The sequence below is a fragment of the Stenotrophomonas sp. PvP093 genome (assembly GCF_017876915.1).
GTDB classification, from domain to species: Bacteria; Pseudomonadota; Gammaproteobacteria; order Xanthomonadales; family Xanthomonadaceae; genus Stenotrophomonas; species Stenotrophomonas muris.
In genome coordinates, this window is sequence record NZ_JAGIOX010000004.1 from 3,109,978 (window position 1) to 3,223,346 (window position 113,369).

The 113,369-nt window shown below is 67.3% G+C and carries 102 protein-coding genes, 6 tRNA genes and 1 pseudogene (1 of these 109 running past the window's edge); 53 read left to right on the top strand and 56 right to left on the bottom strand.

The features are described from left to right. Together J3A72_RS17060 and J3A72_RS17065 are read left to right on the top strand one after the other, a co-directional pair. Positions 1-107, top strand: the end of a protein-coding gene (locus tag J3A72_RS17060; RefSeq protein WP_032960877.1) for a MipA/OmpV family protein. 661 nt of this gene lie to the left of the window's left edge; 107 of the gene's 768 nt are visible here — the last part of the coding sequence; its start codon lies off the left edge, out of view; its stop codon occupies positions 105-107. A gap of 29 nt (positions 108-136) precedes the next feature. Continuing rightward, the gene (locus J3A72_RS17065) at positions 137-421 is read left to right on the top strand and encodes a hypothetical protein (protein ID WP_014646601.1); all 285 of its coding nucleotides are present in this window, start codon (positions 137-139) and stop codon (positions 419-421) included. Positions 422-508: 87 nt separating this feature from the next. Here J3A72_RS17065 and J3A72_RS17070 read toward each other — a convergent pair whose 3' ends face one another. Further along, a complete protein-coding gene (locus J3A72_RS17070) occupies positions 509-649 on the bottom strand; it encodes a hypothetical protein (RefSeq protein ID WP_162838510.1) in 141 nt (46 codons plus the stop codon). A gap of 182 nt (positions 650-831) precedes the next feature. On the opposite strand from J3A72_RS17070, the gene J3A72_RS17075 reads away from it, so the two are divergent. Beyond that, positions 832-1,134: a hypothetical protein gene (locus tag J3A72_RS17075; RefSeq protein ID WP_046429817.1), complete on the top strand. Its 303-nt coding sequence runs from the start codon at positions 832-834 to the stop codon at positions 1,132-1,134. Positions 1,135-1,266: 132 nt separating this feature from the next. Here J3A72_RS17075 and J3A72_RS17080 read toward each other — a convergent pair. The 3 genes from J3A72_RS17080 to uvrB form a co-directional block, all read right to left on the bottom strand. Next, positions 1,267-1,341 (bottom strand) — tRNA-Val (locus tag J3A72_RS17080). 98 nt (positions 1,342-1,439) lie between these two features. Then, positions 1,440-1,514, bottom strand: a tRNA-Val gene (locus tag J3A72_RS17085). A 106-nt stretch (positions 1,515-1,620) separates the two neighbouring features. Further along, positions 1,621-3,648, bottom strand: coding sequence for an excinuclease ABC subunit UvrB (gene uvrB / locus J3A72_RS17090; RefSeq protein WP_075075697.1), 2,028 nt, complete (start codon positions 3,646-3,648; stop codon positions 1,621-1,623). Positions 3,649-3,776: 128 nt separating this feature from the next. Between uvrB and J3A72_RS17095 the strand changes: the two genes are divergently transcribed. Next, positions 3,777-4,322, top strand: a complete 546-nt coding sequence (locus tag J3A72_RS17095; RefSeq protein WP_051007154.1) for a GspH/FimT family pseudopilin — start codon at positions 3,777-3,779, stop codon at positions 4,320-4,322. Between the two features lie 52 nt (positions 4,323-4,374). On the opposite strand, the gene J3A72_RS17100 is transcribed toward J3A72_RS17095, so the two are convergent. From J3A72_RS17100 to grxD, 11 genes are all read right to left on the bottom strand, one after another. Beyond that, positions 4,375-4,451, bottom strand: a tRNA-Asn gene (locus J3A72_RS17100). A gap of 47 nt (positions 4,452-4,498) precedes the next feature. After that, positions 4,499-4,906 (bottom strand): type IV pilin protein, encoded by a 408-nt coding sequence (locus tag J3A72_RS17105; RefSeq protein WP_014646597.1) that lies wholly within the window; start codon positions 4,904-4,906, stop codon positions 4,499-4,501. Between the two features lie 23 nt (positions 4,907-4,929). Further along, positions 4,930-8,697, bottom strand: a complete 3,768-nt coding sequence (locus J3A72_RS17110; protein WP_049407951.1) for a PilC/PilY family type IV pilus protein — start codon at positions 8,695-8,697, stop codon at positions 4,930-4,932. A 13-nt stretch (positions 8,698-8,710) separates the two neighbouring features. Beyond that, positions 8,711-9,232 (bottom strand): PilX N-terminal domain-containing pilus assembly protein, encoded by a 522-nt coding sequence (locus J3A72_RS17115; protein ID WP_046429812.1) that lies wholly within the window; start codon positions 9,230-9,232, stop codon positions 8,711-8,713. Positions 9,233-9,237: 5 nt separating this feature from the next. Then, positions 9,238-10,395, bottom strand: a complete 1,158-nt coding sequence (locus J3A72_RS17120) for a PilW family protein (RefSeq protein WP_046429811.1) — start codon at positions 10,393-10,395, stop codon at positions 9,238-9,240. An 8-nt stretch (positions 10,396-10,403) separates the two neighbouring features. Then, a complete protein-coding gene (pilV, locus tag J3A72_RS17125) occupies positions 10,404-10,901 on the bottom strand; it encodes a type IV pilus modification protein PilV (RefSeq protein WP_046429810.1) in 498 nt (165 codons plus the stop codon). After that, positions 10,898-11,413, bottom strand: a complete 516-nt coding sequence (locus J3A72_RS17130; protein ID WP_041863227.1) for a Tfp pilus assembly protein FimT/FimU — start codon at positions 11,411-11,413, stop codon at positions 10,898-10,900. The genes pilV and J3A72_RS17130 overlap by 4 nt, the downstream gene beginning before the upstream one ends. A gap of 161 nt (positions 11,414-11,574) precedes the next feature. Continuing rightward, a complete protein-coding gene (gene ppnN, locus J3A72_RS17135; protein WP_075075696.1) occupies positions 11,575-12,963 on the bottom strand; it encodes a nucleotide 5'-monophosphate nucleosidase PpnN in 1,389 nt (462 codons plus the stop codon). A gap of 253 nt (positions 12,964-13,216) precedes the next feature. Further along, a complete protein-coding gene (locus tag J3A72_RS17140; protein ID WP_229653743.1) occupies positions 13,217-16,423 on the bottom strand; it encodes a TonB-dependent receptor in 3,207 nt (1,068 codons plus the stop codon). A gap of 233 nt (positions 16,424-16,656) precedes the next feature. Then, positions 16,657-17,433 carry an SDR family NAD(P)-dependent oxidoreductase gene (locus J3A72_RS17145; RefSeq protein ID WP_075075695.1) on the bottom strand — a complete coding sequence of 259 codons (777 nt, stop codon included), beginning with the start codon at positions 17,431-17,433 and terminating at the stop codon, positions 16,657-16,659. Continuing rightward, positions 17,430-17,750: a Grx4 family monothiol glutaredoxin gene (gene grxD / locus J3A72_RS17150; RefSeq protein WP_005415957.1), complete on the bottom strand. Its 321-nt coding sequence runs from the start codon at positions 17,748-17,750 to the stop codon at positions 17,430-17,432. Before grxD ends, J3A72_RS17145 begins: the two co-directional genes overlap by 4 nt. A gap of 120 nt (positions 17,751-17,870) precedes the next feature. Here grxD and J3A72_RS17155 point away from each other — a divergent pair, with 120 nt between their 5' ends. Continuing rightward, on the top strand, positions 17,871-18,449 hold the full coding sequence (locus J3A72_RS17155; RefSeq protein ID WP_075075694.1) for a superoxide dismutase: 579 nt from the start codon (positions 17,871-17,873) through the stop codon (positions 18,447-18,449). A 114-nt stretch (positions 18,450-18,563) separates the two neighbouring features. Here the strand turns inward: J3A72_RS17155 and J3A72_RS17160 are convergent, their stop codons facing one another. The 3 genes from J3A72_RS17160 to purE form a co-directional block, all read right to left on the bottom strand. Next, positions 18,564-18,905, bottom strand: coding sequence for a carboxymuconolactone decarboxylase family protein (locus J3A72_RS17160; protein ID WP_004152082.1), 342 nt, complete (start codon positions 18,903-18,905; stop codon positions 18,564-18,566). 112 nt (positions 18,906-19,017) lie between these two features. Next, positions 19,018-20,166: a 5-(carboxyamino)imidazole ribonucleotide synthase gene (locus J3A72_RS17165; protein ID WP_140222669.1), complete on the bottom strand. Its 1,149-nt coding sequence runs from the start codon at positions 20,164-20,166 to the stop codon at positions 19,018-19,020. After that, positions 20,163-20,666, bottom strand: coding sequence for a 5-(carboxyamino)imidazole ribonucleotide mutase (gene purE / locus J3A72_RS17170; RefSeq protein WP_005412808.1), 504 nt, complete (start codon positions 20,664-20,666; stop codon positions 20,163-20,165). Before purE ends, J3A72_RS17165 begins: the two co-directional genes overlap by 4 nt. Positions 20,667-20,724: 58 nt before the next feature. Between purE and J3A72_RS17175 the strand changes: the two genes are divergently transcribed. The 4 genes from J3A72_RS17175 (at position 20,725) to J3A72_RS17190 (ending at position 23,442) form a co-directional block, all read left to right on the top strand. After that, positions 20,725-20,994, top strand: coding sequence for a Trm112 family protein (locus J3A72_RS17175; RefSeq protein ID WP_014036599.1), 270 nt, complete (start codon positions 20,725-20,727; stop codon positions 20,992-20,994). Further along, on the top strand, positions 20,991-21,842 hold the full coding sequence (gene nadC, locus J3A72_RS17180) for a carboxylating nicotinate-nucleotide diphosphorylase (RefSeq protein ID WP_014646586.1): 852 nt from the start codon (positions 20,991-20,993) through the stop codon (positions 21,840-21,842). The genes J3A72_RS17175 and nadC overlap by 4 nt, the downstream gene beginning before the upstream one ends. A 180-nt stretch (positions 21,843-22,022) precedes the next feature. Next, positions 22,023-23,024 (top strand): DUF2272 domain-containing protein, encoded by a 1,002-nt coding sequence (locus J3A72_RS17185; RefSeq protein WP_014646585.1) that lies wholly within the window; start codon positions 22,023-22,025, stop codon positions 23,022-23,024. 67 nt (positions 23,025-23,091) lie between these two features. Then, a complete protein-coding gene (locus J3A72_RS17190; protein ID WP_005415950.1) occupies positions 23,092-23,442 on the top strand; it encodes a DUF3301 domain-containing protein in 351 nt (116 codons plus the stop codon). Positions 23,443-23,546: 104 nt separating this feature from the next. Here the strand turns inward: J3A72_RS17190 and J3A72_RS17195 are convergent, their stop codons facing one another. From J3A72_RS17195 to J3A72_RS17225, 7 genes are all read right to left on the bottom strand, one after another. Further along, on the bottom strand, positions 23,547-23,999 hold the full coding sequence (locus J3A72_RS17195; RefSeq protein ID WP_014646584.1) for a ClpXP protease specificity-enhancing factor: 453 nt from the start codon (positions 23,997-23,999) through the stop codon (positions 23,547-23,549). Between the two features lie 84 nt (positions 24,000-24,083). Next, positions 24,084-24,719, bottom strand: coding sequence for a glutathione S-transferase N-terminal domain-containing protein (locus J3A72_RS17200; protein WP_005408842.1), 636 nt, complete (start codon positions 24,717-24,719; stop codon positions 24,084-24,086). Positions 24,720-24,853: 134 nt separating this feature from the next. Then, the gene (locus J3A72_RS17205; RefSeq protein ID WP_032960911.1) at positions 24,854-25,603 is read right to left on the bottom strand and encodes a cytochrome c1; all 750 of its coding nucleotides are present in this window, start codon (positions 25,601-25,603) and stop codon (positions 24,854-24,856) included. Further along, positions 25,596-26,855 carry a cytochrome bc complex cytochrome b subunit gene (locus J3A72_RS17210; protein ID WP_014646581.1) on the bottom strand — a complete coding sequence of 420 codons (1,260 nt, stop codon included), beginning with the start codon at positions 26,853-26,855 and terminating at the stop codon, positions 25,596-25,598. Before J3A72_RS17210 ends, J3A72_RS17205 begins: the two co-directional genes overlap by 8 nt. Next, complete coding sequence (gene petA / locus J3A72_RS17215; RefSeq protein WP_004151998.1) at positions 26,855-27,475, bottom strand: ubiquinol-cytochrome c reductase iron-sulfur subunit; 621 nt, start codon at positions 27,473-27,475, stop codon at positions 26,855-26,857. The genes J3A72_RS17210 and petA overlap by 1 nt, the downstream gene beginning before the upstream one ends. 199 nt (positions 27,476-27,674) lie before the next feature. Beyond that, entirely contained in the window at positions 27,675-28,580 is a 906-nt protein-coding gene (locus tag J3A72_RS17220) for a lytic transglycosylase domain-containing protein (RefSeq protein WP_046429799.1), read from the bottom strand. 46 nt (positions 28,581-28,626) lie between these two features. Next, entirely contained in the window at positions 28,627-29,595 is a 969-nt protein-coding gene (locus J3A72_RS17225; RefSeq protein ID WP_014646579.1) for a WYL domain-containing protein, read from the bottom strand. Positions 29,596-29,675: 80 nt separating this feature from the next. On the opposite strand from J3A72_RS17225, the gene J3A72_RS17230 reads away from it, so the two are divergent. Together J3A72_RS17230 and miaB are read left to right on the top strand one after the other, a co-directional pair. After that, the gene (locus J3A72_RS17230) at positions 29,676-30,293 is read left to right on the top strand and encodes a glutathione S-transferase (protein WP_014646578.1); all 618 of its coding nucleotides are present in this window, start codon (positions 29,676-29,678) and stop codon (positions 30,291-30,293) included. Between the two features lie 187 nt (positions 30,294-30,480). Continuing rightward, positions 30,481-31,899 carry a tRNA (N6-isopentenyl adenosine(37)-C2)-methylthiotransferase MiaB gene (gene miaB, locus J3A72_RS17235; RefSeq protein ID WP_014646577.1) on the top strand — a complete coding sequence of 473 codons (1,419 nt, stop codon included), beginning with the start codon at positions 30,481-30,483 and terminating at the stop codon, positions 31,897-31,899. 88 nt (positions 31,900-31,987) lie between these two features. Here the strand turns inward: miaB and J3A72_RS17240 are convergent, their stop codons facing one another. The 3 genes from J3A72_RS17240 to J3A72_RS17250 are packed head-to-tail and all read right to left on the bottom strand — an operon-like array spanning position 31,988 to position 34,997. Further along, positions 31,988-33,100 carry an ABC transporter permease gene (locus J3A72_RS17240; RefSeq protein ID WP_075075692.1) on the bottom strand — a complete coding sequence of 371 codons (1,113 nt, stop codon included), beginning with the start codon at positions 33,098-33,100 and terminating at the stop codon, positions 31,988-31,990. Next, positions 33,097-34,020 (bottom strand): ABC transporter ATP-binding protein, encoded by a 924-nt coding sequence (locus J3A72_RS17245; RefSeq protein ID WP_075075691.1) that lies wholly within the window; start codon positions 34,018-34,020, stop codon positions 33,097-33,099. Before J3A72_RS17245 ends, J3A72_RS17240 begins: the two co-directional genes overlap by 4 nt. Positions 34,021-34,040: 20 nt before the next feature. Next, a complete protein-coding gene (locus J3A72_RS17250; protein ID WP_075075690.1) occupies positions 34,041-34,997 on the bottom strand; it encodes an HlyD family efflux transporter periplasmic adaptor subunit in 957 nt (318 codons plus the stop codon). Between the two features lie 524 nt (positions 34,998-35,521). On the opposite strand from J3A72_RS17250, the gene J3A72_RS17255 reads away from it, so the two are divergent. The 7 genes from J3A72_RS17255 (at position 35,522) to J3A72_RS17285 (ending at position 41,518) form a co-directional block, all read left to right on the top strand. After that, positions 35,522-36,508: a PhoH family protein gene (locus tag J3A72_RS17255; protein WP_032960924.1), complete on the top strand. Its 987-nt coding sequence runs from the start codon at positions 35,522-35,524 to the stop codon at positions 36,506-36,508. After that, positions 36,505-36,990: an rRNA maturation RNase YbeY gene (ybeY, locus tag J3A72_RS17260; RefSeq protein WP_014036587.1), complete on the top strand. Its 486-nt coding sequence runs from the start codon at positions 36,505-36,507 to the stop codon at positions 36,988-36,990. Before J3A72_RS17255 ends, ybeY begins: the two co-directional genes overlap by 4 nt. Before the next feature lie 77 nt (positions 36,991-37,067). Beyond that, entirely contained in the window at positions 37,068-37,643 is a 576-nt protein-coding gene (locus J3A72_RS17265) for a hypothetical protein (protein WP_230374531.1), read from the top strand. Positions 37,644-37,720: 77 nt separating this feature from the next. Further along, a complete protein-coding gene (locus tag J3A72_RS17270) occupies positions 37,721-38,287 on the top strand; it encodes a hypothetical protein (RefSeq protein ID WP_014646571.1) in 567 nt (188 codons plus the stop codon). A 64-nt stretch (positions 38,288-38,351) separates the two neighbouring features. After that, entirely contained in the window at positions 38,352-39,233 is an 882-nt protein-coding gene (locus J3A72_RS17275) for a transporter associated domain-containing protein (protein WP_014036584.1), read from the top strand. Further along, a complete protein-coding gene (locus J3A72_RS17280) occupies positions 39,230-40,489 on the top strand; it encodes a DUF4105 domain-containing protein (RefSeq protein ID WP_075075688.1) in 1,260 nt (419 codons plus the stop codon). Before J3A72_RS17275 ends, J3A72_RS17280 begins: the two co-directional genes overlap by 4 nt. A 6-nt stretch (positions 40,490-40,495) precedes the next feature. Continuing rightward, the gene (locus J3A72_RS17285; RefSeq protein ID WP_075075687.1) at positions 40,496-41,518 is read left to right on the top strand and encodes a magnesium and cobalt transport protein CorA; all 1,023 of its coding nucleotides are present in this window, start codon (positions 40,496-40,498) and stop codon (positions 41,516-41,518) included. 168 nt (positions 41,519-41,686) lie between these two features. Here J3A72_RS17285 and J3A72_RS17290 read toward each other — a convergent pair whose 3' ends face one another. From J3A72_RS17290 to J3A72_RS17320, 7 genes are all read right to left on the bottom strand, one after another. Continuing rightward, positions 41,687-43,051 (bottom strand): NAD-dependent succinate-semialdehyde dehydrogenase, encoded by a 1,365-nt coding sequence (locus J3A72_RS17290; protein WP_075075686.1) that lies wholly within the window; start codon positions 43,049-43,051, stop codon positions 41,687-41,689. Between the two features lie 83 nt (positions 43,052-43,134). Continuing rightward, positions 43,135-43,977, bottom strand: a complete 843-nt coding sequence (locus J3A72_RS17295; RefSeq protein ID WP_005415928.1) for an ABC transporter permease subunit — start codon at positions 43,975-43,977, stop codon at positions 43,135-43,137. Beyond that, a complete protein-coding gene (locus J3A72_RS17300; protein WP_014646567.1) occupies positions 43,974-44,906 on the bottom strand; it encodes an ABC transporter permease subunit in 933 nt (310 codons plus the stop codon). The genes J3A72_RS17295 and J3A72_RS17300 overlap by 4 nt, the downstream gene beginning before the upstream one ends. After that, the gene (locus J3A72_RS17305; RefSeq protein ID WP_209572059.1) at positions 44,903-46,108 is read right to left on the bottom strand and encodes an ATP-binding cassette domain-containing protein; all 1,206 of its coding nucleotides are present in this window, start codon (positions 46,106-46,108) and stop codon (positions 44,903-44,905) included. Before J3A72_RS17305 ends, J3A72_RS17300 begins: the two co-directional genes overlap by 4 nt. A gap of 189 nt (positions 46,109-46,297) precedes the next feature. Further along, a complete protein-coding gene (locus J3A72_RS17310; protein ID WP_014646565.1) occupies positions 46,298-47,407 on the bottom strand; it encodes a polyamine ABC transporter substrate-binding protein in 1,110 nt (369 codons plus the stop codon). Between the two features lie 91 nt (positions 47,408-47,498). Then, complete coding sequence (locus J3A72_RS17315) at positions 47,499-48,896, bottom strand: glutamine synthetase family protein (protein ID WP_032960938.1); 1,398 nt, start codon at positions 48,894-48,896, stop codon at positions 47,499-47,501. Then, entirely contained in the window at positions 48,893-49,654 is a 762-nt protein-coding gene (locus tag J3A72_RS17320; protein WP_014646563.1) for a gamma-glutamyl-gamma-aminobutyrate hydrolase family protein, read from the bottom strand. Before J3A72_RS17320 ends, J3A72_RS17315 begins: the two co-directional genes overlap by 4 nt. Before the next feature lie 161 nt (positions 49,655-49,815). Between J3A72_RS17320 and J3A72_RS17325 the strand changes: the two genes are divergently transcribed. Both J3A72_RS17325 and J3A72_RS17330 read left to right on the top strand, forming a co-directional pair. Beyond that, positions 49,816-51,093 carry an FAD-binding oxidoreductase gene (locus J3A72_RS17325; RefSeq protein ID WP_075075685.1) on the top strand — a complete coding sequence of 426 codons (1,278 nt, stop codon included), beginning with the start codon at positions 49,816-49,818 and terminating at the stop codon, positions 51,091-51,093. 235 nt (positions 51,094-51,328) lie between these two features. Then, positions 51,329-52,951 carry an MASE1 domain-containing protein gene (locus tag J3A72_RS17330; RefSeq protein WP_080469261.1) on the top strand — a complete coding sequence of 541 codons (1,623 nt, stop codon included), beginning with the start codon at positions 51,329-51,331 and terminating at the stop codon, positions 52,949-52,951. 96 nt (positions 52,952-53,047) lie between these two features. On the opposite strand, the gene J3A72_RS17335 is transcribed toward J3A72_RS17330, so the two are convergent. Beyond that, positions 53,048-53,506 (bottom strand): hypothetical protein, encoded by a 459-nt coding sequence (locus J3A72_RS17335; protein WP_230374530.1) that lies wholly within the window; start codon positions 53,504-53,506, stop codon positions 53,048-53,050. A 438-nt stretch (positions 53,507-53,944) separates the two neighbouring features. Between J3A72_RS17335 and J3A72_RS17340 the strand changes: the two genes are divergently transcribed. Further along, a complete protein-coding gene (locus tag J3A72_RS17340; protein ID WP_075075683.1) occupies positions 53,945-55,288 on the top strand; it encodes a diguanylate cyclase in 1,344 nt (447 codons plus the stop codon). An 85-nt stretch (positions 55,289-55,373) separates the two neighbouring features. Beyond that, positions 55,374-55,835 carry a bacteriohemerythrin gene (locus tag J3A72_RS17345; RefSeq protein ID WP_004151683.1) on the top strand — a complete coding sequence of 154 codons (462 nt, stop codon included), beginning with the start codon at positions 55,374-55,376 and terminating at the stop codon, positions 55,833-55,835. On the opposite strand, the gene J3A72_RS17350 is transcribed toward J3A72_RS17345, so the two are convergent. Beyond that, a complete protein-coding gene (locus J3A72_RS17350) occupies positions 55,816-57,117 on the bottom strand; it encodes an MFS transporter (protein WP_075075682.1) in 1,302 nt (433 codons plus the stop codon). The two genes, J3A72_RS17345 and J3A72_RS17350, sit on opposite strands and share 20 nt — an antisense overlap. Before the next feature lie 200 nt (positions 57,118-57,317). Then, entirely contained in the window at positions 57,318-58,814 is a 1,497-nt protein-coding gene (locus J3A72_RS17355; RefSeq protein WP_075075681.1) for an aldehyde dehydrogenase, read from the bottom strand. 103 nt (positions 58,815-58,917) lie between these two features. Between J3A72_RS17355 and J3A72_RS17360 the strand changes: the two are divergent. The 6 genes and pseudogenes from J3A72_RS17360 to J3A72_RS17385 all read left to right on the top strand — a co-directional run bounded on the left by J3A72_RS17360 (position 58,918) and on the right by J3A72_RS17385 (position 65,135). Continuing rightward, positions 58,918-60,270, top strand: a pseudogene (locus J3A72_RS17360) (aspartate aminotransferase family protein). Positions 60,271-60,332: 62 nt separating this feature from the next. Further along, positions 60,333-61,211, top strand: a complete 879-nt coding sequence (locus tag J3A72_RS17365; protein ID WP_014646555.1) for a hypothetical protein — start codon at positions 60,333-60,335, stop codon at positions 61,209-61,211. Positions 61,212-61,329: 118 nt separating this feature from the next. Beyond that, positions 61,330-62,616, top strand: coding sequence for a DUF445 family protein (locus tag J3A72_RS17370; protein ID WP_046429775.1), 1,287 nt, complete (start codon positions 61,330-61,332; stop codon positions 62,614-62,616). Positions 62,617-62,860: 244 nt separating this feature from the next. After that, positions 62,861-63,175 carry a DUF3649 domain-containing protein gene (locus tag J3A72_RS17375; RefSeq protein ID WP_049442217.1) on the top strand — a complete coding sequence of 105 codons (315 nt, stop codon included), beginning with the start codon at positions 62,861-62,863 and terminating at the stop codon, positions 63,173-63,175. Further along, entirely contained in the window at positions 63,172-64,809 is a 1,638-nt protein-coding gene (locus tag J3A72_RS17380) for a PepSY-associated TM helix domain-containing protein (protein ID WP_069117322.1), read from the top strand. The genes J3A72_RS17375 and J3A72_RS17380 overlap by 4 nt, the downstream gene beginning before the upstream one ends. Continuing rightward, entirely contained in the window at positions 64,806-65,135 is a 330-nt protein-coding gene (locus J3A72_RS17385; protein WP_075075680.1) for a DUF3325 domain-containing protein, read from the top strand. Before J3A72_RS17380 ends, J3A72_RS17385 begins: the two co-directional genes overlap by 4 nt. A gap of 120 nt (positions 65,136-65,255) precedes the next feature. Here the strand turns inward: J3A72_RS17385 and rlmKL are convergent, their stop codons facing one another. After that, positions 65,256-67,394 (bottom strand): bifunctional 23S rRNA (guanine(2069)-N(7))-methyltransferase RlmK/23S rRNA (guanine(2445)-N(2))-methyltransferase RlmL, encoded by a 2,139-nt coding sequence (gene rlmKL, locus J3A72_RS17390; RefSeq protein WP_075075679.1) that lies wholly within the window; start codon positions 67,392-67,394, stop codon positions 65,256-65,258. 145 nt (positions 67,395-67,539) lie between these two features. After that, complete coding sequence (locus J3A72_RS17395) at positions 67,540-68,067, bottom strand: alpha/beta hydrolase (protein WP_032961606.1); 528 nt, start codon at positions 68,065-68,067, stop codon at positions 67,540-67,542. 72 nt (positions 68,068-68,139) lie between these two features. Between J3A72_RS17395 and J3A72_RS17400 the strand changes: the two genes are divergently transcribed. Then, positions 68,140-68,706, top strand: coding sequence for an N-acetylmuramoyl-L-alanine amidase (locus J3A72_RS17400; RefSeq protein ID WP_032961607.1), 567 nt, complete (start codon positions 68,140-68,142; stop codon positions 68,704-68,706). Positions 68,707-68,968: 262 nt separating this feature from the next. Here the strand turns inward: J3A72_RS17400 and J3A72_RS17405 are convergent, their stop codons facing one another. The 3 genes from J3A72_RS17405 to J3A72_RS17415 form a co-directional block, all read right to left on the bottom strand. Continuing rightward, positions 68,969-69,871 carry a sulfurtransferase gene (locus J3A72_RS17405; protein WP_046429767.1) on the bottom strand — a complete coding sequence of 301 codons (903 nt, stop codon included), beginning with the start codon at positions 69,869-69,871 and terminating at the stop codon, positions 68,969-68,971. Then, on the bottom strand, positions 69,868-70,671 hold the full coding sequence (locus J3A72_RS17410; protein WP_041863217.1) for a CoA pyrophosphatase: 804 nt from the start codon (positions 70,669-70,671) through the stop codon (positions 69,868-69,870). The genes J3A72_RS17405 and J3A72_RS17410 overlap by 4 nt, the downstream gene beginning before the upstream one ends. 177 nt (positions 70,672-70,848) lie before the next feature. Next, positions 70,849-71,550, bottom strand: coding sequence for an FKBP-type peptidyl-prolyl cis-trans isomerase N-terminal domain-containing protein (locus J3A72_RS17415; RefSeq protein ID WP_014646545.1), 702 nt, complete (start codon positions 71,548-71,550; stop codon positions 70,849-70,851). Between the two features lie 167 nt (positions 71,551-71,717). On the opposite strand from J3A72_RS17415, the gene J3A72_RS17420 reads away from it, so the two are divergent. From J3A72_RS17420 to nth, 3 genes are read left to right on the top strand one after another with little or no spacing between them, the layout of a single operon-like run. Beyond that, positions 71,718-72,500, top strand: a complete 783-nt coding sequence (locus J3A72_RS17420; RefSeq protein WP_049407492.1) for an enoyl-CoA hydratase-related protein — start codon at positions 71,718-71,720, stop codon at positions 72,498-72,500. A gap of 4 nt (positions 72,501-72,504) precedes the next feature. After that, positions 72,505-72,858, top strand: coding sequence for a hypothetical protein (locus J3A72_RS17425; RefSeq protein ID WP_049442206.1), 354 nt, complete (start codon positions 72,505-72,507; stop codon positions 72,856-72,858). Further along, complete coding sequence (nth, locus tag J3A72_RS17430; RefSeq protein WP_014646542.1) at positions 72,858-73,550, top strand: endonuclease III; 693 nt, start codon at positions 72,858-72,860, stop codon at positions 73,548-73,550. Before J3A72_RS17425 ends, nth begins: the two co-directional genes overlap by 1 nt. 81 nt (positions 73,551-73,631) lie before the next feature. On the opposite strand, the gene J3A72_RS17435 is transcribed toward nth, so the two are convergent. After that, positions 73,632-74,864 (bottom strand): porin, encoded by a 1,233-nt coding sequence (locus J3A72_RS17435; protein WP_014646541.1) that lies wholly within the window; start codon positions 74,862-74,864, stop codon positions 73,632-73,634. 554 nt (positions 74,865-75,418) lie between these two features. Here J3A72_RS17435 and pstS (J3A72_RS17440) point away from each other — a divergent pair. The 11 genes from pstS (J3A72_RS17440) (at position 75,419) to rnt (ending at position 85,013) form a co-directional block, all read left to right on the top strand. Further along, entirely contained in the window at positions 75,419-76,435 is a 1,017-nt protein-coding gene (pstS, locus tag J3A72_RS17440; RefSeq protein WP_014646540.1) for a phosphate ABC transporter substrate-binding protein PstS, read from the top strand. Between the two features lie 416 nt (positions 76,436-76,851). Then, on the top strand, positions 76,852-77,940 hold the full coding sequence (gene pstS, locus J3A72_RS17445) for a phosphate ABC transporter substrate-binding protein PstS (RefSeq protein WP_075075677.1): 1,089 nt from the start codon (positions 76,852-76,854) through the stop codon (positions 77,938-77,940). A gap of 79 nt (positions 77,941-78,019) precedes the next feature. Beyond that, complete coding sequence (gene pstC / locus J3A72_RS17450; RefSeq protein WP_005412771.1) at positions 78,020-78,988, top strand: phosphate ABC transporter permease subunit PstC; 969 nt, start codon at positions 78,020-78,022, stop codon at positions 78,986-78,988. After that, on the top strand, positions 78,988-79,851 hold the full coding sequence (gene pstA, locus J3A72_RS17455; protein WP_014646538.1) for a phosphate ABC transporter permease PstA: 864 nt from the start codon (positions 78,988-78,990) through the stop codon (positions 79,849-79,851). Before pstC ends, pstA begins: the two co-directional genes overlap by 1 nt. 19 nt (positions 79,852-79,870) lie before the next feature. Next, positions 79,871-80,701, top strand: coding sequence for a phosphate ABC transporter ATP-binding protein PstB (gene pstB, locus J3A72_RS17460; protein ID WP_005408788.1), 831 nt, complete (start codon positions 79,871-79,873; stop codon positions 80,699-80,701). Positions 80,702-80,777: 76 nt separating this feature from the next. Next, positions 80,778-81,485: a phosphate signaling complex protein PhoU gene (phoU, locus tag J3A72_RS17465; RefSeq protein ID WP_005408787.1), complete on the top strand. Its 708-nt coding sequence runs from the start codon at positions 80,778-80,780 to the stop codon at positions 81,483-81,485. Positions 81,486-81,721: 236 nt separating this feature from the next. Next, the gene (locus J3A72_RS17470) at positions 81,722-82,075 is read left to right on the top strand and encodes a hypothetical protein (protein ID WP_014646537.1); all 354 of its coding nucleotides are present in this window, start codon (positions 81,722-81,724) and stop codon (positions 82,073-82,075) included. After that, on the top strand, positions 82,062-82,937 hold the full coding sequence (locus J3A72_RS17475) for a DUF692 domain-containing protein (RefSeq protein ID WP_032956527.1): 876 nt from the start codon (positions 82,062-82,064) through the stop codon (positions 82,935-82,937). Before J3A72_RS17470 ends, J3A72_RS17475 begins: the two co-directional genes overlap by 14 nt. After that, the gene (locus tag J3A72_RS17480) at positions 82,930-83,685 is read left to right on the top strand and encodes a putative DNA-binding domain-containing protein (RefSeq protein WP_075075676.1); all 756 of its coding nucleotides are present in this window, start codon (positions 82,930-82,932) and stop codon (positions 83,683-83,685) included. Before J3A72_RS17475 ends, J3A72_RS17480 begins: the two co-directional genes overlap by 8 nt. A 24-nt stretch (positions 83,686-83,709) precedes the next feature. Then, positions 83,710-84,231 (top strand): DoxX family protein, encoded by a 522-nt coding sequence (locus tag J3A72_RS17485; protein WP_075075675.1) that lies wholly within the window; start codon positions 83,710-83,712, stop codon positions 84,229-84,231. 131 nt (positions 84,232-84,362) lie between these two features. Next, a complete protein-coding gene (gene rnt / locus J3A72_RS17490; protein WP_041863214.1) occupies positions 84,363-85,013 on the top strand; it encodes a ribonuclease T in 651 nt (216 codons plus the stop codon). A 162-nt stretch (positions 85,014-85,175) separates the two neighbouring features. On the opposite strand, the gene J3A72_RS17495 is transcribed toward rnt, so the two are convergent. The 3 genes from J3A72_RS17495 to J3A72_RS17505 form a co-directional block, all read right to left on the bottom strand. After that, positions 85,176-88,202, bottom strand: coding sequence for a ligand-binding sensor domain-containing diguanylate cyclase (locus tag J3A72_RS17495; RefSeq protein WP_209572061.1), 3,027 nt, complete (start codon positions 88,200-88,202; stop codon positions 85,176-85,178). 176 nt (positions 88,203-88,378) lie between these two features. After that, positions 88,379-89,788, bottom strand: a complete 1,410-nt coding sequence (locus J3A72_RS17500; protein ID WP_075075673.1) for an ATP-binding protein — start codon at positions 89,786-89,788, stop codon at positions 88,379-88,381. 6 nt (positions 89,789-89,794) lie between these two features. Continuing rightward, positions 89,795-90,523 carry a response regulator gene (locus J3A72_RS17505; RefSeq protein ID WP_041863210.1) on the bottom strand — a complete coding sequence of 243 codons (729 nt, stop codon included), beginning with the start codon at positions 90,521-90,523 and terminating at the stop codon, positions 89,795-89,797. Between the two features lie 204 nt (positions 90,524-90,727). Between J3A72_RS17505 and J3A72_RS17510 the strand changes: the two genes are divergently transcribed. Genes J3A72_RS17510 through J3A72_RS17520 form a run of 3 tightly spaced genes read left to right on the top strand, consistent with a single transcriptional unit; the run spans position 90,728 to position 95,360 of the window. Then, positions 90,728-91,969: an efflux RND transporter periplasmic adaptor subunit gene (locus tag J3A72_RS17510; RefSeq protein ID WP_075075672.1), complete on the top strand. Its 1,242-nt coding sequence runs from the start codon at positions 90,728-90,730 to the stop codon at positions 91,967-91,969. After that, positions 91,966-93,924, top strand: a complete 1,959-nt coding sequence (locus J3A72_RS17515; protein ID WP_049442200.1) for a MacB family efflux pump subunit — start codon at positions 91,966-91,968, stop codon at positions 93,922-93,924. The genes J3A72_RS17510 and J3A72_RS17515 overlap by 4 nt, the downstream gene beginning before the upstream one ends. Beyond that, the gene (locus tag J3A72_RS17520; protein WP_075075671.1) at positions 93,921-95,360 is read left to right on the top strand and encodes a TolC family protein; all 1,440 of its coding nucleotides are present in this window, start codon (positions 93,921-93,923) and stop codon (positions 95,358-95,360) included. The genes J3A72_RS17515 and J3A72_RS17520 overlap by 4 nt, the downstream gene beginning before the upstream one ends. Before the next feature lie 77 nt (positions 95,361-95,437). Here the strand turns inward: J3A72_RS17520 and rlmB are convergent, their stop codons facing one another. The 3 genes from rlmB to rnr form a co-directional block, all read right to left on the bottom strand. Further along, positions 95,438-96,181: a 23S rRNA (guanosine(2251)-2'-O)-methyltransferase RlmB gene (gene rlmB, locus J3A72_RS17525; protein WP_005408775.1), complete on the bottom strand. Its 744-nt coding sequence runs from the start codon at positions 96,179-96,181 to the stop codon at positions 95,438-95,440. Positions 96,182-96,342: 161 nt separating this feature from the next. Further along, positions 96,343-96,825 carry a GFA family protein gene (locus tag J3A72_RS17530; RefSeq protein WP_014646528.1) on the bottom strand — a complete coding sequence of 161 codons (483 nt, stop codon included), beginning with the start codon at positions 96,823-96,825 and terminating at the stop codon, positions 96,343-96,345. Positions 96,826-96,909: 84 nt separating this feature from the next. Then, on the bottom strand, positions 96,910-99,369 hold the full coding sequence (gene rnr, locus J3A72_RS17535) for a ribonuclease R (protein WP_209572063.1): 2,460 nt from the start codon (positions 99,367-99,369) through the stop codon (positions 96,910-96,912). 128 nt (positions 99,370-99,497) lie between these two features. Between rnr and J3A72_RS17540 the strand changes: the two genes are divergently transcribed. Continuing rightward, a tRNA-Leu gene (locus J3A72_RS17540) sits at positions 99,498-99,582 on the top strand. Positions 99,583-99,790: 208 nt separating this feature from the next. Continuing rightward, positions 99,791-99,875: transfer RNA gene (locus J3A72_RS17545), tRNA-Leu, on the top strand. 56 nt (positions 99,876-99,931) lie between these two features. Here the strand turns inward: J3A72_RS17545 and J3A72_RS17550 are convergent. Further along, positions 99,932-100,678, bottom strand: a complete 747-nt coding sequence (locus J3A72_RS17550; RefSeq protein WP_014646526.1) for a sulfite exporter TauE/SafE family protein — start codon at positions 100,676-100,678, stop codon at positions 99,932-99,934. Between the two features lie 98 nt (positions 100,679-100,776). Between J3A72_RS17550 and J3A72_RS17555 the strand changes: the two genes are divergently transcribed. Together J3A72_RS17555 and J3A72_RS17560 are read left to right on the top strand one after the other, a co-directional pair. Continuing rightward, positions 100,777-101,676, top strand: a complete 900-nt coding sequence (locus J3A72_RS17555; protein ID WP_075075670.1) for a LysR family transcriptional regulator — start codon at positions 100,777-100,779, stop codon at positions 101,674-101,676. A gap of 50 nt (positions 101,677-101,726) precedes the next feature. After that, positions 101,727-101,811: transfer RNA gene (locus J3A72_RS17560), tRNA-Leu, on the top strand. Positions 101,812-101,964: 153 nt separating this feature from the next. Here the strand turns inward: J3A72_RS17560 and emrB are convergent. The 4 genes from emrB to emrR are packed head-to-tail and all read right to left on the bottom strand — an operon-like array spanning position 101,965 to position 106,685. Continuing rightward, a complete protein-coding gene (emrB, locus tag J3A72_RS17565) occupies positions 101,965-103,551 on the bottom strand; it encodes a multidrug efflux MFS transporter permease subunit EmrB (RefSeq protein WP_005408769.1) in 1,587 nt (528 codons plus the stop codon). 7 nt (positions 103,552-103,558) lie between these two features. Then, complete coding sequence (gene emrA / locus J3A72_RS17570; RefSeq protein ID WP_032956867.1) at positions 103,559-104,740, bottom strand: multidrug efflux MFS transporter periplasmic adaptor subunit EmrA; 1,182 nt, start codon at positions 104,738-104,740, stop codon at positions 103,559-103,561. A gap of 11 nt (positions 104,741-104,751) precedes the next feature. After that, the gene (gene emrC, locus J3A72_RS17575) at positions 104,752-106,245 is read right to left on the bottom strand and encodes a multidrug efflux transporter outer membrane subunit EmrC (protein ID WP_046429738.1); all 1,494 of its coding nucleotides are present in this window, start codon (positions 106,243-106,245) and stop codon (positions 104,752-104,754) included. Continuing rightward, positions 106,242-106,685: a multidrug efflux system transcriptional regulator EmrR gene (gene emrR, locus J3A72_RS17580; protein ID WP_014646521.1), complete on the bottom strand. Its 444-nt coding sequence runs from the start codon at positions 106,683-106,685 to the stop codon at positions 106,242-106,244. The genes emrC and emrR overlap by 4 nt, the downstream gene beginning before the upstream one ends. 172 nt (positions 106,686-106,857) lie before the next feature. Between emrR and J3A72_RS17585 the strand changes: the two genes are divergently transcribed. Further along, the gene (locus J3A72_RS17585; RefSeq protein WP_046429737.1) at positions 106,858-107,739 is read left to right on the top strand and encodes a helix-turn-helix transcriptional regulator; all 882 of its coding nucleotides are present in this window, start codon (positions 106,858-106,860) and stop codon (positions 107,737-107,739) included. A 60-nt stretch (positions 107,740-107,799) separates the two neighbouring features. Beyond that, positions 107,800-110,043: a DNA topoisomerase IV subunit A gene (parC, locus tag J3A72_RS17590; protein WP_075075668.1), complete on the top strand. Its 2,244-nt coding sequence runs from the start codon at positions 107,800-107,802 to the stop codon at positions 110,041-110,043. A gap of 318 nt (positions 110,044-110,361) precedes the next feature. Here parC and bfr read toward each other — a convergent pair whose 3' ends face one another. Continuing rightward, complete coding sequence (gene bfr, locus J3A72_RS17595; RefSeq protein ID WP_005408763.1) at positions 110,362-110,850, bottom strand: bacterioferritin; 489 nt, start codon at positions 110,848-110,850, stop codon at positions 110,362-110,364. A 123-nt stretch (positions 110,851-110,973) separates the two neighbouring features. Here bfr and J3A72_RS17600 point away from each other — a divergent pair, with 123 nt between their 5' ends. Further along, complete coding sequence (locus J3A72_RS17600) at positions 110,974-113,301, top strand: penicillin acylase family protein (protein ID WP_075075667.1); 2,328 nt, start codon at positions 110,974-110,976, stop codon at positions 113,299-113,301. Positions 113,302-113,369: the final 68 nt, after the last annotated feature.

The following is a 113,369-nucleotide window of genomic DNA, read 5'->3' on the forward strand; positions in this document are numbered from 1 at the left end:
CCGGCGTGGTGGCCAACCAGTGGTTCGGTGATGCAGTGAAGGACAGCCCGATGGCACGACGTGGCACGCAGACGTCGGCCTTCGTTTCCCTGATGCGCTCGTTCTGAGCGAGCGCCCCCTACGGACAAGGACCCCCATGGCCTCCGTCTCCTCCGCCACCGAAGCCCACGCGATCCTGCGCGCGCCCGACCTGGACAGCGCCGAGCGCGTCTATCTGGGACTGATGCCCGACCTTGAACATGTGAATGCACTGGCACGCCGTGCAGTGGGCCTGTCACGCGTTGCCGACGCGGCACGCGGCTATGCGTTGTCGATGACCCTGGTTGGACTGCGCCTGCAGGAACTGGAGATGGGCGAGCCGACGGCCAGGGAGCACCGCCAGGCAACCCTGCGCAGCCTGCGCCAGGCCTTCAGCGCCTGACGGCACATGCACGGACACTGCCACCGCACCCTTGCCGCGGCACCCGTATTCACTGCATCAGCAGCCAAGCCCACGCGGTAGCGTCGCTCAGCGCAGCGTGGTCCAGGCCAGCAGCGCGCACAGGATCGCCACCCAGATCACTGCCTTGAACGTGCCTTCCAGCATGTTGCCGCCGAACAGGCGTTCCAGGAATGGATTGGGCCTGGACACCGGGACGTGATCGCTCATGCGGCAGCTCGTTGAAGTGACGGCGCGGTTGCGCGGTAGCGCCGAGTCTACGCCTGCGCGCCCCGGATTCATCGCCGCCTGCCTGCCTTTGGCGGCGCAATCCCCGCCTTCGTCGCAGGCCGGCTGCGGCGCCCGGCCGGCCATGCCAGCCTGCACGCACTTTCCCGCTGGAGCACCGTGCCATGCCGATGCTTGCCCTGGTCCTGCTGTTCTCCAGCCTGTTCGGCGACGGCAGCGGGCCCACCGAGGATGCCCTGCGCAGCCAGATCCTGCGCACCGAAGGACCGCAGGACACGCATGAAGCGCTGCCCCTGCAGCTCTATCACCTGCGCCAGGACCGCGTGCTGCGCCTGGGCAGCCAGCAACTGGCAGGCGACCATGGCGGCAGCCCGCATGCTGCGCTGGCCCGGGCAGGTGTAGCGCAGCTGTGGGAACGCGTCGATGGCCACTGGCGGATCCAGCGTTCGATCACCATCACCCACTGATTTCACGCCACTGAACCTGCAGGAATGTGGCTTCGCGGGAACGCCGGGGTCCTGCCCCTGGAAAGAAAAAAAGCCGGCCCCAGGGCCGGCTTTCATCGTTTCCACCGCTTCACCGGCAACGCCGGGAACAGGTGGTGGGCGGTACAGGGTTCGAACCTGTGACCCCTACCATGTCAAGGTAGTGCTCTACCGCTGAGCTAACCGCCCATCTTGTTCTTGCCGCCCGAAGGCTGGCCTTGTTACGTAAAAACCCGGCGCCAGGGCCGGGCTTTGCAGTTCACGAGAGCCCTTTTGCGAGGACTTCGTGGTGGGCGGTACAGGGTTCGAACCTGTGACCCCTACCATGTCAAGGTAGTGCTCTACCGCTGAGCTAACCGCCCGTTTTGCTTCTGCATTTCCGCGATTGCGTCGGTGCAGGCCGCGTATATTACGGATGCCGGCAGGGAAGCGCAACACTTTTGTGAAGATGATGCTGCACTGCCGCGTTCAGCCCAGGCTGGCTTCCTTCAGCTGGCGGATCTGGTCACGCACGCGCGCGGCATCCTCGAATTCCAGATCCTTGGCGTGCTGGTACATCTGCTGTTCCAGCGCCTTGAGACGGACAGCCAGCTGCGCCGGCGACAGCGACGAACGATAGTCGGTCGCCTCTTCGGCTACGCCCGCCCGGCCCTTGCCCTTGCCCTTCTTGGCTTCCTTCTCCGCGGCATCCGAACGCGCGCCCTCGAGGACGTCGACGATCGGGCGCGCCACCGAACGCGGCACGATGCCATGTTCTTCGTTGTACTCGACCTGCTTGGCGCGGCGGCGGTCGGTTTCATCGATCGCCGCCTGCATCGAACGGGTGATCCGGTCGGCATACAGGATCGCCTTGCCGCGCACGTTGCGGGCGGCGCGGCCGATGGTCTGGATCAGCGAGCCGGTGGAGCGCAGGAAGCCTTCCTTGTCGGCATCGAGGATCGCCACCAGCGATACCTCGGGCATGTCCAGGCCTTCGCGCAGCAGGTTGATGCCGACCAGCACGTCGAACTTGCCCAGGCGCAGGTCGCGGATGATCTCCACACGCTCGACCGTGTCCACGTCCGAGTGCAGGTAACGCACGCGGATGCCATGCTCGGTGAGGTATTCAGTGAGGTTTTCAGCCATGCGCTTGGTCAGCGTGGTGACCAGCACGCGGTCGCCCGCCTTGATGCGCGCGTTGGCCTCGCTCATCAGGTCGTCGACCTGGGTACCCACCGGCCGGATCTCCACCACCGGGTCGATCAGGCCGGTCGGGCGCACCACCAGTTCGGTGATCTCGTCTCCGGCCTCGCGGTATTCATACGGACCCGGCGTGGCCGACACGTAGATGCTGCGCGGGCAACGCTCCTCCCATTCCTCGAAACGCAGCGGACGATTGTCCAGCGCGGACGGCAGGCGGAAGCCGAACTCGACCAGGGTTTCCTTGCGCGAGCGATCGCCCTTGAACATGGCGCCGATCTGCGGAATGGTCACATGCGATTCGTCGATGACCAGCAGCGCATCGGCCGGCAGGTAGTCGAACAGGGTCGGCGGCGGCTCGCCGGCGGCCTTGCCGGTCAGGTGCCGGGAGTAGTTCTCGATGCCGTTGCAGTAACCGACCTCGGCCATCATCTCCAGGTCGAACTGGGTGCGCTGCGCCAAACGCTGCGCCTCCACCAGCTTGTTCTGCGCGTACAGCTGCTCCAGCCGCTCCTTCAGCTCCACCTTGATCGTCTCGATCGCCGCCAGCACGCGTTCGCGCGTGGTCGCATAGTGGGTCTTCGGATACACGGTGAAGCGCTGCATGTTGCGCAGCGTCTCGCCGGTCAGCGGATCGAACAGGGTGATCTTCTCGACCTCGCCATCGAACAGCTCGAGGCGCAGCGCTTCACTGTCCGACTCGGCCGGGAACACATCGATCACTTCGCCGCGCACGCGGAAGGTGCCGCGCTGCAGTTCGTACTCATTGCGCGTGTACTGCAGCTGGGTCAGGTGGTTGATCAGGTCGCGCTGGTCGATGCGCTCGCCCTTGGACAGGATCAGGCGCAGCGACAGGTAGTCTTCCGGCGCGCCCAGGCCATAGATCGCCGACACCGTCGCCACCACGATCGCGTCCGGGCGCGACAGCAGGGTCTTGGTCGCGGCCAGCCGCATCTGCTCGATATGTTCATTGATCGAACTGTCCTTCTCGATGAAGGTGTCCGACGACGGCACGTAGGCTTCCGGCTGGTAGTAGTCGTAATAGCTGACGAAATACTCCACCGCGTTGTGCGGGAAGAACGCCTTGAATTCGCCATACAGCTGCGCCGCCAGCGTCTTGTTCGGCGCCATGATCAGCGTCGGCTTCTGAATGTTCTGGATGACGTTGGCGATGGTGTAGGTCTTGCCCGAGCCGGTCACGCCCAGCAGGGTCTGCTTGGCGATGCCGGCCTCGAAGTTGCTGGTCAGCTTCGCGATGGCATCGGGCTGGTCGCCCGCCGGCGAATACGGCGAGACAAGTTCAAAACTGTCGCTCATGGTGTTGCCAGTTCCCGGGAAGGATGAGTATACGGGGCGAGGGGTGACGGCTGGCTGAGGAGTGGCCGGGCAGCCCGCCACGGGGATTCCCGATGGCGGCCGCGCAGCCGGGCGCGGAGGCTGGATGCATGCACCCGACCCATGCCCCCTGCCCCCTCGGCCCCCGCTCTGCGCGGGGCGTGCACCTGACCGAACTGCTGGTGGTCATCGCCGTGCTGGCGGTGCTGCTGGCGGCGTCCTGGCCGGCGCTGCAGCCTTTGCTGCTGCGGCAACGCGCCGATGCACTACAACTGACCCTGCACGCCAGCCTGGCCGGCGCGCGCAGCGAGGCATTGCGCAGACGCGAGCTGATCGGCCTCTGCGCCAGTATCGACGGCCTGCACTGCAGCGACGACTGGAGCGCCGGCTGGATCATCTACCGCAGTGGCGACCAGCGCGGGGAGCCAACGTCGCCGGAGGCGATCCTGAACCATCACACCGGGCGCTCGGACATATCGATCCTTGCCCAGGCCAGCAGCGGGCGGCCCCAGCTGTTCTTCCAGGCAGACGGACGCAGCCCGGGGGCCAACCTGACCCTGCGCATCTGCGCGGGCAACCGGCTGCACGGTGCGTTGATCGTCAACAATGGCGGCCGCGTGCGAAGTGAACGCGTGGACCGCGATACGCCCTGCTGACTGCCTGCGCAGAAAAGCAAAAGCCGCGATTTCTCGCGGCTTTTGCAGTGTCTGGCGCCCGAAGTTGGACTCGAACCAACGACCCCCTGATTAACAGTCAAGTGCTCTAACCGGCTGAGCTATTCGGGCGGGGAGGCGCATTGTACTGGTCGATTACAGGAAGATCAACACCTGTTTCACCAGCAGCTGGCAACGCCACCGTCGGCCGTCTTGCGGTTGGCCTGGTCCACGCTCATCGTGCCGCAGCTGTCCTTGGCCTGCGTGCCCTGCGGGGTGGCGGTGATGGTGAAGCTGGTGCCATCCCCCTTGTAGTCCAGGTTGTAGCGCACGGTACCGCCATCACGGGGCGACACCTTGGTCGGCAGCGCGTAGCCGGTGTAGGAGTTGTTGCTGGTGTGGTAGCGCTCGGCGCGCTGTGCGTACTCAGCCAGGTCCGCCTTCACCACGGCACGATGCGATCGGCGCACGTATTCCTGATAGGACGGAATGGCGATCGCCGCCAGGATGCCGATGACGATCACCACGATCATCAATTCGATCAGCGTAAAGCCAGCCGCGCGGCGAGGCATGTGAGTGTGCAGCATGAGCGTGGATCCTCGCACTGGGGTTACTGGAGCTGGCGCCAGGACTGGCGACCGCAAGGGTAAGGCAGATACAGCGACTGGCTGCCCGCCGCGCCGACGGCCATCCAGCAGGAGCTGCCTCCGGGCGGCGCCTTGTTGTCCGTCGGACGCGGCAGCACCGACAGCGAAACGTCACGGACCGGCGCAGTTCCTCCGGTCTTCAACGCGATGGCGGCGGTCGCTGCCCCGGGCCGGCTGCCGGTCGGCGAGCCATAGCGCACGTTCTCCAACATCGGCAAGCCGCTGATCGACGACAGCCCGAACAGCCAGTTCGAACCGCTGGTCGAACAGCCTACCGACTGCATGTTGGGCACGTAGGTCGGCATGAAGACGATGCCACTGACCAGGATCGGGTTGCCCACCGCACGCTCGCCATTGCCGGCAGGCAGCTGGATCATCCAGCCCCGGGCATTTGCCGGGGCCGTCCCCGCCGTGATCTTGCGTTCATCAACGCCTGCAGTGGCGGCCGCGGCCGTGTACGGAACCAGGTTGGCAGCGGTCACCGTCGAGGTCACCGTCTTCCCCGACAGATCGTTCACGGCGTACAGCGCCTGCTGCGCCTTGTCATCCTTGTCGCTGGTGAAGGAGAAGCTGCCGGTGCCGAAATAGAGCATCACGCCGCCCGAAGGACCGGTGGCAGCAGTCATGCCACCGGTGATCGGCTGGCGGTAGGTCTTGGTGGAGGAGTCCTGGGCAACCTGGCTGGTGAACATCGGCACGGTCAGCGTGGTGTTCGCACTGCTGGTCAGGTCGAACTTCCACACGGCGCCACGCTGATCGGCGGCATAGACGGTGTCGGCCAGTCCATCACGGCCGCGCGCATCCTGGTTGGTACCGGTCCAGCGATCGACAACCACAACATTGCCCAGTCCGTTACTCCCGGAGATGCCGGCGCCTGACGTACCCTCGACGGCTTCGATCATCCGGATGTCGCCACTGGCCATGTCGACCACGAACAGCACCGCCTTGCCATTGGCGCTGCCGTACCCATTGCCGAAGATCGCCTTCCAGGCGACGCCGGTGCCGCTCTTCACCGGCACGATCACCGGCTTGCCCAGCACGAATCCGATGTTGTTGCGCACCTCGTCCCTCAGCGACGCGTTGATGTCGCTGATTTCCCACAGCACGTTGCCGGTGCCGAAGCTGCCCGGCGTGGTGACGTCCAGCGCGAACACCGAACGGCCACCTGCACCCGTGGTGCCTACCAGGCTGGTCTGCCACGCGGTGCCGTTGTAGGTATCGGCCACGGCAATCGGGCCATCGACGTAATAGCGGTGGCGGAAGGTCTGGTCGGCCGTATCGGACTTGTAGGGGAACAGCAGGTTGGCCATGTGCCCCAGCGCGGTGGCCGGGATGTAGGCAAAGCTCTCCGTGCCGCCGGTGCCGTCCTGCTTGGCATCGGCCTTCATGCCGCCATCGAAGGCGTGCAGCATGCCGTCATTGGCACCGACATAGACCATGTACCGCTGGGACTTGGCCTTGGTCGCCAGGTAGTCGGTGTAGCTCTTGGCGTAGGTGCCGCCGAGCTGGCGGTACCCGTAGTCGTCCAGCGGCGAGCTGACCACCGGCGCCGAATTGACGATGTCACCCAGCGGCGTGGTCCGGTCACGATACTTGCCGCCGTTGCGGACCTCGGTGGAGCTGTCGGCACTGAGATAGTTGATGGCACTGGCCAGATCGGCCTTGATCGTCGTCAGCTTGTCGGTGGAGCAGACCAGCATCGACGCGTACTTGCCGTCGGGTTTGCTGCACAGATCCTGCAGGCTGATACGGGCACTGTTGAAGTCCACCGGCGAACCCAGCTTGTTGGCCACGATCCGGCGGCCGGACGACGTCAGGCGGCTGGAGGCTTCCCACACCTCGGTGAGCTCCGCGACCTGGTCGGCGTTGACCTTGACGCTGGCCGCAGTCAGCTTGCTCGACCAGTCGGTGCCGCTGTTGGTGATGTCATAGCGTGGGGTGACCGCCAGTGAGCCGGTGCCGATGCGCGCACCACTGATACCGATCGTGCCTGAAGGCGACGCACCACCACTGATCGAGGACAGCACCCGACGCATGGCCTCGGTGACGTCCGCCGGGGTCTGCGCGTTGATGAATTCGCCACGGCTGTTGACGGCCGCATGCCACAGCTCATCGATGACGGTACCGTCATCGACGTCCAGCGGATTGCCATTGCCGGCCCAGTTCGGCGCCGTCTTGTACGGATCGGCGGTTGCGGCCTGGTTGACGCCGTAGATCTTGCCCTGCGCGCCCAGGGTCACGCCGTAGAAGTTCATGTGCAGGTCGGTCTGGCAGTCCAGGCGCTTCCAGTCCGGGCTGCTCTTGTCCAGGGAGCTGCACTTGTCACTGACCGGCACCTGCCCCGCCGGGAAGCTGGTCCCGGTGCGCAGGGGGGTCCGGGCGCCTGCATAAGCCGCCGCGGCGATGTCGGCGATGGTATTGCTGTAGCCGTCGGAGAACGGAATGGACGGCAGGTGGGTCGAGTTCACCGAGTCGGCGTCACCGAAGGACGCGCTCGGTGCATTGCCGGAGTTGGTGTAGCCATCGGTGAACAGCATGCCGCCATTACGCTGGCAGGCCAGCTGCACGGGGGCATCGGCGTCGGTACGACGGAACTGGTCGACCAGATACTCCACCGCGCGACGGTTGGGCGTGCCGCCGTTGGCCGTCAGCGCATAAATCTGCTTGTAGAGGTCAGCTCGGTTGGTGACCATGTCATACATGGTCGCGTTGCTGAGCTTGTTGATGGTGAAGTAGCCCACCCGCATCGTATCCACGCTCACCAGGGCGGCGGTCGACGAACCGACGATGGCCAGCACGCGGTTGCGGTGATACTGGAACCAGTTGGCGAAATTCTGGATCGCGGCGTTGTAGGCGGCCGGACTCGAGTAATTGCCCGGCTTGATCTGGTAGCGACGCAGGTTGCAGCCCGGACCACAGGCACCGGTAATCACCGGGCGACTGGCGTCGTCGGTCTTGTATCCGTCCGGTGCAGGCGCTGCAGCCGGCAGGTAGAAGGTCGCCGGAAAATAACTGATGGAGTATGTGGTATTGCCGGTGTTGCTGATCGCGGCGGTCTTCCATCCACCATCCCACCAGCTGTCGACATAGTATTCATTGCCGGTACCGGAAAGGTCGGGAATCCGCATACCGTTGACGAACTGGAACTTTTCCGACGTGTCGGCCCGATTGACGGTCATGTTGTACACGGCGTTGTAGCCGCGCTGGCCGGACCGGGGATCGGCGCGGGTCTGGGTGATCGAGGCATCTGCCCACAGCGTGCCATCGGCATTGGTCCACGGCCGATAGGTCACTGCCGGGTTGAAGTAACTGGCGTTGTAGACATGCGAACGCGCGAAGCCGTAGATATCCAGCGGCGGAATGGCGCGGCCTGGCGAGTATTCCTTGTTGAACTCCGCGTGCGGATACAGGTAGAGGTAACAGTCCACCGAGTTGCTGGCGCACGCCGAGCCCACGCTGAAGAAGCTTCCATCGTTGTTGAAGAAGCTGTTGGTGTTGCTGTTCCAGCGCATGCGGCCGTCACCACCGGGGAACATGCGTTCGAAGTTCATCGAACCCGAATCGTCCACCGCCATGATGAACGCCGGTGTCGCGCGCGTCTGCACGTTCATCGGCTCCTGTGCCAGCACGCCCTGCGCCTGTGCGGCAAACAAGGTATGCGCCAGATAGCCGCCAGCGGCCAAGACGGCAAGGCCAACGCCTGCCAGGATCCTGCGGTTGCGAGTGTTCATGGGCTCCCCACCCTCACAGCTTGAATACGGTATCGATCGCCGCACGCGACGTCGCATCACTGGTGGTATCACCGGCATAGGTCGTGATCTGGTAGACCGGCGTCGGCTTCTCCACCGACTTGCCCATGTCCAGCGCACCCTCCCCCTGGATGCAGCCCTGGATCTCACGGACATAGATGGCCGGCTTGCTGCCCAGCTTGGTTTTCGCGACCCAGGCCGAGGGGTCGAAGCCGTCATCGCACTGCTGGTTGATGTCGGAGGAGGCCACGGCCGGATTGGCGCCGGCATCCTTGCGGTTGGCGATGTTCTCCACGGCGTTCTCGGCGCTGCGTGCCGCGCCTTCCGCGTTCTGGAGCGCCATGTTGGTCGCCCGGTAGCCGGCCGCCATGCGTTCCTGCATGCCGGCCACCTGCATGCCGATCACGCCCAGCAGGGCCAGCAGCACCAGCATGATCAGCGCGACATAGAGAACGGCACCCTGCTGTCGTGCCTGGGCAACGAAGGGACGGCGTCGGGAGGAAGGATGAGTGCGCATGGTCGTCAGTTCCCGAACAAGCGGTTGCGCAGCGCAACGGACGCTTCATAGGCGCCACGATGGCGCTGGTCGTAAGGATCGGCCGGGGCAAAGCCCACCCCGAGGATGGCCGGATACGTGGCCGCACTGCCCGGCGCTTCGGCCGACGCACGCTGCGGACTGCGCGCCAGCAGGCCGACCTGCACCATGCCGACGCGGCGCCACTGCCCTGCGGCGGTGGCATCGGTACCGGTACTGACCGCACTGGCCACGCGCTGGTCGACGATGCGACCGGTCGGCGGCGTGGGCAGGGCGATATCCGGGGTGGCATCCAGTCCGTACAGGAACTGCATGTTCTCGATGCCTTCCACCAGCTCCTCGCCATCGGCGTAGCCGCCGGCGCCATTCGCGCGTGCCCGGTAAAGCGCCGGCTCGCCATTGGGATTGGTCGCGATGTAGTACGCCATGCCATCGGCGCGATACAGCATGGTCATCGCGTTGTTGATCGAATAATTGCTCAGGTCGACCTTGTCCACCTTCAAGGTCGAACCGCTGATGGTGGCGGGGAAGACGTCGGCACGGGTGCAGTCGGCTATGCCGAAGACCGTCGGCGTACCTGCGGCGTTGGCCTTCAGTCGGGCCATGCCATCACTGGAGACGGTCAGCGTGGTCGCACCCGCGGCCACGGAGATGCCGGTCACCACGGCCCCTTCCGGACTCATCAGGCGCAGCACAAGGATGTCGCTGCCAGGCAACGGCGCCGGCTTGAGGTTGGTGATGCTCTTCGGTACCGACTGCGCCGCGCTCCACGCACGGCCCAGCGTCAGCGTGGCGCCCGGCGCCGTACCTGCTGCCTCATACCCCTGCACCGGAACCGAGAAATCCTGCGGGTCGCCACTGCCCGAGCTGATGCCCAGGTGATAGCCGATATCGCCGGTGTTCTTGACCACGTGGGCCTGGTCGTTGACGCAGCCGAAGTGGCCGGCCATGCGCAGGTCACGCTGCAGGAAATCCAGCGCGAAGCGCGCGTTCTCCTGGGTACGGGCCGCGCCTTCGGACAGCCGCGACGCCGCACGCGAGGCGATGAAGATCTGGGTGACGCCCAGCATCAGGACCAGGCCGATGACCATGGCGATCATCAGTTCGATCAGCGACAGGCCTCGGGCTCGCGAAATTGGACTCATGGGCGCGTTCACAGGAAGGTCGTCAGGCCGAAGGTGGTAAGGCTGTCGGGATCCTTCGGATCCCACCGCTGGTCACCCCAGCTGATGGCCACGGTGACCTGGCCGGTGCTCTGCACGAAGGTCACCTGCGCGCTGGCCTTCTCGCCCAGCGTGCGCGCGACCTCGCACTGCCAGCGCGCCACGTTCGTCTTCGGCGTCACGGCAGCGCCGGTCGGCCAGGCGCAGACGCCGCTGGGCTTCACCGAGCCGGCCGAGAACGAGGCAGAGGAGTAGGCGCCACCGGCCAGGGTATCGGTGCGCTGGGCGCGCATCAGCTCAATCAGGTCGTTGGCCAGGTTGGTGGCCTGGGTGCGGTAATTCGCGCTCTGCACGAAGCGGACATTGGTGGTCTGCAGCAGAGCGAAGCCCAGCAGCCCGAACGCCAGGATCAGCACCGCCACCATCACTTCGATCAGGCTGAAGCCACCCTGCGACGAGCGCGGGCGGGCCAGGTTGCGGCGGCTCATGAGCAGGCTCCCTTGGTCACCCGGACCTGGCCGGATTGGTTGATCGTCAACGTGCTTTTCGATTCACCGGCCTTGCACGCATCCGGCGACAGCACCAGGGTCTGATCAGCGACCGCCCTGCGCCGGCCGCGCCCGTCGAAGGCGATGACCGCGCCCGGTGGGCCGACTACGCTCAGCTGCGGATTGCCCTGAGAAAAGCGCAGCGCGACGTCATTGCTGCCCATCTGGCCGTCGCCATCCAGGTCCGACCAGGCCAGTACACCCTTGGACCAGTCGCCATCACAGGCCTTGCCATCGGCGCTGCCACAGACACCGCCACCGTTGCTGTTGCGGATGCCTTCGCTGCGGGCCAGGTTGGCCAGCGCGATCAGTTCATTGTTGGCGGTCGCCAGCCGGTTCGAGCGGATCATCCCGCGGAAGCTCGGATAGGCGATCGACGCCAGGATCACGAAGACGGCCAGCGTGACCATCAGTTCAACCAGCGTGAAACCGTTTTGCCGGCGCAAAGACATTGGACGCTCCCCAGCGTGTTGGTGGCCACGATGGGCCATCGCCCCGCCACCGGCAAGCGGCGGCAGGATGAACGGTCAATCCGGGGCGACGGGCGTCAAAGGCTTGACGACCCGCCCTCCCCTGCCAGTGCCGGCGCGATCCCCATCGCGCCGGCCCGGGCTCAGGCCAGCACCTGGTAGCAGGGCTGGTATTCGCCGGAGATCTTCATCCGGCGCTGCTCGACGAAGGCGCGCAGCAGCGCATCCAGCGCCTGCATCATGTCCGGGTCCCCGTGGATCTGGAACGGCCCGAACTGCTCGATGCGGCGCATGCCGTCCTCCTTCACGTTGCCGGCCACGATGCCCGAGAACGCCCGGCGAAGGTCGGCCGCCAGCGCGTGCGGCGCACGCCCGTGGTGCAGGTCCAGCGCGGCCATCGCCTCGTGGGTCGGCACGAACGGCTGCTGGTACTCCCACGGGATCTCGATCGACCAGTTGAAGAAGAACGAGTCCTTCTGCGCCAGGCGGTGCTCGCGCACGCGCTTGATGCCGTTGGCCATCTTCTTGGCCACCGCGACCGGGTCACCGATGATGATCTCGTAGCGCTCGGCAGCCTCATCACCCAGGGTCAGGCGGATGAAGCGGTCGATCTGCTCGAAGTACGGCGCCGCCACGGTCGGGCCTGTAAGGATCAGCGGGAACGGCAGGTCCCTGTTCTCCTCGCGCAGCAGGATGCCGAGCAGGTACAGGATCTCTTCGGCAGTGCCGACGCCACCGGCGAACACGATGATGCCGTGGCCGATGCGGACGAAGGCCTCAAGGCGCTTCTCGATGTCCGGCATGATCACCAGGTGGTTGACGATCGGGTTCGGCGACTCGGCCGCGATGATGCCCGGCTCGGTGAGGCCGATGTAGCGCGTGACGGTGCGGCGCTGCTTGGCATGGGCTATGGTCGCGCCCTTCATCGGGCCCTTCATCGCACCCGGACCGCAACCGGTGCAGATGTCCAGGCCGCGCAGGCCCAGCTCGTAGCCGACCTGCTTGGTGTACAGGTACTCGTCGCGCGAGATCGAGTGGCCGCCCCAGCACACCACCAGGTTCGGGTCACCCGGGTTGAGGATGCGCGCGTTGCGCAGCAGGCCGAACACCGCGTTGGTGATGCCCTCGGACGATTCCAGCTCGGCCGCGTAGGCCGGGCCCATCTCGATGGCCATGTAGGCCAGATCGCGCACGACGGCGAACAGCAGTTCGGCGACACCGCGGATGATCTCGCCGTCGACGAAGGCCATCGCCGGTGCGTTGACCAGGTCGATGCGCACGCCGCGATCCTGCTGCGCCACCTGGATGTCGAAATCAGGGTAGAGGTCGCGCGCCGCGCGCGGATCGTCCGAAGCGCTGCCGCTGGTCAGCACAGCCAGCGCGCAGCGGCGCAGCAGCTCATGCATGCCGCCGGCGGAGGCATCGCGCAGGCGTGCGACCTCGGCCCGCGACAGCACATCCAGCCCACCGCGCGGGTAGATCCGCGCATCCTGCACCGGCAGTGCACGGGCTGATTTTTCGTTCGTGGTCATATCCAATTTTTCGCTTCCTTCAAGGTTTCCGACTGTACTGCCGCCCCCTTAAAAAGCAAAACGGCCGGGAAGCCCGACCGTTGGATGTGTGCTGCCCGCGTTCGCCTGTCCGGGACCGCCTGGGCGGCGTTGACGCCGCGCACATTTCCAGATGCTACGCCGTTGCCCAGCGCCCCGCAAGGACTTTCGCCTGAACGGGAAACGGCCGGGTTTCCCCGGCCGTTTCCGTTTACAGCAGCGCTACGTCAGTGCATCAGAACTGGTAGCGGAAGCCCAGCTGCAGCGACCACTGCGAGACACCGACGTCGAAGCCGTCTGCGTCGTTGTTGGCCACCGTCGGCAGGTCAGCACCGCGGAAGTTGTAGACGTACTTGCCGTCCTTCATGCCCTGCAGGGTAGCCACACGCGCATCGGCGAAGAAGCCGTAGTCGTAGATGTTGCCCCACTTCTTGTTGAGCATGTTGCCGACGTTCTGGATGTCCAGCCACACTTCCGACTTGTGACCCTTCATGAAGCCCGGCAGCTGCTGGCTGATGCGGATATCGAAGGTGTTGATCCAGCCGGTACGGAACTGGTTCGCCGGAGCGTAGCCACCTGCGTACTTGGCCAGCTGCGGGTTGGCGGCCAGCCATGCGTAGAACGACTTCTCCATTTCCGCATCCGGGGTGAAGGTGCTGCCCGCCAGATTGCCGAACAGAACCTCGCCCGGGTTCGGCACGTAGAACAGGTCATTCGCGGAGCGGCCGTCGCCGTTGGCATCGTTCGAGTACACGTAGCTGTACGGACGGCCGCTACGGCCCTCATACACCAGACCGACCTTGGTTTCGTAGTCGCCGAAGAACTTGTGCTTCCAGTTCAGCGAGCCCGACAGGCGGTCACGGATCTGGTAGCGCGAGGTGTTCTCGGTTTCGCTGTTGGCGTTGAAGGCGTACTGGTAGTTCCAACCCGAGCTTGCGGTGGAGCTGGTCAGCGAGCCCACTTCGGTCGCGTCGGTGTAGGTGTAACCGATGTTCCAGGACCAGTCACTGGCGTCCGACCACGGCTTGCTCAGCGACACGGTGAACTGCGAGGTGCGGCCCTTGTCGGTGTTGGCGATTTCGTAGACGGCGTCGTAGCCGCGGTTCCGCCCGAAGCGGGCATCGTTGTTGGTCCACAGGTTGCCGTTGCGCGACGCAGCGTAATAGAGCTCCCGACCGTCCGGACCCAGCTGCTGCACCGGGCCCAGGTTCAGGTTCCTGTAGTACAGGGCATCCTTGACCTTGGTGACCAGCAGCTCTGCCGAAGCCACGATGCCGTACCACGGCGTTTCATGATCGAAGGCCAGGTTGGCCTTGTACACCGACGGCATCTTGAAGTCGCTGCCGACGAAGTTGACGTTCTGACGGTTCGAGCCCGGGGTGGTCGGGACCGGCTGGCTGTCCTTGTTCGGGTTGAACGGCAGCGTGCGATCGTAGGCAGTGTAGGCGTACACCGAATTGTTGAAGCCGGTGGCCGAGTAGCTGTTGCTCAGCCACACCTGCGGCGCATCACCCTGGAACAGGCCCACGCCGCCGCGCAGCTGCGTCGGACGCTCGCTGTCGAAGGTGTAGTTGAAACCGACGCGCGGCTGGATCAGGAACTTGTTGCTCAGCACTTCGCTGTTATCGCGACCGAAGAAGGTCGACGCCGCAGCGTTGTAGGCCGGGGCCGGGCTGGTGTCGGCACGGTCGGCACGCACACCCAGGGTCAGGGTCAGATTGTTGTTGACATACCAGGTGTCCTGCACGAACAGGGCCAGGTTGCTGTACTTGTAGTCAGCCGGAATCGAGCCCGGGGTGCGCTCCGGATTGTAGTTGTAGCTGCTCCAGCGGCCAGCGGCGAAGTTGTCCAGGCCGTAGAAGGTGTAGGCACCCCACGAGTTGGCGCCGAAGTAGTTGTAGATGTCGTTGGTGTCGTACGACGCACCGAACTTGACGTCATGGTCACCCAGGGTCCAGGTAGCTGCGGCGTAGTAGTTCCACGCCTTGGTTTCCAGGATGTTGTTCTGCGAGTTGACTTCGGTACCCAGGTACAGCGAGTCACCCGACGGTGCAGCCTCGTTGCCGCCGAAGAAGATGCGGATGCTCGGTGCGTCGGTGGACACGTTGCGGATCGCCGAGTACTCGCGGTACGACGCCTTCAATTCGGTCGAGAAGTTCGGGGTCCAGTCGCTGAACAGCTGGGCGACGTAGCTCTCGTTGGTCTTGTCATGCTGGTACCAATACGAGCTCAGCGAGGCCGAACTGGTGGCCATGCCGTTGATGCGCAGCTTGCTCTGGTCGATCTTGCTGTAGCGGATGTTGGCACGGTGGTTCTCGCTGATGTTCCAGTCCAGCTTCAGCGCGTACTCTTCCATCTCCGTGTCGCCGTTGCTTTCCAGGCCACCGGCGTTGATGCCGTAGCCCTGCGCGATCTGCTGCGCGCGGGTCACGTCGGCCAGGGTGAACTGCGGGTTGGCCTTGCCCAGCGCGGTGCCGCTCAGGTCGGCGCCCGGGGCGGCCTGCTTGAACTTTTCGTAGTTGGCGAAGAAGAACAGCTTGTCCTTGACGATCGGGCCGCCCAGGGTCATGCCGTAGGTTTCTTCCTTGGTGAAGCCCTTGAACGGCTGGCCTTCCGGGTTGTCGCCGAACCAGTCGCCATCACGGTAGGTGCCGTACACCGAGCCGTGGAATTCATTGGTACCCGACTTGGTCACCGCGTTGACGGTGGCACCGGCGGCGGCAGCGATGCTGACGTCGTAGTTGGACAGGTTGATGTCCAGCGCTTCGATGGCTTCCATCGCGACCGGCTGGCGGCGGGTCGGCATGTTGTTGCCTTCCAGGCCGAAGGTGTCGCTGGCCGAGACGCCGTCGATGTTGATCGAGTTGAAGCGCGGGTTCTGGCCGCCGGCCGAGATCGAGCCCGAGGCGCGATCGATGAAGGTGACGCGCGGATCCAGGCGCATCAGATCCTGGATGTTGCCGCCGACGGACGGCGCAACTTCGATCTGCTGCTGGCTGATGTTGGTGCCCGAGCCCATCTTGGTGGCGCTGAACACTTCCGAGCCGCCGCCGACGGCGGTGACCTGTACGGTGTCCAGATTGGTCGCGCCGGCCAGATCGCCGGTCAGCGTCGCGTTGATGGTGCCGGTCTGGTTCACGCCCAGGTAGACGCCATCTTCGGTCTTGGTGCCTTCACCCGGCTTGGTGATGGTGATGCTGTACGGGCCACCCACGCGCAGGCCGCGTGCGTTGTAGCGACCGGCCGCATCGGTGGTAGCACGCGAAACCGTGCCCGACTCGGTGTGGGTGATGGTGACTTCAGCACCAGCGACGGGCTGGCCGCCGCGGGTCACGACCTGGCCACCGACACCAGCGGAGGTGCTCTGGGCGAAGGCGGGAGCGGCAGCAAGTGCAGCCACGAGACCAAGGGTAAGCTTGGACATCCGGAGTGGGTGGGTCATTTTTCGGTAGCCTCGATGCGAGTTGGCGATGGCGGAAAAAAAAGCGCATCCAAACAGCCCTGCGGGTGGCTGGTCGGAGAGTTATCTGGGGTTCCCTACCGCTTGGCTGAAGGCAGCCATAACGGTTAACACTAGATTAACACGCTACGCCATCAATGTGACGGTTGTGCGACAAACGGCACCGGTTCGCAACGCAATCGTGACGGGTTCTTCACTCCGCCTTTCCCCGGGGCTCACTCGCGGGGAGCTGCCTCGCTGGCATCGAGAATCGTCCCCCGCCAGGCATGGCCGGCCGGGGACAACAGGATGACGGCCGCAGCGGCGGCCGCTTCGGGCCCTTGCGCGGCCGGGTCCTGATCGACGGAATAGGCGCGGGCGCGCAGGGCCGTGCGCAGGGGCCCCGGGTACAGGCCACTGACCCGGACAGGGCTGCGACCCAGCTCATCGTGCAGGCTGCCGATCAGGCCACGCAGGCCGTGCTGGGCCACGCCATACCCGCCCCAGTAGGCCTGCCCCACCCGTTCGGGGGCATCGACCGCGAAGACCAGGGCAGCATCCTCGCGCTGCCGCAGCAGCGGCAGGCAGGCCTGGGCCAGCCAGGCCGGGGCGGTCAGGGTGACATGGACCGCGCGGGCGAAACTGGCCGGGTCGGCCAGCTCGAACGGGGTCAGGCCGGGGAAATGCGCGGCGCAGACCAGCAGGCCATCCAGCCGCCCCAGCTCACGCTGCAGGGCCTGGGCCAGTTCGGCATAGTCATCGGGGCCGGCACCCTCCAGGTCCATCGGGTACAGCAGGGGTTCCGGGCCGACCGCCTGGACCTGGGCATAGACCCGGTCCAGCCGGCGCGGCTTGCGCCCCAGCAGGACCACCGTAGCCCCGGCCGCCGCAGCGGCAATCGCCGCCGCACTGCCCAGCCCGCCGCCGGCACCGGCAACCAGCACCACGCGGTCCTGCAACGGGCGGCCATCGAGCGCCCCGTCAGTCGGTGACGTCGACGGCCAGGCACTCATCCCTGGGTCGCCTCTTCGACGATGCGCTTGAGCTCGCCGGATTCAAACAGTTCCATGACGATGTCGCAGCCGCCGATCAACTCGCCGTTGATGAACAGCTGCGGGAAGGTCGGCAGGTTGGAGAAGCGCGGCAGGTTGGCGCGGATCTCCGGTTCTTCGAGCACGTTGACGGTGCGCAGGGTGACGGCGCCGGCAGCCATCAACGCCTGCACGGCGCGGCTGGAAAAGCCGCACATCGGGTACTGCGGGGTGCCCTTCATGAACAGCACGAGCGGGTAACGATCGACCTCGGCCTGGATTTGCTGCATTACCGCCACAACCACACTCCTTGCTTCGCCGGACAACCCGACCGTGATGGTCGGCTAGACTGCCCACGGTAGCCGCCATTGTAAGCGGATGGAACAGGCTGCCGTCGTCCCCTGGCCACGAACCTGCACATGCCCATCGAATTGCCCGCCCTGCCCTACCTCTCCGGCTCCCTGCAGCCCCACCTGTCCGCGCAGACCGTGGAACTGCATCACGGCCGCCACCACCGCGCCTATGTCGACGCGGTCAACGCCGGCACCCTCGGCACCGAGTGGGAGGAGGCGTCGCTGGAAGAGATCGTGCGCCATGCCCAGGGCACGCTGTTCGATGCGGCCGCCCAGGCCTGGAACCACGGCTTCTACTGGCAGTGCCTGCGCCCGCGCGGCGGCGGCGAACCGCAGGGCCGGCTGGGCGAGCTGGTCAAGCGCCAGTTCGGTGACGCGCAGCGCCTGCGCGAGGAATTCAACCGCACTGCACTGGGCCTGTTCGGCTCGGGCTGGGTGTGGCTGGTGCAGCACCCGGGGGGCCAGCTGGGCATCCAGGCCACCCGCAACGCCGGCACGCCCCTGACCGGCGACAGCACCCCGCTGCTGTGCTGCGACGTGTGGGAGCACGCGTACTACACCGACTACCAGAATGACCGCGCGCGTTACCTGGACGCGTTCTGGCAGATGGTCAACTGGGAATTCGCCGAGAGCCAGCTGCGCTGAGGCAGCGGCTCTGTCACCGGGTAGTGCCGGCCGCTGGCCGGCAACTCACTGGACGTACAAGGATGCCGGGGTTGCCGGCCAGCGGCCGGCACTACCGGGCAGCAGAGCGTGGCTTCACGCGCTCTCATGCGCGGCCACCGCATCCATCACCCGCGCCGAGTACACCAGCGCGGCGCCGGCGTTGAGCGAGACCGCCACGCCCAGCGCCTCGGCGATTTCCTCGCGACTGGCGCCATGCTTCAGCGCCGCGTCCACGTGCACGGTGATGCAGCCGTCACAACGGGTGGTCACCGCCACCGCCAGCGCGATCAGCTCCCGGGTCTTGGCATCCAGGTGGTTGGTCTGGGCACCGGCATTGGCCAGGGTGGCGTAGCCCTTGACCGTATCCGGCGAGAGCTTGCCGATCTCGCCGATGCGGCCCTTCAGTTCCTTGCGGTAGGCATTCCAGTCGAGCATGGTCGTGACTCCTGTGAAAGGAGCTCCACGCTACCACCGGGAATGTTGCGCCGATGGCTGCACCGGTGCGCCACACCGTTGCACTGCCGGCCTGCGGCCGGCACTACCGGACTCAGCGGTTGCGCAGCGCGTACACCGCCGGTGCCACCTGGGCCTGGCGGTCCAGTTCCAGGCCCACCTGGTCCAACGCGTCGGCCAGTGCCGCGGCATCGTCATCGCGCAACGTGGCATGGCCGACCTTGCGGCCTTCGCGCGACTCCTTGCCATAGTCATGCCAGTGGCCACTGGCCTGGGCCAGCACCGGCAACGGGTCGGGCATCCGGCCCAGCCAGTTCAGCATGCAGGCATGGCCGAGCATGCGGGTGCTGCCCAGCGGCAGGCCCAGCACGGCGCGCAGGTGGTTCTCGAACTGCGAGGTCTCGCTGCCTTCGATGGTCCAGTGCCCGGAGTTGTGCACGCGTGGCGCCATCTCGTTGGCCAGCAGCTCGCCATCGCGGCAGAACAGTTCCAGCGCGAACACGCCGACGTACTGCAGGTGTTCGGCGACACGGCGTGCATAGCCGATGGCTGCCTGCTGCTCGGCGGCGGACAGCACGGCCGGGGCCACGCTGGCCGACAGCACACCGTCGACATGCCAGTTGCCGGTGATCGGCCAGGCTTCGAAACTGCCATCGCGGCCACGCACGGCCACCACGCTGACCTCGCGCTGGAAGGCCACGAAGCCCTCCAGGATCAGTCCGGTGCGCTCGACCTGTGCACCCAGCGCATCCCAGGCGGCATCAATGTCGGCTTCGCTGCGCAGGCGGAACTGGCCCTTGCCGTCGTAGCCCAGGCGGCGGGTCTTGAGGATGCACGGCAGGCCGAATTCGACGGCTTTCGCCGCCAGCTCGTCGCGGCTGCGGATATCAGCGAAGGCCGGCAGCGGAATACCCAGCTGCTGGAACAGGGTCTTCTCGCTCAACCGGTCCTGGGCCACCGCCAGCGCGGCCGGCGGCGGGTAGACCGGCACGCGGTCGGCCAGGAACTGTGCACTGTCGGCGGGCACATTCTCGAAATCGAAGGTGACCACATCGACCTTGGCAGCGAAGTCCGCCAGCGCCTGGCGGTCGTCGAAGGCACCGACGGTGAGCGGCGCCAGAGGGCCGCTGCAGGCGTCGGCCGCCGGGTCATACAGTTCGAAGTGCAGCCCCAGCGGCGCACCGGCCAGGACCATCATGCGGGCGAGCTGGCCGCCGCCCAGAATGCCGACGGTCAGGCTCATTGGCGCGGATCGTCGTGGGCCATCACGTCTTCGGTCTGGCGTGCACGGAAGGCGTCGAGCGCCTGGCCGATCGCCGGCTGGTCGCTGGCCAGCATCGCGGCGGCGAACAGCGCCGCGTTGGACGCGCCGGCATTGCCGATGGCGAAGGTGGCGACCGGGATACCGGCCGGCATCTGCACGATCGACAGCAGCGAATCCATGCCGTTGAGGGCCTTGGACTGCACCGGCACGCCCAGCACCGGCACGGCGGTCTTGGCGGCGATCATGCCTGGCAGGTGGGCGGCCCCGCCGGCACCGGCGATGATCGCGCGCAGGCCACGCGGGCCCGCCTGCTCGGCGTAACTGAACAACACATCCGGCGTCCGATGCGCGGACACCACCTTCACTTCGAACGGAACACCCAGGGCTTCAAGCTTCTGGGCGGCGTGCTGCATGGTTTCCCAGTCGGAACGGGAACCCATGACGATGCCGACAAGCGGCGCGATCGGGTTGGGGGTCATTGGCCGTCACCTGCCTTAAAGACGTATTCTAGCCATCTTCCACGCAAGACGAAGAACCATGGATCGCAAGCTGCTCGACCTGCTGGTGTCGCCTGACACCCGCCAGCCCCTGTCCCTGCTGGATGGCAAGGGCCTGGAAGCCCTCAACAAGGCCATTTCCGCCGGCGCGGTGAACAAGGCCGATGGCAACCCGCTGGCGCAGCCGCTGCGCGAAGCGCTGGTCACCCGCGACCGCAAGCAGGTCTTCCGCGTCGACGACGGCATCCCGGTGCTGCTGGCCGAGGAAGCCATCCCGACCGCCCAGATCGCCGATTTCCCGACCGCATGAGCACGCTGCCGACGCCGGATGCGGCCGTTGTCGCCGCCGATGTCGCGCGTGCACTGGCCGAGGACCTGGGCAGCGGTGATGTCACCGCCGCCCTGCTGCCCGACCAGGCCGACAGCGCCTACCTGCTGTGCAAGCAGGACGGGGTGATCGCCGGCCGCCCCTGGTTCGACGCCACCCACCGCGCGCTCGACCCGGACGTACGCATCGAATGGCAGGTTTCCGACGGCGACGCGGTCACCGCAGGCACCGTGCTGGCCCTGCTGCATGGGCGCAGCCGCAGCCTGGTCAGCGCCGAACGCACCTCGCTCAACTTCCTGCAGACGCTGTCCGGTACGGCAACCACCACCGCCCGCTACGTGGCGGCGGTGGCCGGTACCGGCACGCGCATCCTTGACACCCGCAAGACCCTGCCCGGCCTGCGCCTGGCGCAGAAGTACGCGGTGCGCTGCGGCGGTGGCGAGAACCATCGTTTCGGCCTGTACGACACGGTGATGCTGAAGGAGAACCACATCCGCGCTGCCGGCTCACTGGCCGACGCCGTGGCGGGCGCACGCCGGCAGTGGCCTGCGCTGCCGCTGGTGGTCGAGGTCGAGGATCTGGCGCAGCTGCGCCAGGCGCTCGACGCCGGTTGCGAACGCATCCTGCTGGACGACTTCAGCCCCGACCTGCGCCGCGAGGCGGTACGCATCACGGCCGGCCGCATTCCGCTGGAAGTGTCCGGCAGCGTCGGCCTGGGTGGCCTGCGCTCGATCGCCGAGGATGGCGTCGACTGCATCTCCATCGGCGGCCTGACCAAGCACGTGCAGGCCATCGATCTGTCGTTGAAGCTCGGCCCACCGCCGGGCTGAGGCCTGCAGGACTTGTAGAGCCGAGCCTACGCTCGGCTGCTTGTCGATTTGCGGCACGCCCTGCGCGCGCTTCGCGCGATGAGCCGAGCATGGGTTCGGCTCTACACGACCCGGGACGCCTTCACGGCTCGGCTACGGCCGCCTCTGCGACGCTGCCGGCATCCCCCACAGGAGCCGCGCATGCGCCGGATGCTCTTGCCTGCCTGTCTGCTGCTGGCCGCGGCCCCCCTGTCCGCAGCGGCGGCCGAAGCCTGCGATGTGCCACCGCGTTTCGGCCTGAGCCCATTGGCGGTGGCCATCCGCAATACTGCCTGCAATGAACACCGGCTCTGGTTCCGGCCTTTCATCGATCGCGATGGCCGCGCGGCGAGCCTGAGTGTCACCGAGGCCGAGAACGAACATCTGGCCGACAACGGGCTGATTGCCTGGCAACGCGTGGCCGGCTACTGGCGCAACAGCGGCACGCTCAACGCGATGGGCAGCATCGCCGGCGCCAGCAGCTGTCTGGCACCACTGGGCACGCGCTACACCGACAGCGACTGCCGCACCTTCCTGATCGACAACCCGTGGTCGGCCGCGTTCATTTCCTGGGTGATGGTGCAGTCCGGCGTCCCCGGCTTCAACGCGTCGCCACGCCACATCGACTACATCCGTGCCGCGTACCAGGGCGGACCCTCGGGCGTGCCGTACCGGCTGGTCGATCCCGCGACCGCAAAGCCCGCACCGGGCGACCTGCTGTGCTTCCTGCGCGATCGCAGCACCACGCTCAGCTACAGTGGGCTGGTGCAGGCACTGGGCAACGGTTCGGTGGGCCACTGGAAATCACATTGCGAAGTAGTGGTGGCCGCCAACCTGGGGGGCGACCAGACCCTGTACCTGGTGGGCGGCAACGTGATGAACACGGTGGCGATGCGACTGCTGCCGCTGGACCGCACCGGGTTGATCAAGCTGCCGCCGGCGCGCGAACGCAACAGCACCGGCATCGAGCCCAGCTGCACGCCGGGCCGCGAGGACGAATGCAGCTTCAACCGCCAGGACTGGGCAGCGCTGCTGCAGCTGACGGCGACCGCGCCATTGGTGATGCCTTCGCCCTCCGCCGCGCCGATGCAGACGGTGCCGGCGACGGCGCCGTCTAACGTGCCCGCATCACCGATGTCCAGCGAACCGCAGCCACGGCGGTGAGTGCAGCGCTTGATCCAGCGCGCGTTCGCCGCCATCTTTGCCGGATCCACCTCTGACGGCTGACGCCATGCCCACCCTGCTGTTGTTGCTGATTGCCGGCGGAATCATCTATTTCTTCTGGAATGCGGCGCGTTCGGCCGCCGAGCGCGCGGTCGAGCTGGGCCGCAATGCCTGCCGCGCTGCCGACGTGCAGTGGCTGGATCAGGCGGTACATGCCACCGGCCTGCGACTGTCGCGTGGCGAGGACGGACGGCTCGGTTTCGAGCGCACCTTCAAGTTCGAGTATTCCTACGATGGCATCGATCGCCACGTGGGCCGCATGGTGCTGCGCGGCGACCAGCTGATCTCGTTCACCGGCCCCGGTGCCGCGCGGATCAGCCAGATCCGGCCGGATGTGGAGGATGCCGAGGATGTGTAAGAACTGAAGGTGTGCCGACCAACGGTCGGCACCCACACAATTCCGGCACCCACCGGTAAAACCTGCAAAGGAAGACGCCGCCCATCGGGGCGGCGTCGGAATGGTTACTTGACCACGCGCAGGTTCGGGCGGCCCTTGGGCGGCGGACTGGCCGGTGGCGTATCGTCCGGCGGCGTGCCGTCCTCGTGCAGCAGTTCGTCACTGGTCGGCGCGGTCTCGCTGCCCGGAATGTCATCCGGCAGCGCCATGCCCTGCCCGGTCTCGCGGGCATAGACCGCCAGCACGGCGCTGATCGGTACCTGCACCGGGTAGCTGGTGCCGGAGAAGCGGGCCGAGAAGCTCACCATTTCGTTGTCGATCATCAGCCGCACGACGGCGCGTTCGGCGATGTTGAGCACGACCCGGCCATCCTTGACCGCCGAAGGCGGCACCTGCACGCCGGGGACGCCGGCGTCGACCAGGATGTGCGGGGTCAGCTGGTTGTCGTTGATCCATTCCACCAGCGCCCGCAGCAGGTACGGGCGGTGGCTGGTCATGTGGAAGAAGTCTTCGGTCATGCGTGAAGTGTACGCGCCCGGCGCCCCGCCGGGGCGGATCGCCTGCACGCCGGTCGGCGTGCAGACGGGTTACGCAAGGTCGGATCAGACCGGCAGATCGCGCAGCTTCTTTTCCTGGTCGGTCAGGCTGCGGACGAAACCCGGGTGACGGAAGATGCGGTTGCCATAGTCCTCGATCGCCTTGCCGTCCTTCGGCAGCGGCACGTCCAGCGACTGCAGGCGCCAGATGATCGGTGCCATTGCACAGTCGGCCAGGCTCATTTCCGGATTGAGGAAGAACTTGCTGGCCTTGAACAGCGGCAGCGAGGCGGTCAGCAGTTCCTTCAGGCGCTTGCGGCCGGCCTCGGCCTGGGTCTTGTTGCCCAGCTGGATGGCCTGCACCTGCGGTACCCAGTCGTGCTCGATGCGCAGCATGGCCAAGCGGATACGCGCACGCGAGAGCGGATCGACCGGCATCAGCGGAGGATGCGGGTAGCGTTCGTCCAGGTATTCGCTGACCACCGACGCGGCGTACAGCACCAGCTCGCGCTCGACCAGGGTCGGCACCGAGTGGTACGGATTGAGATCGATCAGGTCTTCAGGCGGGTTCTGCGGATCGACCGGGACAAAGTCGAAGGTGACCCCCTTGGCCGCCAGCACCAGGCGTACCCGGTGGCACAGTACGTCGTCGTTCGAGGAAAACAGCGTCAGTGTATTGCGCATGCGTACGCTCGCCGCCATCAAAGGCTCTCCCACGACAGGAGACCGCCTGCCGCATCGGCGCCGCCGGCACCGTGCCAGCGGTCGACTCCACCCCGAGTGTGCAACCGACCATCACAAAAGCCAATAGGCCCGGGCGATGGCCGGCGGCAGAATCAGTGGACGTCCTTCCAGTATTCCTTCTTCAGCAGGTACAGCAGGAAAGTCAGCAGGGCCAGGAACAGGATCACCCATACGCCCAGCTGCTGCCGCTTGAGCGCGGCCGGTTCACCGGCGTATTCGAGGAAGTTGGTGATGTCCCGAACGGCCTGATCGTACTGGCCGGCATCGACCGACCCGGGCGTTTCGATCTTCAGGCCGGTCACCGGCGGGTCCATGCCAGGCGCTTCCGCCTTGCCGTGCACCGCATGCTGCAGGCCCTGCATCTCCCACAGCGGGTTGGGCATGGAGGCATTGGCGAACAGCGCGTTGTTCCAGCCCAGCGGGCGGCTGCTGTCCAGATAGAACGACTTGAGATAGGTGTAGACCCAGTCACTGCCTCGCACGCGCGAGATCAGGCTGAGATCGGGCGGCATCTTGCCGAACCACTTCTCCGCGTTCTCCTTGGGCATCGCCACCGGGATCGGGTCGCCGATCGCCGAGCCGGTGAAGTTGAGGTTGTTCATCACCTCTTCCTCGGTCAGGCCGAGGTCCTGCGCCATCCGCGAATAGCGCAGGTACTTCAATGCGTGGCAGCCGGAGCAGTAGTTCATGTACAGCTGCGCGCCGCGCTGCAGCGAGGCGCGGTCACCGAGGTCGTTGCCGGCCTGCAGCAGCGGGGTGCCGCCTTCGGCGGCGGAGGCCAGGAAACTGCCCAGCATCAGGGTGGCCGCCAGGGCCAGCCGGACCATCCAGCGCTCAGTCATGCGTGGTCACCCTCTCCGGTACCGGCTTGGTCCTGTCCAACCTTGTCCATAGCGGCATGGTGATGAAGAACGCGAAGTACAGGAAGGTCAACACCCGCCCGATGTAGGTCTCGTGCACATCGGTGCCCGGGCCGGAACCAATCACGCCCAGCCACACGAAGCACACCGCCAGCACGCCCAGCATCACCTTCGAGATCCAGCCGCGGTAGCGCACCGATTTCACCTTCGCCTTGTCCAGCCACGGCACCAGGAACAGGATCGCGATGGCCGAGAACATCACCAGCACGCCGCCCAGCTTGTTCGGCACCACGCGCAACATCGCGTAGTACGGCGTGTAGTACCAGACCGGCTTGATGTGTTCCGGGGTCACCAGGCGGTTGGCTTCGGTGAAGTTGTCGTGCTCCAGGAACAGGCCGCCGAAACCGGGGGCGAAGAAGATGATGAAGGCGGCGATGATCAGCAGGAAGCCGGCACCGACGCCATCCTTGAGCGTGTAGTACGGATGGAACGGAATGCCGTCGGCCGGGGCGTTCGGCGACCAGCGGTTGCCCTTGGGCCCCTTCTTGATCTCCACGCCATCGGGGTTGTTCGACCCCACCTCGTGCAGCGCGCCCAGGTGCAGCACCACCAGCAACAGCAGCACCAGCGGCAGTGCGATGACGTGCAGCGCGAAGAAGCGGTTGAGCGTGGCGTCACTGGGCAGGTAGTCGCCCATGATCCACTCGGTCAGGCCGTTGCCGATCACCGGTATCGCGCCGAACAGCGAAATGATCACCTTGGCGCCCCAGAACGACATCTGCCCCCACGGCAGCACGTAGCCCATGAAGGCTTCGGCCATCAGCACCAGGTAGATCAGCATGCCCAGGATCCACACCAGCTCGCGCGGCTTCTGGTAACTGCCGTACAGCAGGCCGCGGAACATGTGCAGGTAGACCACGATGAAGAACAGCGAGGCCCCGGTGGAGTGCATGTAGCGGATCAGCCAGCCCCACTCCACATCACGCATGATGTATTCGATGGAGCCGAACGCCTCGGCGGCGTTGGTCTTGTAGTGCATCGTCAGGAAGATGCCGGTGACGATCTGGTTGACCAGCACCAGCAGCGCCAGCGAACCGAAGTAGTACCAGATGTTGAAGTTCTTCGGCGCGTAGTACTCGGTGACATGCTTGCGGTAGACCGGCATCAGGCCCGGCGCGCGGGCATTGACCCAGTCGGCCACGCCGCTGGCGGTACGAGCGAGGATATTGGCCATCAGGCTGCCCCCTGCGGATCGACACCGATGATGATGGTGTTGTCGTCCTGGTAATGGTGCGCGGGCACCTTCAGGTTGATCGGCGCCGGCACGTCCTTGAAGACGCGGCCGGACATGTCGAAGCGCGACTTGTGGCAGGGGCAGAAGTAGCCGCCCTTCCACTGCGGGTCATAGGGTTCAGGCCGGATCTCGGCGACCATTTCCGGCGAACAGCCCAGGTGCGTGCACAGGCCGACCAGCACGGAAATGTCCGGCTTGATCGAGCGCAGCTCGGGGTTCTGCTTCAGCACGTAGTCCGGCTGCTGGTCCTTCTCGCCGGACTCGGGGTCCTTGAGGCGGCCATCGAGCCCGTGCAGTGCATCGAGGATCGCCTTGGACCGCTTGACGATCCAGATCGGCTGGCCACGCCATTCCACGATCAGGCGTTGGCCTTCCTGCAGGGCGCTGATGTCGGCCACCACCGGTGCGCCGGCAAGCTTGGCACGGGCACTGGGGTTCCAGGATTTGATGAAAGGAACAGCGGTGAATCCGACGCCGACGGCGCCCACCACGGCTGTGGTGGCAGAAAGAAAACGCCGACGTCCGGTGTTGACTGGATCGTGTACCCCATCGTTGGCCATCCGGCACTCCGATATTGATTAGGTAGCTTTAAGGCTGCCAGCGGATCCGGTGGGGGCCAGAGCCGCATTGAATCATGGGCGAGTGTAGCGGAACCGTCGAGCGCCACACAACGCATTGCAACAACATTGATTACGGGGCTGCCAGCCAGTGGCCGGTCGGTACCGGCCATTGCCCAAGGTTGCCGGCCAGCGGCCGGCACTACTGGTGCGTCAATGCGGTGCGGTAACGCTCGGCCAGCTGCCCGACCCGGCGCACGTAGTACTGGGTCTCGCTGTAGGGCGGCACGCCACCGTGGCGGTCAACCGCGCCTTCGCCCGCGTTGTAGCCAGCCGCGGCCAGGGTCAGGTCGCCATTGAAACGCTTCAACAACCACGCAAGATACTGCACGCCACCGCGGATGTTCTGCCCGGCATCGTAGGAATCGCTGACTCCGAAACGGGCCGCGGTTGGCGGCATCAGCTGCATCAGGCCCTGCGCGCCGGCGCGGCTGAGCGCGGTCGGGTTGTAGGCCGACTCGGCGTGGATGATGGCGCGCACCACGGCTTCGTCGACGCCGAACTCGCGCGCGGCCGAACTGATCTCGGTCTGGAACGCGGTGGTGTTCAACCGCACCGAACCGAAGTCCACGCGCGGGTTGACGCCACAGGCGTAGCAGCGCTCCATGAAACTGTAGCGGATGGTGCGCACCGGGCCGAGGTTGGCGACCTGGGTCGGGCGCGCACTGGTGTAGTGGCGCACGCCGTCCTTCATGAAGGAATAGACCTGGCCGCTGACCATGCGCCCGCTGCGCGAGGCGACCGGGGGCGCGGGTACGGCGGCTGGCGCAGCCGCCGGCGCCGCAGTGCTGGCCGCCACCGCCACCGGGTTGCGCTCGATGCTGGCCACGGTGGTCGGCGCCGGCTTCGGCGCGGCCACCACCGGGCGCGGTGCCGGGCGGAGGTCGCGGCTGTAGCTGATGGCGCTGCAGCGGGCCCCGGCCAGGCGCTTGCTGACATAGCTGGTGACCCCGTCGGCGCCCTGGCACTTGAACAGGGTGCCCGCGCTGGCCGGCGCAGCGGTCAGCGCAGCGATGATGATCGCCGTTGTCCCCAGTATCCCCTTCATGCCGGCGAGTGTCCCAGCTTCGCCGGGGCTTGCCAAGCGACGCGGCTCAGCCTGTGACCGGCGGCACAGCCAGCACCTGCCCCAATCCGGCCAGGCGCTGTGCCAGTTCATCGCGCAGGCCCGGCGGCGTGGTCCACACCGCCACCGGCACCCGGTCCAGGCTGAGGATCTGCGCCAGCATCATGCCGCGGCTCTCGGCGCCCATGCGCAGCAGGCAATGGTCGGGCCCATCGTCCTCCAGCACACCACACCAGGGCGGGATGCGGCCTTCCAGCTCGGCGCGGCTGCCGGCCAGGCGGACGATGGCCTGCAGGGCGAACGGGGCCTGGCTGACCGCCTGCCGCACCATCACATCCGGCGGTGCGGGCGTACGGCGGTGCATGCCCGGCTCGGCGCATTCGCGCACCGCGCCCATCCGGTCCACGCGCAGGGTGCGCCAGTCCTGCCGGCCCAGGTCCCAGGCCAGCAGGTACCAGCGCCGCCCGTAGTTGACCAGGTGCTGCGCCTCGACCTCGCGCTGGGTCACCGCTTCCTGGGCACTGCGGTATTCGAAGGCCAGCCGTGACGCCTGCCGGCAGTGCTGGGCCAGCTGCCCAAGCAGGCGTGCGTCGGTGGACGGAAGGTCGGACAGGGTGGCGGTGGCGGCATGCACCTCGCCGGCCTGCTGGCGGCGACGGGTCGGCACCAGCGGATCGAGCTTGGACAACAGGCCGCGCGCGGTGTCGTCGATGCCGGCGACGGTCGCCGAGGCCGCGCGCAGGGCGATGGCCAGGGTGGTCGCCTCCTCCTCGTCCAGCAGCATCGGCAGCACCGGCGCCCCTGCCCCCAGCTGGTAGCCGCCGCCAACCCCGGACGAGGCCCGGACCGGATAACCCAGCTCGCGCAGGCGCTCGACGTCACGGCGGATGCTGCGCCGGTCCACGCCCATGCGCTCGGCGAGCTCGGCCCCGGACCACTGGCGACGGGCCTGCAGCAGGGCGATCAGGCGCAGCAATCGATGGGCGGTATGGCGCATGAAGGATCGAGGACAGAAGTCGTCCGCAATAGTGCCCCAGGATGGCCTCCAGTTCACCACCCACCGCAAGGAGCAATGCCATGAATTCACGCCAGATCACCCTGTACCACGCCGCCCGTTCCCGCTCGAGCGGCGCCGTGGCCCTGCTCGAAGCACTGGGTGCCGACTACCGCATGCAGGTGCTGGACCTGAAGGCGGGCGCCAACCTGGCCCCGGCCTACCTGGCCATCAACCCGATGGGCAAGGTGCCGGCGATCGTCCACAACGGTGCGCTGGTGACCGAGCAGGTGGCGATCTATCTGTACCTGGCCGACCTGTATCCGGAGGCCGGCCTGGCACCGCCGATCGGCGACGCCCTGCGCGGGCCCTACCTGCGCTGGATGGCCTTCTATGGCGCCTGTTTCGAGCCGGCGATGATCGACAAGGCGATGCACCGCGAGCCGCCGCCGCGCCTGATGTCGCCGTACAACGACGCCGAGACCGTGCTGCAGGTGATCGAGGCCCAGCTGGCGCAGGGCCCCTACCTGCTCGGCGAGACGATGAGCGCCGCCGACGTGCTGTGGGGCAATGCGCTGGCCTGGACCACGGCCTTCGGCCTGGTGCAGCCCGCGCCGGCCACGGCCGATTACATCGCACGGATGAGCGCGATGACCGCCTTCGACCGTTCGCGGCAGATCGATGCGGAGCTGGCGGCGTAAGCAGCGGCCCCTTGTAGAGCCGAGCCCACGCTCGGCTGCTCCTCCGCCTTGCAAAGGCAGCCGAGCACGGGCTCGGCTCTACGGTCATGGCCACGCTGGGCATGGGCTCGGTTGCACGGGCGCGGCGGCTGGCGTGGGATGCGGGTAGAATTGCCCGCTTTCCCGCCACCCGAATGGATTAAGCGCCATGACCGGGACGCCAGACGTCTTTCCGCCCACCACACCGGGCGGTACCCCGCTCGTTGCCCTGCCCGCTGGTCCGCGCAAGCCCGACCAGGTGAAAGGCAAGCTGTACATCAAGACCCACGGTTGCCAGATGAACGAGTACGACTCGGCCAAGATGGCCGACGTGCTTGCCGCCAGCGATGGCCTGGAACTGACCGACAGCCCGGACGACGCCGACGTCATCCTGGTCAACACCTGCTCCATCCGCGAGAAGGCGCAGGAGAAGGTGTTCAGCCAGCTGGGCGTGTGGAAGGGCCTGAAGAACAAGGGCCGTGAAGTCATCATCGGCGTCGGCGGCTGCGTCGCCTCGCAGGAAGGCGAAGCGATCATCAAGCGTGCGCCGTTCGTCGACCTGGTGTTCGGCCCGCAGACCCTGCACCGGCTGCCGGAGCTGATCCGCGCACGCCGCGAACAGAAGCGCCCGCAGGTCGACATCAGCTTCCCCGAGATCGAGAAATTCGATCGCCTGCCCGAGCCGCGCGCCGAAGGACCCTCGGCATTCGTGTCGATCATGGAAGGCTGTTCCAAGTACTGTTCGTTCTGCGTGGTGCCCTACACCCGCGGCACCGAAGTCAGCCGCCCGTTCGAGGACGTGGTGGTGGAGGTGGCGCAGCTGGCCGCACAGGGCGTGCGCGAGATCAACCTGCTCGGGCAGAACGTCAACGCGTATCGCGGGCCCTATGGTGACGGTGAGTTCGCCGACCTCGGCCTGCTGATCCGCACCATCGCCGAGATCGATGGCGTTGGCCGCATCCGCTTCACCACCTCGCACCCGCTGGAGTTCAGCGATTCGCTGATCGATGCGTTCCGTGACGTGCCGCAGCTGGCCAACTTCCTGCACCTGCCGGTACAGGCCGGCAGCGACCGCGTGCTGTCGGCGATGAAACGCGGCTACACCGCGCTGGAGTTCAAGTCGAAGATCCGCAAGCTGCGGGCGGTGCGCCCGGACATCTCGATCAGCTCGGACTTCATCGTCGGCTTCCCCGGCGAGACCGACGCCGATTTCGAGAAGACCATGAAGCTGATCGAGGACATCGGCTTCGACCACAGCTTCTCCTTCATCTATTCGCGCCGCCCCGGCACGCCGGCCGCGGACCTGGAGGACACGATCAGCGATGCCGAGAAGCACGCGCGCCTGTCGCGCCTGCAGGAGCGCATCAATGCGCATGCCGCCGGCATTTCCGAGAAGATGGTCGGCACCGTGCAGACCGTGCTGGTGGAAGGGCCCTCGCGCAAGAACCCGAACGAGCTGACCGGCAAGACCGAGAACATGCGTTCGGTGAACTTCCCGGCGCCGGCGCGATTGATCGGCCAGTTCGTGGATGTGGTGATCACCGAAGCGCTGACCAATTCGCTGCGCGCGCGGGTGGTGGCGGAATGAATCTCCGGGTCGGAGCCCCAAAGGGGCTCCGACCCGCCGGCCCGATAAATTGGGGTCGGAGCCCCTGCGGGGATCCGACCCCCTGCCTTCAATCCAGGCGCTTGCGGAAACGCAGGATGGCCAGGGTCATCATCACCACGATGAAGGCCAGCAGCGCCAGCGCGTCGTGCCACAGCTCCCACAATGAGGCGCCGCGCAGCATGATGCCGCGCACCAGCCGCAGGAAGTGGGTCAGCGGCAGCACCTCGGCCAGCCACTGCACCGGCCGCGGCATGCCTGCGAACGGGAACATGAAGCCCGACAGCAGGATCGACGGCAGGAACAGGAACAGCGTCATCTGCATCGCCTGGAACTGCGAGCACGCACGCGTGGAGATCAGCAGGCCCAGCGCCAGGTTGGCCAGCACCAGCAGCACCGCGGCCAGATAGATGTCCAGCAGGCTGCCGCGAATGGGTACCTGGAACAGCCAGGTGCCCAGCACCAGCACCAGCGTGGTCTGCAGCAGGCCGATGGCCGCATAGGGCAGCACCTTGCCGACCATCAGCTCGCTGCGCGACACCGGCGTGGCGATCAGCAGTTCCATGTTGCCGCGCTCGCGTTCGCGCACCACCGCTACCGCCGTGAACATCACCAGGGTCATGGTCAGGATCACCCCGATCAGGCCCGGTACGATGTTCACCGCCGAGCGCCGCTGCGGGTTGTAGAAGCTGGTCACGCTGACCGGACCACTGGCGATGCTGCCTTCGCGCAGGGGACGGGTGTTGCTGGTCGGGCGCGTGTCCAGCGGCACCTGCGCCAGCTGGATCGCCGCGCTCTGCACCACGGTGTCACTGCCATCGACCAGCACCTGCACCGCCTCGCGTCCATCGAAGCGGCGACGCTCGAAGTCGGCCGGCACCACGATGCCGACACTGATCTCGCCACGGCGCAGCGCCTGCATCAGCTGGGCAGGCGTGTAGGCTTCGCTGCGCGGCGTGATCACGCCGGTGGCCACCATGTCCTGCACCAGCGCGCGCGAAGCGGCGCTGTTGGCCTGATCGGCGACACCCGCATCGAGATGACGCAGGTTGAGGTTGATCGCATAGCCGAACAGCAACAGCTGCATCACCGGAATGCCAACGATCATCGCCAGCGTGATGCGGTCGCGGCGCAGCTGCCGCAACTCCTTGAGCATGATCGCCCACAGCCGGCGCAGGTTCATGCCGCCGGCTCCCGGCCGCGGCCACGGGTGGCGGCCACGAACACATCTTCCAGGTTTGGCGCCACCGTCTGGATGCGGGCCTGCGGGTCAGCGTTGGCAAGTGCACGGGCCAGCACTGCGACGTCCGCTGCGCCCTCATTGCACAGCACGCGCAGCTGGGTGCCGATCTGCGCCACGCTCAGCACACCGGGCAGCTCAGACAGTGCGCGGCTGGCCTGCCGCGGCTGCGACGACGTGACCTGCAACGTGCGGCCGTCCAATCGTGCGCACAGCTCAGCCGGCGTGCCATCGGCAACCAGTGCACCACGATCCAGGATTGCCAGCCGGTGGCAGCGCTCGGCCTCGTCCATGTAGTGGGTCGACACCAGCACGGTGGTACCGGCGTCGGCAAGTTCAAACAGGGCTTCCCAGAAATCACGGCGCGATTCCGGATCGACCGCGCTGGTCGGCTCGTCCAGGAACAGCAGCTCGGGCGCGTGCACGACGGCGCCGGCCAGGGCGAGGCGCTGCTTCTGGCCACCGCTGAGGGTTCCGGCCAGCTGCGGCTGCCGGTCCAGCAGACGGTACTGCTGCAGCAGCTCGTCGACCCGCCGCCGGGCCTGCGCGCGTGGCAGATCCTGGATGGCGGCGAGGAATTCCAGGTTCTCGCGCACCGACAGGTCTTCATACAACGAGAAGCGCTGGGTCATGTAGCCGATGCGCCGGCGCAGTGCTTCGGCCTGCTCGGGAACCGCCAGCCCCAGCACCTGGATCTGCCCAGCGCTCGGCTCCAGCAGGCCGCACAGCATGCGGATGGTGGTCGACTTTCCGGATCCATTCGGCCCCAGGAAGCCGTACACCTGCCCGCGCGGCACGGTCAGGTCGACATTGTCCACGGCCAGAAGATCGCCGAAGCGGCGGGTCAAGCCCTGCGCATGCACCGCGATGTCGTCGCCGGTGTTCAGAAGCGCACCTGCACCGGCAGTCCGGCCGGAAGCTTCTGCATGTCGGTGGCCGTGTCCACTTCGATCTCGGCCAGATAGCTCAGGCGCTCGACGTCATCACCGGTCAGTGCGTAGTACGGGGTGAACGAGGGCTCGCTGCGGATTGAGCGCACGTGCCCCTTCAGCACGGTGCTGCCGTCTTCCAGCTGCACCTGCGCAGCCTGCCCGACCTTGACCTGCAGGCGCAGCGGCTGCGGCAGGTAGACGCGTGCATAGGGGCGCTCGCCGACCAGCATCACCGCCAGTGGCGCCCCGATCGGCGCCTGGTCACCCTGCCGGTAAGGCAGGGCATCGACAACACCATCGCGCGGCGCGCGCAGCTGCAGCTTCTGCAGGTTGACGCCCTGCACCACCTGCTGCGCCTGCGCGGCATCGGCGGCCGCCTGGCCCTGGGCGATGTCCTGCGCGCGGCTGCCGTGCACCAGTTCCAGCCAGGCCTGCTCGGCGGCCCGCACGCTGGCCTCGGCACTGCCGGCAGCCGCCCGTGCACGGTCCAGCTCGGAGGCGGCGATCAGGCGCTGGCGTGCCAGCGGTTGCACCCGACGGTAGTAGGCCGCGGCTTCAGCAGACTGCGCGCGCAACGCGGCCAGCTGCGCCTGGGCCTGCGCGATCTGTTCCTGGCGCGGGCCGATCTTCAGTTCTTCCAACTGGGCCTGCGCGCGCACCGTGTCGGCCTGCGCCGCGGCGAACTGCGCGTCGCCGCGGGCGGGGTCGAGCTGCATCAGCACTGCTCCGGCCTTGACCTGCTGCCCCTCGCGTACCTCCACCGTGGCGATCACTTCGGCCGCCGGCGCCGGCACCGTGATCCGGTCCCACTCCAGCGTGCCGAGCGCTGCAGGCGGCGCCTGCCCACACCCGGCCAGCAGGCCGATACCCACCAATCCGATTCCACGCATCCCATTGCCGATGCCCATGCCATCCCCTCCTGCGACGGCGCCACGGTGCCATCCGCCCCGTGCACCCTCTATGATTCCGATCAGCCCTGACGGTTTTTTCACCACGCGTTGGCGAGCCTTTGGCTGCAAGGCTCCGCGCCACCTATCCACAGGTTGATTCGGCATCATTCCACAACCGGTGTGGAAAACCGGCAACACGGGATCCTGTTGCTCGCCTGGCAGCGGAACCTGCGCTGCGATCACGAAGAACGCCGGCGTGCCCGGGAAGTTCTCGGCCACGCGCTGCGACGTGCCCTCCCTCCCGGTCCGCCCGTCCTGCGGGTGCCGGCACGCCCGGGTCCGTGACGATTTTTTCACCACCCCCTCATGACGCTTGTGGCACAAGCACTGTAGAGGTCTATCCACAGGTTTCCGCAGCCCCCGTCCACACCGGGTGTGGAAAAGCATGTATCGACCCCGTGCTGGCCGCGCGCCCGCTGCGCGCGCTACCCTTGTCCTCCCTGAATACACTGCGGTGGAAGGCTTCCGCCCCACCCAAGGCAATGAAAAGCATCGAACATCGAGACTTCACCCTGTCGCCGGAAGACACCGAGCGGCTGGCCAACCTGTGCGGCCCCTTCGATGGGCACCTGCGCCAGATCGAGCTGAAGCTCGGCGTGGAGATCGCCAACCGCGGTTTCGTGTTCCGCATCAGCGGGCCCAACGAAGCCATCGTCGAGGCGCAGAAGCTGGTTGAAGCGCTGTACGCCGAAGCCGGCGAAACCACCTTCGACAACCACGCCATCCACCTGCGCCTGGCGCAGGCCAACGTCGAGCAGATCGCCGAACGCTCCTACGAAGCGCAGGAGGTGGCGATCAAGGTCAAGCGCGGCACGGTGCGCGGCCGCGGTGCCAACCAGGGCCGCTACCTGCACCAGATCGCCACGCATGACATCAACTTCGGCATCGGCCCGGCCGGCACCGGCAAGACCTTCCTTGCCGTGGCCAGCGCGGTCGAAGCGCTGAACGAATCACGGGTGCAGCGCCTGATCCTGGTGCGCCCGGCGGTGGAGGCCGGCGAGAAGCTGGGCTTCCTGCCCGGTGACCTGAGCCAGAAGGTCGACCCCTACCTGCGACCGCTGTACGACGCCCTCTACGAGATGATGGGCGTGGAGAAGGTGGTCAAGCTGCTGGAAAAGAACGTCATCGAAATCGCGCCGCTGGCCTACATGCGTGGCCGCACGCTCAACGATGCCTTCGTGATCCTGGACGAAGCACAGAACACCACCATCGAGCAGATGAAGATGTTCCTGACCCGCCTCGGCTACGGTTCCACCGCCGTGGTCACCGGCGACCTGACCCAGACCGATCTCCCCAAGCACGTGAAGTCCGGCCTGCGCGATGCCATCGACGTGCTGCGCGAGGTCGAGGGCGTCAGCTTCACCTTCTTCGAGTCGCGCGACGTGGTCCGCCACCCGCTGGTGGCGCGCATCGTCAGCGCCTACGATCGCCGTGACCTGCATCAGATCCAACCTGGAGCAACTCCATGACCCGTGGTCCCGTGCGACTGGACGTCGCCGTCAGTTATGCCCTGCCGCGCACCGGCCTGCCGGCGGCGGTCAGCTTCCGCAAGTGGGTGGCTGCTGCGCTGAAAGGCCGCATCCGCGAGGCCGACCTGGCCATCCGCGTGGTCGATGCCAAGGAAGGGCAGTCACTGAACCGCCATTATCGCGGCAAGGATTACGCGACCAACGTGCTCAGCTTCCCGGCCGAAGTGCCCGAAGGGCTGCCCAAGGGCGTGAAGTTTCCGCTGCTGGGCGACCTGGTGATCTGCGCACCGGTGGTGGCCCGCGAGGCCGATGAACAGGGCAAGGCGCTCAACGCCCACTACGCACACCTGACCGTGCACGGCGTGCTGCACCTGCTCGGCTGGGACCACGAGGACGACAAGGAAGCCGACGCCATGGAACAGCTGGAGCGCGAGATCCTGGCCGAGCTCGGCATCGCCGACCCCTACGCCGGCGAGCGCTGAGGCCCACGCACACCGGGATCTTCACGGAGGACGCGCCCATCGCGCTGCTGCCCGCACTCATCGCCGCTCTTCTGCAGGTGACCACTGCCCCGGGCATCGACCCCGGCCGGGAACGACCGTCGCCGTTCCCGGCCAGCGACAGCGCCGCCGACATTGCCGCCAAGGTCGCCGAGGTGCAGGCGTTCTTTGACGTCAGCCAACAGACGGCGCGTCAGGCGGTCGCCGAGGCGCAGCAGCACGCATTGATGGAACGTTTGAAAGCGCGCCACGCGGCACGCCTCGCCGGAATCTGGGTGGACAACGCGGCAGGTTGGAACGTCGTCGTTCGACTGAGTGGCCCAGCACCCGCGGCCGATGAGACACATCCAGGGGCGGATGGCCCGCAACGCGTGCGCTACATCACCGGCGCCGCGATGACCGAAGCGGAGATGCAGCGCCGCCTGCACGCACAGCGGGACTGGCTGCTGGCCCAGCTGCCCGACCTGTTCGGCTATAGCCTGGATGTCACGACCGGGGAACTGGAGGTTGAGCTGCGGGATACCCCGGCCAACCGCGCGACGGCGGCGGCCGTGCGCGATCACCTGCAGGTGCAACTGGGCTATCCGGTCAGGCTGCGCTGGTACCCTGCGACCACGCGCCGGTATCCGCCCTGATTGCCTTGGGGCGCTCGCGATGGCTGGCCGGGACCGGTACGATCACCGGCCTGCCTCCCGTTGCGGATCCCGTGCCCGTGCTGCGTATTGCCCTGCCCCTGCTGCTCGCCGTGTCCGCCCCGGCCGCTGCCCTGGACCTGCCGGCCCTGATTGAATGCCGCCAGGGCGTGGCCGAGCAGGCCGCGTTGGCGCCCCTGCTGGCTGATCCACTGAAAGCCGTCGCCCACGGCCTGCAGCCGCTGCCGCAGGGCAACCAGTTCATGAGCGAGTACCGGCTGGCCCAGCCGATCAGCGTGTTCGGCGCCCGCACCGAACGGGTCGCCGTGGCCGGGTCCAGCGTCATGGCGATCCTCGACCAGGCCGATCCGCGGCCGCTGGCCAGGCAGCTGGGGCTGGAGACCGGCTACGACCAGGACGGCAAGTTCATGGCCGGCCGCGAGCTGGTCAGCCGCGACGTGACCGATCCGAAGACCGGCGAGGCCCGGATCGAGTCGATCATCCTCAGCGTCTCCACCGTGGCCTCCCATCCCGGCAAAACCCTGGCCGGCTGCACCTACAGCCTGGACCTGCCCGAGGAAGAAGCCCCCGCCCGGCCTGAACTGGCCCCGCCGCCGATCACCGGACCGGGCAGCGACGGTCACTGACAGGCCGCCACATCCTGCTAGACTTGGGCCAACGCCCGGCTTGCCGGGTGCCCTTTTTCCAGAGATGTCAGAAGACGACAGTAGTAGCTCCGCACAGGAGCCCAGTGAAAAGAAGCGCGGCTGGCTTGAACGCCTGACCTCCGCCTTCTCCGGCGAACCCCATACCCGCGACGAGCTGGTCGCTGTCCTGCACACCGCGCAGGAAGAGGGCCTGATCGCCGCCGATACCCTGAAGATGATGGAAGGCGCCATTTCGGTGGCCGAGCTGACCGTGGGCGACGTGATGATCTCGCGCTCGCAGATGGTTTCGCTGCCGGTCGAAGCGCCCTTCCTGGAACTGATGAAGCAGGTGGTCGAATCCGGCCATTCGCGCTTCCCGGTGCACGGCGAGAACAAGGACGACATCCTTGGCATCCTGCTGGCCAAGGACCTGCTGCGCGGCGTGGTCGCCGACAACGGCCCGGCCAACGTGCGCGAGCTGCTGCGCCCGGCAGTGCTGATCCCGGAGGCGAAGAAGCTCAACGTGCTGCTGAAGGAATTCCGCCTGTCACGCAACCACATGGCCATCGTGGTCGACGAGTACGGCGGTGTCGCCGGCCTGGTCACCATCGAGGACGTGCTGGAACAGATCGTCGGCGAGATCGACGACGAGCATGACGAGGCCGAGGATCCGTCGGCGCAGATCGCCATCCAGTCCGACGGCCAGTACGTGGTCGACGCGCTGACCCCGATCGGCGACTTCAACGAACGCTTCGGCGCTACCTTCTCCGACGAGGACTACGACACCATCGGTGGCCTGGTCACCGAGGCCGTGGGCCACCTGCCGGAAGTCGGTGACGAGCTGGCGCTGGACCGCTTCATGTTCCGCGTGGCCCGCGCCGATGCGCGCCGGGTCCAGGCCTTCCACGTGACCGTGCTGCCGCCGGACGCGCAGGACGACGCTTGAAGCGCGGCGCCCTTCTGGCACTGCGCCTGAGGCTGTGGCTGGCACTGTGCGTGCTGGCCACGGCCCTGCCGCTGGCCGCCTTCGCGCAGCCGGCGGCACCCGCTCCTGCTGCACCCGCCGCCAGCGCCGAGGCTCCCGCCCCGCGCATCGGGGTGGTGACCATGCAGCCGGGCACGGTGTTCTTCGAGCGCTTCGGCCACGACGCCATCGTCGTGATCGATCCGCTCAGCGGCGAAGCGACCTCGTACAACTTCGGCTACTTCGATCCGTCCGAGGACGATTTCATCAGCCGCTTCGTGCGCGGCGACATGATGTACTACCTGGTGGCGCTGCCGCTGCAGCAGGACCTGTCGTACTACGACGAGACCGGCCGCGGCGCCAGCGTGCAGTGGCTGGACCTGCGCCCGGAGCAGGCACGTACACTGGCCGACGACCTGGCCGAGCGGGCCAAGCCGGAAAACGCGCGCTACCACTACGACTACTACACCGCCAACTGCGCCACGATGGTACGCGACACGGTGGACAAGGCGCTGGGTGGCGGCCTGCAGTCGCAGCTGTCGGGGCGCTCGCGCGGCAATACCTACCGCAGTGAATCGGTGCGCCTGGCCTCGCCGGCACCATGGATGTGGCTGGGCTTCGATGTCGGCCTCGGGCCGTTCGCCGACCAGCCGCTGTCGCGCTGGCAGGAAGCCTTCGTGCCGATGCGCCTGGCCGATGCGCTGCGCCAGGCACGCAACAGCGATGGCCGGCCGCTGGTGCAGTCCGAACAGGAACTGCTGCCGCACCGCATCGACCCGGAGCCGAAGGAATTCGCACGCCGTTGGTGGCCGTGGCTGCTGCTTGGGCTGGTCGTGGCCGGCGGCGTGCTGGCGCTGCGCAACCGCCCGCGCCTGCTGGCCGGGCTGGCCCTGCCGTTCTGGCTGCTGTGTGCCATCGCCGGCAGCCTGCTGGTGTTCCTGTGGGGCTTCAGCACCCACTACGCCGCCTGGGCCAACCGCAACCTGCTGCTGCTTTCGCCACTGGCCGTGCTGCTGCTGCCAGGCGCGATCGCGCTGCTGCGCCGGCGCGCGCCGGGCCGCATGTTCAGGGTCGTGCTGTGGCTGCTGGCGGTGCAGGCCTTGGCGGCGCTGGTGCTGCACTGGCTGAGCCTGCAGGCGCAGTACAACGTGCAGTGGATCGTGCTTCTGCTGCCCGTCCACGTCGCGCTGGCATGGGTACTGGGGCGCCGTCCTCACTTGTCCGAAACACGGCACTGACGCACGATGGCGGGCATGTCATTGCCCGCCTCCGCTTCCGCCCCTGCCTCGGCCAATCCCGCCTGCGTCATCAACTGCGTCCACTACGATGACGACGGCAAACGCCACGACATCAGCCTGGATGCCATCAGCGATGTCATTGCCAGTGGCAACGGCTTCGTCTGGGTCGGCCTGTACGACCCCAACGACGATGTGCTGCTGAAACTGCAGGAAGAGTTCTGCCTGCACGACCTGGCCATCGAGGACGCGCGCAATGCGCACCAGCGGCCCAAGGTCGAGACCTACGGCAATTCGCTGTTCGTGGTGGTGACCACCGCGCAGATGGTGGACGAACGCATCCAGTACGGCGAAACCCACGCCTTCCTCGGCCCGCGTTTCCTGGTGACGGTGCGCCACGGCGCCTCGCTGTCCTACGCCCCGGTGCGTGCACGGGTCGAGCGTGAACCGCAGCTGCTGAAGATGGGCCCGTCGTACTGCCTGTACGCGGTGACCGACTTCGTGGTCGACAACTACCTGCCGATCGTGCACCGCTTCCGCGACACCCTGGACATGCTGGAAAAGGACATCTTTGCCGACAGCTACAAGCGCAGCACGGTGGTACGGCTTTACGAGCTCAAGCGCGAACTGAACAAGATGCGGATGGCGGTGGCACCGCTGCAGGATGTGCTGGCGCAGCTGCGCCGCTACCAGGGTGACCTGATTCCCGATGAAGTGAAGCTCTACGTGCGCGACGTGCATGACCACGCGGTACGCATCAACGATGTGATCGACACCCTGCGCGAGATGCTCGGCACCGCGCTCAGCGTCAACCTGTCGCTGGTGACGCTGGCGCAGGGCGAGACGGTCAAGCGCCTCGGCGCCTGGGCCGCGCTGCTGGCGGCGCCGACGCTGATCACCAGCTGGTACGGCATGAACTTCAGCCACATGCCGGAGCTGAGCCAGCCGTGGTCATATCCGCTGATGATTGTCGGCGTGGGCGGCGTGTGCGTGGGCCTGTACCGGTTGTTCAAGCGCGCGAAGTGGTTGTAGCGCGTATCGACCAACGGTCGATACCCACCATGCACGGGGGGGCGTCGATACCCGGCAATCCGGTAGGCCACGACCGTTGGTCGTGGCACATGCCCCGCTTCTGGTAGCGCCGGCCGCTGGCCGGCAACCAGGGCAATGCCGGCCAGTGGCCGGCACTACCGTTCGGCATCAAGCCACGTAGACGGTCTTGATGTTCATGAACTCGTGGATGCCGTGGTCGGCCAGCTCCCGGCCGAAGCCGGACTGCTTGCTGCCACCGAACGGCAGCCGAGCGTCGCTCTTGACGATGGCGTTGACGAACGCGGCGCCGCATTCCATGCGCTGCGCGAAGGCTTCGCCGCGCACCGGGTCGCGCGTCCACACGCTGCCGCCCAGGCCGAAGCGGGTGTCGTTGGCCACGCGCAGCGCCTCGGCCTCATCCTTGACCCGGATCACCGCAGCCACCGGCCCGAACAGCTCCTCGTCGTAGGCCGGCATGCCTGGGCCGACCCGATCGAGCACGGTCGCCGGATAGCCCGCATGGGTGCCGGCAATGGGCTCGCCGCCGACCAGAACGCGCGCGCCCTTGGCGACGCTGGCCTGCACCTGCTTGTGCAGTTCGTCGCGCAGATCGGCACGGGCCATCGGCGCCAGCGTGGTGCCACGCTCACTGGGATCGCCATACTGGCGCTGGCCCGCGGCTTCAACGAAGCGTCGGGTGAAGTCATCGGCGACCGCATCGACCGCGATGAAGCGCTTGGCCGCAATGCAGGTCTGCCCGCTGTTGTCGAAACGCGACTTCACCGCCGCCGCCACGGCCTTGTCGAGGTCGGCATCGTCGAGTACCACGAAGGCATCGCTGCCACCCAGCTCCATCACCGACTTCTTCAGCTGGCTGCCGGCATTGGAGGCGATCGAGCGCCCTGCCCGTTCGCTGCCGGTCAGCGTCACCGCCTTCACCCGTGCGTCGCGCAGCACCTCGGCAGCCTGGTCGTTGTCGATGTGCAGCACGTCGAACACGCCCTCAGGCAGGCCTCCGTCACGACACACCGCCAGGATCAGGTCGGCGCACTGCGGCACGTTGCTGGCGTGCTTGAGCAGGGCCACGTTGCCGGCCATGAACGCCGGGGCCAGGAAACGGAACACCTGCCAGACCGGGAAATTCCATGGCATCACCGCGAACACGCAGCCGATCGGCTCGTAACGCACGTAGCTGCGCTGGGCTTCGGTATCGATCAGCTGCGGCTTGAGATAGTCGGCCGCGTGGTCGGCGTAGTACTCGCAGGCGGCAGCGCACTTGTCGACCTCGGCCAGCGCCTCGGCCTTGAGCTTGCCCATCTCATGGGTCATCGCCTGCTGCAGGTCGTCGCGACGCGTGCGCAGCTGCGCGGCGATCTGGCGAAGGACGGCACCGCGATCCTGCAGCGAGCGATCGGCCCAGCCGGGGAAGGCATCGGCGGCAGCCTGCAGGCGCTGCTCGATGTCAGCAGCGCCCATCAGTTCATGGCGGTAGGTCACCTGGCCGGTGGCCGGGTCGATGATCTCGACGGTCATGGGGGATCTCCATCTGGAAGACCCCCATTGTGCGCCGCTGTCCGTGAGCCGGGTGTTGCCGGCGCTGTCGACAGGCCGTGTGCTCAGCCGTTGTCCTGCCGCGCCAGCTGCAGGTCGCGCTGGCGCCGCTTCTCGGCGCGGGCGTTGATGTACCAGCCGATCACCGCAGCGATCGACACCGCCGACACCAGCAGCGTGGCCAACGCGTTGATCTTCGGACTGATGCCCATGCGCACCGAAGCGAACACCTTCATCGGCAGCGTGGTCGAGCCCGGCGTGGCCACGAAGCTGGCCACCACCACGTCATCCAGCGACAGGGTGAAGGCCAGCAGCCAACCCGCCACCAGCGCCGGCGCGATGATCGGCAGGGTGATGCGGGTGAACACGGTCAACCGGCTGGCGCCAAGGTCCATCGCCGCTTCTTCCAGCGACAGGTCCATTTCCTGCAGGCGCGAGGACACCACCACGGTGACGAAGCAGAGGGTGAAGGTCACGTGCGCGATCCAGATGGTGGCCAGGCCACGCGCCGGGAAGCCGGGAATCGCGCCCATCGATGCCAGCAGCGCCATCAGCGAGAAGCCCAGGATCACGTCCGGCATCACCAGCGGCGCGGTCACCAGCGCGCCGAACAGTGGCTTGCCACGGAATCGCTTGAAGCGGGTCATCACCATCGCCGCCAGCGTACCCAGCACGGTGGCGGTACAGGCGGTCCAGAACGCCACCACCAGGCTGGTCCACATCGCGTCCATCAGCGCGCGGTCGGCGAACAGGTCGCTGTAGGCGCGGGTGGAGAACCCGGCCCAGACCATCGCCAGCCGCGAGCTGTTGAACGAGTAGAACATCAACAACAGGATCGGCAGGTACAGGAAGGCGAAGCCGAGCAGCAGCACGCCCAGCCCCAGGCCCTTGGCGGTACGCGGGCTCATGCCTGCTTCCCTTCCAGCAGGCGCTGCTGGGAACGGTTGAACAGCAGGATCGGCACCAGCAGCAACAGGATCATCGCCACCGCCATCGCCGAAGCGCCCGGCCAGTTGCGGTTGTTGAAGAACTCGTTCCACAGCTGGCGGCCGACCATCAGCGTCTCCGAACCACCGAGCATTTCCGGGATCACGAACTCACCCACCGCCGGGATCATCACCAGCATGCAGCCTGCGATGATGCCGGCCTTCGACAGCGGCAACGTGATGCGCAGGAACGCCTGCCACGGCTTGGCGCCGAGGTCGTAGGCCGCTTCCAGCAGGCGGTGGTCATGCTTGACCAGGTTGGCGTACAGCGGCAGCACCATGAACGGCAGGTAGCAGTAGACGATGCCGATATAGGCGGCGGTCGGCGTATCGATCAGCTGCAGTTTCGGCAGCCCCATCGACGTCATCAGCGTCTGCAGGCCGGTGAACTGCAGGAACTGGTCGAGCAGGCCATTGCGGTCCAGGATTGCCTTCCACGCATACACGCGGATCAGGAACGAGGTCCACGACGGCAGCACCACCAGCATCATCGCCACGTTGCGTGCGGCCGGCGACAGGCGCGCGATGGCATAGGCCATCGGATAGCCGATCAGCAGGGTGAAGAAGGTGGAGATCGCCGCGATCTTGATCGAGCTCAGGAACGCCTGCGCATAGATCGAATCGCGGAACAGCGCCAGGTAGTTCTCCAGGTTCAGCTTCAGCGAGAAGCCGCCGTCGGCGTACTGCAGCAGCCAGGTATACGGCGGCGAGCCGACCCGGCTGAGCGAGAAGCTGATCATCAGCACGATCAGGAACGGCACTGCGAAGAACAGCAGCAGCCACAGGTACGGAATGCCGATCACCGTGGCACGCAGCCCCGGCAGCCAGCGCTTCAGGCCGGCGACGCTCATGAGGTCAGCACCACGCCGTCGTTGTCACGCCAGTGCACCCATACGCTGTCACCCCAGGTCAGGCCGTCGCTGGCCCAGCGCTGCGAGTTGGCGAAGTTGGCCAGCACCTTGGCGCCGCTGGGCAGCCGCACGTGGTAGACCGAATGGCTGCCGAAATAGGCGATGTCCTCGATCACGCCCTGTGCTTTGTTGGTGTGCCCATCCGGCTCGTCCTTGCCGATCATCACCTTCTCCGGGCGCAGCGCGAATGCGACCGGCTGCCCTTCGTAACAGGTGATGCCATGGGCGATGTAGATCGGCGCCGGGAACAGCGGCGAGCGCACGGTCACGTATTCGGGCAGGTCCTCGTCGATCACCCCGTCGAACAGGTTGACCGAGCCGATGAACTCGGCAACGAAGCGGTTGGCCGGCTGCTCGTAGACCTCGTCCGGCTTGCCGACCTGCTGGATCCAGCCGGCATCCATCACCGCGATGCGGGTGGCCATGGTCATCGCTTCTTCCTGGTCGTGGGTGACCATCACGCAGGTCACGCCCGACGATTCGATGATGCTGACCAGTTCCAGCTGCATCTGCGAGCGCAGCTTCTTGTCCAGTGCGCCCATCGGCTCGTCCAGCAGCAGCAGCTTCGGCCCCTTGGCCAGCGACCGCGCCAGCGCCACGCGCTGCTGCTGGCCACCGGACAGCTGGTGCGGCTTCGGCCCCTTGGCCAGCGACCGCGCCAGCGCCACGCGCTGCTGCTGGCCACCGGACAGCTGGTGCGGCTTGCGCTTGCCCAGGTGGCCCATCTGCACCAGGTCGAGCATCTCGCCGACGCGCTTGCTGATCGCGTCCTTGCCCAGGCCATCCTGCTTCAGGCCAAAGGCAATGTTCTGCTCCACCGTCATGTGCGGGAACAGCGCATAGGACTGGAACATCATGTTGACCGGCCGCTGGTACGGCGGCAGCGCGTCCAGGCGCTGGCCATCGACGGTGATGCTGCCCTTGGTGGGCGTCTCGAAGCCGCCCAGGCAGCGCAGCAGGGTCGACTTGCCGCTGCCGGAGCCACCGAGCAGGGCAAAGATCTCGCCCTTGCGCACGTCCAGATTGACGTCGTCGACGGCGACGAAACCGTCGAATTCCTTGCGCAAATCACGAATGGAGAGATAGCCGGGCGCACCGGTCGTGTCGACGACGGCGGCTACCGGCTGGGCTTCAACGGGCATGGGAGCTCCGGGAGCGGGCGGTGGACAGCGGCCGCCATTCTAACGGCCGGGGGCTGCAGGGGATATGACGGCGACGGGTGGCACCCACCGGGCCGGGGGGATCTGCAGATCTGGTGGGGGCCGACCGTTGGTCGGCCCTGCCGGAAAAGCATGCCGACCAACGGTCGGCACCCACCTGCCAGCCAGCCCTTAGCGCCCGGTCTTCACCTCGGTCCACAGCCGGGTGTAGAGCTTGTCGGTCTCCGGCGTGTTGATCGAGTAGGTGAACATCTTCTCGGCCACGTCGGCCGGCGGGTAGATGGTCGGGTCGGTACGGATCGCCTCGTCCACCAGCGGGGTCGCGGTCGGCACCGGGTTGGCGTAGTGGATGAAGTTGGTGTTGGCCGCGGCAACCTTCGGCTGCAGCAGGTAGTTGATGAAGGCGTACGCGGCTTCCGGATGCTTGGCGTCCTTCGGGATCGCCAGCATGTCGAACCACTGCGGTGCGCCTTCCTTCGGGATCGAATAGGCCACGTGCACGCCATTGCTGGCTTCCTCGGCGCGGTCGCGGGCCTGGATGATGTCACCCGACCAGCCGACCACCAGGCAGGTACCGCCGTTGGCCAGCGAACCCACGTACTGCGAGGAGTGGAAGTTCTGCACGTACGGGCGGATCGACTTCAGCAGGTCGGCGGCCTTCTGCAGCTCGGCCGGGTCGCCGCTGTGCGGGTCCAGGCCCAGGTAATGCAGTGCGATCGGGATCATGTCCGCCGGCGTGTCCAGGATGGTCACGCCGCAGTCCTTCATCTTGCTGATGTTCTCCGGCTTGAACACCAGGTCCCAGCTGTTGGCGATGTCGGCGCTGCCGCCGAAGCGCTGCTTCAGCATGTCCACGTTGTAGCCGATGCCGGTGGTGCCGATCATGTACGGCACGCCGTACTGGTTGCCCGGGTCCTGGGTGGCGATGCGCTTCATCACCGCCGGATCGAGGTTGGCCAGGTTCGGGATCTTGCTCTTGTCCAGCGGCAGGAACACACCGGCCTGGATCTGGCGACCGAAGAAGTTCAGGGTCGGCACCACCACGTCATAGCCGCTGTTGCCGGCCAGCAGTTTGGTCTCGACCATCTCGTCACTGTCGAACACATCGTAGGTCACCTTGATCCCGCTCTCCTTCTCGAAGGTCGGAATGGTGTCCTCGGCGATGTAATCGCTGTAGTTGTAGACGTTCAGGACCTGGCTGTCCTGCGCGCCGCCATTGCCACCGCCACAGGCGGCGAGCATGGCGGAGGCCAGGCCGAGCGTGAGGATACGCAGCTTCATCGGGTGCTCCAGAATGCGGGAAGGGGGGCCGGCGGGGCCGGCGACGGGTGCCAGCCTACCCCCCGGCGGCGGATTTTTCTATTCCGGATGCTCAGACGTTCAGCAGCAGGAACTCGCGCTCCCACGAGCTGATGACCCTGAAAAAGGTCTCGTATTCCTTGCGCTTGACCGAGATGTAGGCCCGGCAGAAGCGCTCACCCAGCAGGGCCTGCAGCTCGCTGCACCGCTCCAGCCCGTCCAGCGCCTCGCCCAGCGAGCGCGGCAGGTTGTAGCCCAGTTCCTTGGCGCTGCCGGTCACCGGCGCATCCGGTGCCAGCCGCTCGCGGATGCCCAGCAGGCCGCAGGCCAGGGTCGCGGCCATCGCCAGGTAGGGATTGGCATCGGACCCGGCGAAACGGCTCTCCACGCGCATGTTCTCCGGCGTATCCAGCGGCACGCGCAGGCCGCAGGTGCGGTTGTCGAAGCCCCAGTGGACGTTGCTCGGCGAGACTTCGCCGAACACCAGCCGGCGGTAGGAGTTCACGTTCGGCGCGAAGAACGCCATCGCCTGCGGTGCGTACTTCTGCAGGCCGCCCAGGTAGTGGCCGAACACCGGGCTGAACTCGCCCTCGGCATCGGTCTCGCCAGCGAACACGTTGCTGCCATCGCTCACCCGCACCAGGCTCTGGTGGATGTGCATGGCACTGCCCGGCTCGTTTTCCATCGGCTTGGCCAGGAACGTGGCATACACCCCGTGGCGCATCGCCGCTTCGCGCATGGTGCGCTTGAACAGGAACACCTGGTCGGCCAGGTCCATCGCATCGGCATGGGTGAAGTTGACCTCCAGCTGCGCCGCGCCGGACTCGTGGATCAGCGTGTCCACGTCCAGCTTCATCGCATCGGCGTAGTCGTACATCAGGTCGAGGATCGGGTCGAACTCGTTGACCGCATCGATCGAGTACGACTGCCGCGCGGTCTCCGGGCGCCCGGAGCGGCCGGCCGGTGGCAGCAGCGGGAAGTCCGGGTCGGTGTTCTTCTGCACCAGGAAGAACTCCAGTTCCGGCGCCACCACCGGGCGCAGGCCCAGCTCGGCGTAGGCTGCCAGCACGCGGCGCAGCACGTTGCGCGGCGCCAGTTCGTGCGGCTCACCGCTCTTGGTGTAGCAATCGTGGATGACCTGCGCGGTGGCGTCGGCCGCCCACGGCACCATGCGCACCGTGTCCGGATCGGGGCGCAGCATCATGTCCGAGTCCGACGGCGAGGTCAGCTCGTAATAATCGTCAGGGAACTCGCCGGTGACGGTGGTGGCGAAGATGCCCTCAGGCAGGCGCGTGCCGTAGTCGTGCGAGAACTTGTCGGCGGGAATGATCTTGCCGCGCGCGTTGCCGGTGATGTCCGGCACCAGGCATTCCACCTCGGTGATGCGCCGCTCCTTCAGCCAGCGCAGCAGCGTGCTTTCCTGCGGTGCGGGGGGCGTGGCCGTCTTGCGCGGGCGCGTTCGGGAACTCATCGGGAATCCAGTCGGTTCTGTTGGTGCTGCCGGCAAGCCTGGCCGAACGCACGGAAAATAGCGTGATAGAACGGCGCCTGCATGACACGCCACTCCGGGTGCCACTGTACGCCGAGCACGAAACGATGGTGCAGGCTGCGTGCCGCTTCGACCAGCCCATCGTCGGCCACGGCCTCGACCTGCAGCCCCTGCGCCAGGCGGGCGACACCCTGCCCGTGTACCGAATTGACCTGCGCGCGGCCACTGCCGTGCCACTGCGCCAGCCAGCCATCGGCGGCCAGCGTGACCGCGTGCGCCGGCCCATACTGCACCTCCACCGGCGCCTGCGGTTCTTCGCGATGGTCGGCCAGGCCAGGCACCGCGTGAACCTGCGGATGCAGGCTGCCGCCCAGCGCGACGTTCAACTCCTGGAAGCCGCGGCAGATCGCCAGCACCGGCAGGTCCAGCGCCAGTGCCTCGTGCAGCAACGCAAAGGCATTGGCATCGCGGGCCGGGTCATGTGGATTGCCTGGCCAGCTGCGGCCACCTTCGTAGTGCTGCGGTTCGATATTGCTGACCGCGCCGGTCAGCAGAAGGCCATCGAGCCCCTGCAGCCAGTCGCCGGCCGGCAGCGGTGGCTGCAGGCTCGGCAACACCACCGGGGTCACCTCGGCCGCCTCGGCCAGCGCGCGCACGTACTTCTCGCCGGCCACCGCGAAACGGTGATGGCCGAGCACGGTGCTGTCGGTGGGCAGGCCCACCCAGGGCAGGCGGCGCATGGGAAAACTCCTTGGCGTGCCGACACGTTACCTGCCGTCCGGCGAAGGCGGCAAGTCGGTGCCGTCACACCACAGCCGTCACGCATCGGCGAAACTACCGGGGTGAACGCCGATCGACCTGCCCCGCTCCGCCCTCCCGCCCTGCACCCGCGAGGCCTGCAGTGAGCGCCGCGTTCCCGCCCAGCTGGTACGCCGCCAGCCTGCCCGAACCGCCCGCACTGCCCCCGCTGCAGGGTAATGTGCAGGCCGATGTGGCGGTGCTCGGCGCCGGCTACACCGGCCTGACCGCCGCACTGGAACTGGCCGCCCGTGGCCGGCGCGTGGTAGTGCTGGAAGCGCAGCGGATCGGCTGGGGCGCGTCCGGCCGCAACGGCGGCCAGGCGCTGGTCGGCTACGGCTGCGAGGTGGACGAACTGGAGCGGCAGCTCGGTCGTGACGATGCGCGCCACCTGTTCGACTGGTCACGCGATGCGGTGCAGGCCATGCGCACGCGCATCGATCGCCACGGCATCGACTGCCACTGGGTCGAAGGCCACGCCAGCGTTGCCATACGCGAACGCCATGAGCGCGACCTGCACGCCAACTGCGAGCATCTTCAGCGCCACTACGACTACCCGATGCAGTGGTGGGACCGCAACGCCCTGCGCGCGCAGCTGGACAGCCCGCGCTACCGTGCCGCGATGTTCGATCCGCTCAGCGCGCACCTGCATCCGCTGGCCTATGCGCGTGGCCTGGCCGACGCCGCGCGCGCGGCCGGCGTGGTGATCCACGAGCATTCAGCGGTAACCCGCGTGCAGCGTGGGCCGCGGCCTGTCCTGCACACCGCACTGGGCAGCGTGCACGCTGCACACCTGGTGATTGCCGGCAATGCGTGGCTGCAGGGCCTGCTGCCCGAGCTGGAACGCCGGATCATGCCGGTCGGCACCTATATCGGTGCCAGTGAGCCGATCGGGGCCGAGCGTGCCCGGGCGCTGATCGGCAACAAAATGGCGGTAGCCGACACCGCCTGGGCACTGGACTACTTCCGCCTCAGCCACGACCACCGGCTGCTGTTCGGTGGCCGTGCCAGTTATTCGGCGCTGCCACCGCCCGGTCTGCGCAGGGTGATGCAGCGGCGCATGCACCAGGTGTTCCCGCAGCTGGCCGACGTGGCCCTGGACCAGGTCTGGGGCGGTTATGTGGACATTACCCGCAACCGCGCCCCGCACTGGGGCCGGCTGGACGGCAACCTGTATTTTGCGCAGGGCTTCTCCGGCCATGGGGTGGCCGCCGCCGGGCTGGCCGGCGAGGTCATCGCGGCCGCCATCGCCGGCCAGAGCGAGCGCCTGGACGTGTTCCAGCGCCTGCGGCATGCGCCCTTCCCCGGCGGCCGGCTGCTGCGCACGCCGCTGCTGGTGGCGGCGATGTCCTGGTACAAGCTGCGGGATGCGCTGTGGTGAAGCCGCGTGCCGACCGCAGCCCGCGTACGGCATTTTCAGCGGCGGGCGTGCCCCTTGGTGGCGTGTCCGGAAGTGCGACGGTGTGAAGACCGCACATTCAGACCCGCGTGATGGAATTCTCATTTGACCGAAAGATCAAATCTGCAATTGCATTATCCAATTCATCTCGATACCGTCCCTTGGAACCGGGTCCCGCGGCGAATGGATGCTGACAGGGAACGTACTCGAGGGAGAAGTGCGATTGAACTGGTGGAATGAAGGCCTGCAGCTGAAGTTGCGCATCCATCCGGCAGGCCTGGTCCTGGCGGTGTTCTATGCGGTCGCTTGCTGGGCGACCCGGCAGTTGTCACTGGATCAGTTCTATCTGCCGGCGGGAATACGCGTGGCGGCGGTATTGCTTTGCCCTCCTCGGTTCTGGCCGTACCTGTTGCTCGGCGAATATGCCTATTTCGCACAGATGCGCTACCCGATGATCGAGAAGTACGGGATGGCCTGGGCGGTCCTTGCATCGGCTTCGTTGATGCCCGCAGTGATGCTCATCACCCATGGCTGCCGCAAGGTCCTGGCAAACTCGGTCAACGCGCGCCTGCTGGCGATCGCATTGCTGTCCTCCGTGCTGGTCACGGTCCTGAACGTGAGCCTGTCGCAGTTGCTCTGGCCGACGCCGCCTGCGGATTCCGTGCTCGCGTTCCTGTCCCGCGCCGTACGTTTCAGCGTCGGAGACTTCATCGCCATCCTCACCGTGGCACCACTTGCACTGCTCTGGGCCAGACGCAACGTCGAACAGGGCTGGAAGACCATCTTCACCGGTCCCACTGCCGTCGCACTGTCGGTGATGACGCTGCTTGGCGTAACCGCGACCTTGATTCCCTCCGAGGCCAGCGCGCTGAGGACATCGCTGCAGTTGCTGATGGGCTTGCCGGCCATCGCGCTGACGTGCCTGCATGGCTGGCGTGGCGCGGCCGTCGGCGTGCCGGCGTTGAATCTGATCATCGGCCTGACCACGCCGAAACCCTATGCCGCAGCCTTCGATGCTTCGGCGTTCACGACCCAGCAGATCATGGCCATTACCGGAGTGGCACTGCTGCTGCTCGGTTCCCGCATCAGCCATTATCATCGGCGCTATCAACTCCGTGAGGTCGGCGAGAAGAACGCCATCAACCTCGCGCGCAGTTCACACATGGCCAGTGAATCCGACCTTCGCGAACGTGCCATCCACCTGCGCAAACTGGGCGATGGCATCGATCTTTCGCTGTCGGAAGTCATCAACTGGCTCAACAGCCACGGTCACTCGGCCATCGCCAACAGCCTGACCCACACGGCCAACGTCCATTCCCGGTTGTTCCGCGAGCAGGCCAGCATGGTCTACCCGACCGCGCTTGAGCAGCTGGGACTGTATGTCGCGTTGCAGGCCGGTGGCGTACGCGCAGCGTGGGTCAACACGCACCGTGTGGCCGAGCCCCGCCTGGCCGGTGACCCGTGTCGGCTCAGCCTGGATCTGCAGCTGGCTGCTTACCGGACGCTCATTGACGCCGTGTCCCTGCTACTGAAGAGCGAGCCCGGCCAGGTGATCGTGCGGGCGCGCTGCATTGGCCTGAAGCGCCAGCGCGGGATCGTCATGACGGCCTCGTTGCTGGACCGGCATCGCGCGCTGTCCGACGCCACCACGCGTCTTGTCAGGGACAGACTGGCCGGTCGTACGCTGGCATTCGGAGGTTCGGTGCGTTGCCGCCAGAACCGCATCATCATGGTGCTGGTGGAATCGGCCGCGCCATTGCGACGCGAATCCGCCGAGAGCGCCGTGTCGGGCACCAGCATCGCATCCCACAGCTGGGATGGTCAGCAGGCACAGGCCTGACCCCGGCCTGCCCTGCGTACCGCACGACGTGGTCGCACGCGCCCCTTCCGCAGACAGCCGACCAGCAGGCGACGGCTGTCACCTGCTGATCGTTGGTTACTGCGTTTCGATCGCCCAGAGCACGCGGGAACCCGTGCTGTATCGCACCAGTGCGAAGCCGTTGCCACGATAGATGAGCGAACGGGTCGCCTTGGCCGGTACCGGCAGCGGCTGGCTGGGCAGCGATACCGACACCTGCGTCTCACCGGCCGGCAACGCCCAGAATGTACCGTCGGCATTGCCGATGATCATTTCTACCCGGCCAGCAAGATCGTTGACCTGGTAGTAGGAAATGCCATCACGCTGGAATCCGTAGACCAGCCAGGCAGGATCCTGGCTCAGATTGGTTGCCGCGGGGTATGCCTTGCCCAGGCCCTGCCCACTCATGCTGATGCCGTGATCATCGGATTGGGCCAATGCCGACATCGGCAGACCTGCGGCCACGAACACTCCCAACGCCACTCCAACGTTAACTATTCGCACTGTTGCCTCCTCGGCAAAGAAAATGGTGAGCACGATGAAACTATTCTCCAGTGGTGGCCGGAGGCCGCCCTCGACGCACCCCGCATAACGTCGCTGCATCTGTCGGACGTGCGGCAACCACTATATGTCTACTGACTCCGTTGATACAGAGCGGCACACAATCGCGAAGGATCTGGATAATCGTGTCCGCTGCACGACATTGGCGGTGGGGAACTGGAAACTGCCCGCAACGCGCGATGCGCCCGCACGGATTGCACCGAGCGCCCTCCGTGGCCAGAGCCCGCCTGCTATTGCGGATGGACGTTACCGACAGCGCGTAACTTCACTTGGATCGGTTGAAGCACGCACGTGAACCTACGGGGTCTGTCCGACCGGCGGGCCTCTTGCACGCACATCGGGCGCGCCACGCTAAAGTTGCACCCGAAACTGCCGCTATCCGTGCCGAGCCCCTCCCTCGTGAGCCACCGTATCATGCCCGTCCTGCCGCAGGCCGCCGTCGATGGCGACCTGGCCGATCCGCTGCCGCAGCGGATCCTGCTGGTCGAAAACTCCCGTGCGTTCACCGGCATGCTGCGCGAGGCCATCGAGCAGCGCCTGGAACTGCCGGTGGTGATCGTTTCCACCCTGGCCGAGGCCGACCGCCTGCTCAGTGAAGAGGGCGGCTGGTTCCTGGTACTGACCGGGCTGGTGCTGGCCGACGGCGACCGCGACGCGGTGGTCGAGTTCTTCCTCAGGCGCGGCCTGCCCACCGTGGTGGTCAGCAGCGTCTACGACGAGGACCTGCGCAAGCGCGTACTGCAGCAGCAGATCATCGACTACGTGCTGAAGAACACGCCGGGCAGCATCGACTACCTGGTGTGGCTGGTGCAGCGCCTGGAGCGCAACCGGCGCATTGCGGCGCTGGTGGTGGACGATTCGCCTTCGGCCCGCGGCTATGCCGCCGCCCTGCTGCGCATGTATGGCCATGAGGTGCACGAAGCAGCCGATGGCAATGAGGGGCTGGCAGCGATCGAAGCGCATCCTGCGATCCGCCTCGCCGTGGTCGACCAGGAAATGCCGGGCATGCAGGGCGTGGAGTTCACCCGTCGCCTGCGCACCCTGCGCTCGCGCGACAAGGTGGCGGTGATCGGCATTTCCGGCAATACCGATGCCTCGCTGATTCCGCGCTTCCTGAAGAACGGCGCCAACGACTTCCTGCGCAAGCCGTTCTCGCGCGAGGAGTTCTTCTGCCGGGTCTCGCAGAACGTGGATCAGCTGGAGCTGATCGGCACCCTGCAGGACCTGGCCACCCGCGACTTCCTCACCGGCCTGCCGAACCGCCGCTGCTTCCTGGAACAGAGCCAGCGCCAGCTGCCGCAGCTGCAGCTGCATGGACAGTGCGTGGCGGTGGCAATGATCGACATCGACCACTTCAAGCACATCAACGACACCTACGGTCACGAAGCCGGCGATGACGCGCTGCGCGCGGTGGCCGGAGCGGTGGCCGCGCATGCCCGCAGCCACGACCTGACCGCCCGCTTCGGCGGCGAGGAGTTCTGCCTGCTGGTGCCGGACATGGAGCAGGACGAGGCCCTGCTGTACTTCGAGGAACTGCGCCAGCGCATCGCCGCGCTGGAAGTGGACATCGGCACGGCCAGCCTGCGCATGACGGTGAGCATCGGCCTGTGCTGCCTGCGCCCGCAGCGCGATGCACTGCACCGGCTGATCTCCGAAGCCGACCGCCAGCTGTACCTGGCCAAGGCCGGTGGCCGCAACCGGGTCAGCTGCACCACGGTGGCCAGCCCGCTGCGCCCGCGCGAGCCCGCGCTGACCTGACCGGGCAGCCTTGATCCAGATCAATGCCGCGCCGCCGCGGCAGCTCTACAGTCAGCCCCGACATACGCATGAAGGGGAGCCGGGGATGGCACTACTGGTCTGGCAGGACGATCTGAACATCGGCATCGATGTGATCGACCAACAACACCGCCGCATCATCGAGATGCTCAACCACCTGCACGTGGCCCAGGCCAGCATGCAGCGTGCGGCAGTGGGCGAAGTGATCGACGAAGTGGTGGACTACACCATGTCGCACTTCGCGTTCGAGGAAGAACTGATGGAGGAAGCGGGCTATCCGTTCTGTGCCGCGCACAAGCGCGTGCACGAGGTCTTCATCAAGCGGGTATCGGAGTACCGCATGCGCTTCCAGGCCGGCGAGGACATCAGCGACGAGCTGCGCACCATGCTCTCGCGCTGGCTGTTCAACCACATCCGTGGCGACGACCAGGCGTATGCCGAACAGGTCAAGGCACACCTGAACCAGTTCGCCCGCGAACACCAGGGCGGTGGCTGGCTGGGGCGCACGCTCAAGCGCTTCTTTGGCTGAGCCGCAGCGCGCGCCGGTGCAGGGCCACCAGCGCGCACAGCGTGGCCACCGCGGTGAGGCACAGGTAGTAGCCGACCGCGACCAGGCCGAAGCGTTCCGCCAGCCAGGTGGCCAGGTACGGCGCCGGCGCCGCACCCAGAATGCCGGCCAGGTTGAATGACAGCGAGGCGCCGGTGTAGCGCACTTCCACCGGGTAGATCTCGGCCAGGAAGGTGCCGCAGGGGCCGTAGGTCAGCCCCATCAGGAACAGGCCCAGGCACAGGAACGCCGTGACCAGCCAGGGACTGCGCGGCTGGAACAGCGGAGCGAACAGCACGCCGAAGCCGATGATCAGCACGCTGGCCACGATCATCGTGCGACGCGTGCCCCAGCGGTCGCCATAGCGCGCCGACAACGGGATGCCCAGCGCGAAGAACAGCATGCCGGCCATCTGCATCAGCAGGAACTGCTCGCGGCTGTAGCCCAGCACGGCGGTGCCATGGCCGAGGCTGAACACGGTCATCAGGTAGAACAGCACGAAGGTGGCGAACGCCCCCAGCGTGCCCAGCAGCATCGCCACCGGATGGTCACGCAGCACCGTCCACATCGGCAGCCGCACCGGCGCCTTGCGCTCCAGTGCCTGCTTGAAGTCGGGCGTCTCATGGATGTTCAGGCGCACCCACAGGCCCAGGCCGACCAGCAGCGCGCTGGCCACGAACGGAATACGCCAGCCCCACTGCAGGAAGTCGTCCTGGCTCAGGCAGCGGCCGAGCGCCAGGAAAATGCCCGCCGACAACAGGAAACCGATCGGCGCGCCCAGCTGCGGGAACATGCCGTACCAGGCGCGCTTGCCCGGCGGCGCGTTCTCGGTGGCCAGCAGCACCGCCCCACCCCACTCGCCGCCCAGCCCCAGGCCCTGGCCGAAGCGGCACAGCGCCAGCAGCGCGGGCGCCCACAGGCCAATCTGCGCGTGGGTCGGCAGCAGACCGATCAGCACCGTGGACAGGCCCATGGTCAGCAACGCGGCGACCAGGGTGGCCTTGCGGCCGATGCGGTCGCCGAAATGGCCGAACACCGCCGAGCCGACCGGCCGTGCGATGAACGCCACCGCGAAGGTCGCCAGTGACTGCAACAGCGCCGCCTGTTCGCTGCTGTCCGGGAAGAACAGGTGCGGGAACACCAGCACTGCGGCCGTGGCGTAGATGTAGAAATCGAAGAATTCGATGGTGGTGCCGATCAGGCTGGCCAACAGGACGCGGCGGGGAGAGTTCACGGGCGGTGCGGCAGCGGTGATCGTCGACATCGGCAACACGGGTAACGGCGGATCGCCCGATTCTGCCACGGGCCGGTGGCCGCACGGGACGATGGTTTCAGCCGACACCGATGCCAACGAGGGTGGCAGGCGCCATTGTTCTGCAGGTTCTCGCCCCTGCTCGACCACATTCCACGAAATGCAGCCGGGCATCGGCTCGGCTCCACAGGTGGGCGCAAGTCCCGACGCCGTTACAGCTGGATCCAGGTGGCCTTGATCTCGCTGTACTTGTCGAACGCATGCAGCGATTTGTCGCGCCCATTGCCGGACTGCTTGTAGCCACCGAACGGGGCGGTCATGTCACCGCCATCCCAGCCGTTCACCCAGACGCTGCCGGCGCGCAGCTGGCGTGTGACGCGGTGGGCGCGGCCCAGATCGCGCGTCCACAGGCCGGCGGCGAGGCCGTAGCGGCTGTCATTGGCCAGGCGCACCGCTTCGGCTTCGTCGTCAAATCCGAGCACCGCCAGCACCGGCCCGAATACTTCCTCGCGCGCCAATGCCTGGTCGGGGCTCACCTGATCGAACACCGTGGGCTGCACATAACAACCGCCCGCCTCGACATCGGCGCGATGACCGCCCAGCAGCAGGCGGGCGCCCTCGCTTTCGGCACGCACGATATCCCCCATCACCTTGTCCAGATGCGCGGCATCCACCAGCGCGCCCATCGGTGCGTCGGCGTCAAGCGGGTGGCGCGGCTGCATGTGCTGGCCGTAGGCAACCACCTGGTGCACGAAATCCTCGCGGATCGAGCGCTGCACCAGCAGCCGTGACCCGGCAGTACAGACCTCGCCCTGGTTGAAGAAGATGCCCCGTGCCACCGCCTTCGCAGCGGCATCCAGATCGGGGGCATCGGCAAGCACCATGTGCGGGCTCTTGCCACCACACTCCAGCCAGACCCGCTTGAGGTTGGACCGCCCTGAATACTGCAGCAGCCGCGCGCCGGTGGCCGTGGAGCCGGTGAACGCCAGCACGTCCACATCCATGTGCAGGGCCAACGGCTCACCGACGCGCGCACCGTGGCCCGGCAGCACGTTCAGCACGCCCTCCGGCAGGCCCGCTTCGGCGGCCAGCGCCGCCAGCCGCAACGCACTCAGGGGCGAGCGCTCGGAAGGCTTGAGCACCACCGAGTTGCCCATGGCCAATGCAGGCGCGATCTTCCAGCACGCCATCAGCAACGGGAAATTCCACGGCACGATCGCCGCCACCACGCCGGCGGGCTCGCGCGTGACCAGGCCCAGCTCATGCGGGCCGGTGGGCGCGACCTCACCGTACAGCTTGTCCACCGCTTCGGCCGTCCAGCGCAGGCAGCGCACCACGCCGGGCAGGTCGATACAACGCGCATCACGCACCGGCTTGCCCATGTCCAGGGTTTCCAGCAGGGCCAGCTCATCCGCGTGTTTTTCCACCAACGCCGCCAACGCCAGCAGCACGCGCTTGCGATGGGCCGGGCTGGCCTGTGACCAGTGGCCCGCATCGAAGGCACGCCGCGCCGCGCCCACTGCGCGCTCCACGTCCTGTGCATCGCAGTCGGCGACCACCCCCAGCACGCGACCATCAATCGGGCTGATGCAGTCGAAGCGCGCGCCGCTGGCAGCGTCGGTGTAACGACCCTCGATAAAGGCCTGTCCGGGTATCGAAAGCTGCTGGGCCAGCGCCTGCCAGTGGCTGCGGTCGGGAAAGTCGGCCATGTCGGGCTCCTCGGAACAGTTTCCCCGGTTATACCGGCGCGGCCGCGACTCCACCGTGACGTGGCTGCGCTACATTTCCCCCATCGGACCCGATGGAGCTGGCATGAAGCGTTCCGCGAGCGACCTGCACGATCTGGCCACCCGACGCCCGGAGTCATTGGAGGCGTACTGGATGCCGTTCACCGCCAACCGCCAGTTCAAGGCCGCGCCGCGTGTGCTGGTGCGTGCCGAGGGCATGCACTACGAGGATGTCGACGGCCGCCAGATCCTCGATGGCACCGCCGGCCTCTGGTGCTGCAACGCGGGCCATGCACGGCCGCGCATCGTCGAGGCCATCGTCGAGCAGGCGCGCACGCTCGACTATTCGCCGGCCTTCCAGATGGGCTCGCCGCCGGCCTTCGCCCTGGCGCAGCGGCTGGCCGCCTTGGCGCCGGGCCCGCTCAACCATGTGTTCTTCACCAGCTCCGGTTCCGAGGCGGTGGATACCGCGATGAAGATCGTGCTGGCCTACCACCGCCAGCGCGGCGAGGGCCAGCGCACCCGCTTCATCAGCCGCTAGAAGGCCTACCACGGGGTGGGTTTCGGCGGCATGGCGCTGGGCGGGCTGCCCAACAACCGCAAGCCGTTCGGCCTGCAGCTGGGCGGCGTCGACTACCTGCGCCACACCCTGGACCTGCCGCGCAATGCGTTCAGCAGGGGCCTGCCGCGCCAGGGCGCGGAGCTGGCCGATGACCTGGAACGGCTGATCGCGCTGCATGATGCCTCGACGATTGCCGCCGTATTCGTTGAACCCATTGCCGGCTCAGCCGGGGTGATCCTGCCCGCACCGGGTTACCTGCAGCGCCTGCGCGAACTGTGCGACCAGCACGGCATCCTGCTGGTGTTCGACGAGGTCATCACCGGTTTCGGCCGGGTTGGGATGCCCTTCGCCGCGCAGCGCTTCGGGGTCACCCCGGACCTGCTGACCTTCGCCAAGGCGGTCAGCAACGGCGCGGTACCGCTGGGTGGCGTGCTGGCCAGCGACGCCGTGCATGCAACCCTGATGCAGGCACCGCCACAGGCCATCGAGCTTTTCCATGGCTATACCTGTTCGGGGCACCCGCTGGCCTGCGCCGCGGCGCTGGCGACGCTGGAGGTCTATGCCGAGGAGCGTCTGTTCGAGCGCGCCATCGAGCTGGGCGAGTACTGGCAGGAACGACTGCATGCGCTGCAGGGCCTGCCCAACGTGATCGACATCCGCAACTTCGGCCTGGTCGGCGCGGTTGAGCTGGCGCCTCGCCGCGATGCGCCGGGCAGCCGGGGCTACGAGGTCTACCGGCGCTGCTTCCACGACGGCCGACTGCTGGTGCGCTGCACCGGCGACATCATCGCGCTGTCGCCGCCGCTGATCGTGGACAAGGCGCAGATCGACCAGATCACCGGCACCCTGGGCGAGATGATCCGGGCCACCGCCTGAGCCGGGCCGATGGTGGCGAGCGGGTACAATGGGCGGTTCCGCTCCTGCTCGCTGCCGTGCCCATGGATATCGTCGTCAAAGAAGAACTCAAGGCCTACATCGACCCGCTGACCGCGGACGAACATGACGCGCTGGAGCGCAGCATCCTGGCCGAAGGCTGCCGCGATGCGCTGGTGCTGTGGGGGAATGTACTGGTCGATGGCCATAACCGTTTCGGCATCTGCCAGAAGCATGGCCTGCCCTTCAATACCGTGCAGAACACCCGCTTCCAGAGCATGGAAGACGTGCACCTGTGGATGATCGAACAGCATCTGGGCCGCCGCAGCGTGTCCGACTTCCAGCGCGGCGTGCTGGCGCTGCGCAAGCGCGACATCCTGGCCGCCCGCAAGCAGGTCGAGCAGGCGCAGCTGCAGCGCGAGAGCGATGGCACCGCCGACGTCGCCGATGAGACCGGTGAAGACAGTCCGCCGTGGGAACCGGCACCGAAGATCAGCCGCGCCGAGCTGGCGCGCGAAGCCAAGCTGAGCACCAGCCAGGTCGGCATGATCGAGCGCATCCACGCCCAGGCCGCCGCCGAGGTGGTGGAAGCGGTCAAGGCCGGCGTGATCTCGATCAGCGCCGCCGCCGCCGTGGCCGACCTGCCGGAAGAAGAGCAGCGCGCCGCCGCCGCCGGTGGCAAGGACGAGCTGAAGCAGGCCGCCAAGCGCGTGCGCGAGTCCAAGCGCAAGCCGCGCGCACCGAAGCCGGAAGCGGCCGAGATGGACTTCGAGGAACCGGACGAGGAGCAGATCGCCAGCCGCGACGCCGAGGTGCTGTCGGCGCTGGAACAACTGGGCGAGGATGCCCCGGCACTGCGCCGCCGCGTCGTCGCGCTGACCCGCGAGAACGACACCCTGCGCGCGCAGCTGGCTGCGTTGCGCAAGCAACTGGAAGCGCTCTGAACCAGCGGGTAGTGCCGGCCGCTGGCCGGCAACCCCATGAACGTTCCGCGTGCGTAGCGGATGCCGGCCAGCGGCCGGCACTACCAGATGCTCATGCCGTGCCGGTTAGACTTCCGGCATGACGCCTGCCCACGATCCGCGCCGCGCTCAGCTGCGACGCCTGAAAGCCCTCGCACTGGGCCTGCTGCTGTTGATGCTGGCCGGTTTCGCGGTCAGCCACTGGCAGGGCGAACGCGGCATCTGGGCCTGGGTCTCGGCGTTCTGCGAGGCCGCAGCCGTGGGCGCACTGGCCGACTGGTTCGCCGTCGTCGCGCTGTTCCGGCGCCCGATGGGCCTGCCGATTCCGCACACTGCGATCATCCCGCGCAGCAAGGAACGCATCGGCGACAGCCTCGCCCTGTTCGTGCGTGACCAGTTCCTGGAACCGCAGGTGCTGCTGGCCAAGCTGCAGGTGTTCGATCCGGCCAGCCGCCTCGGCAGTTGGCTGGCCGACCCGGCGCGCTCGCGGATGCTGGCCGACATGGCACGCGGCTGGGCCCTGCAGGCACTGGACTTCTTCGACGAGACAGCGGTGCGCCGGCAGCTGCATGCGTTCGTGGTGCAGCAGCTGCGGCAGTGGAATGCCGCCGCCACCGCCGGTGAGCTGCTTGCCCTGCTGACCGCCGACGGGCGCCACCAGCGCGTGCTGGACGAGGGCCTGCAGCGGCTCGGCCGCTGGCTGGAACAGCCAGAAGTGAAGGAACGCGCCTCGCAGCTGATCGTGCGCTACATCCAGCGCGAATGGCCGACGCTGTCGAGCACGGTGAACTGGGTGAAGCCGATCGATGAGATCGGCGACAGCCTGGCCGAGCGCCTGGCGCGGGCGGTGCTGGAAGAACTGCAGCAGGTATTGGCCGAGCCGCAGCATCCGCTGCGCCAGGACTACGAGACCTGGCTGCAGAACTACGTGCAGCGCCTGCGCGAGGACCCGGCCCTGGCCGAGCGCATCGAACAGCTCAAGCGGGAAATGATCGACCACCCCGCCCTGCAGGACTACGTGCAGGGGCTGTGGGCGCGCATCCACGCCAGCCTGCGCGACGACCTGCAGCGCGAGGACTCGGCGCTGGTCGGACACCTGCAGCGCAGCCTCGCCTCGCTGGGCGCCAGCCTGCAGGCCGACCCGGCCCTGCGCGAGGCCCTCAACCAGCACCTGCTGGAAGGTGCGCAACGCCTGACCGGCCGCCTGCGCGAGGGTGTGACCACGCATATCGCGCAGACCGTGAAGGGCTGGGACGAGCGCCATCTGGTCGAACAGCTGGAACTGAGCGTGGGCCGCGACCTGCAGTTCATCCGCTTCAACGGCACGCTGGTGGGTGGGCTGATCGGCCTGTTGCTGCATGCGGCGACAGTGGTGTTCAGGTTCTAGGCCTCGGTGCGCCCCCGGATCATCATGCTTGATTCATAAAATGCGAATGCCTATCATTTACTGATCGGTTGTACGCTTAGCCAAGCGGCGCGGAAGACGCGCCCATCGCCCGTGTACATCCCCGACCTCTGGATTGCCCGCCTGCGCGGGCAGTGCTTCGTCGATGGGACACGCTGGGCGACATGCGCAGGGCGCAAGGGGGCCGCGGACGCGTTCCATCCCCTCCCCTACCTGCAGGAACGCCGTGGACCGCTCGCCCGCAACCGCCAGCCCCCGCACCTTCTTCTCCAATCCACGCTGGGGCGTGCTGTCACGCTCGCTGGCCGCGATCTTCGGCGGCTACGCGCTGGCTTCGGCCACCAGCGTGTTCTGCGCGGTGGCGCTGCCCGGTGCGCGCGGCCAGGCCGTGCTGACCGGCATGCTGCTGGCCATCCTGGTGGCCGCCTGCGCAGCGCTGTGGGCGTTCGCGACCCGCAGCGCGCTGCGCGCCTGGGTCGGCATTCTCGCTCCCACCCTGCTGATGGTGGCCATTGCGCGCCTGATGGGAGCCTGGGCATGAAGAACGGGTTCCGCCAATCGATGGCCTGGCTGCACACCTGGACCGGCCTGCTGGTCGGCTGGTTGCTGCTGCTGATCTTCATGGCCGGCACCGCCAGCTACTACCGCGAGGAAATCAGCCGCTGGATGCGACCGGAACTTCCGTCCAGCCAGGTCAGCATCGATGTCGCCGCGCAGCGCGCCGTGGATTACCTGCAGGCCAATGCGGCGCAGGCCGGGAACTGGTTCGTCACCCTGCCGCAGCCGCGCAACCCGGCCATGCAGATGTTCTGGCGGTTGCCACCGGAGCTGGCCGATCCCAGTCGCGGCCGTCGCGGTGGCTTCGGCGAAGCCACGCTGGACCCGAATACCGGCCAGGCACTGAAGGCACGCGAAACGCGGGGCGGTGATTTCTTCTACCGCCTGCATTTCGACCTGCACTACATCCCGGTGCTGTGGGCGCGCTACCTGGTCGGCTTCTGCGCGATGTTCATGCTGGTGGCGATCATCACCGGCGTCATCACCCACAAGAAAATCTTCAAGGACTTCTTCACGTTCCGCAAGGACAAGGGCCTGCGTTCCTGGCTCGATTTCCACAACGTCAGCGCGGTGATGGCCCTGCCCTACCACGCGATGATCACCTACACCGGCATCGTCACCCTGATGGTCATGTACCTGCCGTGGGGGGTGAAAGTCGCCTACCCGCAGGACGAAGACAAGTTCTTCAGCGAAGCCTTCGGCGGCATGCCGGAGGTGACCGCGCCGGCCGAAGGACGCGCCACGCCGCTGCCGATCGCGCAGCTGCTGGACAGCGCACGTGCGCACTGGCACGGCGTGGAAGTGGCCGGCTTCACCGTGTCCAACCCGGGGGCGGCCAATGCGGTGATCGACATCCGCCAACGCGACGGCAAGCGCCTGTCCACCGATACTCCCGCCGTTCGCTACGACATGGTCAACGGCGCGCTGCTGGAAGAGACGCCGCCGTCCGGCGGCGCCACCGCCACCCGTGGCGTGCTGTACGGCCTGCACCTGGCGCGCTTCGCCGATTGGGGCCTGCGTGCACTGTTCTTCCTGTCCGGCCTGGTCGGCTGCCTGATGGTGGCCAGCGGCGTGGTGCTGTGGGCGGTGAAGGAACGGCCCAGGCATGCCAAGAGCGGCCGCACCGGCTTCGGCCTGCGCCTGGTCGATGCGCTGAACATCGGCACCGTGGCCGGCCTGCCGATCGCTTTCGCGGCCTACTTCTGGGGCAACCGCCTGCTGCCGCTGGACATCGCCGGGCGCGCGAGTGCGGAGGCCAACGTGTTCTTCTACGCCTGGGGCGGCGCGCTGCTGGCCGCCTTCATCTGGCCGAAGCGGATGATGTGGGCGTGGCAGCTGTACCTGGGTGCGGCTGCGTTCGCGCTGGTACCGGTGGTCAACGCGCTGACCACGCACGCGCATCTTGGCATCACACTGCGCAGCGGTGACTGGGTACTGGCTGGCGTCGATCTGTCGATGATCGCGTTCGGTGCGATGCTGGCGCTGTGCGGCTGGCGCATGCAGCGCTGGACGCCACCGCTGAGCGCGGCCGAGAAGAAGAAGCGCGCCGCCGCCGCAGCAGCACCCAGGGCCCCGGTGGACGCTGCGGAAACCGCCGAAGCGGAGGCCAGCGCATGATGCTGCTGGCACTGGCCCTGTCGTTCTCCGCGTTCACCGCGTTGTCGCTGGCGATGGAAAAGCACCAGCACGACCTGCACGGCAGGGCCGCAGCCACGCCCGCACGGCGCACCCAGTGGCGCGTGCTGGGCTGGGCCCTGCTGACGGTGGCGTTCGCGCTGTGCGTGATCGACCACGGCTGGGCGATGGGCCCGGTGCTGTGGCTGGGCACGATGACACTGGGCGGCGTGGCGCTGTCGTTCGGGCTGTACCCGTACCGGCCGAACTGGATCGCGCCGCTGGCGATCGTGCTGCCGGTGCTGGGGCTGGTGGTGGCGGTGCTGTAGCCGGGCCACCGGGGTCGGATCCCTTTCGCGAAGCGCAAGGGCTCTGACCCCTGGTGCGTAGATCCGGATGGGGTCAGAGCCCCTGCGCTTCGCGCAGGGGATCCGACCCCGGGCGTCGCATCACCCCAACCGCTTCAGTTCCCACGCGCGGTGGATGCGCGCGTTGCGTTCGAAATCCGGGCCGAGGGTGCGTGCGGTGATCTCGCGGCACTGGGCGAATTCGGCGATCGCATTTTCTTCCAGCTTGAAGCGGCGGAAGTTGTTGGAGAAGTACAGCACGCCACCCGGTGCCAGCCGCGCCACGGCCGCCCGCAGCAGCTTCACCTGTTCGCGCTGCACGTCGAAATCGTCGGCGCGCGCGGAGTTGGAGAAGGTCGGCGGGTCACAGAAGATCACGTCGTACTGGCCACGGTCGCCCTCCAGCCACGCCATCGCGTCGGCCTGCACCAGCAGGTGCTGGTTGCCGCCCTGCCCGTTCAACGCCAGGTTGTCGTAGCACCACTGCAGGTAGGTCGCCGACAGATCGACGCTGGTGGTGCTGGCGGCACCGGCCACCGCCGCCTGCACGCTGGCCACGCCGGTGTAGCAGAACAGGTTGAGGAAGCGCTTGCCACGTACCTGCTCGGCCATCATCCGGCGCAGCGGGCGGTGGTCGAGGAACAGGCCGGTGTCCAGGTAGTCGAACAGATTCACCTGCAGCAGTGCATGGTTCTCGCGCACCACGATGAATTCGTCACGCTGCTCGAAGCGGCCGTACTTGCTGCCGCCCTTGCCGCGCTCGCGCGACTTCATCGAGACCTGCTCGGGCGGCACGCCGAACACTTCGCGCGCAGCGGCCAGCAGCTCGTTGCGGCGGCGGCGCACGTCGTTCTCGGGAATGGCAGCCGGTGCGGCGTATTCCTGCACGTGCAGGAAGGTACGGCGCTTGCCGCCGTCTTCCTCGTAGACGTCGATGGCGGCCGCGTACTCCGGCAGGTCGGCGTCATAGGCGCGGAAGCAGGTGATGTCTTCGCGGGCACGCCAGCTCTTGAACTTCTTCAGGTTCTTGCGCAGGCGGTTGGCCACCATCTGCGCGCCTTCGCTCAGCTCGCGCGGCTGTGCCGGATCACGGCCCGGCACGGCGATCGGGTCGCAGACGATCAGCGCACATTCCAGCGCACCATTGAACATCTGGTACTTCTTGCCGGCGCGCAGGCCGGTGGCGAAGGCCAGTTCGTCGTTGCCGCACAGCAGGCTGGCGCGCCACTGCGGCACCGCCTTCTGCAGGGCCTTGCCCAGCGCGCGGTACAGCGCCGGATCGGCGGCCAGGCGTTCGTCGTACGGCGGGTTGCAGACCACCGCGCCGATCTCCTGTTCCGGCGCGGCCAGGTCGGCCACATCGGCGCGGGTGAAGCGGATCGCGTGGGCGACGCCCGCGACCTCGGCGTTCTCGCGTGCCGCCTGGATCGCGGTCGGATCGATGTCGCTGCCGTGGATGACTGGCTTCAGCGCGGCCAGGCCGGCCGCTTCGCGCTCACGTGCTTCGCTCTGGATGGACTTCCAGGCGGCCTTGTCGAAGCCCAGCCAGCGGCTCGGCGGCAGGCTGCCATGCCGCATCAGGCCGGGAGCGACGTCGGCGGCCATCAGCGCACCTTCGATCAGCAGGGTACCGCTGCCGCACATCGGATCCAGCAGGCCACCACCGGCAGCGTGCAGGCGCGGCCATTGCGCGCGCAGCAGCAGCGCGGCGGCCAGGTTTTCCTTCAGCGGTGCCTCGTGGGCAGCACCACGCCAGCCACGGCGATGCAGCGGGCCGCCGCCGAGATCGATCGACAACGAGGCACGGCCCTTGCGCAGCGACAGGTTGACGCGCACGTCGGGCAGATCGGTGTTGACCGAGGGGCGTTCCAGGCCTTCATCGCGCATGCGGTCGACGATGGCGTCCTTGATCCGCTGCGCGGCGAAGCGGGCGTGGGTGATCTTGTCGCCGGACACGTGCGCGTCCACCGCCAGGGTCATCTCCGGCGTGATGTGCTCGTGCCACGGCAGCGCACGCACGCCGTCATACAGGGCCTGCTCATCCGGGCACTCGAACTCGTCGATGGGCCACAGCACGCGGCTGGCCAGGCGCGACCACATCACGATCCGCAGCGCCTGCGCCAGTTCGCCCTCGGCGTTGACGCCGGCAATGGTGGCAGTGGCCTTGCCAAGGCCCAGGGCCGACAGTTCATCGGCAAGCAGGTATTCCAGGCCCTTGGCGCAGGAGACGAAGAATTTCACGGGATCGGTTCGCAGGTGGTCGGGCGCGGCACAGGGGCCGGGCCGGTCGGAAAGGAGGGCCGTAGGCACGGCCGGCAGGCCCGCGCCGGGGGCGGCGGGGCTGCCATTGTAGTCAATGCGGGCGGGCGCGCCGTGCGCCCGGGCTTCACAGTTGCCGCAGCAAGCGCTCGAAGGCCTGCGCGGACGCCTCCACGTGGCGCTCGAGGCGGTGGCCGTCGTCGACCAGCAGCAGCTGCGCCGAGCGCGCCTGCGCCCACGCGATCACTCCCGCTGCTGGCACCACGTCGTCATGCCAGGCCTGGACCACGGTGGTCGGCACGGCGGCGGCATCCAGCGCCGGCATCGGGCCCATCGTGGTCGGCGGCACCATCAGGAACAGGCCGGCCACCGGTACCTGCAACGAGGCGATGGCGGAAATGTAGGCGCCCAGGCTGGAGCCGGCCAGCACCACCGGCCCTTGCCGGGCCGCGATGGCGGCGCGCTCGACCAGGCGGCGCAGGCGGGTCGGCACGTCGCCTACCCGGCTGACCTCGCTCATCGCGTCCAGGTCGGTGTAGTCCGGGCGCTCATGGGTCCAGCCCAGGCGCTGGGCCACGTCGGCCAGCGCGGTGACCTTGGTCGCTTCCGGGCCGCTCTCGAAGCCATGCGACAGGATGCAGTGGCCGCGGCTCATGCACGTGCTCCGTGCGAGCGGGCCAACGAGGAAAGAGAAGGCAGGTTCATGCCGCAATGCTAGCATCGCCGGATGCCCAACCCGCTCCTGCCCGGCCTGCAGCTGCAGCCCCTGCCCTACCACGACCGACTGCCGCTGCGCGACCCGGCCACGCTGGAGATGGTGGTGATCCACTGCACCGAGCTGCCCGATCTGGCGACGGCCCGCGAGTACGGCGAGCGCGTGCTGTACGACAGCGGCGCCGGCAACAGCGGGCACTTCTACATCGACCGCGATGGCAGCGTGGTGCAGTACGTGGCACCGGAACGCGTGGCCCATCACGTGCGCGGCATGAACGCGCATACGCTGGGCATCGAGCTGGTCAATACCGGGCGCTATCCGGACTGGTTCGACAGCCGCCACCAGGCGATGGACGAGGCGTACACCGAGGCACAGCTGCAGGCGCTGGAACAGCTGCTGCTGGCGCTGGTGGCGCACTACCCGTCGCTGCGACGGATTGCCGGGCATGACCAGCTGGACCTGGAACGGGTGCCGGCCAGCGACGATGCGACGTTGACGGTGGCGCGCAAGCGCGATCCGGGGCCGCTGTTCCCGTGGGCGCGGGTGCTGGCGAAGGTGCCGTTGCAGCCGGTTGGGTAAGCGGCAGGGCTGCGCCCTGCACCCGCAGAGGCAACGGCAACGTCAACGTCAACGTCAAACGCTGGCATTCCGTGGGATGGCGGGGTGGGTCCGGTTGCGGACACCCCCGCAACCGGCCCCACCCCGCCTTCGACAGTTCTCCGCGATCCTTCGAATCGACACGGGGTCGGATCCCGTTGCTACGCAACGGGCTCTGACCCGATTTTCGGTTGATGGGGTCAGAACCATTCTCCGTTGGAAAACGGATCCGACCCCGCGCGGCTCAGGCGCCGGTCGCCACCGGGCGGCTGCTGTCGCTGACCCACCCGCTCCAGGAGTCGGCGTAGATGCGCGCGCCGGACAGGCCCGCCGTTTCCATCGCCAGCAGCAGATGGCAGGCGGTCACGCCGGAGCCGCACATCAGCACCACCTGCTGCGGATCGCGGTTGCCGATCACGCCCTGCAGTTCGGCGCGCAGCGCCTGTGGGTCGCGCAGGTGGCCATCGAGTACGTTCAAGGCGAACGGGCGGTTGACCGCGCCCGGCACGTGGCCGGCGACCGGGTCCAGCGGCTCGACGTCACCGCGGAAGCGCTCACCCGCGCGCGCGTCGACCAACCAGCCCGGCGCGTGCTTCAGCCGTGCGCTGATTTCATCGGCGTTGGCGATCTGGGTGGTGTCGAAACGGCCCGGGTAGGCAGGTAACGCCGTCACTTCAGTCGGCCCGCTCGCCAGCGCGTGACCGGCGGCCTGCCAGGCGGCAATACCGCCGTCGAGCACGGCCACCCGGGTGTGCCCGATCAGCCGCAGCAGCCACCACAGGCGCGAGGCGGCCATGCTGCCGTCGCTGCCGTCGTAGACCACCACCTGGGTTTCGGGACCGATGCCCCACGTGCCGAGCTTCGCGGCGAACGCATCGCTGTCCGGCAGCGGGTGCCGGCCGTGGCCGCTTCGGGTCAGATCCGACAGATCACGGTTGAGATCGGCATGCACCGCAGTCGGTATGTGCCCTGCCAGATACTGGCCGCCCGCCGCCTGCGGATCGGCCAGCGAAGCACGCGCATCGACCACGCGCACGGCGGTGCTGGCGGTGGCACGCGCGTCGACGACGCGCACGCCTGCGCCGAGCGCAGCGGCAAGGGTGGTGACATCGACCAGGGTCGTCCACGGCGGATCGATCGGCTTCATTTCACTTGCTCCAGGCGACGACGCAGGTTGTAGAGAATGGCGGCGGTCGCGCCCCAGATGCGCTGCCCCGGCCAGCCATACTCCAGGACGTGGCGGACCCGGCCGCGATGCGTGATTTCGACCTGGCGCAGGCTGTCGGGCGCCATCAGATAATCCAGCGGCACCTCGAACACTTCGGCCACTTCGCTGGGCTGCGGCACCGGCACGAAATCCGGATCCACCACCGCCACCACCGGCGTGACCCGGTAGCCGGTGATGGTGACGAAGGGATCGAGATACCCCAGCGCCTGCACCTGGCCGGGCGCCAATGCGATTTCTTCCTGGCTCTCGCGCAGCGCGGCCGCCAATGCGTCACGGTCATCGGGCTCGGTGCGGCCGCCGGGGAATCCGACCTGGCCCCCGTGCGTGCGCAGGGTTTCGGTGCGGCGGGTCAGGATCACCTGTGCGCCGTTGGCGCGCGGGACGATGCCGGCCAGCACCGCAGCCTCCACCGGAGGCCCGGGCGGCAGCAGGTCGATCAGCTCACTGCGGTTCCAGCCGTCGCCGGCCGGCGGTTGGGCCAAGGGGTGCAGCGCGCGCATCAGTCGCTCGTGGTCGGCCAGCGAGCCACGCAGCGATTGCTGCAGTTGTTCGCGCAGGGGCTGCACGCGGTGCAGGATGCGGCTGCGTTCCTCGTTGCTCATCGACGACCACCGCGCGATCTCATCGATATGCCGCGCGCAGCCGGTGCATTGCCGGTGCGGATCCAGCGTGCACACTCCGATGCAGGGACTTGCGACAACACGCGCCGTTTCTTCCATTGTTTGCACCCGGCAACAGTAGCGCGATCGGGCTGAATTTGCGCGGGTGGCCCGGCCCAACGGTAGAGTCGACTGTCAGTCGACGCTCGCGCGCAGCGCGGGCGTTTCACCGCCAGGGGCTGCACAAACAGAAGCGCGCCGGTGGGATCACCGGCGCGTTTCGTTTGCTGTTTCGATTTACTTGACGCTGACCAGCTTGATCTCGAACTGCACAGCCACGTTCGGCGGGAACGGGGTGCGCGGGTCGGCACCGTAGGCCTGGTCCGGCGGCAGGGTGACTTCCCACTTCGAGCCGGCCGGCATCTGCAGCAGGGTCTCGCGCATGGCCTTCATTTCAACTTCGCTGACCTTGATCGACGGGATCTGCTGGGCCGGGCGGGCTTCGGTCGGGCGCTGGCCGTACGGGAACGGACCGGCCACTTCCAGCTGCACGGTGCTGGCCTGGGTCGGCTTGGCGCCCTTGCCGGCTTCGATCACGCGGTACTGGACGCCGCTCGGCAGGGACTGCACGCCGGCCTTGGCCTTGTTCGCCGCGATGAACTGATCGCTCTTGGTCTTGTTTTCGGCAGCCGCCTTTTCGTACTCGGCCTTGGCAGCCTGGGCACGGCCCTGCTCGCGCTTCTGGAACGCTTCAACGGCCGGCTTCAGCTGCTCGGCGGTGATCGCCGGCTGCTTCTTGGCGTAGGCATCCTGCAGGCCCTTCACCACCGAGTTGATGTCCAGCTGCTCACCGCGACCGGTCAGCTCCGCCAGGTTGTTGCCGTAGTCGTAACCGAAGTAATAACTCAGCTTGCCCTTCTCGGACGCGATGTCCTGGGCGAAGGCATTGCCCGTCAGGGCCAGGGCCGCGACGGCGACCGCGATAGAACGCAACTTCATCAAACAGTTCTCCAGGGGTGGTAACTCAGGGACGTTCTTCGCCGCCCTGAGGCGACGGGTTAGGATAACGGGCACAACGTGTAACCGCTACTCACGATGCAGGCTATGACCCGTCTGCGTTTGCAGAGTTCAATATCACTTTTTTTTAACGTTCCAGGAGTTTCCCCGTGGCCGATGCCCTGATCGCTGTTGCCGACGAAGGCGCCATCCGCACCGTGACCGTCCAGCGCCCGGACAAGCTCAATGCCCTGAACGCCGCGACCCTGCAGGCGCTGGCCGATGCCTTCAGGGACGCCGCTGCCGATCCGGAGGTGCGCGTGGTTGTGTTGACCGGGGCGGGCCCGAAGGCCTTCGTGGCCGGTGCCGACATCGCGGAAATGAACACCCTCAGCGCCGTTCAGGGACGTGATTTCTCGCTGCTGGGCCAGGCCCTGATGCGCCAGATCGAACGCATGCCCAAGCCGGTCATCGCACGCGTGAACGGATTCGCGCTGGGCGGCGGGCTTGAGCTGGCGATGGCGTGCCACCTGCGCATCGCCGCCGATACCGCCAAGGTCGGCCAACCGGAAATCAATCTCGGCCTGATTCCCGGCTTCGGCGGCAGCCAGCGCCTGCTGCGCCTGTGTGGCCGCGCCGCCACCCTGGAGCTGTGCCTGCTGGGGGCGCCGATCAACGCCGCGCGTGCGCTGGAGCTGGGCATCGTCAACGAAGTCGTGCCGGCCGACGCGCTGGACAACCGTGTACAGGACGTCGCCCGCCAGCTGGCACGCTCAGCGCCGCTGGCCCTGCGTGGCCTGCTCGACGCGGTGCACGTGGGCGGCGAGTGCAGCCTGGAGGCCGGGCTGGAATACGAAAGTGCGCAGTTCGGCCTGCTGTTCGCCACCGAGGACATGCGTGAAGGCACCAGTGCCTTCCTGCAGCGCCGCCCGCCGGCCTTCCAGAACCGCTGACGCCATGGCATCCCGACCCAACCCCGCGCAGTTGTTCGCCCGGGTCCAGGCAGACGATCTCGATGGCGCCCTGCAGGCGGGGCTGATGGACTACGTCGCCCGAGCCGGCGACGAACAGCTGCTGCCTGGCCACCCGGACCTTCCTCAGCGGCTGCAGCAGGCCCAGCAGCAACTGCGTACGGCCTGGGCCGCACGCGAACGCTATCGCGCCCGCGCGGTGCGCCTGGCCCGCCGCGAAGCCGAGCGCGATGCACGTCGCACCCCGCCCCCGGCGCCGGACGTGAAGCCCCCGCTGCCCGCCGCGGCGGCCGCGATTCTCGCCCGGGCCAAGGCCCGCGTCACCGGCAAGGAGCCGTAATGGCCACCGCGAAGAAGACTGCCCGCGCACCGGCGCGGCGCGGCGGCCGCATGCCGCGCGCCGACGTGGTGGAAATGTTCACCCGCCTGCGCGAGCTCAATCCGCACCCGAAGACCGAGCTTGAGTACAGCTCGCCGTTCGAACTGCTGGTGGCCGTGGCGCTGTCCGCCCAGGCCACCGACGTCGGCGTCAACAAGGCCACCCGCCGCCTGTTCCCGGTCGCCAACACGCCGGCGAAGATCCTCGCGCTCGGTGAGGATGGCCTGAAGCCGTACATCGCCACCATCGGGCTGTTCAACGCCAAGGCGAAGAACGTGATCGCCACCTGCGCGATCCTGCTGCAGAAGTACGGCGGCGAAGTGCCGCGCGACCGCGAAGCGCTGGAAGCGCTGCCCGGTGTGGGCCGCAAGACCGCCAACGTGGTGCTCAACACCGCCTTCGGCGAGCCGGTGATGGCGGTGGATACGCATATCTTCCGCGTCTCCAACCGTACCGGCCTGGCCCCCGGCAAGAACGTGCGCGAAGTGGAAGACACGCTGGTGAAGGTGATTCCGGCCGAGTTCCTGCTCGACGCGCACCATTGGCTGATCCTGCATGGCCGCTACGTGTGCAAGGCGCGCAAGCCGGATTGCCCGGGCTGCGTGATCGCCGACCTGTGCCGGTTCAAGGAAAAGACCACAGCCGAGACGTGACGCGGATCGTGTTGTGACGAAACGAAGACGGCGGGCACCAGGCCCGCCGTCCGCGTGTATGGACAAGGGTGCTTCAGGAGATCAGAACGACAGGTCGCCCCAGACGCCGAATTCCTTGGTCTTGTCGTTCTTCTTGTCGCTGGCGTTGGCCAGGTGCGTGTACTTGTACACGGTCGACAGCTTGAGGTTCTTCATGACCGGGAACTCGACGCCGACGTTCCAGTACTTGTCGCTCAGGGTCGGGTCCAGGGTCTTGCTGACGTCGGTGTCATCGTAACGACCGAACACGTTGATGCCGCCGTCGGTCACGCGCACGCTGCCCCACACCGACCAGCCACTGGTCTTGTCGGTGGCAACGGTCAGCACGTTGTTGAGGTTCTTGGCCTGGAAGTACTCGCCGCCGACGCGGAAGTTGCTGTCGGCGTAGGCCACCATCGCGTTGGCGCGGGTGTAGGTGTTCTCGGCGCTCTGGATGTCGGTTTCCTTGCCCAGCTTGCCGCTGTAGCCGCCGACGGCGACCACGAAGTTCTCGTTCGGGGTGTAGGCCACGCGGCCTTCCACGTCCATGCCCTTGCTGCGGGTCGGGTTCTTGTAGCCGGCGCCGGACACGACCGAGACGGCGTAGTTGAAGTTGTTGCCCAGGTTGCCGAAGCCATGCAGGCCCCAGTCGGACGAGTTGCCGTACTTCAGGCGGTCGGTCAGGGTGTTCTCGACATAGCGCATGCCGTAGAACTTCTCGACGTACGGGATCCACGGCATGTCGGCGGCACCGACGCGCAGGTTGAAGGCCGGGTCGAAGCTGCCCTGCACGTAGGCCTTCTTGACGAACAGTTCGGTGTTGCCGATGGCCGAGCTGTACTGGAAGTCGGTGGTCAGGTTGGCCGACCAGATGTCGTTGAACTTGTGGTCGACGGTCAGGTAGAAGCGCTTGACGTCCAGGCCGGTGCCGCTGGCGGCGGTGTCCTTGCCGTTGCTGGTCTTGTCGATGTTGGTCAGGTCGAAGAACATGCGACCGCCAATCTTGTTGTCATTGACCAGCTTGGCCAGCTTGTCGACGCTGGTCTGGGTCTTCTGCGCACCTTCCAGGGCCTGCGCCTGGGTGATGTTCACTTCGGACTGCGCGTCGGACTGCGCCTGCAGCGCCTGCGAATCGTTCTGCAACTGCTGGACCTGGGCCTGCAGCGCAGCGATCTGTGCCTGCAGCTGCTGCAACTGTGCCTGGGACACGCCCGAGCTGGCGGGGGCTGCGAAGGCGTCGGCGGAAACCAGACCGAGGCTTGCAACGACCGCGGCGGCGAGCAAATGGGAACGCATTTTGGATTTCTCCAGAGGGTTGGAATGGCTTGGGCAGAACGCCACGCCGGCAGGCCGGTCAAGCGTTTTGCGAACGTTCCGTTAAAACCATGACAGCCGAATGACAGATTGAGCACCAACCCCAGATTTCTTCGTGCGGTCATGCGTACGACTCATTTGCGCGCACATGCTTATCGATCCGTTGCGCCCCATGGCGTGGTGTATCGGCACCGACACGCGGGCAAGCCGCCGGGTCACCCTGGTCCGCACCGCCCGGCTTCGCGCGGATGACGCGGAATCCCTGCGCAACGCCAGGCGCAGACCGCGCGAAGGGAGGCAGCCGTCACCTCATCGGCCACCCATGCAAGGTGACCGCAACCGGCGCCGGCGCACCTCCCTTGTGCCCGCACGACCGCCTCAGCCGCTGCGCGAAACCTTCACGGCCCGCGCTGCGCAAGCGTCAGCCAGCGCTGTAACGGATGCGTCACACAACGGTCCCCGCGCTGTCATCGAACCGTTATGGAATGTGCGCCGGGCGGGTAACCCCGCATCCCAATCAACCCAGGAGCCACCCCGTGATCCACGCCTTCAAGTCGCGCGTTGCCGTTGCCGTCTTCGCAGCGTCGTCCGTGTTCGCCGCCAACGCCGCTGAAATCACCGGCGCGGGCGCCTCGTTCATCTACCCGGTGATGTCGAAGTGGTCGGCCGACTACAACGCTGCCACCAGCAACAAGGTCAACTACCAGTCGATCGGTTCCGGCGGCGGCATTGCGCAGATCAAGGCCAAGACCGTTGATTTCGGCTCTTCCGATGCACCGCTGAAGCCGGAAGAACTGGCCGCCTCGGGCCTGGCCCAGTTCCCGTCGGTGATCGGCGGCGTGGTGCCGGTGGTCAACGTGGCCGGCATCGCCCCGGGCGCACTCAAGCTGGACGGCACCGTGCTGGCCAACATCTTCCTGGGCAAGATCAAGACCTGGAACGACCCGGCCATCGCCGCGCTGAACCCGGGCGTGACCCTGCCGAGCGCCAAGATCACCGTCGTGCACCGCTCGGATGGTTCGGGCACCACCTTCAACTTCGTCAACTACCTGTCCAAGGTCAGCCCGGAGTGGAAGAGCTCGGTCGGTGAAGGCACCTCGGTCCAGTGGCCGGCCGGCATCGGCGGCAAGGGCAACGAAGGCGTTGCTGCCTACGTGAAGCAGATCAAGGGCGGCATCGGCTACGTCGAACTGTCCTACGCACTGCAGAACAAGCTGTCGTACACGGCGATGAAGAACGCTGCCGGCAGGTTCGTGCAGCCGAGCGATGCATCGTTCGCCGCCGCTGCCGCCAGCGCCGACTGGGCCAGCGCCAAGGACTTCTACCTGGTGATGACCAACGCCCCGGGCGCCGAGTCCTGGCCGATCACCGCCACCAACTTCATCCTGGTGCACAAGAAGCCGAAGAACGCTGCCAACGGCAAGGCCACCCAGGAGTTCTTCCGCTGGGTCTACAAGAGCGGCGACGCCCAGGCCCGCCAGCTGGACTACGTGCCGCTGCCGGACAGCCTGGTCCGCCAGATCGAGACCTACTGGTCGCAGAACCTGAAGTAAGCACGTTCCCCCGCAGGAACGGGGCCGGCGGGTCCTCTCTCCCCCGCCGGCCCCAACCGGGCGCGAGATCCTCGAGATCTCGCGCTCTTCTTGTTTTCGGGGATGCATGCATCTGCCTCTGCAGCGCCGAGCCCACGCTCGGCTGGGTGCTGGAGCGTGCGGACCGACGGTCCGCACCTACCGAGGGCAGGGAGCCGTCGAACATGGCTTGACTCCACAAGGGCCAACCGGCCGCCATACCGGTGCGCAGATCCGGGGTCTCCGGGGCTCTGCCGGATGGGGGCCAACCCGGTGAAACCCTTGTCAGAACGTGATCCAGGACACCTCTGTCATGGTCGTAATACGGCTGTAACAAAAACATCATTTCATAGCCGCATCCGCCGACCACGTCGGCTCTTCCCCGCTATGGAGTGACCATGAAACTGCACTCGGCCGGCCTTGCCGCCCTTTCCCTGGCCATCGCCCTGGGCCTGTCGGCCTGCGGTGGCGACAAGCAGGCCGCGCAGCAGCCGGCGGCCGACGGTGCCGCTGCCCCGGCCGCTGCCGGTGCCAAGGTGACCGCCGAAGTGTCCGGCGCGGGCGCGTCCTTCATCTTCCCGCTGGTCTCCAAGTGGTCGGCCGACTACAACGCCACCACCGGGGCCAAGATCAACTACCAGTCGATCGGCTCCGGCGGCGGCATCGCCCAGATCAAGGCCGGCACCGTCGACTTCGGCTCCTCCGACAAGCCGCTGAGCAGCGAAGAGCTGGCACAGGCCGGCCTGGCCCAGTTCCCGTCGGCCATCGGCGGCGTGGTGCCGGTGGTCAACATCGAAGGCCTGGAAGCCGGCAAGCTGCGCCTGAGCGGCGCCCTGCTGGCCGACATCTTCCTGGGCAAGGTCAAGACCTGGAACGATCCGGCCATCGTCGCCGCCAACCCGGGCGTGAAGCTGCCGGACGGCAAGATCACCCTGGTCCACCGTTCGGACGGTTCGGGCACCACCTTCAACTTCTCCAACTACCTGTCCAAGGTCAGCCCGGAGTGGAAGAGCAAGGTCGGCGAAGGCACCTCGGTGCAGTGGCCGGACGGCGTCGGTGGCAAGGGCAATGAAGGCGTCGCTTCGTACGTGAAGCAGATCAAGGGCTCCATCGGCTACGTCGAGCTGGCCTACGCGCTGCAGAACGGCATGCCGTACACCGCCATGCAGAACGCCGCCGGCAACTGGGTCGAGCCCAGCGCGGAAACCTTCGCCGCGGCGGCCGCCAGCGCCGACTGGGCCAGCGCCAAGGACTTCAACCTGGTCATCACCAACGCCCCGGGCGAGCAGGCGTGGCCGATCACCGCCACCAACTTCATGCTGATGCAGAAGCAGCCGAAGGACGCCAAGCGCAACCAGGACACCCTGGCCTTCTTCAAGTGGGCCCTCGAGAACGGCCAGGCCCAGGCCAACGAGCTGCACTACGTGCCGCTGCCGGCCGAACTGGTCAAGCAGATCGAGGCCTACTGGGCGACCGACCTGAAGTGACGGACTCGACGGTGCCCGCCCCGCGCGGGCACCGCTTCCACGCCGTGCCGCCCCGCCCCTTCCTGGCCCTGCCGTCCCCATGAATGCCATCGCCCAGCCTGTAGCCGCCCCGTCCACGCGTGATGCGCGTGATGCCCGCAACGACAAACTGTTCCGATGGGTGCTGGTCGGCACCGTCATCTTCGTCCTGATCGCCCTGGCCTGCGCCGCGCTGTCGATGCTGTGGGGCGGCCGCCATGCCCTGCAGATGCAGGGCCTGAGCTTCTTCTTCTCCGCCGACTGGAATCCGGTCGAAAACAAGTTCGGCGCGCTCGCCCCGATCTACGGCACCCTGGTCACCGCCGTCATCGCGATGGTCATCGCCGTGCCGGTCAGCTTCGGCATCGCCTTCTTCCTCACCGAAGTCGCGCCACGCTGGCTGCGTGGCCCGGTCGGCACAGCCATCGAACTGCTGGCCGGCATTCCCTCGATCATCTACGGCATGTGGGGCCTGTTCGTGCTGGTGCCGGTGATGACCGAGTACGTCACGCCGTTCCTCAACGAGACCCTGGGCGAATGGCCGATCATCGGCCCGATGTTCCAGGGCCCGCCGCTGGGCATCGGCATGCTCACCGCCGGTTTCGTGCTGGCGATCATGGTCATTCCGTTCATCTCCTCGGTGATGCGCGAAGTGTTCCTGACCGTGCCGACCCGCCTGAAGGAATCGGCCTATGCGCTGGGCTCCACCAAGTGGGAAGTGAGCTGGGACATCGTGCTGCCCTACACCCGCTCGGCGGTGATCGGCGGCATCTTCCTCGGCCTCGGCCGCGCCCTCGGCGAGACGATGGCGGTGGCCTTCGTGATCGGCAACAGCGTGCGCCTGTCGCCGTCGCTGCTGGAACCGGGCACCACCATTGCTGCGCTGATCGCCAACGATTTCGGTGAAGCCACTGAAACCTACCGTTCGGCCCTGCTGCTGCTCGGCTTCGTCCTCTTCATCGTCACCTTCGTGGTGCTCGCCATCGCCCGCCTGATGCTGATGCGCCTGTCCCGCAAGGAGGGCAACTGATGTCCAGCACCGCTGATTCGCTGTACCTGCGCCGCCGCATCGGCAATGTCGTTGCGATCACCGCCTCCTGCGCCACCGCGCTGTTCGGTTTGTTCTTCCTGGGCTGGATCCTGTTCACCCTGGCCTCCAAGGGCCTGGCCGGCATCAACCTGGATCTGTTCACCAAGATGACGCCGCCGCCGATGCAGGAAGGCGGCCTCGCCAACGCGTTCTTCGGCAGCGCCGTGATGTGTGCGCTGGCCATCGGCATCGGCACCCCGCTGGGCGTATTGGCGGGCACTTGGCTGGCCGAGTACGGCAACGCCCGCAAGGCCGGCACCGTGGTCCGCTTCGTCAACGACATCCTGCTGTCGGCCCCGTCCATCGTGCTCGGCCTGTTCGTCTACACCCTGTACGTGATGCAGACCGGCGGCAACTTCTCGGCGTTCGCCGGTGCGCTGTCGCTGGCCTTCATCGTGCTGCCGGTGGTGGTACGCACCACCGACGAGATGCTGCGCCTGGTGCCCTCGCAGATGCGCGAAGCGGCCCTGTCGCTGGGCATCCCGCAGTGGAAGGTGATCGTGCAGGTGCTGTACCGCAGTGCCTCGGCCGGCATCATCACCGGCATCCTGCTGGCACTGGCCCGCATCTCCGGCGAGACCGCACCGCTGCTGTTCACCGCCTTCGGCAACCAGTACTGGAACAACAACATCTTCCAGCCGATGGCCTCGGTGCCGGTGGTGATGAACCAGTTCGCCGGCAGCCCGTATGAATCCTGGCAGGTGCTGGCCTGGGCCGGTGCCCTGGTGCTGACTGTCTTCGTGTTGCTGGTCAGTCTTGCCGCCCGCGGCATCCTGCTGCGCAACCGTATCTCCCATGACTGACCTTTCCGTGGATAACGCCATGAACGACCTTTCCAACGCCGTGCCGATGCAGCGCATCGCCGTGCCGTCCTCGCACGAGAGCCTGCACACGCCGTCGCCGGTGAAGCTGGCTGCGCGTGGACTGGACTTCTACTACGACAAGTTCCACGCCTTGAAGGGCATCAACCTGGAAATCCCGGAAAAGCGCGTGACCGCGCTGATCGGTCCTTCCGGTTGCGGCAAGTCGACCCTGCTGCGCATCTTCAACCGCATCTACGCGCTGTACCCGAAGCTGGAAGCGCGCGGTGAAGTGCTGCTGGACGGCGAGAACATCCTGTCGCCGAAGTACCCGATGAACCGCCTGCGCAGCAAGGTCGGCATGGTGTTCCAGAAGCCGGTGCCGTTCCCGATGACCATCTTCGAGAACGTGGCCTACGGCATCCGCCACCACGAGAAGCTGAGCAAGGCCGACATGGCAGACCGCGTCGAGCAGGCGCTGCGCCAGGGCGCGCTGTGGGACGAAGTGAAGGACAAGCTGGGGCAGAGCGCACTGGGCCTGTCCGGCGGCCAGCAGCAGCGCCTGTGCATCGCCCGTGCCGTGGCCCTGCGCCCGTCGGTGCTGCTGCTGGACGAGCCGACCTCGGCGCTGGATCCGATCTCGACCAGCCGCATCGAGCAGCTGGTGGAAGAACTCAAGCACGAGTACACCATCGTGATCGTCACCCACAACATGCAGCAGGCCGCACGCGTGTCCGACTACACCGCCTTCATGTACCTGGGCGACCTGATCGAGCACGACCGCACCGAAGTGATCTTCTCGCAGCCGTCGCAGCGGCAGACCGAGGACTACATCACCGGCCGCTTCGGCTGAAACGTCAGTCGAGCACGGCTCGACCCTGCAGACACCATCAGTCGAGTGTGGCTCGACTCTACAGAGTGGAACAACCATGAACCTTCCCAACGACCACATCGTCAAGAGCTACGACGAAGAGCAGCAGCGCCTGGTGGCCGAGATCGTGCGCATGGGCGAGATGGCCGTCGCCCAGCTCGAAGCGTCGATGGACGTGATCGAGAAGCGCGACGAGAACGCTGCCCATCGCATCATCGCCAACGACGAAGCCATCGATGCGCTGGAGCAGCAGATCAGCCATGACGTGATGCGCCTGGCCCTGCGCGGCCCGATGGCGCGCGACCTGCGCGAGATCCTCGCCGGCCTGCGCATTCCGGCCGACATCGAGCGCATCGGCGACTACGCGGCCAATGTTGCCAAGCGTTCGATCGCGCTGGGCAAGGTGCCGCCGCTGCCGCAGATCCAGGGCCTGCGTGCGCTGGGCCGCCTGGCCGCGCAGCAGGTCCGGCGTGCCATTGCCGCCTACCGCGACAACGATGCTGATGCCGCGCTGGAACTGCGTGAGGACGACGCCCGTCTGGACGCGCAGTACACCGCGCTGTTCCGCGAGCTGCTGACCTACATGATGGAAGACCCGCGCAACATCACCCCGTGCACGCACCTGCTGTTCATGGCCAAGAACCTGGAGCGCGTGGGCGACCACGCCACCAACATCGCCGAAAACGTGTGGTTCCTGGTGCACGGCGAGCAGCCGCTGCCGCCGCGCGAGAAGCGCGACGAGACCTCCAGCACCGGCCAGCCCTGACGCTGCACTGCAACACCGGAGTCGACTCCAAGGTGGCCGCTGTCCTGGTGACAGCGGCCTTTTTCTTTGCGGTGTTCCCCAGGATTGTGGGCGCCGGGCTTGCCCGGTGCGGACCTGCCGGAGGCTTCTGTAACAGATCTCACGAAAATTTGAGGTCTCGGCGAGGATTCGTTGAGTAGGATCGCTGCACCATCGATTCACCCCGGGCACCTGCCCACCACCCAGGAGTAAGACCGATGAGCAGTTCGAACAAGACCCTGTCCCTGCTGACCGCTACCGCCCTGGCCGCCGGCCTGGGCATGACCGCCAGCGCCTCGGCGCTGAGCATGAGCGACCTCGCCCAGGGCTACCTGGTGGCCGGCCAGGCAGCCAAGGCCAGCACCGATGCCAAGGCCGCCGATACCAAGATGGCAGCCGACGCGACCAAGCACGCCGAAGGCAAGTGTGGTGCCGACGGCAAGACCGGCGAAGGCAAGTGCGGTGCCGACAAGGGCAAGGCTGCCGGCGCAGCGGGCGCCAAGGCCAAGACCGGCGACACGAAGTCGGCTGAAGGCAAGTGCGGCGAAGGCAAGTGCGGTGGCAAGCACTGACGTCCGCGCCAGCCTCGTCCACCCGCAGTCGCCGCTTCGCGCGGCGGCTGCAGGGTTGGGCCTGCGCCGGGCGCTGCTGCAGGATCTGCGTGACGCTCCGGCAGGCGACTTCGACTTCCTGGAATGCGCGCCGGAGAACTGGATCCATGTCGGCGGCCCGGCCGGTGATGCCCTGGCCGAACTGGCACACCGCCATCCGCTGAGCTGCCACGGCCTGTCGCTGTCGCTGGGCGGCAGTGCCGCCCTGGACACCCCGCTGCTGGAACAGGTCGGCCGGTTCCTCGAAAAGCACCGCGTGCCGCTGTACAGCGAGCACCTGAGCTACTGCAGCGACGACGGCCACCTGTACGACCTGCTGCCGATCCCCTTCACCGACGAAGCCGTGCGCCATACCGCGCAGCGCATCCGCCGCGTGCAGGACCTGCTCGGCCGCCGCATCGCGGTGGAGAACGTGTCCTACTACCTGGCGCCGGAACCGGCGATGGACGAGCTGGCGTTCACCAATGCGGTGCTCGCCGAAGCCGACTGCGACCTGCTGCTGGACGTCAACAACGTCTACGTCAACGCCTGCAACCACGGCTACGATGCCGATGCCTTCATCGCCGGCCTGCCCGCGCAGCGCATCGTCTGCCTGCACGTGGCCGGGCACCTGGACGAGGCACCCGACCTGAAGATCGATACCCATGGCAGCGCGGTGATTGATCCGGTCTGGGAGTTGCTGGCGCGTACCTATGCTCGCATCGGCCCACGCCCCACCCTGCTCGAACGCGATTTCAATTTCCCGCCCTATGCGGAACTGCAGGGCGAACTGCAGACCATCCGCCGCCTGCAGGCCGCACACGCCGGGGCTGCACATGGCTGACGCTATCGACACCCTGCGCGCGCAGCAGCACGCGTTCACCGCGCACCTGCGCGATCCACAGGCGGTGCCGGCACCGGCCGGCCTGGATGCACGCCGGTTGGCGGTGTACCAGCACCTGCTGTTCAACAACCTGCTCGGGCTCCTGAGCAACGGTTTCCCGGTCTGCATCCGCCTGCTCGGCGAACCGGCATGGAGCGCGCTGGTGCGCCACTACTTCGCCACCCATCGCTGCCAGACCCCCCTGTTCACCGAGCTGGCCGCCGAGTTCGTGCAGTGGCTGCAGGCACAGCCGCAGCTGCCGCACCCGGCGCTGGCCGAACTGGCCCACTACGAGTGGGTGGAAACCGCGCTGTACCAGTTGCAGGCCGAGCCACTTCCTGCGCCTGGCGATGTCGATCCGCTGCGGGTGCCGCTGCAGCGTTCGCCGCTGGCGTGGCCGCTGCTGTACCAGTGGCCGGTGCACCGTCTCGGTGCAGAGGATGCGCCGACCCAGCCCCTCCCAGAACCCACCGGCCTGCTGGTCCGCCGCGAAGCCGACGGTGAAGTGCGATTCGCCGCGCTCAGCCCCTTGGCGGTGCACCTGCTGTCCAGCATCGGTGAACAGCCTGGGCTGGAAGGCCGTACGTACCTGCAACGCCTCGCCACCACGCATGGGCTGGCCGAAGACGCGCTGGCCGGCCCCGGTGCCGCGCTGCTGCGGCAGTTCCTGCAGGCCGGCGTGATCGGCCCGCTCACCGCCCCGCCCTGACACCCCATTTGCGGAGATCCCCTGATGAACCTTCCGACCCTGGCCGCCGCGCGTGGCCAGCTGGACCGTCTCGCCCCCTGGTTGGCCCCGCTCGGCCTGCGCCTGCTGCTGGCCTGGGAATTCTTCGAATCCGGCCGCGAGAAGCTGCGCGGCCAGAACTGGTTCGCCGACCTGCAGGACGCCTTTCCATTCCCGTTCGACCAGTTGCCGGCCACCCTGAACTGGCAACTGGCGACCTGGTTCGAACTGCTCGGGGCGGCCTGCCTGCTGTTCGGTTTCGGCACCCGTTTCGCCGCCGCGAGCCTGCTGGTGCTGACCGTGGTGGCCACCTATACGGTGCATTGGCCGATGGAGTGGAACTCGCTGGCCGACCTGGCCATGGGCTATGCGATCAGCGACCAGGGCTTCGGCAACTTCAAGCTGCCGGTGCTGTTCATGGCCATGCTGCTGCCGCTGATCTTCACCGGCGCCGGCAAGCTGAGCGTGGACGCCTGGTTGGCGCGGTGGTCTCCCTCGGCCACACCTGCGCGGCCAGCGGTTCGGTAGATGCCGACCTTGGTCGGCGCGTCATGTGCCAACCAAGGTTGGCACCTACCGGGTTCTGCGTTCGTGCCACCACGGTGGCTGGCATGGGCTGCGTGGCCGGGCGCTCAGGGCTGCTCTGATAGAATTCACGCATGACTGACCCCATCCCCGCACCTGCCGCCGTTCCCGATTCCGCAGTTCCCCAGGCGCAGCGCGCGATGTCACAACGCTTCCGCGGCTTCCTGCCGGTGGTGGTGGATGTGGAAACCGGCGGCTTCGACAGCCAGCGCAATGCGCTGCTGGAAATCGCTGCGGTGCCGATCGAGATGGACGAGAACGGCCTGCTCTACCCCGGCCAGACCGCCAGTGCCCACGTGGTCCCGGCCGAGGGCCTGGAGATCGACCCGAAGTCGCTGGAAGTGACCGGCATCATCCTCGACCATCCGTTCCGGCTGGCCAAGGAAGAAAAAGCGGCGTTGGACCACATCTTCACTCCGGTGCGTGCGGCGATGAAGAAGTACGGCTGCCAGCGCGCGATCCTGGTTGGCCACAATGCCCATTTCGACCTCGGCTTCGTCAACGCGGCCGTGGCGCGGACCGGCCACAAGCGCAACCCGTTCCATCCGTTCAGCGTGTTCGACACGGTCACCCTGGCCGGTATCGCCTACGGCCAGACCGTGCTGGCGCGTGCGGCCACTGCCGCCGGGCTGGGTTGGGATGCGAATGAAGCGCACAGCGCGGTATATGACACCGAGCAGACCGCGCGGCTGTTCTGCACCATCGCCAACGCCTGGCCGCGGTAAGAAAGCGCTTTCTGTAGAGCCGGGCCATGCTCGGCTGCACCTTTTTCCGCGCTGCCGCGCGGTGGTCGAGCACGGCTCGACTCTACAGGCCGACGTCGTTCCATCGATGCATGGTGGCGAATCAATCGCCGCACAGTAGATCCACGCCATGCGTGGATGCGATCAACCAATGCTCGTGCGATCGCGGCCGTCGCTCTTGGCGCGGTACAGCGCGCGGTCGGCGCGCTGGTACAGCAGCGCCGGGGTGCGGTCGTCGGCATCCAGCTCCACCAGCCCCGCACTGAAGGTCACGCGCAGGCCTTCCACACCGGCCCAGTCGGGGTGGTCATGGAACAGGCCGCGCAGGCGCGCGCACAGCTGCGCGGCTTCCTCCAGGCGGGTGTCATTGAGCAGCAGCGCGAACTCTTCGCCGCCGGTTCGCGCCGGCAGGTCGGAGTCGCGGCTGGCGGCTGCGATCAGCGTCGCCACCTGCACCAGCACGGCATCGCCGATGCTGTGGCTGTGGCGGTCGTTGACGTCCTTGAAATGGTCGATGTCCAGCACCACCAGGCACAGTGGATGACCACTGCGCTGCGAACGGGCGAAGTCACGCGCCAGCGTCTCGTCGAAGCCGCGGCGGTTGGCCAGCCCGGTCAGCGCATCCTCACGGGCCTGGCGCTCGAAGGCTTCGGCCTGGCGCGCCAGGCGTTCGGCCAGCTCGGTCTTTTCCTGGTTCAGCGCCTGCAGGTGCACGGTCTTGGCCTGCAGGTCGAAGGTCGCGTCGTCCACCCGCCGCGCCAGGCGCAGGTTGCTGGCCTTCAGCTGCTGCAGCAGCAGGCGGTACAGTGCCACCAGGCCGGCCAGCAGCAACAGCCCGCCCAGCGCCTGCACGCTGCGCCGCTGCCACCAGAACGGCTCGACGCTGAAGCTCCACACCGCCTCCTGTTGGCCCCAGCTGCCGCCCGGATGCGCCGCAGCCACATGCAGGGTGTAGTCGCCCGGCGGCAGGCCAACGAACTCGACGCTGCGCTGCGGGCCACGCTCGACCCAGCCGGCATCGAGGCCATCCAGCCGCGTGCGGTAGCGGATCCGGTCGGACATCAGGTAGCTCAGGCCGACATAGCTCACCGCCAACCGGCGGCCACCGGGAATGTAATTGCGATCCGGTCCCTCCCAGTGCACCGGCGCACCATCCACCTGCACGCTCTCGATCGCCGCCGGCGGCGATGGCCGCTCGCGGAAACGCTGCAGGCGTTGCGGGTCGACCGTGCTCAGGCCACCGGCGGTGACCACCCAGAACGTGCCATCCTGGCGCAGGATCGCCGATGGACTGGAGCTGCCATTGGCCTGTGCATTGGCCATGCCGTCGATCTCGTTGTAGCGCTCCAGCACCACCCGCGGCGTGCGGCCATCGGCCACCGCATTGAGGGTGGCCATGTCGGTGCGCAGCACACCACGGTTGCTGCTGATCCAGACATTGCCGAGGCGGTCCGGCACCAGCTGGAACACCGCGTCCACCGGCATGCCCTGCTCCAGGCCGACCCGCGCCAGCGTACCGTTGCGCCAGCGGTACAGGCCACGATCACTGCTGATCCACATCGCATCGCCCAGCTGGTGGAAACCGAACACGCTGCGGCCGCCCCCCAGCGGGGCCAGGTCGATCGACTGCACGTGGTCGCCACGCAGCACGCGGATGCCTTCGATGGTGCCGATCCACAGGTTGCCCTGGTGATCATGCTCGAGCGCGGTGATCAGGCCGCCGGGCATGCCCGGCACGTTCGAGACCTGCACCCGGTCGCCGTCGATGCGCACCACGCCCTTCTGCGTGCCGGCCCAGACCACGCCCTGCGGGTCAACGGTGATCGCACGGATGTTGCCGCCCGGCATGCCGTCAGCCGCCGCATAGTTGTGGCGCAGGCCCCCATCGCGACCCAGCCGGTAAACGCCGTCGCCGAAGGTTCCCACCCACAGGTCACCGTCCGGCCCCTGTGCCAGGCTCAGTACCGAGGGCGCCTTGCCGCCGCGGTTGTGCAGCGGCACCGCGCGGAAACGACCGTCGCGGGTCTGGAGGTCAAGGCCGCTGGCGCTGCCGACCCACAGCTGGCGGTCGCGATCCTCGAACACCGTGCGCACGTAGTCGCCACTGAGCCCATCGCGCTCGGTGAAGCTGCTGAACAGTGTTTCGCGCAGGCGGTACAGGCCCCCATTGGCTCCCACCCAGATGCTGCCTTCGGCATCCTCGCGCAGGCTGACCACGCGTCCGCCCGGCAGGTTCAGGCCGGCCGGCAGCCGCTCCAGGCCATGGGCGGAAATGCGCAGCAGGCCCTGGTTCTCGGTACCCAGCCACAGATCGCCATGCCGGTCCTGCAGCATCGAGGTCATGTGCAGCTGGCCCGGCAGGCGGTGCACCAGCACCAGCTGGTCGTCCTCCACCCGGTACAGGCGCTCGCCGGCGACGATCCACAGCGCGCCATCCGGTGCCCGGTACGGCCACGACAGGCCGCTGCCGGCGCCCAGCCCCCACGCGGCGGGCGCGCGCTTGAGCACGCCGTCGTTGTCGCGCAGCACCAGCCCGTCGAGCGTGCCGACCCATACCCGGTCCTGGGCATCGACCACCAGCTTGGTGAAGCTCATCGCCATCGGCAGGTCCGCCGCCGGTGCCTGGTAGACGATGCCGGCATCCGGCGCCAGGTAGCCGATGCCCTTGCCTTCGTACAGCAGCCACAGCCGGCCCTGGCTGTCCATCTGCATGGACTGGATCAGCACCTGCGGTGTACCGGCCTGGTGCTCCCAGACCCGCCATTGGCCGTCGCTGCCGCGGTGGCTGACGTTGCCGCGCGAATCGCTGATCCACAGCCCGCCCTGGCGGTCGACGAACAGTGCGCCGATGCCGTTGTCGCGCAGGCCCGGGCGCGTACTGCGGTCGAACACGGTGAAGTCCAGTCCGTTGTAGCGCACCAGCCCTTCCCAGGTGGCGAACCACAGATGGCCCTCCGGCGTCTGTGCGATGTCGCGCAGCGAGTTGTGCGGCAGGCCGTTGCGCGAGGTCCATACGTCGATGGCGTAGTCGCGCAGCGGGGGCGCGCCCTCCTGTGCCGCCAGCGGCAGCGCGAGGGCCAGCAGCAACCACAGCAGGCCCTGCCGCAGTGCCCGCCTGAATCCTGATGCGCGGCGCTCCACCCAACGCCCCTCGTCCCCCTGCCCGCCCATCACCGCAGCAGCGGCGGCCAGGTGCGGCTGCAGGGCGCGGCAGCGTGCGGGAACAGCCGGGCAGCGCGCACTGGCATGCCGGCGGGAACGGGCTGGCTCATCGAGGGGAGACTGGGGAGATGGGCAGATGATAGGCCAAACCCCGGCCCCGGCGTCACCGTCCGCGGCCCGCCGGCTCAGCCGGCGCGGCCGGGCGCCACCACCTGGGCACTGGCCGGCCACTGCACCACCGCCTCCAGGCCACCTTCGGCCCGGTTGCGCAGCCACAGCCGCGCGCCGTCCTTCTCGGCCAGGGCGCGGGCGATGGTCAGGCCCAGGCCGGCCCCGCCGGTCTGGCGCGAACGCGAGGTTTCCACCCGCACGAACGGATCGAACACCGCCTCCAGCTGCTCTTCGGCCAGGCCGGGGCCGTCATCGGCCACCACTACGGTGATCGCACCGCCGCTGCGCTCGACCCGTACCCGCGCCCGCTGCGCGTACATCACCGCGTTGTCCACCAGGTTGGAGAACAGGCGGTGCATGGCCAGCGGACGCAGCATCAGCACCGAACCACTGCCCCCCTCGAAGACCACGTCGGCGCCGCCTTCGGCGGTGTCCTCTACGATGCTCTCCAGCAGTGAATCCAGGTCGAGTGCGGCGCGCTGCTCGGCACTCTCGGCACTGCGGGCCAGTTCCAGGCCCTCGCGCACCAGCGCCTGCATCGCCGCCAGGTCACCGATCAGGCGCTCGCGCAGGGCTTCGTCGCTGACATTCTCCAGGCGCAGGCGCAACCGGGTCAGGGGCGTCTGCAGGTCATGGGTGATCGCCGCCAGCATCTGCGTGCGTTCGGCCAGGTGCCGCTGCAGGCGGTGCTGCATGGCGTTGAAGGCTTCGGCGGCGCGCTGCACTTCACGCGGCCCGCGCAATGGCAACGGGTCGCGCTGCAGATCGTCGCCGAGATCCTCGGCAGCGGCGGCCAGTTCCTGCAGTGGCGCACTGGCCATGCGCGCAACGATATAGGCCAGCACGGCAATCGCCAGCACCAGCAGGGTCAGGAACCACGGGTCCACGGCGAGGATGCCGTTGTGCGCCACCGCCGGCGAGTCCAGCGCCAGTTTCAGCAGCGTGCCGTCGTTGAGGGTCACGTCCACCGCGCGGCACTTGGGCGGGATGAACGCCGGGTCGCGTTCGCGCGGCGGCCGCCGGTGACCCGGCGGTGGCGGCGGCAGCAGGTCCTGCAGCTTGGGAATGCAGGAGCGGCACGAAGCGAAGTGCACATGCGCGCGCGACACCGGTCCGGGGCGGTCTTCCAGCACTTCCATCAGCGCCGTGTCGGCACGCCCGAGGCGGGCTCCGGGCTGCAGCGCGCGCACGCTCGGCCCGCCGATCGCCAGCAGGCGCTCGCGCAGCTCCGGATTGCCGTCCAGCAGGTTGACGTAGCCCTGCAGGCGGTCGGCGATGCGGTTCAGGTTCTGCCGCTCGAACTCCTGCTGGCGCTTGGAAGTGGCCAGCATGGTCGCGCCGATCGCAGCCACCGCCATGCCCAGCAACAGGATCACGAACAACCGCCCGACCATCGAGGACAGGAAATGGCGCAGGCGCTTCATCGCGGCTTATTCCAGGTTGACCGCGGAGGCCAGCACGTAGCCCTCGTTGCGCACGGTCTTGATCAGTCCGTCCGGGCCACCGTCGTCGCCCAGCTTGTTGCGCAGGCGGCTGACCTGCAGGTCGATCGCGCGGTCCTGTGCCTCGTAGTTGCGGCCACTGCTGAGCGCGACCAGCTGCTCGCGCGACAGCACCTTGTTGGCGTGCGCGATGAACACCCGCAGCAGGCGGAACTCGGCGCCGGACAGCACCACCACGCGGTCATCCGGATCGACCAGGTGGCGATGTTCCAGGTCGAACACCCAGCGCGAGAAGCGCGCACGGCGCACCGCCAGCGGCTCCAGGTTGGCCGGCAGCGCCTCGGTCCGGCGCAGCACGTTGCGGATGCGTGCCAGCAGCTCGCGCGGTTCGAACGGCTTGGCCAGGTAGTCATCGGCGCCCATTTCCAGGCCCAGCACACGATCGATCGGCTCGGCGCGTGCGGTCAGCATGATCACCGGCGTGTTCGAACGCGCACGCAGGTCACGGCACAGGGTCAGGCCATCCTCGCGCGGCAGGTTGAGGTCGAGCACGATCAGGTCCACGTGCTCGCGGTCCAGCAGCTGGCGCATGGCGGTGCCATCGGCCGCCGTGCTCACCAGGTAACCGGCGCGGCCGAGCTGCTCGGCCAGCAGCGTGCGGATGTCGTTGTCGTCGTCGACGATCAGCAGTCGATGCATCGGGTTTTCAGTCTCCATGTCGCGATCATCCCGTGTCGGCAGCTGAACCGCATCCGGGGCAATGCGTACCAGTGTATCCACCCGGGGACGGGATACCTGTGGTTACGCGTATTCACCGACAGTGTTACACACAGACATACCCCGAGGATTGAGCGGTCCATCGTCCGGTCTTCACAATGCCTGCCAACGCCGCACGCGCGGCCCCGAGAGTGAAGCCACCACGTGACGTTCCGCCTGTTGCCCGCGACCCGCCGGGGTCGCCTGATGCTGATCGCCCTGCTTGCCCTGATCGTCGCCGCCACCGCCTGGTGGCTGCTGCGCAAGCCCGCCGCCCCGGCCGTGGCCACCTCGCCGGTCAGCCGCGGTGACATCGAGCAGACCGTGGACGCGACCGGCGTGATCGATGCCTACAAGCTGGTCAGCGTCGGCGCGCAGGCCTCGGGCCAGATCAAGTCGCTGAAGGTGCAGCTGGGCGATACGGTAAAGGAAGGCGACCTGATCGCCGAGATCGACGCCACCACCCAGCAGAACCAGGTGCTCAACGCGCAGGCCTCGCTGGACCAGGTCACCGCGCAGCGCGCCGTGCAGCAGGCCACCCTGCGCCAGGCCGAACTGGAATTCGCGCGGCAGCAGCAGATGCTGGCCGCCGAGGCCACCTCGCGCCAGGAGTACGATGCCGCCGAGGCACAGCTGAAGACCGCCCGCGCCCAGCTGCAGTCCTATGAGGCACAGATCAAGGGCCGCGAAACCGAGCTGGGCACCGCCCGCGCCAACCTGGCCTACACCCGCATCACCGCGCCGATGGATGGCACCGTGGTGGCGGTGGTGGCCGAGGAAGGCCGCACGGTGAACGCCAACCAGACCGCGCCGACCATCGTCATGCTGGCGCGGCTGGACGTGGTGACCGTCAATGCGGAGATCTCCGAGGCCGACGTGGTCAAGATCAAGGCCGGCATGCCGGTGTACTTCACCACGCTCGGCGACCCGGACCGCAAGTACCACGCCACGCTGCGCCAGATCAATCCGGCGCCAGCCTCGATCGCCAACGAGAATTCATCCAGCTCCAGCAGCTCCTCCAGTTCCAGTTCCAGCAGCGCGGTCTACTACAACGCGCTGTTCGACGTGGAGAACCCGGATGGCACGCTGCGCATCGACATGACCGCGCAGGTCTCGGTGCTGCTCAAGCAGGCCAAGGGCGTGCTGATGGTGCCGGCAGTGGCGCTGGGGCCGAAGCGCCGTGGCGACGAGCGCATGGTGCGGGTGCTGGACGACAAGGGCCAGCCGCAGCCGCGCAAGGTCACGGTGGGCATCAACAATGGCGCCTCGGCCGAGATCCTCTCCGGGCTGAAGGAAGGCGAGCGCGTGGTGGTTGGCGAAGCGGGTGCGGCCGGTGCCAGCGCCGGCGGCGGCAACCGCGGCGGCATGCAGATGCGGGTTGGCGGCCCGGGCATGGGGCGCCGATGAGCACGACGGCGCCGCTGCTGCGCCTGCGCGACCTGCGACGTGAATTCCCGGCCGGCGATGATGTGATCGCCGTGCTGCGCGACGTCAATCTCGACATCCACGCCGGTGAGATGGTGGCCATCGTCGGCCAGTCCGGCTCGGGCAAGTCGACGCTGATGAACATCCTCGGCTGCCTCGATCGTCCCACGCGTGGCAGCTACCAGGTGGCCGGCCGCGAAACCGGGAAGATGCAACCGGACGAACTGGCCGAACTGCGCCGCGAGCATTTCGGTTTCATCTTCCAGCGCTACCACCTGCTCGGCGACCTGGACGCGCGCGGCAACGTGGAAGTGCCGGCGGTGTACGCCGGCAGCCCCGGCCCGGTGCGCAACGCGCGTGCCGAGCAACTGCTGCAGCGGCTGGGCCTGAGCGACCGCATGCATCACAAGCCGGGCCAGCTGTCCGGTGGCCAGCAGCAGCGCGTGTCGATCGCACGCGCCCTGATGAACGGCGGCGAGGTGATCCTGGCCGACGAGCCGACCGGCGCGCTGGACACGAAATCCGGCGAGGAAGTGATGGCGATCCTCGGCGAGCTGCATGCCGAAGGCCACACCATCATCATCGTCACCCACGACATGAGCGTGGCCGAGCACGCGCAGCGCATCATCGAAATCCGCGATGGCGAGATCATCGCCGACCGCGCCAACCCGAATGCGCCGACCTACCGTGCGCAGCGCGAGGCCAGTACCGGCGTCGCCCGCGGCAACAGCTGGCGGGCCGCGCGCGACCGCTTCACCGAAGCGTTCCGCATGGCGCTGCTGGCGATGAACGCACATCGGCTGCGAACCTTCCTGACCATGCTCGGCATCATCATCGGCATCGCCTCGGTGGTCTCGGTGGTGGCGCTGGGCAATGGCTCCCAGCAGCAGATCCTGCAGAACATCAGCGCGCTCGGCACCAATACCATCGACGTCTATCCCGGCCGCGGTTTCGGCGACATGCGCTCGGCGCGCGTACAGACGCTCAAGGCCAGCGATGCCGATGCACTGGCAAGGCAGAGCTACGTGGACAGCGCCACCCCCAGCGTATCGACTTCGGTCACCGCGCGTTACCGCAACCAGTCGTCCACCGCCCAGGTCAGCGGCGTTGGCGAGCAGTTCTTCCGGGTCAAGGGCGTGACCCTGCTCAGCGGCAGCTTCTTCGATGCCGATGCGGTCAAGGGCCTGGGCCAGGTGGCGGTGATCGACGAGAACACCCAGTCCCAGTTCTTTCCCGATGTCGACCCGGTCGGCCAGGTGATCCTGCTCGGCAACGTGCCGGCGCGCGTGGTCGGCGTGGCCAAGCGGCAGAGTTTCGGCTTCGGCGGCAGCACCAGCCTCAGCGTGTGGGTGCCGTACACCACGGTGATGTCGCGCATGCTCGGCCAGAGCCACGTGTCCAGCATCACCGTGCGCGTGGACGATGACACGCCGATGGACGCCGCGCAGGAAGCGATCACCCGCCTGCTGACCCTGCGCCATGGCACCGAGGATTTCTTCCTCAGCAACAGCGCCGAGATCCGCGAGACCATCGAGCAGACCACGCGCACGATGACCCTGCTGATCGGTGCCATCGCCGCCATCGCGTTGCTGGTCGGTGGCATCGGCGTGATGAACATCATGCTGGTATCGGTGACCGAGCGCACCCGCGAGATCGGGGTGCGCATGGCCGTCGGTGCACGGCAGAGTGATATCCGCCAGCAGTTCCTGATCGAAGCGGTGCTGGTCTGCCTGCTCGGCGGCGTGCTCGGTATCGGCCTGGCCCTGCTGCTGGGCTCGATGATCGGCCGCTTCGCCAGCGACTTCCAGGTGCTGTTCTCCACCGCCTCGATCGTCGCCGCGTTTGCCTGCTCGACCCTGATCGGCGTTGCGTTCGGCTTCCTGCCAGCGCGCAACGCCGCGCAGCTCGACCCGGTGGAGGCCCTGGCCCGCGAATGAAGATGATGACCCGACTGCCCTTCCCCGCTCCCCGGCACCTGCTGCTGGCCGGTGCCGTTCTACTCGCCCTGTCCGGCTGCGCGTCGGTCGGCCGCTACCCGGTGCACGACCCGGCCGTGGCCGCGCAGTATGGACGTGGCGATGCCACCCTCAACGCGCCAGCCGATGACCCGCGCAGCAGCCTGGATACACCGGGCCGCGACATCCGCCAGGACACCTGGTGGACCGGCTTCGGCGATGAACGCCTGGACCGCCTGGTGGCGCAGGCGCTGGCCGCCAACAGCGATCTGGCCGCCGCCGGCCTGGCCGTGCAGCGTTCGCGCCTGCAGGCCGGCCTGGCCAGCAACGCACTGTGGCCGCAGCCCTCGTCATCCGGCGTGAGCGGCAGCGCCAGCCGCGCCACCGACCAGTCTGATGATTGGCGCCGCAGCTATTCCACCGGCGTCTCGCTGGGTTGGGAAGTGGACCTGTGGGGCCGCCTGCGCACCCAGCGCGACATCGCCCGCTGGGAAGCCGAGGCCAGCGAGGAAGATCGGCAGAACACCGCGCTGCTGGTGATCAGCGACACCATCATCCAGTACTGGAACCTGGCCTACCTCAACCAGTCGATCGCCACCGGCCAGGCCAACCTGGAGCGCCTGGAACGCACCCGCGAACTGGTGCAGGCCCGCTTCGACGCCGGTGCGGTATCGCGCCTGGAAGTGCGCCAGGCACTGCAGAACCTGCAGTCGCAGCGGTCCTCGCAGAACGCGCTGGAACAGCAGCGGGTGGAGGTGCGCAACGCGCTGACCGTGCTGCTGGACGGCACGCCCTGGCCCCAGCAGGACGAACCACAGGACCTGCTGGGCGCACGCAGCCCAGCCATCAGCGAAGGCCTGCCGACCGATCTGCTCGGCCGCCGCCCCGATCTGCGCGCGGCCGAACTTCGCCTGCGCAACAGCCTGAAGACCATCAAGGTCACCGCCACCCAGTACTACCCTGCGCTGAGCCTGACCGGCAGCCTCGGTTCCAGCGCGACCTCGCTGGGCGACGTACTGCGCAACCCGGTGGCCACGCTGGGCGCCGGCCTGTCGCTGCCGTTCCTCAACCTGCAGCGTGCGCAGCTGGATACCGATATCGCCGGCACCACCTACCAGATCGCCGCCAGCAACTTCCGCAAGACGCTGTATACCGCGCTCTCGGAAGTGGACAACGCACTGTCGGCGCGCGAGCAGCTGGCGCGCCAGGTGGCGGCCTCGCAGGCTTCATACGACGAAGCGGTGGAAGTGGAACGCGCGCAGGAAGTGCGTTACCGCGTGGGTGCCACCGATCTGCGCACCTGGCTGGAAGCGCAGCAGACCCGGCGTGATGCCGAACTGTCGCTGGCACGTGCGCGCCAGGGCCAGCTCAACAACGACGTGACGCTGTTCAAGGCGTTGGGCGGCAGCGCGGGGTGAGGCGGGACATGAAACGGGGTCAGATCCCTTTTCCCATTGGAAAAGGGATCTGACCCCGATCACATCGCGCTGGCCGATCAACCGCGCTGGCGCACGGCCTCGAACAGGCTGACGCCGGCGGCGACGGAGACGTTCAGGCTCTCGATCTCGCCCGGCATCGGGATCTTGACCAGGCCATCGCAGTTCTCGCGGGTCAGGCGGCGCAGGCCATCGGCTTCGCCGCCCAGCACCAGCGCGATGTTGCCCTTCAGGTCCAGCTGGTACAGCGAGGCCGTGGCTTCACCGGCCAGGCCGTAGATCCACACGCCCTGCTTCTGCAGGTCCTTCAGGCAGCGCGAGAGGTTGGTCACCGCCACCACCGGGATCAGGTCGGCGGCACCGGCCGAAGTCTTGCGCACAGTGGCATTGACCGTGGCCGACTTGTCCTTCGGGATGATCACCGCGGTCGCCCCGGCGGCAGCGGCCGAGCGCAGGCAGGCGCCGAGGTTGTGCGGGTCCTGCACCTCGTCGAGCACCAGCAGCAGGGCCTTGCCCTCGGCCGCGGTGACCAGCCCTTCCAGCTCGTTCTCACTGTAGGTACGGGCGGCGGCGTAGCGCGCGGCCACGCCCTGGTGGCGCACCGAACCGCCAACACCGTCCAGCGCCTGGCTGTTCACCTTGCGCACATCGATGCCCTTGCGGCGGGCGTTCTCTTCGATCTCGGTCAGGCGCGGGTTCTTCGCACCGGCCTCGACCAGCACTTCGCGGACGTTCTCGGCGTCGTTCTCGATGGAGGAAGCGACGGCGTTGACGCCGACAATCCACTGGCTGTTCTTGCTCATGCGGGCGGGGACCGGAAAGGGGGTGGCTATGGTAGAGCATCGGCAGGCCGGGCGCTGCGACCGGCCGCCCCTCTGTAGCGCCGAGCCCATGCTCGGCTGGCGGGGGGCCGATGAAGCCTGAACCCGGAGCAGCCGAGCGTGGGCTCGGCGCTAGAGGGGCGTTACCGACTGCGCGGCGGCCAGTGCGGGGTGTCGTGGTCGGGGTGCTGGTGGGAGACGATGGTGGCCAGGAACTCCAGCGCGGCGACGTCGTCCTCGGTGCGCCGCGCCGGCAGGCCGGACAGGCTGTCGACGAACGGCAGCTTGCGCTCCACCCCGTACTGGATCGTCGGTGGCAGGCGTTCCGGCTCATCGAAGGCGCCGGCAGCCACGGCCACGCCATCCGGGGCTTCATAGGTCAGGGGTGTACCGCAGTCGGCGCAGAAACCACGCCGCACCACGTTGGACGACTGGAAATAGCGCGGCTGGCCGCGGGTCCAGCTGAACTGCACGCCGCGCACGGATACCAGCGGCGCGTAATAGGCACCGAACGCCTTCTGGCACATCCGGCAATGGCAGATCGAGCTGTCGGTGAGCTCGCCACGCGCCTGGAAGCGGACCGCGCCGCACTGGCAGCCGCCACTGTATTCGGGTTGGCCTTGCATGCTGGGGTTCCTCCGGAACGTCGTGCCAACCAAGGTTGGCACCTACCAGTTGCGGTAGGTGCCGACCGTTGGTCGGCACACCTTTCAATACTTCTTCTTGGTGCGCTTGGCCGGCTTGCCCCGCTCGGGCGGCGGCGGCAGGCCATCGCCCTCGTCCTCGCCCTTGTGCTCGACCAGGCGGAAGTCGATCTTGCGCTCTTCCATGCTGGCCTTCAGCACCAGGATCCGCACGCGGTCACCCAGCCGGTAGCTGCTGCCGCGGCGTTCGCCGGTCAGCGTCTTGCGGGTGGCGTCGAACTTGTAATAGTCCTGCGGCAGCTGGGTCACATGCACCAGGCCCTGCACCTTGGACTCGTCCAGTTCCACGAACAGGCCGAAGCTGGTCACGCCGCTGATCACGCCGTCGAACTGGTCGCCCACGTGCTTTTCCATCCACGCCGCGCGGTAACGCTCGTCGACCTCGCGCTCGGCTTCGTCGGCACGGCGCTCGCGCTCGGAACACTGCAGCGCCAGGGCCGCCATTTCGCGCGCGTTGTAGGTGAACTTGTCCAGCGGCTTGCCGGACAACGCATGCTTGATCGCACGGTGCACCAGCAGGTCGGGGTAACGGCGGATCGGCGAGGTGAAGTGCGCGTACGCCTCCAGCGCCAGGCCGAAGTGGCCGTGATTCTCCGGGCTGTAGATCGCCAGGCTCTGGCTGCGCAGCAACACCGATTCCAGCAGCGTGGCATCGGGGCGGTCGCGGATCTTCTTCAGCAGCTTGGTGTAATCGCCCGGGCGCACCTTCGACCACGGCGGCAGGCTCAGCTTGAACTCCTTGAGGAATTCCAGCAGGTCGGCGTACTTGGTTTCCGGCGGCTTCTCGTGGATGCGGTACGGCGCCGGCACATGGCGCGACAGCAGGTACCTGGCGGCCTCGACGTTGGCCGCGATCATGCACTCCTCGATCAGCTTGTGCGCGTCGTTGCGCACCAGCATGCCGGCCTGGGTCACTTCACCACGGTTGTCCAGCACGAAGCGCACTTCACTGCTTTCGAATTCGATGGCACCGCGCTTGGCGCGTGCCTTGGACAGCACCTTGTACAGCTGGTGCAGGCGCTGCACCTGCGGCAGCAGGTCGCCCATCCAGGCCTTGGTATCGGCATCGTCCTCGCCCACCGCCTTCCACACCTGGGTGTAGGTCAGGCGCGCATGCGAGTTCATCACCGCCTCGTAGAAGCGCGAATGCGTGACCAGGCCATCGCGGTCGATCTGCATGTCGCAGACAAAGCACATGCGGTCGACCTTCGGCATCAGCGAGCAGATGCCGTTGGACAGTGTCTCCGGCAGCATCGGCACCACGAAGCCCGGGAAGTACACCGACGTCGCACGCTTCTGCGCCTCTTCATCCAGCGGCGTACCAGGGCGAACGTAATTCGAGACGTCGGCAATCGCCACCACCAGGCGGAAACCCTCGGCATTCGGCTCGCAGTACACCGCGTCGTCGAAGTCCTTGGCATCCTCGCCATCGATGGTGACCAGCGGCGTGCTGCGCAGGTCGACACGGTCGCCAATCATCGCCGGCTCGACCACCAGCGGCACCGAGGCCGCTTCGTCCAGCACCTCCTGCGGGAACTCGAACGGCAGCTCGTGGCCATGGATGGCGGTCTCCACCACCAGCGACGCGGTCAGCTTGTCGCCGAGCACCGCGATGATGCGGCCGATCGGCGGGCGGCGGCTGTCCGGCGCCTGGGTCAGTTCACAGACCACCAGCTGGCCGTCGCGCGCACCACCGGTCTGGTCCGGCGGCACCTGCACGTTGCGCTGCACGCGCTTGTCGTCGGGCACCACGTAGTTGATGCCCATCTCGATGCTGAAGCGGCCGATCAGGCGGGTCATGCCGCGCTCCAGCACGCGGGCGATGCTGCCTTCGCGACGGCCACGGTGATCGATGCCGGTCACGCGGGCCAGCACCTTGTCGCCGTGCATGACCTTGCGCATTTCATAAGGCGGCAGGAACAGGTCGTCGCCGCCCTCGACCGGGCGCAGGAAGCCGAACCCTTCCGGGTTGGCGATCACCACACCGGTGACCAGGTTCAGGGTCTGGATCGGGGCGAAACCGCCGCGACGGTTCTGCACCAGCTGGCCGTCGCGGACCATCGCACCGAGCCGGCGCGACAGCGCTTCGGCCCGGTCCGGAGCGGTCAGGCCCAGGCGCGCGCCCAGTTCCTCGGCGGTCTGCGGCCCTTCGCAGCGCTCCAGCAGGGCCAGGATGGCCTCGCGGCTGGCGATGGGCTGTTCGTACTTCTCCGCTTCGCGGGCGGCATAGGGATCGTCGATCACCTTGCCGGCCGGCGGCAGCTTGCGGCCCGGGGCCGGGCCCGGTGCATCGGTACTGCGGACCTTGCGGCCGCGTGGCGGTGCACCGCCTTCATTCAATTCGGGGAACCAGCCCGGCAGCGGCTTGCCCGGCTTGGTGGTGCGGGCTGCACCCGCCTTGGCGCCCTTGTTCGGGGCTTGGCTGCGGGACTTGCTCCCGCCCTTGCTTGGTTTTTTGGTAGTCATCGCCCTACATGGTAGCGGCTGGCGGCGTGCAGAACGGGTCAGCGGTCGCCTTCAAGCGATCGCGTCAAAAATATTCAGGAAGTCGTTGACAGCCTGCGGATTCATCTTCACAATTGCGCCTCTGGAACGCCCAGGTGGCGGAATTGGTAGACGCACTAGTTTCAGGTACTAGCGGGTAAAACCGTGGAGGTTCGAGTCCTCTCCTGGGCACCAACGAAAAAACTCCTCGCTTCGGCGGGGATTTTTTTTTGCCTGTGATCCGGCAGCCGGGGTCGGATTCCTTTCCAGAGGAAAGGGCTCTGGCCCCAAGCGAGTGAGATGGGGGGCAGAGCCCGTTTCGCATGCGCAACGGCAACCGACCCGGGATCAGCAAAAAGTGTTGACACCCCCGTCACGGCACCCCATAATCTCGCTCCTCGACGCCCAGGTGGCGGAATTGGTAGACGCACTAGTTTCAGGTACTAGCGGGTAAAACCGTGGAGGTTCGAGTCCTCTCCTGGGCACCACGTCGAGAATGAGAAAAACCCGCGAAAGCGGGTTTTTTCATGCCCCGGATCCGGCATCAGAACAACGGCCGCAGCACCAGTTCCAGCCCGAGCAGCAGCAGGAACCCCAGGAAGCAGGCGCGGAACACGCGGGCACTGATGCGCTGCCGGATCACCTGGCCCAGCCACATGCCCAGCAGCGCCGGCAGCACCGCCAGCGCACTCAGCCCCAGCTGCTGGATGCCGAACGCACCGTGCAGCACCAGACCGGTGGTCAGCGAAATCGTCGACACGGTGAACGCCAGCCCGAGCGCCTGCACCAGCTCCTCGCGCTGCAATCCCAGCGACTGCAGGTACGGCACCGCCGGCATCACGAACACACCCGTCGCCCCCGTCACCACGCCGGACAGCGCACCCACCAGCGGCCCCAGCCAGCGCTCGCGCCGCTGCGGCACGCGGAACACCGGCGCGAGCAACGCATAGGCGGCATAGACCACCAATGCCACGCCCAGCGCAACGCGCGACCAGGTGCGATCGACCCGCACCAGCAGTGCGGCCGAACCCAGCGTCACCACCACCACGGCAAGCATCATCGGCCACAAACGCCGCACGATGTGGCCCAGCGACGGCCCGGACAGCAGTTGCCACGCATTGGTGACGAAGGTTGGAATGAACAGCATCGACGCCGCCGCCACCGGTGACAGGGTGCTGCCCAGCAGGCCCATCGCCACCGTCGGCAACCCCATCCCTGTCACGCCCTTGACCACGCCGGCCAGCACGAACACCACCACCAGCAGCAAATAGAAGTATGTCGATTCATGCATGGCTTCATTGGACCGGGCCCTCGCCAGGCGCACAATGCGGTCTTCCCGGCCCAGCCTTCGGCTGACCCGAAGGCGCCGGATCAGCAATGAGGCACGACATGCGGATGGACATCGCCGACCTGCGCCTGTTCCTGGCAATCGCCGAAGCCGGCAGCATCACCGCCGGCGCGGCACAGGCAAACCTGGCATTGGGTTCAGCCAGCGAGCGCCTGCGCACGATCGAAGCCGATGCCGGCACCGCGCTGTTGCACCGGCACCCACGCGGCGTCAGCCTGACCGAGGCCGGTGCCGCCCTCGCCCACCACGCACGCCTGATCCTGCAGCAGCAGGCACAGCTGCGTGGCGAACTACAGGCGTTCGCGCAGGGTGCGCGCGGCACCCTGCACCTGTATGCCAACACCGCCGCGCTGACCAACTACCTGCCCTCGCGGCTCGCGCCGTGGCTGGCCGGACGCCCACGCCTGCATGTCGAACTGCTGGAGCGCACCAGCCCCGAAGTCGTACGCGCGATCAGTGCCGGCCAGGCCGAAGCCGGCATCATCAGCGATGCGGTCGACGCTGCCGGCCTGCAGCAGCATGTGGTCGCCGAAGATCCCCTGGTGATGCTGCTGCCGGCCGACCACCGCTTCGCGACCCGGCGCAGCCTGGCTTTTGCCGAGGCTGCCGGAGAGACCTTCGTTGCCCTGGCCGACGGCAATGCACTGCAGACCTACATCGAGGCCCAGGCGCGCGACATCGGGCGCCGCCTGGATGTACGCATCCGCATGAAGACCTTCGAAGGCGTGTGCATCATGGTCGGCCACGGCATCGGCGTCGGCATCGTGCCGCGGACCATCGCGCGCCAGCATCGGCGCAGCACGCACACCGTCGCCGTACCGCTCGCCGATGCGTGGGCGCAACGACGCCTGTGCGCGTGCTTTGCCGAGTGGACACGACTGTCACCGGCGATGCGCAGCCTGCTGCATCACCTGGGCGTGCAGCCCCAGAAAAAAGTGTGAAATGTTGTTGACACATCTTCTGTGGCTCCCCATAATTCATCTCCTGAGTCGCCCAGGTGGCGGAATTGGTAGACGCACTAGTTTCAGGTACTAGCGGGTAAAACCGTGGAGGTTCGAGTCCTCTCCTGGGCACCACGACTCAAGATGATCAAACCCGCGAAAGCGGGTTTTTTCGTTTCCGGGGTCTGGGAATTCACGCCCCGAGATCCATCCATGCGTGGCGTGGATCCACCAAAAGAAAAACCCCGCCTTGCGGCGGGGTTTCTGCGTTTCAACAGCAATGAACGGTCAGTGCCCGCCGCCGGCGGCAGCACCTGCACCCGCGCCGAACGGCGGCTTGGCCAGCCACAGGAACGTGATGATCGCCAGGAAGATCCAGCCCAGCAGGAAGAAGATGTCGTTGAAGCCCATCTGCGATGCCTGGTGGTTGATCATGTTGTTCAGTACCGCTGCACCGTGTTGCAGGTCGCCCTGCCCCATCGCCGTCACCTGGTCCTGCATGCCGGGCTGATAGGCCGAGATGTGCTCGGTCAGGTCGGCATGGTGCACCTGGGTACGCCGCGCCCACAGCCACGTCGTCAGTGACGCCGCGAAGCTGCCACCCAGCGTACGCAGGAACGTGGCCAGGCCGGAGCCCGCCGCGATCTCGCGCCCATCCAGGTCCGACAGCAGGATCTGCAGCACCGGCATGAAGAACAGCGCGACGCCGATGCCCATGATCAGCTGCACGCCGGCCACGTGCATGTAGTCCACCTGCAGGTTGAAGTTCGAACGCAGGAAGCTGGTCATCGACAGCACGATGAAGGCCACCGTGGCCAGCATGCGCATGTCGAAGCGCGATGCGTACTTGCCGACGAATGGCGTCATGATCACCGGCAGGATGCCGATCGGCGCGGTCGCCAGGCCTGCCCAGATCGCGGTGTAGCCCATGTCACGCTGCAGCCACTGCGGGATCAGCAGCGCCACGCTGAAGAACGCCGCGTAGGCCACCACCATCGCCAGCGTGCCGGCGCGGAAGTTGCGGTGCCGGAACAGCTTCAGGTCGACGATCGGATCCTTGTCGGTCAGCTCCCAGATCAGGAACACCGTCAGCGTCACCACCGCCACGCAGGCCAGCACCACGATCTTCATCGACGAGAACCAGTCCTCGTCGTTGCCCAGGTCGAGCACCAGCTGCAGGGCACCGACACCGATCACCAGGGTGACCAGGCCGACGTAGTCCATCTTCGGCTTCTCGATCTGCTCCGGGCGTCCCTTCAGCTGGTTGCCCACCACCAGCGCGGCGAAGATGCCCAGTGGCACGTTGATCAGGAAGATCCATTCCCAGCTGTAGTTGTCGGTGATCCAACCACCGAGGATCGGACCGCAGATGGGCGCCACCACCGTGATCATCGCCAGCAGCGCCAATGCCTGTCCGCGTTTCTCGCGCGGATAGATCGAGACCAGCAGCGACTGCGTGATCGGGTACATCGGGCCGGCCACGAAACCCTGCAGCGCACGCGACAGCACCAGCATGCCCATGCTCTGCGCCAGGCCGCACAGCAGCGAGGTGATGACGAAGGCCAGCGTGGCCCAGACGAACAGCTTGCGCTCGCCGAAGCGACGGCTGAGCCAGCCGGTCAGCGGCAGCGCGATGGCCGTGCTGACCGCGAACGAAGTGATGACCCAGGTCGCCTGCTGCGAGCTGGCGCCGAGATTACCGGCGATGGTCGGCAGTGAAACGTTGGCGATGGTGGTGTCGAGCACCTGCATGAACGACGCCATCGCCAGGCCCACGGTGCACAGGGCGACGCTGGGTGGCAGGAACCCGGAGGCCGCACCCGGCGCCGCCGGTGCACCCGGAGCGCCGGGTGCGGCTGGAGCTTGTGCGGACATGGCGACCTCAGCCCACCTTTGCCTGTTGCTGCGGCAGGTTGCCCTGGATGATCGTGTGGATCACCTCATCGGCATCATGCAGCTGCTTGGCATATACGTCGGTGTCGAACACGGTGCCCTTGGCCGGGGTGCTCGGCAGTACTTCACCCTTCTGGTCGCGCAGGCTCACTTCGGCCTTCATCGACAGGCCGATGCGCAGCGGGTGTTCGGCCAGCTGCTTGGCATCGATGGCGATGCGCACCGGCACGCGCTGCACGATCTTGATCCAGTTGCCGCTGGCGTTCTGCGCCGGCAACAGCGAGAACGCCGAGCCGGTACCCAGGCCCAGGCTCTGGATGCGGCCCTTGTACTTCACGTCACCGGCATACAGGTCCGACTTCAGCTCCACTTCCTGGCCCAGGCGCATATGGCGCAGCTGGGTTTCCTTGAAGTTGGCCTCGACCCACATCTGCTCGGTCGGCACCACGGCCATCAGGGCATTGCCCGGCTGCACGCGCTGGCCCACCTGCACCGAACGACGGGCAACGTAGCCGGTGACCGGCGCGACGATGCCGGCGCGGGCGTTGTTGAGGAAGGCCTGGCGCAGCTGCGCGGCGGCGGCCTGCACGTCCGGCTGGGTGGCGATCACGGTGTCGTCGACCAGCGCGCGGTTGCGCTCGACGGTCTCGCGCGAACCGGCAACGGCCGCTTCGGCCGCAGCCAGCTCGTCGCGGGCGTGGGCCAGTTCTTCGTTGGAAATGGCGCCAGTGGCGGCCAGATCCTTGCGGCGGGCGAAGTCCTCGCGCACGCGCTTCAGGGTCACCTGGCGGGCGTTCAGGTCCGCCTGCGCGCCTTCCACGCTGCGGTACAGGCCACGGGTCTGGCGCACGGTCTTGGCCAGGTTGGCTTCGGCCTGCTGCAGCGCCACCGAAGTGTCGGACGGGTCCAGCTGCACCAGCAGCTGGCCGCGCTCCACGCGCATGCCGTCATCGGCATTGATGGCGACCACGGTACCGGCCACCAGCGGGGTGATCTGCACCTGGTTGCCCTGCACGTAGGCATCGTCGGTCTCTTCGAACCAACGGCCGAACATGAAGTACCACAGCGCCAGGGCGGCAAGCAGCAGCACGACGATCACGAACAGGCCGCGCAGCAGGTTGCCGCGGCGGTTGGGGGCGGCCGGGGCCGCGGTGTCTTGGGTCTGGCTCATGGCGGGCGTCTTCAGGAATGCGAGGAATCGGAATGGGAGGCGATCGGTGCGCGGTCGGTGTCGGCGGGCTGGAAACCACCGCCCAGCGCCTTGCTCAGGCGCACCGAGGTCTGCACCTGCTGCGACTGCAGGCCGGCCAGCTGCTGCTGCGACTGCAGCAGGGTGGACTGCGCGGTCAGCACGTCCAGGTAGCTGCCGATGCCGGCGCGGTAGCGCTGCTGGGCCAGGTCGAAGGCCGAGCGTGCGGTGTCCACTGCCTGCTGCTGCGCGTGCGCCTGCTGCGCCAGCGAGCGCACCGCGTTGACCTGGTCGGCGACGTCGCGCAGTGCATCGAGCACGGCCTGGTTGTAGTTGGCCACCGCCAGGTCGTACTGCGCGTCGGTGTTGGCCAGGTTGGCGCGCAGCTTGCCGCCTTCGAAGATCGGCAGGCTCAACGCCGGGCCGATGTAGGCGAAGGTCGAGCTGCTCTTCAGCAGGTCACCCACGTTCGGGGCGACCACGCCGGCCAGCGCGGTCAGGTTGAAGCTCGGGTAGAACTTGGTCTTGGCGACCTTGATCTGCTTGTCGGCCGCTTCCACGCGCCAGCGCGCAGCCACGATGTCGGGGCGACGGCCGAGCAGTTCGCTGGGCAGTACGCCCGGCAGCTGCAGTGCCATCGGGTTCAACGGCTGCGGGCGCTGGATCGACAGGCCACGGTCCGGCCCCTTGCCGACCAGTGCAGCCAGCGCGGTGCGGGCGGCGTCGATGCGCTGCTGCGCGGCCAGCACCTGCTGCTGCGCGGCCGGCACGCGGGCCTCGGCCTGGCGCACCTGCAGATCGCTGTCGATGCCGGCGCTGCGGCGCTGGCGGGTCAGCTGCAGCGATTTCTGCGAGCGGGTCAGTTCTTCCTCGGCCACGTCGTTGAGCTGCCACGCGTAGGCCAGGTCGGCATAGGCCTGGGCAATGCCGGTGGACAGGTTCAGGCGTGCGGCCTGGGCTTCAACGGTGGCGGCATGCGCGCCATCCACGGCGGCTTCCCAGGCAGCGCGCTTGCCGCCCCACAGGTCCACGCCGTAGCTGAAATCGAAGGCGACCTGGCTGCTGCCGCCATAGCGGCCGCCCATCTCGCTGCCGACCATCGACTCGGGCAGGCGCAGGCCGGTGTAGCCACCGGACACCGACAGGCTGGGCAGTTCGTCGGCACGTGCGGTGCCGACCTGGGCCTGGGCCTGGCGCAGGCGCGCGTCGGCGGCGTCCAGGCTCGGATGACCGGCCAGGCCTTCGGCGACCAGTGCGTCCAGCTGCGCATCGCCCAGTGCCTTCCACCAGTCCTGCGCCGGGAAGCCGGCGGCGCTCAGGTCGGTGTCAGCCAGGGTGCGTTCGCTGTGCAGGCTGTCCACGTCAAGCACGTGGCCCTGCGGGTTGAGGCCACGACTGCTGGCGCAGGCGGCCAGGGCCAGCGCCAGCGCTGACACCAGCAGCGCGCGCCCGGACCGGCGGAGAGTGGAATGCGGGATCGGGTTCATGGGGTCGTCAGTGAATCGCGGATTCGGGTAAGGAGGGACAGCAGCAGCGTGCGCTCGTCGGCGGAAAGATCACGCAGCGCGTAATCCATCACCGCGTCGCCGCGCAGCTTCAGCCGCGCCCACAACGCACGGCCTTCGTCGGTCAGCACGATCTGCAGTGCCCGCCGGTCCTGCGCATGCGCCTCGCGGCGGACGCAGCCCAGCGCCTCCAGCTTGTCCAGCAGGCGGGTGACCGCGCTGGGCACCTGGTCGATGGCCTGGGCCAGTTCGTTGGCGGTGCAGGGCGCCATGTGGGAAAGCACCTTCAACCCGATGTAATGGGTGAAGCCGATTCCCAGATCTTCTTCCGCCATGGACGCGTCGAGTTGGCGCACCAGGCCGTCGCGCACCTGGCGCAGCAGCAGGCCGAAGCTGGGGGGAGTGGTTGCAGGACAGATCATGGGGGAGCATTCTCTTCCAAAAAAAATATTTCTCAATGGAAATATTCGATCTGGCATCGAATGCTGTGTTGCAGCAGCGGGCTCGATCAGTGAAGGCGCCTACCTTAATGATCTGGTCAGGTGGCCCGGTAGTACAATCCAGCCAATGGATGTCACATTTCAGCCAACGGACATGATGAACAAGGCAGAAATTCAGGTTCCCAAACGCCTACTCAGAGATGAGGCACTGGACTGGTTCGAGCGCAACGACGGCCCGCCGGTCATCGCCTTCCGCTTCGACAGCCAGCAGGGCCTGGCCCGCGAGGTCGACTGGCACCACCACCAGCGTGCCCAGTTGATCTGCGTCGAACGCGGCCTGCTGACCACCCGCACCTCGCATGGCACGTGGTCGCTGGCGCCGGGCTCGGCCGGCTGGATGCCGCCGCTGGAACCGCACACCGTCACCCTCGACGGCCCGTTGCGCGGCTGGGGCATGGCACTGGCTGCACCGGCCTGCGCCACCCTGCCCGCCGACCCCTGCGTGCTGGGCCTGTCCAAGCTGGCGCAGGCGCTGGCCGACCGCATCTGCGAATGGCCGCTCGGCCATGACACCACGCCCGAGCGCCAGCACATCATCGACGTGCTGCTGGACGAGATCCGCACCGCGCCGCGCCAGCGCATGCACCTGCCGATGCCGCACGACCGGCGCCTGCTGAAGATCGCCTCGCAGTTGCTGGCCGACCCCTCCGACGAACGCAGCCTGGCCGAATGGGCGCATTGGGCCGGTCTGTCACCGCGCAGCCTGACCCGTCACTTCCGCGACGAGACCACGCTCAGCTTCGCCCAGTGGCGGCAGCAGGCGCGCCTGTCAGAGGCCCTGCGCCAGCTGACCGACGGCCGCAGCGTGGCCGACATCGCCCACGCGCTGGGCTTCAGCAGCGCCAGCGCGTTCGTTACCGTGTTCCGCCGCCACTTCGGGCTGCCGCCCGGGCGCTACCTGGCACGGGCCGGGCACGGCCTGGAAACCGGGCTGGACCCTGCGCGCGGCTTGGCATCCCCCGCCGCATCCGGATAATCACAGGATTGCGAGCGGCGACCGCCGTCGCCGCCTCCCGACAACAGGTAACAACGCCGCATGACCGAACTTGCCCGCCCCGTGTTCCACGGATTCGAACAACTGCCGCTGCGCGAGTACGCCGAACGCGCCTACCTCGACTACTCGATGTATGTGGTCCTGGACCGCGCCCTGCCGTTCATCGGCGACGGCCTGAAGCCGGTGCAGCGCCGCATCATCTATTCGATGAGCGAGCTGGGCCTGAATGCCGCGTCCAAACCGAAGAAGTCCGCGCGCACCGTCGGTGACGTCATCGGTAAGTACCACCCGCACGGCGACAGCGCGTGCTACGAGGCCCTGGTGCTGATGGCACAGCCGTTCTCGTACCGCTATCCGCTGATCGAGGGCCAGGGCAACTTCGGCTCCAGCGACGACCCGAAGTCGTTCGCGGCGATGCGTTACACCGAATCCAAGCTGACCCCGATCGCCGAAGTGCTGCTGGGCGAACTGGGCCAGGGCACCACCGACTGGGCACCGAACTTCGACGGCACCCTGCAGGAGCCGACCTGGATGCCGGCACGGCTGCCGCACCTGCTGCTCAACGGCACCACCGGCATCGCCGTGGGCATGGCCACCGACGTGCCGCCGCACAATCTCAACGAGATCGTCAGCGCACTGCTGCACCTGCTGGACCACCCCGATGCCAGCGTGCGCGACCTGTGCGAGCACGTGCAGGGCCCGGACTATCCGTCCAGCGCCGAGATCATCACATCGGCCAACGACCTGCGGAACATCTACGAGACCGGCAACGGCAGCGTGCGTGCACGTGCGACCTTCACCAAGGAGGCCAGCAACATCGTGGTGACGGCGCTGCCGTTCCAGGTGTCGCCGTCGAAGGTGATCGAGCAGATCGCCGCGCAGATGCGCGCCAAGAAGCTGCCGTGGCTGGAAGACATCCGCGACGAATCCGACCACGCCAACCCGGTGCGCGTGGTGCTGGTGCCACGTTCCAACCGCGTCGACGCCGACCAGCTGATGGGCCACCTGTTCGCGACCACGGACCTGGAGCGCAGCTACCGCGTCAACCTCAACGTGATCGGGCTGGACGGCCGTCCGCAGGTGAAGAACCTGACGATGCTGCTCAGCGAATGGCTGACCTTCCGCAGCAACACCGTCACCCGCCGCCTGCAGCACCGCCTGCAGAAGGTCGAGCGCCGCCTGCACCTGCTGGAAGGCCTGCTGGTCGCCTTCCTCAACCTGGACGAGGTGATCCACATCATCCGTACCGAGGACGAACCGAAGGCGGCGCTGATCGCGCGCTTCGGCCTGTCCGAGGAACAGGCCGAGTACATCCTGGAAACCAAGCTGAAGCAGCTGGCCCGCCTGGAAGAGATGAAGATCCGTGGCGAGCAGGACGAGCTGGCCAAGGAGCGCGAGAAGATCCTCGGCATCCTCGACAGCAAGGCCAAGCTGAAGAAGCTGATCCGCGACGAACTGACCGCCGACGCCAGGAAGTTCGGCGACGCACGCCGCTCGCCGCTGGTGCAGCGCCAGGCCGCGCAGGCCATCGACGAGACCGAGCTGGTGCCGAGCGAGCCGATGACCGTGGTGCTGTCGGAGAAGGGCTGGATCCGAGCGGCCAAGGGCCACGACGTCGATGCGTCCGCCCTGTCCTACCGCGACGGCGACGCCCTGCAGGGCGCAGTGCGTGCGCGCAGCACCCAGCAGGTCGCGTTCCTCGACAGCGAAGGCCGCGCCTACTCGACGCCGGTGCATACCCTGCCCTCCGCGCGTGGCAATGGCGAACCGCTGACCGGCCGCTTCTCGCCGGCTCCCGGTACCAGCTTCGTGACCTTGGCCAGTGCCGAGCCGGATGCCCGCTTCGTGCTGGCCTCCAGTCATGGCTACGGCTTCGTCACCCGCTTCGAGAACCTGATCGGCCGCAACAAGGCCGGCAAGGCGATGCTGAACCTGTCGTCCGGCTCGTCGGTGCTCACCCCGTCGATGGTCGCCAACGTGGCCACCGACCGCATCGTGGCGGTGACCAGCTCCGGCAACCTGCTGGCGATCGCCGCCAACGACCTGCCGGAACTGGACAAGGGCAAGGGCAACAAGATCATCGAGATCCCGAAGGCCAAGCTCGCCACCGAACGCGTGGTCGCCATCGTGGCGATCAGTCCGGGGCAGACCCTGCAGGTGCGCAGCGGCCAGCGCACCATGGGCCTGAAGTTCAACGAGCTCGACGCCTACCTCGGCGCCCGTGCCACCCGCGGCCACCTGCTGCCGCGCGGCTGGCAGAAGGTGGAAGGGCTGTCGGTGGAATAAGAGGTACGGGGTCGGATCCCTTTCCATGGGAAAGGGCTCTGACCCCAGGCACGAAAAAGCCGGGGCATTCCCCGGCTTTTTCGTTGTCGGCTGGCGGGCGGTGGAGCGGCTGGCGGGCGAAGGCTGGCTGGCGGTGCTCCGGTGCTGGCGGGCGACAGAACGCTGTGCTGCTGGTAGAGCCGACCGCTGGTCGGCCGCCTTTGGCTCCCGGTAGAGCCGACCGCTGGTCGGCTGCTTTCTGCAGAGCAGCCGACCAGCGGTCGGCTCTACCGGAAGGCAGCCGAGCATTGGCTCGGCTCTACAAAAAACGATGCCCGCTCAGTGCGCCGGGGCGCCGTTGCCGTCGATCTTGCTCAGCTGGTACAGCTCCAGGCCGATGCGCTTGATGAGGCCCAGCTGCTGCTCCAGCCACCAGGCGTGGTCTTCCTCGGTGTCCTTCAGCTGCGCCAGCAGGATGTCGCGGCTCACGTAATCGCCCTTCTCCTCGCACAGCTTCATGCCGGCGGCGAGATTGTTCCGAACGGCGTATTCAGTATCGAGATCCTTCTGCAGCATCTCCTCCACGGTCTTGCCCGGCTCGGTGGCATGCGGGCGCATGTCCGGGTCGCCACCCAGGAACAGGATCCGGCGCAGCAGCGCATCGGCATGCTGGGTTTCCTCTTCCATCTCGTGGTTCAGGCGCTCGTACAGCGCGAACAGGCCCTGGTCCTCGTAGCGGCGGGAATGGATGAAGTACTGGTCGCGCGCAGCAAGCTCGCCGCGCAGCAGTTCCTTCAGGCAGGCGATGACGTCCGGGTTGCCTTTCATGGGGGGCTCCTGTGAATCGATGCGGCATAGGGTGCCGCATTTCAAAATACGGTGATCTAATCGGAATCAGTCGCAGTTGCGCCTGCGGCTACAATCGGCCCACGAGTTCGGAAAGGACGTGCGATGCGACGTACATGGCGTTGGGTGCTGGGCGTGTTGATCGCCATCGTGCTGGTCACCGCACTGGTGCTGTGGCTGCTGCTGCGCGGCAGCCTGGCCGACCTGGACGGCGAGCATGCGCTGCCGGGGCTGGCCAAGCCGGTCACCATCGAGCGCGATGGGCTGGGCGTGGTCACCATCACTGCCGGCAGCCAGGCCGACGCGATGCGTGCGCTCGGCCGCGTACACGCGCAGGAACGTTATTTCGAGATGGACCTGATGCGCCGCAGTGCCGCTGGCGAGCTGTCGGCGCTGTTCGGGCCGAAGGCCATCGACGCCGACAAGCGCATGCGCGTGCACCGGCTACGTGCACGCACCGAGGCGAATCTGCAGGCCGCACTGGGCGACAACGGCACGGCCGTGCGCGCCTACGTGGATGGCGTCAACGAAGGCCTGGCCGATCTCTCCGTGCGCCCGTGGGCCTACCTGCTGCTGCGGCAATCACCACAACCGTGGCAGGCCAGCGACAGCGTGCTGACCGGGCTGGCCATGTATGCCGACCTGCAGGACCCCGGCAACCAGACCGAGCTTGCGCTCAGCCGCATCCGCGCAGTGGTGCCGCCGGCGCTGTACGCACTGATCGCCCACGACGGCACCGAATGGGATGCGCCGCTGTTTGGCGACCCCACCGGCAACGCCGCCCTGCCCGATGCCAGCCAGCTGGACCTGCGCACATTGAAGGGAAAAACGGGCACTGAGCAGGAAGAGGGCGACGTCATCGGCAGCAACAACTTCGCGGTGGCCGGCGCGCTTACCGCCGACGGCCGCGCCATCGTTGCCGACGACATGCATCTGGGCCTGCGTGCACCCGGCTTGTGGTTCCGCGTGCGCCTGCGCTACCCCGACCCGCAGGCCGCCGGCGGCCAGGTCGATGTCACCGGCTTCTCCCTGCCGGGCCTGCCGGCGGTGATCGTCGGCAGCAACGGGCACGTCGCCTGGGGCTTCACCAACAGCTACATCGACACGGCGGACTATCGCACGGAACCGGCCAACGCCGCCGTGACCGTGCACGAAGAGCGCATCGCCGTGGCCGGCCAGGCCGACGTGCTGTTCGCGGTGCGCGAAACCGACTGGGGGCCGATCCTGCATACCCATGCCGATGGCAGTGGCGACGCCCTGCGCTGGGTCGCACACCTGCCCGGTGCCGTACGCCTGGATTTCGCTGACCTGGCCCGCGCCGGTGACCTCGACGGTGCACTGCACTTCGCCGACCGTGCCGGCATCCCCGCACAGAACCTGGTGGTCGGTGATCGCAGCGGGCGCATTGCCTGGCGCCTGATCGGCGCTCGCCCGGACCGCGGCCCCGGCTGTGCACCGGCCGGCTTCAATGCCGCCAGCAACCAGGGCTGCGCGCCGTGGCCGATCCGCAGCGATGCCTCGCCGGCATTGATCGATCCCCCCAACCATCGCCTGTGGACCGCCAATGGACGCGTCCTCGACGGCGAGGCACTCGCCAGCGTCGGCAACGGCGGCTATGACCTGGGTGCGCGGGCGCGGCAGATCCGCGACCTGCTGGCGATCCAGGAGCGCTTCGACGAGCACGACCTGCTGGCGATCCAGCTCGACGACCGCGCGGTGTTCCTGCAGCGCTGGTGGGCTCTGCTGCACGACGTCATCGAACGCAGTGACGACCCTGCGCTGAAGCGTTTGAAGGAGGCCAGCCATCAATGGGGCGGGCGCGCCTCGGCCAGTTCGGTCAGCTACCGGGTGGTGCGTGAATTCCGCACGCAGGTCATGGCCACGCTGTCCGATGCACTGCTGGCCCCGGCCAACGCGCAGCTGGGCGATGCCTACCTGGACCCACGCCTGGCACAGCTGGAAGGCGTGGCCTGGCCGATGCTGGAACAGCGCCCGGCCAACCTGCTGCCACCGGCCTTCGACAGCTGGGATGCGCTGCTGATCGACGCCGCCCGCCGTACCGAGGGTGAGCTGGCCAAGCAGGGGCCGCTGGCCAAGCGCAGCTGGGGTGAACGCAATACCGCGGCGATCTGCCACCCCATCGCACGGGCGCTGCCGGACATCGCCAAGCGCTGGCTGTGCATGCCCGCCGACCGCCTGCCCGGCGACCGGGACATGCCGCGCGTGCAGACGCCGAACTTCGGCGCCTCCGAGCGCATGGTTGTCTCGCCCGGCCACGAGGCCGACGGCATCGTGCACATGCCCGGCGGCCAGAGCGGCCATCCGCTGTCACCGTACTGGGGTGCCGGCCACGAGGACTGGGTGCATGGGCGCCCGACACCGTTCCTGCCGGGCAAGACGCAGCACGTGATGACACTGGTGCCAGCGCGGTAGTGCCGGCCGTTGGCCGGCATCCATGCAGGTGTGTCCAGCATCACCAGGTTGCCGGCCAGCGGCCGGCA

Bases quoted from the DNA above. Each gene is read 5' to 3' on its own strand.
- purE (WP_005412808.1), bottom strand. From the start codon at position 20,666: ATGACCCCCAACCCGATCGCGCCGCTTGTCGGCATCGTCATGGGTTCC.
- J3A72_RS17240 (WP_075075692.1), bottom strand. From the start codon at position 33,100: ATGAACCTGCGCCGGCTGTGGGCGATCATGCTCAAGGAGTTGCGGCAG.
- J3A72_RS17290 (WP_075075686.1), bottom strand. From the start codon at position 43,051: ATGACCGTCGAGATCATCGACCCGGCCACCGGCCAGGTGACCTACCGC.
- J3A72_RS17350 (WP_075075682.1), bottom strand. From the start codon at position 57,117: ATGTCGACGATCACCGCTGCCGCACCGCCCGTGAACTCTCCCCGCCGC.
- rnt (WP_041863214.1), top strand. From the start codon at position 84,363: ATGACTGACCCCATCCCCGCACCTGCCGCCGTTCCCGATTCCGCAGTT.
- nth (WP_014646542.1), top strand. From the start codon at position 72,858: ATGGCCACCGCGAAGAAGACTGCCCGCGCACCGGCGCGGCGCGGCGGC.
- emrC (WP_046429738.1), bottom strand. From the start codon at position 106,245: ATGAACCCGATCCCGCATTCCACTCTCCGCCGGTCCGGGCGCGCGCTG.
- J3A72_RS17300 (WP_014646567.1), bottom strand. From the start codon at position 44,906: ATGAGCGTCGCCGGCCTGAAGCGCTGGCTGCCGGGGCTGCGTGCCACG.
- J3A72_RS17155 (WP_075075694.1), top strand. From the start codon at position 17,871: ATGCCCATCGAATTGCCCGCCCTGCCCTACCTCTCCGGCTCCCTGCAG.
- J3A72_RS17550 (WP_014646526.1), bottom strand. From the start codon at position 100,678: ATGCATGAATCGACATACTTCTATTTGCTGCTGGTGGTGGTGTTCGTG.
- J3A72_RS17185 (WP_014646585.1), top strand. From the start codon at position 22,023: ATGCGCCGGATGCTCTTGCCTGCCTGTCTGCTGCTGGCCGCGGCCCCC.
- J3A72_RS17205 (WP_032960911.1), bottom strand. From the start codon at position 25,603: ATGACTGAGCGCTGGATGGTCCGGCTGGCCCTGGCGGCCACCCTGATG.
- J3A72_RS17250 (WP_075075690.1), bottom strand. From the start codon at position 34,997: ATGGGCATCGGCAATGGGATGCGTGGAATCGGATTGGTGGGTATCGGC.
- J3A72_RS17415 (WP_014646545.1), bottom strand. From the start codon at position 71,550: ATGAAGTTGCGTTCTATCGCGGTCGCCGTCGCGGCCCTGGCCCTGACG.
- J3A72_RS17220 (WP_046429799.1), bottom strand. From the start codon at position 28,580: ATGAAGGGGATACTGGGGACAACGGCGATCATCATCGCTGCGCTGACC.
- J3A72_RS17370 (WP_046429775.1), top strand. From the start codon at position 61,330: ATGACGCCTGCCCACGATCCGCGCCGCGCTCAGCTGCGACGCCTGAAA.
- J3A72_RS17405 (WP_046429767.1), bottom strand. From the start codon at position 69,871: ATGAAGCCGATCGATCCGCCGTGGACGACCCTGGTCGATGTCACCACC.
- J3A72_RS17225 (WP_014646579.1), bottom strand. From the start codon at position 29,595: ATGCGCCATACCGCCCATCGATTGCTGCGCCTGATCGCCCTGCTGCAG.
- J3A72_RS17145 (WP_075075695.1), bottom strand. From the start codon at position 17,433: ATGAGTGCCTGGCCGTCGACGTCACCGACTGACGGGGCGCTCGATGGC.
- J3A72_RS17095 (WP_051007154.1), top strand. From the start codon at position 3,777: ATGCACCCGACCCATGCCCCCTGCCCCCTCGGCCCCCGCTCTGCGCGG.
- uvrB (WP_075075697.1), bottom strand. From the start codon at position 3,648: ATGAGCGACAGTTTTGAACTTGTCTCGCCGTATTCGCCGGCGGGCGAC.
- emrA (WP_032956867.1), bottom strand. From the start codon at position 104,740: ATGAGCCAGACCCAAGACACCGCGGCCCCGGCCGCCCCCAACCGCCGC.
- J3A72_RS17365 (WP_014646555.1), top strand. From the start codon at position 60,333: ATGGATATCGTCGTCAAAGAAGAACTCAAGGCCTACATCGACCCGCTG.
- J3A72_RS17295 (WP_005415928.1), bottom strand. From the start codon at position 43,977: ATGAGCCCGCGTACCGCCAAGGGCCTGGGGCTGGGCGTGCTGCTGCTC.
- J3A72_RS17200 (WP_005408842.1), bottom strand. From the start codon at position 24,719: ATGGCGGCGAGCGTACGCATGCGCAATACACTGACGCTGTTTTCCTCG.
- J3A72_RS17065 (WP_014646601.1), top strand. From the start codon at position 137: ATGGCCTCCGTCTCCTCCGCCACCGAAGCCCACGCGATCCTGCGCGCG.
- J3A72_RS17555 (WP_075075670.1), top strand. From the start codon at position 100,777: ATGCGGATGGACATCGCCGACCTGCGCCTGTTCCTGGCAATCGCCGAA.
- J3A72_RS17485 (WP_075075675.1), top strand. From the start codon at position 83,710: ATGAACCTTCCGACCCTGGCCGCCGCGCGTGGCCAGCTGGACCGTCTC.
- J3A72_RS17340 (WP_075075683.1), top strand. From the start codon at position 53,945: ATGCCCGTCCTGCCGCAGGCCGCCGTCGATGGCGACCTGGCCGATCCG.
- J3A72_RS17130 (WP_041863227.1), bottom strand. From the start codon at position 11,413: ATGTCTTTGCGCCGGCAAAACGGTTTCACGCTGGTTGAACTGATGGTC.
- J3A72_RS17310 (WP_014646565.1), bottom strand. From the start codon at position 47,407: ATGAAGCTGCGTATCCTCACGCTCGGCCTGGCCTCCGCCATGCTCGCC.
- J3A72_RS17230 (WP_014646578.1), top strand. From the start codon at position 29,676: ATGAATTCACGCCAGATCACCCTGTACCACGCCGCCCGTTCCCGCTCG.
- J3A72_RS17515 (WP_049442200.1), top strand. From the start codon at position 91,966: ATGAGCACGACGGCGCCGCTGCTGCGCCTGCGCGACCTGCGACGTGAA.
- emrB (WP_005408769.1), bottom strand. From the start codon at position 103,551: ATGTCCGCACAAGCTCCAGCCGCACCCGGCGCTCCGGGTGCACCGGCG.
- J3A72_RS17195 (WP_014646584.1), bottom strand. From the start codon at position 23,999: ATGACCGAAGACTTCTTCCACATGACCAGCCACCGCCCGTACCTGCTG.
- J3A72_RS17110 (WP_049407951.1), bottom strand. From the start codon at position 8,697: ATGAACACTCGCAACCGCAGGATCCTGGCAGGCGTTGGCCTTGCCGTC.
- J3A72_RS17305 (WP_209572059.1), bottom strand. From the start codon at position 46,108: ATGCCCGTTGAAGCCCAGCCGGTAGCCGCCGTCGTCGACACGACCGGT.
- J3A72_RS17285 (WP_075075687.1), top strand. From the start codon at position 40,496: ATGGCGGGCATGTCATTGCCCGCCTCCGCTTCCGCCCCTGCCTCGGCC.
- ppnN (WP_075075696.1), bottom strand. From the start codon at position 12,963: ATGACCACGAACGAAAAATCAGCCCGTGCACTGCCGGTGCAGGATGCG.
- J3A72_RS17480 (WP_075075676.1), top strand. From the start codon at position 82,930: ATGGCTGACGCTATCGACACCCTGCGCGCGCAGCAGCACGCGTTCACC.
- J3A72_RS17380 (WP_069117322.1), top strand. From the start codon at position 63,172: ATGAAGAACGGGTTCCGCCAATCGATGGCCTGGCTGCACACCTGGACC.
- pstB (WP_005408788.1), top strand. From the start codon at position 79,871: ATGAACGACCTTTCCAACGCCGTGCCGATGCAGCGCATCGCCGTGCCG.
- bfr (WP_005408763.1), bottom strand. From the start codon at position 110,850: ATGAAAGGCAACCCGGACGTCATCGCCTGCCTGAAGGAACTGCTGCGC.
- petA (WP_004151998.1), bottom strand. From the start codon at position 27,475: ATGGCCAACGATGGGGTACACGATCCAGTCAACACCGGACGTCGGCGT.
- J3A72_RS17520 (WP_075075671.1), top strand. From the start codon at position 93,921: ATGAAGATGATGACCCGACTGCCCTTCCCCGCTCCCCGGCACCTGCTG.
- phoU (WP_005408787.1), top strand. From the start codon at position 80,778: ATGAACCTTCCCAACGACCACATCGTCAAGAGCTACGACGAAGAGCAG.
- J3A72_RS17505 (WP_041863210.1), bottom strand. From the start codon at position 90,523: ATGGAGACTGAAAACCCGATGCATCGACTGCTGATCGTCGACGACGAC.
- J3A72_RS17210 (WP_014646581.1), bottom strand. From the start codon at position 26,855: ATGGCCAATATCCTCGCTCGTACCGCCAGCGGCGTGGCCGACTGGGTC.
- J3A72_RS17345 (WP_004151683.1), top strand. From the start codon at position 55,374: ATGGCACTACTGGTCTGGCAGGACGATCTGAACATCGGCATCGATGTG.
- J3A72_RS17115 (WP_046429812.1), bottom strand. From the start codon at position 9,232: ATGCGCACTCATCCTTCCTCCCGACGCCGTCCCTTCGTTGCCCAGGCA.
- rlmB (WP_005408775.1), bottom strand. From the start codon at position 96,181: ATGAGCAAGAACAGCCAGTGGATTGTCGGCGTCAACGCCGTCGCTTCC.
- miaB (WP_014646577.1), top strand. From the start codon at position 30,481: ATGACCGGGACGCCAGACGTCTTTCCGCCCACCACACCGGGCGGTACC.
- pstS (WP_075075677.1), top strand. From the start codon at position 76,852: ATGAAACTGCACTCGGCCGGCCTTGCCGCCCTTTCCCTGGCCATCGCC.
- J3A72_RS17160 (WP_004152082.1), bottom strand. From the start codon at position 18,905: ATGCTCGACTGGAATGCCTACCGCAAGGAACTGAAGGGCCGCATCGGC.
- J3A72_RS17140 (WP_229653743.1), bottom strand. From the start codon at position 16,423: ATGACCCACCCACTCCGGATGTCCAAGCTTACCCTTGGTCTCGTGGCT.
- J3A72_RS17425 (WP_049442206.1), top strand. From the start codon at position 72,505: ATGGCATCCCGACCCAACCCCGCGCAGTTGTTCGCCCGGGTCCAGGCA.
- J3A72_RS17530 (WP_014646528.1), bottom strand. From the start codon at position 96,825: ATGCAAGGCCAACCCGAATACAGTGGCGGCTGCCAGTGCGGCGCGGTC.
- pilV (WP_046429810.1), bottom strand. From the start codon at position 10,901: ATGAGCCGCCGCAACCTGGCCCGCCCGCGCTCGTCGCAGGGTGGCTTC.
- J3A72_RS17075 (WP_046429817.1), top strand. From the start codon at position 832: ATGCCGATGCTTGCCCTGGTCCTGCTGTTCTCCAGCCTGTTCGGCGAC.
- J3A72_RS17175 (WP_014036599.1), top strand. From the start codon at position 20,725: ATGGATCGCAAGCTGCTCGACCTGCTGGTGTCGCCTGACACCCGCCAG.
- J3A72_RS17190 (WP_005415950.1), top strand. From the start codon at position 23,092: ATGCCCACCCTGCTGTTGTTGCTGATTGCCGGCGGAATCATCTATTTC.
- J3A72_RS17275 (WP_014036584.1), top strand. From the start codon at position 38,352: ATGTCAGAAGACGACAGTAGTAGCTCCGCACAGGAGCCCAGTGAAAAG.
- J3A72_RS17500 (WP_075075673.1), bottom strand. From the start codon at position 89,788: ATGAAGCGCCTGCGCCATTTCCTGTCCTCGATGGTCGGGCGGTTGTTC.
- pstC (WP_005412771.1), top strand. From the start codon at position 78,020: ATGAATGCCATCGCCCAGCCTGTAGCCGCCCCGTCCACGCGTGATGCG.
- J3A72_RS17255 (WP_032960924.1), top strand. From the start codon at position 35,522: ATGAAAAGCATCGAACATCGAGACTTCACCCTGTCGCCGGAAGACACC.
- J3A72_RS17070 (WP_162838510.1), bottom strand. From the start codon at position 649: ATGAGCGATCACGTCCCGGTGTCCAGGCCCAATCCATTCCTGGAACGC.
- J3A72_RS17470 (WP_014646537.1), top strand. From the start codon at position 81,722: ATGAGCAGTTCGAACAAGACCCTGTCCCTGCTGACCGCTACCGCCCTG.
- J3A72_RS17600 (WP_075075667.1), top strand. From the start codon at position 110,974: ATGCGACGTACATGGCGTTGGGTGCTGGGCGTGTTGATCGCCATCGTG.
- J3A72_RS17385 (WP_075075680.1), top strand. From the start codon at position 64,806: ATGATGCTGCTGGCACTGGCCCTGTCGTTCTCCGCGTTCACCGCGTTG.
- J3A72_RS17105 (WP_014646597.1), bottom strand. From the start codon at position 4,906: ATGCTGCACACTCACATGCCTCGCCGCGCGGCTGGCTTTACGCTGATC.
- J3A72_RS17355 (WP_075075681.1), bottom strand. From the start codon at position 58,814: ATGGCCGACTTTCCCGACCGCAGCCACTGGCAGGCGCTGGCCCAGCAG.
- ybeY (WP_014036587.1), top strand. From the start codon at position 36,505: ATGACCCGTGGTCCCGTGCGACTGGACGTCGCCGTCAGTTATGCCCTG.
- J3A72_RS17435 (WP_014646541.1), bottom strand. From the start codon at position 74,864: ATGCGTTCCCATTTGCTCGCCGCCGCGGTCGTTGCAAGCCTCGGTCTG.
- J3A72_RS17320 (WP_014646563.1), bottom strand. From the start codon at position 49,654: ATGCGCCGCCTGCCCTGGGTGGGCCTGCCCACCGACAGCACCGTGCTC.
- pstA (WP_014646538.1), top strand. From the start codon at position 78,988: ATGTCCAGCACCGCTGATTCGCTGTACCTGCGCCGCCGCATCGGCAAT.
- J3A72_RS17395 (WP_032961606.1), bottom strand. From the start codon at position 68,067: ATGAGCCGCGGCCACTGCATCCTGTCGCATGGCTTCGAGAGCGGCCCG.
- J3A72_RS17400 (WP_032961607.1), top strand. From the start codon at position 68,140: ATGCCCAACCCGCTCCTGCCCGGCCTGCAGCTGCAGCCCCTGCCCTAC.
- rnr (WP_209572063.1), bottom strand. From the start codon at position 99,369: ATGACTACCAAAAAACCAAGCAAGGGCGGGAGCAAGTCCCGCAGCCAA.
- J3A72_RS17585 (WP_046429737.1), top strand. From the start codon at position 106,858: ATGATGAACAAGGCAGAAATTCAGGTTCCCAAACGCCTACTCAGAGAT.
- nadC (WP_014646586.1), top strand. From the start codon at position 20,991: ATGAGCACGCTGCCGACGCCGGATGCGGCCGTTGTCGCCGCCGATGTC.
- parC (WP_075075668.1), top strand. From the start codon at position 107,800: ATGACCGAACTTGCCCGCCCCGTGTTCCACGGATTCGAACAACTGCCG.
- J3A72_RS17120 (WP_046429811.1), bottom strand. From the start codon at position 10,395: ATGAGTCCAATTTCGCGAGCCCGAGGCCTGTCGCTGATCGAACTGATG.
- J3A72_RS17165 (WP_140222669.1), bottom strand. From the start codon at position 20,166: ATGAGCCTGACCGTCGGCATTCTGGGCGGCGGCCAGCTCGCCCGCATG.
- J3A72_RS17495 (WP_209572061.1), bottom strand. From the start codon at position 88,202: ATGGGCGGGCAGGGGGACGAGGGGCGTTGGGTGGAGCGCCGCGCATCA.
- J3A72_RS17315 (WP_032960938.1), bottom strand. From the start codon at position 48,896: ATGAGTTCCCGAACGCGCCCGCGCAAGACGGCCACGCCCCCCGCACCG.
- emrR (WP_014646521.1), bottom strand. From the start codon at position 106,685: ATGATCTGTCCTGCAACCACTCCCCCCAGCTTCGGCCTGCTGCTGCGC.
- J3A72_RS17410 (WP_041863217.1), bottom strand. From the start codon at position 70,671: ATGGAAGAAACGGCGCGTGTTGTCGCAAGTCCCTGCATCGGAGTGTGC.